Source organism: Nonomuraea aurantiaca, from assembly GCF_020215705.1.
Taxonomy (GTDB): domain Bacteria; phylum Actinomycetota; class Actinomycetes; order Streptosporangiales; family Streptosporangiaceae; genus Nonomuraea; species Nonomuraea aurantiaca.
Genome location: NZ_JAIWNB010000008.1, coordinates 1 through 109,219, shown reverse-complemented (window position 1 = coordinate 109,219; position 109,219 = coordinate 1). Strand labels below are relative to the sequence as shown.

At 70.8% G+C, this 109,219-nt stretch carries 119 protein-coding genes and 2 pseudogenes (1 of these 121 cut by a window edge); 45 read left to right on the top strand and 76 right to left on the bottom strand.

Going from position 1 to position 109,219, the window contains the following annotated elements; all coding sequences use genetic code 11:
* On the bottom strand, positions 1-584 hold the 5' portion of the coding sequence (locus LDL49_RS20615) for a TauD/TfdA family dioxygenase (RefSeq protein WP_225292729.1). Its footprint begins 337 nt before the window's first position; only the first 584 of its 921 coding nucleotides appear in the window; the start codon lies at positions 582-584; its stop codon lies off the left edge, out of view.
* Between the two features lie 220 nt (positions 585-804).
* Here LDL49_RS20615 and LDL49_RS20610 point away from each other — a divergent pair, with 220 nt between their 5' ends.
* Entirely contained in the window at positions 805-1,347 is a 543-nt protein-coding gene (locus LDL49_RS20610) for an EF-hand domain-containing protein (protein ID WP_225292728.1), read from the top strand.
* 10 nt (positions 1,348-1,357) lie between these two features.
* Positions 1,358-1,801, top strand: a complete 444-nt coding sequence (locus LDL49_RS20605; protein WP_225292727.1) for a cupin domain-containing protein — start codon at positions 1,358-1,360, stop codon at positions 1,799-1,801.
* A 59-nt stretch (positions 1,802-1,860) separates the two neighbouring features.
* On the opposite strand, the gene LDL49_RS20600 is transcribed toward LDL49_RS20605, so the two are convergent.
* The 4 genes from LDL49_RS20600 to LDL49_RS20585 form a co-directional block, all read right to left on the bottom strand.
* Positions 1,861-3,003 (bottom strand): L,D-transpeptidase, encoded by a 1,143-nt coding sequence (locus tag LDL49_RS20600; RefSeq protein ID WP_225292726.1) that lies wholly within the window; start codon positions 3,001-3,003, stop codon positions 1,861-1,863.
* A 199-nt stretch (positions 3,004-3,202) separates the two neighbouring features.
* Positions 3,203-5,419, bottom strand: a complete 2,217-nt coding sequence (gene recD2 / locus LDL49_RS20595) for an SF1B family DNA helicase RecD2 (RefSeq protein WP_225292725.1) — start codon at positions 5,417-5,419, stop codon at positions 3,203-3,205.
* 136 nt (positions 5,420-5,555) lie between these two features.
* Positions 5,556-5,972 (bottom strand): hypothetical protein, encoded by a 417-nt coding sequence (locus LDL49_RS20590; RefSeq protein ID WP_225292724.1) that lies wholly within the window; start codon positions 5,970-5,972, stop codon positions 5,556-5,558.
* A gap of 256 nt (positions 5,973-6,228) precedes the next feature.
* On the bottom strand, positions 6,229-6,435 hold the full coding sequence (locus LDL49_RS20585; protein ID WP_225292723.1) for a hypothetical protein: 207 nt from the start codon (positions 6,433-6,435) through the stop codon (positions 6,229-6,231).
* Between the two features lie 246 nt (positions 6,436-6,681).
* Between LDL49_RS20585 and LDL49_RS20580 the strand changes: the two genes are divergently transcribed.
* From LDL49_RS20580 to LDL49_RS20565, 4 genes are all read left to right on the top strand, one after another.
* The gene (locus LDL49_RS20580; protein ID WP_225292722.1) at positions 6,682-7,044 is read left to right on the top strand and encodes a hypothetical protein; all 363 of its coding nucleotides are present in this window, start codon (positions 6,682-6,684) and stop codon (positions 7,042-7,044) included.
* A 114-nt stretch (positions 7,045-7,158) separates the two neighbouring features.
* On the top strand, positions 7,159-8,706 hold the full coding sequence (locus tag LDL49_RS20575; protein WP_225292721.1) for a hypothetical protein: 1,548 nt from the start codon (positions 7,159-7,161) through the stop codon (positions 8,704-8,706).
* A gap of 18 nt (positions 8,707-8,724) precedes the next feature.
* Positions 8,725-10,065, top strand: a complete 1,341-nt coding sequence (locus LDL49_RS20570) for a serine hydrolase domain-containing protein (RefSeq protein WP_225292720.1) — start codon at positions 8,725-8,727, stop codon at positions 10,063-10,065.
* Positions 10,066-10,252: 187 nt separating this feature from the next.
* Positions 10,253-10,417, top strand: a complete 165-nt coding sequence (locus tag LDL49_RS20565; RefSeq protein ID WP_225292719.1) for a hypothetical protein — start codon at positions 10,253-10,255, stop codon at positions 10,415-10,417.
* Here the strand turns inward: LDL49_RS20565 and LDL49_RS20560 are convergent.
* On the bottom strand, positions 10,409-11,263 hold the full coding sequence (locus LDL49_RS20560) for a LysR family transcriptional regulator (RefSeq protein WP_225292718.1): 855 nt from the start codon (positions 11,261-11,263) through the stop codon (positions 10,409-10,411). The two genes, LDL49_RS20565 and LDL49_RS20560, sit on opposite strands and share 9 nt — an antisense overlap.
* 70 nt (positions 11,264-11,333) lie before the next feature.
* On the opposite strand from LDL49_RS20560, the gene LDL49_RS20555 reads away from it, so the two are divergent.
* On the top strand, positions 11,334-12,053 hold the full coding sequence (locus LDL49_RS20555; RefSeq protein WP_263655301.1) for a CTP synthase C-terminal region-related (seleno)protein: 720 nt from the start codon (positions 11,334-11,336) through the stop codon (positions 12,051-12,053).
* On the opposite strand, the gene LDL49_RS20550 is transcribed toward LDL49_RS20555, so the two are convergent.
* The 4 genes from LDL49_RS20550 to LDL49_RS20535 form a co-directional block, all read right to left on the bottom strand.
* The gene (locus tag LDL49_RS20550) at positions 12,001-13,206 is read right to left on the bottom strand and encodes a YncE family protein (protein WP_225292716.1); all 1,206 of its coding nucleotides are present in this window, start codon (positions 13,204-13,206) and stop codon (positions 12,001-12,003) included. The genes LDL49_RS20555 and LDL49_RS20550 overlap by 53 nt on opposite strands.
* 45 nt (positions 13,207-13,251) lie before the next feature.
* Positions 13,252-13,428: a hypothetical protein gene (locus LDL49_RS59220; RefSeq protein WP_372470385.1), complete on the bottom strand. Its 177-nt coding sequence runs from the start codon at positions 13,426-13,428 to the stop codon at positions 13,252-13,254.
* Positions 13,425-13,934, bottom strand: a complete 510-nt coding sequence (locus LDL49_RS59215; protein ID WP_372470383.1) for a substrate-binding domain-containing protein — start codon at positions 13,932-13,934, stop codon at positions 13,425-13,427. The genes LDL49_RS59220 and LDL49_RS59215 overlap by 4 nt, the downstream gene beginning before the upstream one ends.
* Before the next feature lie 133 nt (positions 13,935-14,067).
* Complete coding sequence (locus LDL49_RS20535; protein WP_225292715.1) at positions 14,068-15,267, bottom strand: cytochrome P450; 1,200 nt, start codon at positions 15,265-15,267, stop codon at positions 14,068-14,070.
* A gap of 182 nt (positions 15,268-15,449) precedes the next feature.
* On the opposite strand from LDL49_RS20535, the gene LDL49_RS20530 reads away from it, so the two are divergent.
* Together LDL49_RS20530 and LDL49_RS20525 are read left to right on the top strand one after the other, a co-directional pair.
* Positions 15,450-16,394, top strand: coding sequence for an ATP-binding cassette domain-containing protein (locus LDL49_RS20530; protein ID WP_225292714.1), 945 nt, complete (start codon positions 15,450-15,452; stop codon positions 16,392-16,394).
* Positions 16,391-17,152: an ABC transporter permease gene (locus LDL49_RS20525; RefSeq protein WP_225292713.1), complete on the top strand. Its 762-nt coding sequence runs from the start codon at positions 16,391-16,393 to the stop codon at positions 17,150-17,152. The genes LDL49_RS20530 and LDL49_RS20525 overlap by 4 nt, the downstream gene beginning before the upstream one ends.
* On the opposite strand, the gene LDL49_RS20520 is transcribed toward LDL49_RS20525, so the two are convergent.
* The 8 genes from LDL49_RS20520 to LDL49_RS20485 form a co-directional block, all read right to left on the bottom strand.
* Entirely contained in the window at positions 17,136-20,285 is a 3,150-nt protein-coding gene (locus LDL49_RS20520; RefSeq protein WP_225292712.1) for an AfsR/SARP family transcriptional regulator, read from the bottom strand. The genes LDL49_RS20525 and LDL49_RS20520 overlap by 17 nt on opposite strands.
* Positions 20,286-20,354: 69 nt before the next feature.
* The gene (locus LDL49_RS20515) at positions 20,355-21,494 is read right to left on the bottom strand and encodes a sensor histidine kinase (RefSeq protein ID WP_225292711.1); all 1,140 of its coding nucleotides are present in this window, start codon (positions 21,492-21,494) and stop codon (positions 20,355-20,357) included.
* Positions 21,495-21,555: 61 nt separating this feature from the next.
* A complete protein-coding gene (locus LDL49_RS20510; protein WP_225292710.1) occupies positions 21,556-22,458 on the bottom strand; it encodes a sigma-70 family RNA polymerase sigma factor in 903 nt (300 codons plus the stop codon).
* Positions 22,459-22,548: 90 nt separating this feature from the next.
* The gene (locus LDL49_RS20505; protein ID WP_372470382.1) at positions 22,549-23,148 is read right to left on the bottom strand and encodes a hypothetical protein; all 600 of its coding nucleotides are present in this window, start codon (positions 23,146-23,148) and stop codon (positions 22,549-22,551) included.
* Entirely contained in the window at positions 23,145-24,536 is a 1,392-nt protein-coding gene (locus LDL49_RS20500; protein ID WP_225292709.1) for a selenium-binding protein SBP56-related protein, read from the bottom strand. Before LDL49_RS20500 ends, LDL49_RS20505 begins: the two co-directional genes overlap by 4 nt.
* 122 nt (positions 24,537-24,658) lie before the next feature.
* On the bottom strand, positions 24,659-25,168 hold the full coding sequence (locus LDL49_RS20495; RefSeq protein ID WP_225292708.1) for a DoxX family protein: 510 nt from the start codon (positions 25,166-25,168) through the stop codon (positions 24,659-24,661).
* A 105-nt stretch (positions 25,169-25,273) separates the two neighbouring features.
* A complete protein-coding gene (locus LDL49_RS20490; RefSeq protein ID WP_225292707.1) occupies positions 25,274-26,434 on the bottom strand; it encodes a nucleoside/nucleotide kinase family protein in 1,161 nt (386 codons plus the stop codon).
* Between the two features lie 55 nt (positions 26,435-26,489).
* Positions 26,490-27,158, bottom strand: a complete 669-nt coding sequence (locus LDL49_RS20485) for an esterase/lipase family protein (RefSeq protein ID WP_225292706.1) — start codon at positions 27,156-27,158, stop codon at positions 26,490-26,492.
* 79 nt (positions 27,159-27,237) lie between these two features.
* Between LDL49_RS20485 and LDL49_RS20480 the strand changes: the two genes are divergently transcribed.
* A complete protein-coding gene (locus tag LDL49_RS20480; protein WP_225292705.1) occupies positions 27,238-27,867 on the top strand; it encodes a TetR/AcrR family transcriptional regulator in 630 nt (209 codons plus the stop codon).
* Between the two features lie 64 nt (positions 27,868-27,931).
* Positions 27,932-28,720: an integrase gene (locus tag LDL49_RS20475; protein WP_225292704.1), complete on the top strand. Its 789-nt coding sequence runs from the start codon at positions 27,932-27,934 to the stop codon at positions 28,718-28,720.
* Between the two features lie 21 nt (positions 28,721-28,741).
* On the opposite strand, the gene LDL49_RS20470 is transcribed toward LDL49_RS20475, so the two are convergent.
* The 3 genes from LDL49_RS20470 to LDL49_RS20460 form a co-directional block, all read right to left on the bottom strand.
* Positions 28,742-29,002, bottom strand: coding sequence for a hypothetical protein (locus tag LDL49_RS20470; RefSeq protein WP_225292703.1), 261 nt, complete (start codon positions 29,000-29,002; stop codon positions 28,742-28,744).
* Complete coding sequence (locus tag LDL49_RS20465; protein ID WP_225292984.1) at positions 28,987-29,697, bottom strand: TetR/AcrR family transcriptional regulator; 711 nt, start codon at positions 29,695-29,697, stop codon at positions 28,987-28,989. Before LDL49_RS20465 ends, LDL49_RS20470 begins: the two co-directional genes overlap by 16 nt.
* A gap of 141 nt (positions 29,698-29,838) precedes the next feature.
* Positions 29,839-30,429 (bottom strand): TetR/AcrR family transcriptional regulator, encoded by a 591-nt coding sequence (locus LDL49_RS20460; protein WP_225292702.1) that lies wholly within the window; start codon positions 30,427-30,429, stop codon positions 29,839-29,841.
* A 94-nt stretch (positions 30,430-30,523) separates the two neighbouring features.
* Here LDL49_RS20460 and LDL49_RS20455 point away from each other — a divergent pair, with 94 nt between their 5' ends.
* A complete protein-coding gene (locus tag LDL49_RS20455; protein ID WP_225292701.1) occupies positions 30,524-31,534 on the top strand; it encodes an NADP-dependent oxidoreductase in 1,011 nt (336 codons plus the stop codon).
* Positions 31,535-31,651: 117 nt separating this feature from the next.
* Here the strand turns inward: LDL49_RS20455 and LDL49_RS20450 are convergent, their stop codons facing one another.
* Positions 31,652-32,530 carry an RNA polymerase sigma-70 factor gene (locus LDL49_RS20450; protein WP_225292700.1) on the bottom strand — a complete coding sequence of 293 codons (879 nt, stop codon included), beginning with the start codon at positions 32,528-32,530 and terminating at the stop codon, positions 31,652-31,654.
* 257 nt (positions 32,531-32,787) lie between these two features.
* On the opposite strand from LDL49_RS20450, the gene LDL49_RS20445 reads away from it, so the two are divergent.
* Both LDL49_RS20445 and LDL49_RS20440 read left to right on the top strand, forming a co-directional pair.
* Positions 32,788-33,273 carry a carboxymuconolactone decarboxylase family protein gene (locus LDL49_RS20445; RefSeq protein WP_225292699.1) on the top strand — a complete coding sequence of 162 codons (486 nt, stop codon included), beginning with the start codon at positions 32,788-32,790 and terminating at the stop codon, positions 33,271-33,273.
* 101 nt (positions 33,274-33,374) lie between these two features.
* On the top strand, positions 33,375-34,709 hold the full coding sequence (locus LDL49_RS20440) for an FAD-binding oxidoreductase (RefSeq protein ID WP_225292698.1): 1,335 nt from the start codon (positions 33,375-33,377) through the stop codon (positions 34,707-34,709).
* Between the two features lie 201 nt (positions 34,710-34,910).
* Here the strand turns inward: LDL49_RS20440 and LDL49_RS20435 are convergent, their stop codons facing one another.
* Positions 34,911-35,771, bottom strand: coding sequence for a helix-turn-helix transcriptional regulator (locus LDL49_RS20435; RefSeq protein ID WP_225292697.1), 861 nt, complete (start codon positions 35,769-35,771; stop codon positions 34,911-34,913).
* Positions 35,772-35,899: 128 nt separating this feature from the next.
* Between LDL49_RS20435 and LDL49_RS20430 the strand changes: the two genes are divergently transcribed.
* The gene (locus LDL49_RS20430) at positions 35,900-36,895 is read left to right on the top strand and encodes an aldo/keto reductase (protein WP_225292696.1); all 996 of its coding nucleotides are present in this window, start codon (positions 35,900-35,902) and stop codon (positions 36,893-36,895) included.
* A 101-nt stretch (positions 36,896-36,996) separates the two neighbouring features.
* On the opposite strand, the gene LDL49_RS20425 is transcribed toward LDL49_RS20430, so the two are convergent.
* From LDL49_RS20425 to LDL49_RS20405, 5 genes are all read right to left on the bottom strand, one after another.
* The gene (locus LDL49_RS20425) at positions 36,997-38,379 is read right to left on the bottom strand and encodes a serine hydrolase domain-containing protein (protein WP_225292695.1); all 1,383 of its coding nucleotides are present in this window, start codon (positions 38,377-38,379) and stop codon (positions 36,997-36,999) included.
* A 72-nt stretch (positions 38,380-38,451) separates the two neighbouring features.
* Entirely contained in the window at positions 38,452-39,510 is a 1,059-nt protein-coding gene (locus LDL49_RS20420; protein WP_225292694.1) for a winged helix DNA-binding domain-containing protein, read from the bottom strand.
* Between the two features lie 39 nt (positions 39,511-39,549).
* Positions 39,550-40,350 carry an alpha/beta fold hydrolase gene (locus tag LDL49_RS20415; protein ID WP_225292693.1) on the bottom strand — a complete coding sequence of 267 codons (801 nt, stop codon included), beginning with the start codon at positions 40,348-40,350 and terminating at the stop codon, positions 39,550-39,552.
* 79 nt (positions 40,351-40,429) lie between these two features.
* Positions 40,430-41,665: an RNA polymerase sigma factor gene (locus tag LDL49_RS20410; protein ID WP_225292692.1), complete on the bottom strand. Its 1,236-nt coding sequence runs from the start codon at positions 41,663-41,665 to the stop codon at positions 40,430-40,432.
* Complete coding sequence (locus LDL49_RS20405; protein WP_225292691.1) at positions 41,662-42,000, bottom strand: YciI family protein; 339 nt, start codon at positions 41,998-42,000, stop codon at positions 41,662-41,664. The genes LDL49_RS20410 and LDL49_RS20405 overlap by 4 nt, the downstream gene beginning before the upstream one ends.
* Positions 42,001-42,144: 144 nt before the next feature.
* Between LDL49_RS20405 and LDL49_RS20400 the strand changes: the two genes are divergently transcribed.
* Positions 42,145-42,600 carry a pyridoxamine 5'-phosphate oxidase family protein gene (locus LDL49_RS20400; RefSeq protein WP_225292690.1) on the top strand — a complete coding sequence of 152 codons (456 nt, stop codon included), beginning with the start codon at positions 42,145-42,147 and terminating at the stop codon, positions 42,598-42,600.
* A gap of 7 nt (positions 42,601-42,607) precedes the next feature.
* Here the strand turns inward: LDL49_RS20400 and LDL49_RS20395 are convergent, their stop codons facing one another.
* Positions 42,608-43,189, bottom strand: coding sequence for a TetR/AcrR family transcriptional regulator (locus tag LDL49_RS20395; RefSeq protein WP_225292689.1), 582 nt, complete (start codon positions 43,187-43,189; stop codon positions 42,608-42,610).
* 118 nt (positions 43,190-43,307) lie between these two features.
* On the opposite strand from LDL49_RS20395, the gene LDL49_RS20390 reads away from it, so the two are divergent.
* The gene (locus LDL49_RS20390; protein WP_225292983.1) at positions 43,308-43,976 is read left to right on the top strand and encodes a GNAT family N-acetyltransferase; all 669 of its coding nucleotides are present in this window, start codon (positions 43,308-43,310) and stop codon (positions 43,974-43,976) included.
* On the opposite strand, the gene LDL49_RS20385 is transcribed toward LDL49_RS20390, so the two are convergent.
* Together LDL49_RS20385 and LDL49_RS20380 are read right to left on the bottom strand one after the other, a co-directional pair.
* Positions 43,960-44,358 carry a hypothetical protein gene (locus LDL49_RS20385; protein WP_225292688.1) on the bottom strand — a complete coding sequence of 133 codons (399 nt, stop codon included), beginning with the start codon at positions 44,356-44,358 and terminating at the stop codon, positions 43,960-43,962. The two genes, LDL49_RS20390 and LDL49_RS20385, sit on opposite strands and share 17 nt — an antisense overlap.
* A 1-nt stretch (position 44,359) precedes the next feature.
* Positions 44,360-44,905, bottom strand: a complete 546-nt coding sequence (locus tag LDL49_RS20380; RefSeq protein ID WP_225292687.1) for a dihydrofolate reductase family protein — start codon at positions 44,903-44,905, stop codon at positions 44,360-44,362.
* Between the two features lie 67 nt (positions 44,906-44,972).
* Here LDL49_RS20380 and LDL49_RS20375 point away from each other — a divergent pair, with 67 nt between their 5' ends.
* Both LDL49_RS20375 and LDL49_RS59210 read left to right on the top strand, forming a co-directional pair.
* On the top strand, positions 44,973-45,299 hold the full coding sequence (locus LDL49_RS20375; protein ID WP_225292686.1) for an RNA ligase family protein: 327 nt from the start codon (positions 44,973-44,975) through the stop codon (positions 45,297-45,299).
* 184 nt (positions 45,300-45,483) lie between these two features.
* A pseudogene (locus tag LDL49_RS59210) lies at positions 45,484-46,137 on the top strand (hypothetical protein); the annotation flags it as partial.
* A gap of 180 nt (positions 46,138-46,317) precedes the next feature.
* Here the strand turns inward: LDL49_RS59210 and LDL49_RS20365 are convergent.
* From LDL49_RS20365 to LDL49_RS20345, 5 genes are read right to left on the bottom strand one after another with little or no spacing between them, the layout of a single operon-like run.
* Positions 46,318-47,505 (bottom strand): CU044_5270 family protein, encoded by a 1,188-nt coding sequence (locus LDL49_RS20365; RefSeq protein WP_225292685.1) that lies wholly within the window; start codon positions 47,503-47,505, stop codon positions 46,318-46,320.
* Between the two features lie 32 nt (positions 47,506-47,537).
* A complete protein-coding gene (locus LDL49_RS20360; protein ID WP_225292684.1) occupies positions 47,538-48,113 on the bottom strand; it encodes an RNA polymerase sigma factor in 576 nt (191 codons plus the stop codon).
* 29 nt (positions 48,114-48,142) lie between these two features.
* The gene (locus LDL49_RS20355; protein WP_225292683.1) at positions 48,143-48,361 is read right to left on the bottom strand and encodes a hypothetical protein; all 219 of its coding nucleotides are present in this window, start codon (positions 48,359-48,361) and stop codon (positions 48,143-48,145) included.
* 27 nt (positions 48,362-48,388) lie between these two features.
* Positions 48,389-49,108, bottom strand: coding sequence for an alpha/beta hydrolase (locus LDL49_RS20350; RefSeq protein WP_225292682.1), 720 nt, complete (start codon positions 49,106-49,108; stop codon positions 48,389-48,391).
* Entirely contained in the window at positions 49,105-49,980 is an 876-nt protein-coding gene (locus tag LDL49_RS20345) for an alpha/beta fold hydrolase (RefSeq protein WP_225292681.1), read from the bottom strand. The genes LDL49_RS20350 and LDL49_RS20345 overlap by 4 nt, the downstream gene beginning before the upstream one ends.
* Positions 49,981-50,151: 171 nt before the next feature.
* On the opposite strand from LDL49_RS20345, the gene LDL49_RS20340 reads away from it, so the two are divergent.
* Complete coding sequence (locus LDL49_RS20340) at positions 50,152-51,273, top strand: acyltransferase family protein (RefSeq protein WP_225292680.1); 1,122 nt, start codon at positions 50,152-50,154, stop codon at positions 51,271-51,273.
* Here the strand turns inward: LDL49_RS20340 and LDL49_RS20335 are convergent.
* Positions 51,247-52,428, bottom strand: coding sequence for an MFS transporter (locus tag LDL49_RS20335; protein WP_225292679.1), 1,182 nt, complete (start codon positions 52,426-52,428; stop codon positions 51,247-51,249). The genes LDL49_RS20340 and LDL49_RS20335 overlap by 27 nt on opposite strands.
* Before the next feature lie 60 nt (positions 52,429-52,488).
* Between LDL49_RS20335 and LDL49_RS20330 the strand changes: the two genes are divergently transcribed.
* Positions 52,489-53,460, top strand: coding sequence for an ArsR/SmtB family transcription factor (locus LDL49_RS20330; protein WP_225292678.1), 972 nt, complete (start codon positions 52,489-52,491; stop codon positions 53,458-53,460).
* A 30-nt stretch (positions 53,461-53,490) separates the two neighbouring features.
* On the top strand, positions 53,491-54,084 hold the full coding sequence (locus tag LDL49_RS20325) for a helix-turn-helix domain-containing protein (RefSeq protein WP_225292677.1): 594 nt from the start codon (positions 53,491-53,493) through the stop codon (positions 54,082-54,084).
* Positions 54,085-54,116: 32 nt separating this feature from the next.
* On the opposite strand, the gene LDL49_RS20320 is transcribed toward LDL49_RS20325, so the two are convergent.
* Positions 54,117-54,845 carry a GbsR/MarR family transcriptional regulator gene (locus LDL49_RS20320; protein WP_225292676.1) on the bottom strand — a complete coding sequence of 243 codons (729 nt, stop codon included), beginning with the start codon at positions 54,843-54,845 and terminating at the stop codon, positions 54,117-54,119.
* Positions 54,846-55,065: 220 nt separating this feature from the next.
* Here LDL49_RS20320 and LDL49_RS20315 point away from each other — a divergent pair, with 220 nt between their 5' ends.
* The 4 genes from LDL49_RS20315 to LDL49_RS20300 all read left to right on the top strand — a co-directional run bounded on the left by LDL49_RS20315 (position 55,066) and on the right by LDL49_RS20300 (position 58,628).
* Positions 55,066-56,253, top strand: coding sequence for a cytochrome P450 (locus LDL49_RS20315; protein WP_225292675.1), 1,188 nt, complete (start codon positions 55,066-55,068; stop codon positions 56,251-56,253).
* 66 nt (positions 56,254-56,319) lie between these two features.
* On the top strand, positions 56,320-56,871 hold the full coding sequence (locus LDL49_RS20310; RefSeq protein ID WP_225292674.1) for a serine hydrolase domain-containing protein: 552 nt from the start codon (positions 56,320-56,322) through the stop codon (positions 56,869-56,871).
* A 59-nt stretch (positions 56,872-56,930) separates the two neighbouring features.
* Positions 56,931-57,932: a magnesium and cobalt transport protein CorA gene (locus LDL49_RS20305; RefSeq protein WP_225292673.1), complete on the top strand. Its 1,002-nt coding sequence runs from the start codon at positions 56,931-56,933 to the stop codon at positions 57,930-57,932.
* Positions 57,933-58,190: 258 nt separating this feature from the next.
* The gene (locus LDL49_RS20300; protein WP_225292672.1) at positions 58,191-58,628 is read left to right on the top strand and encodes an SDR family NAD(P)-dependent oxidoreductase; all 438 of its coding nucleotides are present in this window, start codon (positions 58,191-58,193) and stop codon (positions 58,626-58,628) included.
* Between the two features lie 159 nt (positions 58,629-58,787).
* Here LDL49_RS20300 and LDL49_RS20295 read toward each other — a convergent pair whose 3' ends face one another.
* Genes LDL49_RS20295 through LDL49_RS20285 form a run of 3 tightly spaced genes read right to left on the bottom strand, consistent with a single transcriptional unit; the run spans position 58,788 to position 61,112 of the window.
* Positions 58,788-59,432 carry a response regulator gene (locus LDL49_RS20295; protein WP_225292671.1) on the bottom strand — a complete coding sequence of 215 codons (645 nt, stop codon included), beginning with the start codon at positions 59,430-59,432 and terminating at the stop codon, positions 58,788-58,790.
* Positions 59,423-60,511, bottom strand: coding sequence for a sensor histidine kinase (locus LDL49_RS20290; RefSeq protein ID WP_225292670.1), 1,089 nt, complete (start codon positions 60,509-60,511; stop codon positions 59,423-59,425). Before LDL49_RS20290 ends, LDL49_RS20295 begins: the two co-directional genes overlap by 10 nt.
* Complete coding sequence (locus LDL49_RS20285; RefSeq protein WP_225292669.1) at positions 60,495-61,112, bottom strand: DedA family protein; 618 nt, start codon at positions 61,110-61,112, stop codon at positions 60,495-60,497. The genes LDL49_RS20290 and LDL49_RS20285 overlap by 17 nt, the downstream gene beginning before the upstream one ends.
* A gap of 111 nt (positions 61,113-61,223) precedes the next feature.
* On the opposite strand from LDL49_RS20285, the gene LDL49_RS20280 reads away from it, so the two are divergent.
* Together LDL49_RS20280 and LDL49_RS20275 are read left to right on the top strand one after the other, a co-directional pair.
* Positions 61,224-63,941: an SCO1167/SCO6262 family helicase gene (locus LDL49_RS20280; protein WP_225292982.1), complete on the top strand. Its 2,718-nt coding sequence runs from the start codon at positions 61,224-61,226 to the stop codon at positions 63,939-63,941.
* On the top strand, positions 63,938-65,044 hold the full coding sequence (locus LDL49_RS20275; protein ID WP_225292668.1) for an SWIM zinc finger family protein: 1,107 nt from the start codon (positions 63,938-63,940) through the stop codon (positions 65,042-65,044). Before LDL49_RS20280 ends, LDL49_RS20275 begins: the two co-directional genes overlap by 4 nt.
* Here LDL49_RS20275 and LDL49_RS20270 read toward each other — a convergent pair.
* Positions 65,041-65,502: a MarR family winged helix-turn-helix transcriptional regulator gene (locus LDL49_RS20270; protein WP_225292667.1), complete on the bottom strand. Its 462-nt coding sequence runs from the start codon at positions 65,500-65,502 to the stop codon at positions 65,041-65,043. The two genes, LDL49_RS20275 and LDL49_RS20270, sit on opposite strands and share 4 nt — an antisense overlap.
* A gap of 91 nt (positions 65,503-65,593) precedes the next feature.
* On the opposite strand from LDL49_RS20270, the gene LDL49_RS20265 reads away from it, so the two are divergent.
* Positions 65,594-66,541 carry a quinone oxidoreductase family protein gene (locus tag LDL49_RS20265; protein ID WP_225292666.1) on the top strand — a complete coding sequence of 316 codons (948 nt, stop codon included), beginning with the start codon at positions 65,594-65,596 and terminating at the stop codon, positions 66,539-66,541.
* A 51-nt stretch (positions 66,542-66,592) separates the two neighbouring features.
* On the opposite strand, the gene LDL49_RS20260 is transcribed toward LDL49_RS20265, so the two are convergent.
* The 6 genes from LDL49_RS20260 to LDL49_RS20235 form a co-directional block, all read right to left on the bottom strand.
* Complete coding sequence (locus LDL49_RS20260) at positions 66,593-66,976, bottom strand: DUF4326 domain-containing protein (protein WP_225292665.1); 384 nt, start codon at positions 66,974-66,976, stop codon at positions 66,593-66,595.
* Between the two features lie 116 nt (positions 66,977-67,092).
* Positions 67,093-67,830, bottom strand: a complete 738-nt coding sequence (locus tag LDL49_RS20255) for an SAM-dependent methyltransferase (RefSeq protein WP_225292664.1) — start codon at positions 67,828-67,830, stop codon at positions 67,093-67,095.
* Positions 67,805-68,422, bottom strand: coding sequence for an SRPBCC family protein (locus tag LDL49_RS20250; protein ID WP_225292663.1), 618 nt, complete (start codon positions 68,420-68,422; stop codon positions 67,805-67,807). The genes LDL49_RS20255 and LDL49_RS20250 overlap by 26 nt, the downstream gene beginning before the upstream one ends.
* Complete coding sequence (locus LDL49_RS20245; RefSeq protein WP_225292662.1) at positions 68,419-68,778, bottom strand: ArsR/SmtB family transcription factor; 360 nt, start codon at positions 68,776-68,778, stop codon at positions 68,419-68,421. Before LDL49_RS20245 ends, LDL49_RS20250 begins: the two co-directional genes overlap by 4 nt.
* Positions 68,779-68,968: 190 nt before the next feature.
* Entirely contained in the window at positions 68,969-72,721 is a 3,753-nt protein-coding gene (locus LDL49_RS20240) for a S8 family peptidase (protein WP_225292661.1), read from the bottom strand.
* Between the two features lie 234 nt (positions 72,722-72,955).
* Positions 72,956-73,678, bottom strand: coding sequence for an NAD(P)H-binding protein (locus LDL49_RS20235; protein ID WP_225292660.1), 723 nt, complete (start codon positions 73,676-73,678; stop codon positions 72,956-72,958).
* Positions 73,679-73,815: 137 nt separating this feature from the next.
* Between LDL49_RS20235 and LDL49_RS20230 the strand changes: the two genes are divergently transcribed.
* Positions 73,816-74,652, top strand: coding sequence for a pentapeptide repeat-containing protein (locus LDL49_RS20230; RefSeq protein ID WP_225292659.1), 837 nt, complete (start codon positions 73,816-73,818; stop codon positions 74,650-74,652).
* On the opposite strand, the gene LDL49_RS58415 is transcribed toward LDL49_RS20230, so the two are convergent.
* The 3 genes from LDL49_RS58415 to LDL49_RS20215 all read right to left on the bottom strand — a co-directional run bounded on the left by LDL49_RS58415 (position 74,588) and on the right by LDL49_RS20215 (position 78,945).
* Positions 74,588-78,007, bottom strand: coding sequence for an nSTAND1 domain-containing NTPase (locus tag LDL49_RS58415; RefSeq protein ID WP_225292658.1), 3,420 nt, complete (start codon positions 78,005-78,007; stop codon positions 74,588-74,590). The genes LDL49_RS20230 and LDL49_RS58415 overlap by 65 nt on opposite strands.
* A 50-nt stretch (positions 78,008-78,057) precedes the next feature.
* Positions 78,058-78,480, bottom strand: coding sequence for a cupin domain-containing protein (locus LDL49_RS20220; protein WP_225292657.1), 423 nt, complete (start codon positions 78,478-78,480; stop codon positions 78,058-78,060).
* A 90-nt stretch (positions 78,481-78,570) separates the two neighbouring features.
* Positions 78,571-78,945: a GatB/YqeY domain-containing protein gene (locus tag LDL49_RS20215; RefSeq protein ID WP_225292656.1), complete on the bottom strand. Its 375-nt coding sequence runs from the start codon at positions 78,943-78,945 to the stop codon at positions 78,571-78,573.
* 71 nt (positions 78,946-79,016) lie between these two features.
* Between LDL49_RS20215 and LDL49_RS20210 the strand changes: the two genes are divergently transcribed.
* Genes LDL49_RS20210 through LDL49_RS20200 form a run of 3 tightly spaced genes read left to right on the top strand, consistent with a single transcriptional unit; the run spans position 79,017 to position 80,497 of the window.
* Entirely contained in the window at positions 79,017-79,310 is a 294-nt protein-coding gene (locus tag LDL49_RS20210) for a TetR/AcrR family transcriptional regulator (RefSeq protein WP_225292655.1), read from the top strand.
* Between the two features lie 28 nt (positions 79,311-79,338).
* Positions 79,339-80,136: an alpha/beta fold hydrolase gene (locus tag LDL49_RS20205; protein WP_225292654.1), complete on the top strand. Its 798-nt coding sequence runs from the start codon at positions 79,339-79,341 to the stop codon at positions 80,134-80,136.
* Positions 80,137-80,179: 43 nt separating this feature from the next.
* Positions 80,180-80,497 carry a YciI family protein gene (locus LDL49_RS20200; RefSeq protein WP_225292653.1) on the top strand — a complete coding sequence of 106 codons (318 nt, stop codon included), beginning with the start codon at positions 80,180-80,182 and terminating at the stop codon, positions 80,495-80,497.
* Between the two features lie 6 nt (positions 80,498-80,503).
* Here LDL49_RS20200 and LDL49_RS20195 read toward each other — a convergent pair whose 3' ends face one another.
* From LDL49_RS20195 to LDL49_RS20160, 8 genes are all read right to left on the bottom strand, one after another.
* Positions 80,504-80,977: an IS5 family transposase gene (locus LDL49_RS20195; RefSeq protein ID WP_225292981.1), complete on the bottom strand. Its 474-nt coding sequence runs from the start codon at positions 80,975-80,977 to the stop codon at positions 80,504-80,506.
* Positions 80,953-81,225 (bottom strand): hypothetical protein, encoded by a 273-nt coding sequence (locus LDL49_RS59205; protein WP_372470380.1) that lies wholly within the window; start codon positions 81,223-81,225, stop codon positions 80,953-80,955. The genes LDL49_RS20195 and LDL49_RS59205 overlap by 25 nt, the downstream gene beginning before the upstream one ends.
* Before the next feature lie 177 nt (positions 81,226-81,402).
* Positions 81,403-81,798 carry a VOC family protein gene (locus LDL49_RS20185; RefSeq protein WP_225292652.1) on the bottom strand — a complete coding sequence of 132 codons (396 nt, stop codon included), beginning with the start codon at positions 81,796-81,798 and terminating at the stop codon, positions 81,403-81,405.
* 70 nt (positions 81,799-81,868) lie between these two features.
* Complete coding sequence (locus tag LDL49_RS20180) at positions 81,869-82,777, bottom strand: helix-turn-helix domain-containing protein (protein ID WP_225292651.1); 909 nt, start codon at positions 82,775-82,777, stop codon at positions 81,869-81,871.
* A 44-nt stretch (positions 82,778-82,821) separates the two neighbouring features.
* Positions 82,822-83,235, bottom strand: a complete 414-nt coding sequence (locus LDL49_RS20175) for a nuclear transport factor 2 family protein (protein WP_225292650.1) — start codon at positions 83,233-83,235, stop codon at positions 82,822-82,824.
* A 99-nt stretch (positions 83,236-83,334) separates the two neighbouring features.
* The gene (locus tag LDL49_RS20170; RefSeq protein ID WP_225292649.1) at positions 83,335-84,198 is read right to left on the bottom strand and encodes an NmrA family NAD(P)-binding protein; all 864 of its coding nucleotides are present in this window, start codon (positions 84,196-84,198) and stop codon (positions 83,335-83,337) included.
* Positions 84,199-84,248: 50 nt separating this feature from the next.
* Positions 84,249-85,916, bottom strand: coding sequence for a CDGSH iron-sulfur domain-containing protein (locus LDL49_RS20165; RefSeq protein WP_225292648.1), 1,668 nt, complete (start codon positions 85,914-85,916; stop codon positions 84,249-84,251).
* Entirely contained in the window at positions 85,913-86,212 is a 300-nt protein-coding gene (locus LDL49_RS20160) for an antibiotic biosynthesis monooxygenase family protein (protein ID WP_225292647.1), read from the bottom strand. Before LDL49_RS20160 ends, LDL49_RS20165 begins: the two co-directional genes overlap by 4 nt.
* A 79-nt stretch (positions 86,213-86,291) precedes the next feature.
* Here LDL49_RS20160 and LDL49_RS20155 point away from each other — a divergent pair, with 79 nt between their 5' ends.
* Positions 86,292-86,864, top strand: coding sequence for a TetR/AcrR family transcriptional regulator (locus tag LDL49_RS20155; protein WP_225292646.1), 573 nt, complete (start codon positions 86,292-86,294; stop codon positions 86,862-86,864).
* A gap of 55 nt (positions 86,865-86,919) precedes the next feature.
* On the opposite strand, the gene LDL49_RS20150 is transcribed toward LDL49_RS20155, so the two are convergent.
* The 4 genes from LDL49_RS20150 to LDL49_RS20135 all read right to left on the bottom strand — a co-directional run bounded on the left by LDL49_RS20150 (position 86,920) and on the right by LDL49_RS20135 (position 89,934).
* Positions 86,920-88,131, bottom strand: coding sequence for a cytochrome P450 (locus tag LDL49_RS20150; RefSeq protein ID WP_225292645.1), 1,212 nt, complete (start codon positions 88,129-88,131; stop codon positions 86,920-86,922).
* An 81-nt stretch (positions 88,132-88,212) separates the two neighbouring features.
* A complete protein-coding gene (locus LDL49_RS20145; protein WP_225292644.1) occupies positions 88,213-88,815 on the bottom strand; it encodes a TetR/AcrR family transcriptional regulator in 603 nt (200 codons plus the stop codon).
* A gap of 134 nt (positions 88,816-88,949) precedes the next feature.
* Positions 88,950-89,462: a DinB family protein gene (locus LDL49_RS20140; protein ID WP_225292643.1), complete on the bottom strand. Its 513-nt coding sequence runs from the start codon at positions 89,460-89,462 to the stop codon at positions 88,950-88,952.
* Positions 89,463-89,553: 91 nt separating this feature from the next.
* Complete coding sequence (locus LDL49_RS20135; protein WP_225292642.1) at positions 89,554-89,934, bottom strand: winged helix-turn-helix transcriptional regulator; 381 nt, start codon at positions 89,932-89,934, stop codon at positions 89,554-89,556.
* 88 nt (positions 89,935-90,022) lie between these two features.
* On the opposite strand from LDL49_RS20135, the gene LDL49_RS20130 reads away from it, so the two are divergent.
* Positions 90,023-90,271 carry a hypothetical protein gene (locus LDL49_RS20130; RefSeq protein WP_225292641.1) on the top strand — a complete coding sequence of 83 codons (249 nt, stop codon included), beginning with the start codon at positions 90,023-90,025 and terminating at the stop codon, positions 90,269-90,271.
* Here the strand turns inward: LDL49_RS20130 and LDL49_RS20125 are convergent.
* From LDL49_RS20125 to LDL49_RS20115, 3 genes are all read right to left on the bottom strand, one after another.
* Positions 90,268-90,957, bottom strand: coding sequence for a type 1 glutamine amidotransferase domain-containing protein (locus tag LDL49_RS20125; protein WP_225292640.1), 690 nt, complete (start codon positions 90,955-90,957; stop codon positions 90,268-90,270). The two genes, LDL49_RS20130 and LDL49_RS20125, sit on opposite strands and share 4 nt — an antisense overlap.
* Positions 90,958-91,146: 189 nt before the next feature.
* Complete coding sequence (locus tag LDL49_RS20120; RefSeq protein ID WP_225292639.1) at positions 91,147-92,001, bottom strand: TIGR03619 family F420-dependent LLM class oxidoreductase; 855 nt, start codon at positions 91,999-92,001, stop codon at positions 91,147-91,149.
* Between the two features lie 112 nt (positions 92,002-92,113).
* Positions 92,114-92,491, bottom strand: coding sequence for a DUF2255 family protein (locus LDL49_RS20115; RefSeq protein WP_225292638.1), 378 nt, complete (start codon positions 92,489-92,491; stop codon positions 92,114-92,116).
* A 262-nt stretch (positions 92,492-92,753) separates the two neighbouring features.
* Here LDL49_RS20115 and LDL49_RS20110 point away from each other — a divergent pair, with 262 nt between their 5' ends.
* The 4 genes from LDL49_RS20110 (at position 92,754) to bla (ending at position 97,317) form a co-directional block, all read left to right on the top strand.
* Entirely contained in the window at positions 92,754-93,380 is a 627-nt protein-coding gene (locus LDL49_RS20110) for a zinc-binding dehydrogenase (RefSeq protein ID WP_443689880.1), read from the top strand.
* Complete coding sequence (locus LDL49_RS20105; RefSeq protein ID WP_225292637.1) at positions 93,377-94,201, top strand: MerR family transcriptional regulator; 825 nt, start codon at positions 93,377-93,379, stop codon at positions 94,199-94,201. Before LDL49_RS20110 ends, LDL49_RS20105 begins: the two co-directional genes overlap by 4 nt.
* A gap of 7 nt (positions 94,202-94,208) precedes the next feature.
* Positions 94,209-96,257 carry a prolyl oligopeptidase family serine peptidase gene (locus tag LDL49_RS20100; protein ID WP_225292636.1) on the top strand — a complete coding sequence of 683 codons (2,049 nt, stop codon included), beginning with the start codon at positions 94,209-94,211 and terminating at the stop codon, positions 96,255-96,257.
* A 115-nt stretch (positions 96,258-96,372) separates the two neighbouring features.
* The gene (gene bla / locus LDL49_RS20095) at positions 96,373-97,317 is read left to right on the top strand and encodes a class A beta-lactamase (RefSeq protein ID WP_225292635.1); all 945 of its coding nucleotides are present in this window, start codon (positions 96,373-96,375) and stop codon (positions 97,315-97,317) included.
* Positions 97,318-97,337: 20 nt separating this feature from the next.
* On the opposite strand, the gene LDL49_RS20090 is transcribed toward bla, so the two are convergent.
* The 8 genes from LDL49_RS20090 to LDL49_RS20060 all read right to left on the bottom strand — a co-directional run bounded on the left by LDL49_RS20090 (position 97,338) and on the right by LDL49_RS20060 (position 104,409).
* Positions 97,338-98,711: a YcaO-like family protein gene (locus tag LDL49_RS20090; protein ID WP_225292634.1), complete on the bottom strand. Its 1,374-nt coding sequence runs from the start codon at positions 98,709-98,711 to the stop codon at positions 97,338-97,340.
* On the bottom strand, positions 98,704-99,735 hold the full coding sequence (locus LDL49_RS58410; RefSeq protein ID WP_225292633.1) for a TOMM precursor leader peptide-binding protein: 1,032 nt from the start codon (positions 99,733-99,735) through the stop codon (positions 98,704-98,706). Before LDL49_RS58410 ends, LDL49_RS20090 begins: the two co-directional genes overlap by 8 nt.
* Positions 99,732-100,670 (bottom strand): SagB/ThcOx family dehydrogenase, encoded by a 939-nt coding sequence (locus tag LDL49_RS20080; RefSeq protein ID WP_225292632.1) that lies wholly within the window; start codon positions 100,668-100,670, stop codon positions 99,732-99,734. Before LDL49_RS20080 ends, LDL49_RS58410 begins: the two co-directional genes overlap by 4 nt.
* 96 nt (positions 100,671-100,766) lie before the next feature.
* Positions 100,767-100,892, bottom strand: coding sequence for a hypothetical protein (locus LDL49_RS56995; RefSeq protein ID WP_263655294.1), 126 nt, complete (start codon positions 100,890-100,892; stop codon positions 100,767-100,769).
* Between the two features lie 112 nt (positions 100,893-101,004).
* Positions 101,005-101,868 carry an SAM-dependent methyltransferase gene (locus tag LDL49_RS20075; RefSeq protein ID WP_225292631.1) on the bottom strand — a complete coding sequence of 288 codons (864 nt, stop codon included), beginning with the start codon at positions 101,866-101,868 and terminating at the stop codon, positions 101,005-101,007.
* 72 nt (positions 101,869-101,940) lie between these two features.
* Complete coding sequence (locus LDL49_RS20070) at positions 101,941-102,894, bottom strand: hypothetical protein (RefSeq protein ID WP_225292630.1); 954 nt, start codon at positions 102,892-102,894, stop codon at positions 101,941-101,943.
* A gap of 244 nt (positions 102,895-103,138) precedes the next feature.
* Positions 103,139-103,879, bottom strand: a complete 741-nt coding sequence (locus LDL49_RS20065; protein ID WP_225292629.1) for an ABC transporter ATP-binding protein — start codon at positions 103,877-103,879, stop codon at positions 103,139-103,141.
* Positions 103,876-104,409 carry a PadR family transcriptional regulator gene (locus LDL49_RS20060; protein WP_225292628.1) on the bottom strand — a complete coding sequence of 178 codons (534 nt, stop codon included), beginning with the start codon at positions 104,407-104,409 and terminating at the stop codon, positions 103,876-103,878. The genes LDL49_RS20065 and LDL49_RS20060 overlap by 4 nt, the downstream gene beginning before the upstream one ends.
* Positions 104,410-104,569: 160 nt before the next feature.
* On the opposite strand from LDL49_RS20060, the gene LDL49_RS20055 reads away from it, so the two are divergent.
* The 5 genes and pseudogenes from LDL49_RS20055 (at position 104,570) to LDL49_RS20035 (ending at position 106,396) form a co-directional block, all read left to right on the top strand.
* Positions 104,570-104,821: a hypothetical protein gene (locus LDL49_RS20055; protein WP_225292627.1), complete on the top strand. Its 252-nt coding sequence runs from the start codon at positions 104,570-104,572 to the stop codon at positions 104,819-104,821.
* 18 nt (positions 104,822-104,839) lie between these two features.
* Positions 104,840-105,304 carry a hypothetical protein gene (locus LDL49_RS20050; RefSeq protein ID WP_225292626.1) on the top strand — a complete coding sequence of 155 codons (465 nt, stop codon included), beginning with the start codon at positions 104,840-104,842 and terminating at the stop codon, positions 105,302-105,304.
* Entirely contained in the window at positions 105,301-106,056 is a 756-nt protein-coding gene (locus LDL49_RS20045; protein ID WP_225292625.1) for a VC0807 family protein, read from the top strand. Before LDL49_RS20050 ends, LDL49_RS20045 begins: the two co-directional genes overlap by 4 nt.
* A pseudogene (locus LDL49_RS59200) lies at positions 105,993-106,130 on the top strand (SDR family NAD(P)-dependent oxidoreductase); the annotation flags it as partial. The gene LDL49_RS20045 and the pseudogene LDL49_RS59200, both read left to right, overlap by 64 nt.
* 80 nt (positions 106,131-106,210) lie before the next feature.
* Positions 106,211-106,396 carry a hypothetical protein gene (locus tag LDL49_RS20035; RefSeq protein WP_225292624.1) on the top strand — a complete coding sequence of 62 codons (186 nt, stop codon included), beginning with the start codon at positions 106,211-106,213 and terminating at the stop codon, positions 106,394-106,396.
* Positions 106,397-106,473: 77 nt separating this feature from the next.
* Here the strand turns inward: LDL49_RS20035 and LDL49_RS20030 are convergent, their stop codons facing one another.
* Positions 106,474-107,979, bottom strand: coding sequence for a carboxylesterase/lipase family protein (locus LDL49_RS20030; RefSeq protein ID WP_225292623.1), 1,506 nt, complete (start codon positions 107,977-107,979; stop codon positions 106,474-106,476).
* A gap of 224 nt (positions 107,980-108,203) precedes the next feature.
* Positions 108,204-108,818, bottom strand: a complete 615-nt coding sequence (locus LDL49_RS20025; protein ID WP_225292622.1) for a TetR/AcrR family transcriptional regulator — start codon at positions 108,816-108,818, stop codon at positions 108,204-108,206.
* 202 nt (positions 108,819-109,020) lie between these two features.
* Here LDL49_RS20025 and LDL49_RS20020 point away from each other — a divergent pair.
* Positions 109,021-109,219: TCP-1/cpn60 chaperonin family protein (locus LDL49_RS20020; protein WP_308016158.1), on the top strand; the 199-nt coding region annotated here is incomplete at its 3' end.

Below are 109,219 nucleotides of genomic sequence, written 5' to 3'. Positions count from 1 at the left end.
CACCACGGCTGGTAGAGCACCTCGGCCAGGTCGGGGCGGGTCCGGACGACCTCGTTGTGCACCGCCACGGAGCTGACGATGAGGCTGAGACCGCCCGAGGTGGCCGGGCGCAGGCACAGCAGGGCGACGACGTCGGTGGGGTCGCTGTGGAAGCCGAGCCGCCCGCTGTGCTGGTAGCTGCGGGTGCGTGGCCGGGATGGGTCGGCGCCGGTGTCGCGTACATGCGCCAGCGGCATCGCGCCGGGTCCCTGTGAGACGATCGCGCCGATGTGGCTGCCGAGGCCGAGTCCGGCGATCTCGCGCTGCCGCTCGCTCATCCGGCCGACGGGCACCCCCTGGAGCAGGGCGAAGCCGTGACCGTCCACGACCTCCTGGCGCACGCGCCGCAGCAGGGGTGCCAGCGTCGGCAGCGGGAAGCCGGCCGGGGTGATCTCCTGTGGCGCCGTCCCGGCCGCCTCCACCGCCCGTACGGCGTCGAGCACCTCGTGCCGATGCTCCTCGGTGAGCGGGACCCTCCAGGTGTCGCTGTCGCGGATCTCGGCCGCCTGCCACCGGCCGGGCCCCGGCACTTGCGTGATCGCCATGGTGACCACCTCTCCGCTCGTGTTGGGTCTGGGACTCACCCTGCCGTCCTCGCTGTCGCGCGGCAGCCTCTCATCGCCCACGGCGCAACGGCTTCACCCACGGCGAAAGCGCACCGCGCCCGCCTGAGGGGCTCTCCGGTGATCGCAAAGAGTTATTGTTGGTGACTTTAAGTAGTGTTACAGTGCGGGTGCCGGTTCATCGCTTCCCTGAAGGAGCGCCATGTCCGATGTTCTCGCCCGTAAATTCGACAAGAGATTCACCTTGTACGACGCCGATGGTGACGGTGTACTCACCAGGGACGACTTTCAGCTCGCGGCCACGAGGTTCTTGGCGGCATTCGGCGTGCCGGCCGACTCGGCCAAGGGCCGCGACGTGGTGGCCGCCTACGCGAGCATGTGGAACGCCCTGATCCACAGCGCCGACGACGACAACGACGGACACCTGTCGCGCGCGGAGTTCACCGCCTACCTGACCGGCCAGGAGTTCCGCACCAGCGGCTACGCGGCGACCGCCGGCCGGATCGCCGAGTCCGTCCTCATCGTCTGCGACACCGACGGCGACGGCCGGATCTCCTATGAGGAGTTCGCCGCCATCCCCGGCATCTGCTCCCTGCCCGAGGCCGAGCGGCGCGAGGTGTTCGATCGGCTCGACACCGACGGCAGCGGGCATCTGGACATCAGCGAGATCCACGCCGCACAGCGGGACTTCTACGCCGGCACCGACCCGGCCGCGCCCGGCAACCTGATCTTCGGCCGACTCTGAGGAGCCACAGGTGGAGCACCCCCCGCAGCCGGACGGCCACTGCCGTGTCATCCGTTCCGCTCTGATGTACGAGGGCAAGCAGCACCTGCAGTTCTTCGCCGGTATCGCCGCCGAGACCGTGGGCGCGCGCCATATCTGCATGCACCTGCAGACCATCCCGCCCTCGGGCAGCGGCCGAGCCCACAAGCACGACCATCACGAGACGGCCATCTACGTCATCAAGGGCGCCGTGGGCGCCTGGTACGGCGAGAACCTGGAGCATTACCTGCAAGCGCGGCAAGGGGAGTTCATCTACATCCCCGCCAGCACGCCGCACATGCCGGTGAACCTCAGTGACAGCCAGCCCGCCGAGGTCGTGCTGGCCCGCACCGATCCGCGCGAGCAGGAGAGCACGATTCTTCTCCCCGACCTGGAGAGCCGGCGGCCCCCTGCCGACGGCCTCGGGGCCGGCTGAGCCGCGACGGGCGACGCCGTGCGAGAACCAGCGGCTCGCACGGCGTCCCCGGCCTTGGCCTACAGGGCGCTGCCCTTCTTCCACTTGGAGAACGGCAGCTGCCAGAAGCCCCAGCCGTTGTTCCACTCCAGGTCGCGGTTGGTGCCCTTGATGTCGACGACGTCACCGCGCTGGAAGTGGTTGTAGAACCACAGGGCCTGGTCAGGGCGGGAGTTGATGCAGCCGTGGCTGACGTTGGAGCGGCCCTGGGCCCAGACGTTGTCCTTGGCGTGGACGTACTCGCCGGAGTTGGAGATCCGCACGGCGTGGTTGATCATGACGTCGTAGTAGCCGGGGTCGCCCTTCTTGCGGCCGGGCGAGATCATGCGGACCGGGTTGCCGCGCTCCATGGTCAGGTGGACGCCGGAGGTGGTGGTGTACTCGCGGGTGGTGGCCATGCCGGCGCTGATGCGCATCGTCTGCACGCGCTTGCCGTCGCGGTAGACGTACATCATGTGCTTCTTGGTGTCGACCTTGCTGATCACCCTGGCGCCGATCTTCAAGGTGGTGGCGGAGTCCTTGACGCCGTACATGCCCTTGCCGCCCTTGACGCCGGTGAGGCGGGCGTTGAACGTCACCTTCTGGTGGGCGGGCCAGTACTTGGCGGTGCGGTAGATGACGGTGGTGTCGTTGATCCAGCGCCAGGCGCCGTCGACGGGCTTTTGCGCCTCGACCTCCAGGGCGCGTTCGACGGAGGCCTTCTCGCTGATGGGCTGGTTGAAGGTGACGATGATCGGCGCCCCCACGCCGACCGTCTCGCCCTTGGCGCTGGGTGTGACGTCGATGACCTGTAGCTCGCGCTCGGGCTTGAGCGTCTTGAACGTGCTGGCGGCGCTGGTCACGCCGGCCTTGGCGCTGACGTTGTAGGAGCTGGAGGGCAGCAGGGTGCCCTTGGAGACCCATTTGGTCTTGTCGGCGTTGAAGGTGCCCTCGACGCTCTTGCCGCCGCCTTCGGCCGTGACCTCCTCCAGGGTGCCGCCCGCGGCGGTCACCACGATCTTCTTCTCAGGGCTGACCTTCGCGCTGCCCTCGGCGGGTGAGATCTTGATCGTCGGTGCTTCCGGGGTGGCGGAGGTGGTCGCCTTGGCCGCGTCGGCGTTGCCCGGAACGGCGGGAGTGCTCGAGCAGGACGCGGTCAGTGCCGCGGCCGCGAGCATGGCCATGCCCGTGACAGGCGTCCTCCAACCGGGCTTGACGTTCAAGTCAGTCCTCTCCCCCATAACAGCAAACTCAATGTCAAAGACCTTAATGCTCCTGCATGTAAGACGCGGTTGAGTTTGGGATAGTTCGGTAACATTTAAATCACTTGTTGCTGGGAACCCCAGGTCAGCCGGGCGCAACAGGAGTAGTGAGGCGAAATCCTCAGTGCTTGGCCAGGCGGTGGGTCAGGCTGGTGTGGCGCCGCCCGGCCCCCTTGGTCCGTACGGCCTGCGCCAGCGCGCGCCGGGACCCGACGATGACGACCAGCCGCTTGGCGCGGGTGATCGCGGTGTAGAGCAGGTTGCGCTGCAGCATCATCCAGGCGCTGGTGGCCAGGGGGATGACCACGGCCGGGTACTCGCTGCCCTGGGAGCGGTGGATGGAGACGGCGTAGGCGTGGGCCAGCTCGTCCAGCTCGTCGAAGGCGTAGTCGACCTGCTCGTCCTCATCGGTGGAGACGATCAGCTTCTGCTCGTCGGGCCGGATGTCGACGACGATGCCGACGGTGCCGTTGAACACCCCCGCCGCGCCTTTTTCGTAGTTGTTGCGCAGCTGGGTGACCTTGTCGCCGACGCGGAAGACGCGCCCGCCGTAGCGGCGTTCGGGCAGGTCCTCGCGCGAGGGGGTCAGGGCCTCCTGCAGCGCGATGTTGAGCGCGCCGGCCCCGGCGGCGCCGCGGTGCATGGGGGCCAGCACCTGTACGTCGCGGCGGGCGTTGAGGCCGAACTTGCGCGGGATGCGCCGGGCCACCACGTCGACCGTGAGCGCCGCGATCTCCTCCGGCTCCTCGCACGGGAACAGGAAGAAGTCCGTCATCCCCTCCAGCTTGGGGTGCAGGCCGGTGTTGACGCGGTGGGCGTTGACCACCACGCCCGACTCCTGCGCCTGGCGGAAGATCTGCGTCAGCCGTACGCGGGGGATGTCGGCGGCGCCCAGCAGGTCCTTCAGCACCTCACCGGCGCCGACCGAGGGCAGCTGGTCCACATCCCCCACGAACAGCAGGTGCGTGCCGGGGGCGATGGCCTTGACGAGCTTGTTGGCCAGCAGCAGGTCGAGCATGGAGGCCTCGTCGATGACGACCAGGTCGGCGTCCAGGGGGTTGTCGCGGTCGAAGGTGGCATCGCCGCCGGGCCGCAGCTGCAGCAGCCGGTGAACGGTGGTCGCCTCATGGCCGGTCAGCTCGGCGAGCCTCTTGGCGGCCCGGCCCGTGGGGGCGGCCAGGATCACCTTGGCCCCTTTGGCGCGGGCCAGCGTCACGATGGAGCGCACGGTGAAGCTCTTGCCGCAGCCCGGCCCGCCGGTCAGCACCGCGACCTTCTCCGTCAGCGCCAGCCGTACGGCCTGGCGCTGCTCGGCGGCCAGCTCGGCGCCGCTCTGGCCGCGCAGCCACTGCTCGGCCCGTTCCCAGTCGACCTCGGCGAAGGCGGCCAGCCGGTCATGGCCGCCGCGCAGCAGCGACAGCAGCGCCGAGGCCAGCGACAGTTCGGCCCGGTGGAAGGGCACCAGGTAGACCGCCGGCACGATGGTGTCGCCGGCCGGGATCTGCTCGCGTACCACGCCCTCCTCGGCGACCAGCTCCTCCAGGCAGCCGGCGACCAGGTCGGCGGGCACCTCCAGGATCTTGACCGCGTCGCCGATCAGGTTGGGCGCGGGCAGGTAGCAGTGGCCGTCGTCGGCCGCCTGGGACAGGGTGTAGCGCAGCCCGGCCTTGACGCGCTCGGGGCTGTCGTGCGGGATGCCGACCGCCTGGGCGATGGTGTCGGCGGTCTTGAAGCCGATGCCCCACACGTCGTCGGCCAGCTGGTACGGGCGGCTCTTGACGACGGAGATGGAGCCCTCGCCGTACTGCTTGAAGATGCGCACCGCGATCGAGGTGGACACGCCGACACCCTGCAGGAAGATCATCACCTCTTTGATGATCTTCTGTTCCTCCCAGGCGGCGGCGATCAGCTTGGTCCGCTTGGGGCCCAGGCCCGCCACCTCGACCAGCCGTTCGGGCGCCTGCTCGATCACCTCGAGGGTGTCGGTGCCGAAGTGGTCGACGATCCTTTCGGCCATCTTCGGGCCGATTCCCTTGATCAGGCCGGAGCCCAGGTAGCGGCGGATGCCCTGGATGGTGGCCGGCAGCACGGTGGTGTAGGACCAGACCTCGAACTGCTTGCCGTACTTGGGGTGGGAGGTCCAGCGGCCGCTCAGCCGCAGCGACTCGCCCACCTGCGCGCCCAGCAGCGGGCCCACCACGGTCAGCAGCTCGGCGCCCGACCGCTCGGTCGCCACCCGCGCGATCGTGTAGCCGGTCTCCTCATCGGGGCCGTAAGTGAAGCGTTCGAGGACGGCGTCGAGATGGGCGGCGGGGAGATTGGCTGGACCTTGCTTCACCGAACAAGTCTCTCCCTGTCCCTGGGTGCTCTCCGGCCCAAGAATAGAGCAAAGGGCGGGTGGCCTTGTGCCCGTGGGGGCATAGGGGCCGCACGTCGCGACGCCTATGCCCAGGGATCCTGTTCGGGGACGGGAACTAGGGAGCCGGGTCTCCGGGCTTTTCTCCCTTACAGGTGGTGGAGAATATCTTTCCGGTCTTGAGGTTGACGCACCTGGTGCAGGAGGTGCCGGCCTCGTCGAGGTCTCCCTTGCACAGGATCCCCTCTTGCTGCTTCGGTTTCTCGGGCGTCTTTCCTGAAGAGCCCATGTTCTTGTCCTCGCAGTAACTGCGCGTGTATCCGCCCTTCTTCGACTTGCACCACAGGCACTTCTTGTACTTCCCCTCCAGCCATTTGCACGGCTTGCCGGTGCTTGTCGAAGTGCAGTGGGTCAGCGAGGTGGATGCGGTGGTGTTGCCGAGAGCGTGGGCCTTGTCAGGCTGGGCCAGTGCGGCCGCAGAAGGGACGAAGGCGGTTACCGCCAGGGCCCCGGTAACGAATATTTCTTTGAGCACGAGACCACCCCCATTGTGTGTCTCTCGCTTGCTCTTCCATCGTGACATGGTGCGCGCGGCAGCAGTCAAGATGCGCATCAAGATTTATTGAGCGGCGGCCGGGCCGCTTTTTCCGGAACATGAAACATTTGATGTGTATTTCTTGCGGGGGTGGTGGTGATGTCGAACGACGGCCTTTGGTCTCGATGCGAATATTATTTATTCCGCTGCTATCGCTGTTGGCGATGGCTTGACCGTGGATGCGCACCTGCCGCGCTCATAAGGCGACGCGCCGGAAGACGACGACGGCCTGGTAGCCGGCTCCGCGCTTCGGGTCGGACTCGGCTTCCGCGCTGATGACGTCCAGTTCGGCGTCGGGGCCGAAGAAGGCCAGGGCCTGGGTTCTGGCCTTCTCCCTGAGCTCGTCCGGTGTCGCGCCGCTGACGGTGACGCGCAGGGTGAGCGGGAACTGTAGGTCACTCATGGGCGGCCTTCTTTCGCAGAGGAGTGATCACTTTGAGCGTAACATCAGGTCATCGCCGACATGCAGGTATATGCCTGCATGTCGACCGGTATGGGTCTCGAACATGATTACCCATCGACACTCAACGTAGTGGTATGGATACTCTTCGTGTAGGCCCTGGCTCCCTGGATCACCCCACTTCGGCGGCGGGTTCGTGCTGCCCGCAGACCGGAGCGGGGTGGTCCGGGGAACAACGTAAGGAGAGCGATGCACAAGAAGTCCCTCGCCCTGGCCGTCCTCCTCGCCGGTGCGTGCGTGGCCACAGCCACCGTCGTCACCGCAGCCAACGCCACCACCGCACCCGCCGTCCAGCCCCACCACGCCTCCGCGCTGCCGCCCGGATACCAGCTGGTGACCCTGCCCAACGCGAACGTGCCCAACTTCCAGCGCCGTACCCTCTACTGCCCCGGCGCCAAGAAGGTCCTGGGCGGAGGCGCCGAGGCCCGCGGCAACGGGGCGATCCTCGTCGGCTCCTTCCCCACCGATGACGGGCGCGGCTGGATCGCCCTGGGCCGCCAGATCGGCTACAACGACGTCGGCATCAGCGTCTTCGCCATCTGCGCCGACTGACCTCCCACCTCATCCGGCCCCGGTCGCTCGCCGACCGGGGCCGGACTCATGCTGTACGCCCGTGAGAACATCTGGGCCTTCCAGCCGCGCCCGCCGCCCTGTAGGAAGCCATGCATGAGCGACGACGTACGCCTCACCATCGAAGCGGTCCCCCGCGCCGGGCTGAGCGCCGGGCAACTGCGCCAGGCCGTGACCGCCCACCCCGGCGTCCTGGCCGCGCTGGAGGTCGCCGACGCCGACGGGCTGATCATCGGCCAGGCTCCGGCGCTCGGTCACGACCCGGGCGAGAACGCCCCCTTCCGCGCCACCGTCTTCGACCCGGCGGGCAACCGCGCCGTGGAGTTGCGCGGCACTCTCGACCGGCCCGAACACGCCGAGATCCGGCCCAGCGCCCACCGGCCGCCGCCCAGCCACGACGAACTGCTCGCGGCCGCCGACGTGCTGCGCGCCGATCCCCACTTCCCGGCGGGCGACAACGTGACCGTCTACCGGCCCATGCCGCCCCTGGCCGACCTGGAGAACCCCGACGGCACCACCGTGCGCCGCCCCACCCTCGGCATCCACACCCCTGAGGAGCCCACCGGGGTACGGCACCGCATCGTCGCCGTCGACACCGCCGCCCGTACCGTCGACTGGACCCCGGCGGGCATCGACGTGCGCATGCACCACGACTGCGAGCACACCGTGCCCGAAGGCGTCAACCCCCTGGCCGACCACGGCGGTCCCGACCAGGTGCGAGTACGCGTCCTGCGGGGCGACACCGAGCTGTGGAACCTGCTGGTCGTCCGGCCGCGCGCCTCGGCCCCGCAGAACCCGGGCGCCGGATCGGGCGTGGAGTTGCGCGAGGTGCGCTACCGGGGCCGGCTGGTGCTGCGCCAGGCGCACGTACCCGTCCTGAACGTCGAATACGAGCAGGGCACCACCTTCCGCGACGACGCCTCCTCCGAGACCCGCTTCTCGGCCACCGGCACCGACCCGGTCGGATGGGGCTGGCGGCTGTGCGACAGCCCGCCGCGTACCATCCTGGAACGGCCCGACACCGACGCCGGCGGCTTCCAGGGCGTCGCCTTCCACCACGACGGCGAGGAGCTGCGCATCGTCAGCGAGCTGCAGGCCGGCTGGTACCGCTACGCCAGCGACTGGCGGCTCGGCGACGACGGCACCATCAGGCCCCGCTTCGGCTTCGCCGCCACCGCCAACCCGATGACCTGCATGGTGCACCGCCACCACGCCTACTGGCGCTTCGACTTCGACATCGAAGGCTCGGCCAACGACATCGTCGAGCAGATCGACCAGGGGCCGATCGTCCCCGAGCCGGTGCCGATCGTCCGCGAGACCACCCGCCGGCGCGCCCCCGGCCGCTACTGGCAGGTACGCGACAAGTCCTCAGGGCGCGGCTACCAGCTCCACCCCGGGCCCTTCGACGACACCGCCGACGCCTACGGGGTGTCCGACCTGTGGTTCCTGCGCCACCATGCGGCCGAGATCGACGACGGCAACCCCGGCCCGCGCGACCGGGCCGCCATCGGGCGCTTCCTCAACAGCGAGAGCATCGACGCCACCAACGTCGTCGTCTGGTACGCCGGCCACTACTACCACGACCAGGCCCACCCGCAACCCCACCAGGGCGAGCTGATCGGGCCGGAACTGGTGCCCATCTGAGCACTAGGCTTGGCGCCCATGAGTCGGGTGAGTGAGACGACGGCGCGGGCGCTGCTGCGCAGGCTGGCCGTCGAACAGGCCGAGTGCAGGGTGCCGTCGCTGACGGCCGCGATCGTACGGGAGGGGAGGCTGGCCTGGTTCGGCGCTCGCGGCTTCACCGGCGCCGACGGCGGGGTGCCCCCTACCGCCGACACCCAATACCGGCTCGGCTCGATCACCAAGAGCATGGTCGCCGTCGTCGTCATGCGGCTGCGTGACGAAGGCCGCCTCGACCTGCTCGACCCCCTGGCCAAGCACCTGCCCGGCACCCCGTTCGGTGAGGTGAGCATCGCCCAGCTGCTCTCCCACACCGGCGGCCTGACCGCCGAACCGCCCACCGCCTGGTGGGAACGCACCCCCGGCCTGCCGACCGGCGAACTGCTCGCCCTGCTCGGCCCGCAGCACGCCAAGCACCGGCCCGGCCGCCGCTATCACTACTCCAACGTCGGCTACGGCCTGCTCGGCGAGCTGATCACCCGGCTGCGCGGCATGCCCTGGTTGCGCGCCGTCCAGCAGGAGGTCCTGCAGCCGCTGGGCCTGTCGGCCACCACCGAGCGGCCGCGCGCCCCGCACGCCACCGGCTACGCCGTCCACCCGTGGGCCGATGTGGTGCTGGCCGAGCCCGAACACGACGCCGCCGCCATGGGGCCCGCCGGCCAGCTGTGGTCCACGACCGCCGACCTGGCCCGCTGGGCGGCGTTCGTCGCCGGGGACACTGGCGGCGTGCTGTCGCCCGCCACCGTGGCCGAGATGCGTGAGCCCGCCACCGTCGACGACGGCGACGCCTGGACCTCCGGCTACGGGCTCGGCCTGCAGCTGACCCGGCACGCCGGACGCCGCCTGGCCGGTCACACCGGGTCCATGCCCGGCTTCCTGGCCACCGTGTGGGCCGACCCGGCCGACCAGGTGGGCGTGCTGTTCCTGGCCAACACCACCAGCGGCCTCAGCTACAGCCTGCCCACCGACCTGCTGGACATCCTCGACGAACACGAACCCCGCCTGCCGCAGCAGTGGCGCCCCTCCCCCGCCGACCCCGCCCTGCTGGCGGCGACCGGGCTGTGGCACTGGGGGCCCAAGCCGTACGCGCTGCGGCTCCTGCCCGACGGCGGCCTGGCGCTGACGCCGGTGGGCGGGGCAGGGCGGGCCTCCCGGTTCGTGCCGCAGGGCGACGGGACCTGGCTGGGGCTCGACGGCTACTACGCCGGGGAGACGCTGCGGGTGGGGGCCGACCACCTCGACCTCAACACCTTCATCTTCACCCGCGAGCCCTACGACCCGCAGGCGCCCGTCCCGGGCGGCGTGACGGACTGGCACGCCTGACCGCTTTCCGTAGCCGCTTCCGGTGACCGCGCGGGCGGACGCTCCAGCTCGTTCGGTCCGCCCGAGGCCGCCTGGACCGTCCGCCCGCTCGAGGCCGTCCTCCTGTGAGGCGGCCGAGCGGGCGGGTCCGTGCCCGCAGCCGCCGCGGGGCTGGTGCTGGATCAGGCCATGGTGCGGGAGGTGTGCCTTGGTGGTGTTCGCGGGCGGGTTCGACCTGGCCGCGGCCGAGCACCTGGGCGGCACGCTCGACCTGGTGGCGGCCCTGCTGGACAAGTCGCTGCTGCAGGCGGCCGACGGTGGCCGTCACCGCATGCTGGAGACGAAGCTCGCGCACAGATCGCTGTCACGGTGACAGGCGCGCCGCCAACTCGGCGGCGGGGCCCGGCGGCAGGGTGGCGTGCAGCAGTTCGACGCGGTGCACCAGCCGGGGAGCCACCAGCGGCACACCGTGGCCGGCGGAGGCGGGCAGCAGCGTCAGGCCGTGGCCGGCGGCGACCAGGTTGAGCACGGTGTGCACGTCCTCGCCGGTGTAGTCGAGCGCGGGCCGAAAGCCGTCGCCCATCAGGTCGCGCAGCCGCTCCAGCGGGCACAACGTCGTCTGCAGCCAGTGCGCGTCGACCAGGTCGGCCAGCCGCAGCCCCGCCCGGCCCGCCAGGGGGTGGTCGACGGGCAGCGCCACGACCAGGCCCTCCTCGGCCACGCCCACCGTGGTCATCGGGCCGACCTCGGGCAGGCGCAGCGGGTCGTTCGGCGCGGTGATCCCGTCGGTCAGGCCCGCCTCGGCTCTGCCGTCCGCCACCTGCCTGGCCACCTCGTCCCTGCCGCAGGTGCGTACCGTCACCCGCAGCCGCGGCTGCGCCGCCCGCGCCGCCGCCAGTCGTAAGGCCAGGACCGAGTTGAGCGCCAGGGGTGTGGCGGCCAGGGTCAGGCGGTGGGCGGGCAGTGCGGCGGTGCGCAGCACGTCGGCCCGCGCGGCGCGGATGCGCAGCAGCAGCGGCCCGGCGTGCTCCAGCAGGCGCAGGCCCGCCTCGGTGGGCGCGACCGGGCGGCGGTGCAGCAGCGGCAGGCCCAGGTCGCTCTCCAGCGCGGCGATCTGCTGGGAGATGGCCGACTGGGTGTAGCCGAGCTGCTCGGCCGCCGCCGAGAAGGAGCCCGCCTCGGTGACGGTCACGAACGTGCGCAGCAGATGAGGGTCCATCAGTGTTTCTTATAGCATGTGCAGACATCATCGTTGGTGCTTAAGCGGTGGTTCGCCGCACCATGGAGGCATGAAAATCGCCCTGGTCGGAGACCGCTCGCCCAGCGTGCGCGCGCACGCCCGCATCCCGCTGATCATCCAGGCGCTGCGTGAGCGTGACGGCATCGCGCTCGACCCGTACTGGATCCCCTCCACCGACGCCCACGACGACGCCCTCGAACGCTTCGACGGCATCTGGATCGTGCCCGGCAGCCCGTACCTCAGTGAGGAAGGCGTGATCAGCGCCGCGCGCACCGCGCGCGAGCGCGGCATCCCCGTGCTGGGCACCTGCGGCGGCTTTCAGCACATGCTGCTGGAGTACGCGCGTGGCGTGTGCGGGCTCGACGTGGCACACGCCGAGAACGAGCCGGACGCGCGTGAGTTCCTGCTGCTGCCGCTGGAGTGCTCCCTGGCCGGCCACGAGGGCCTGGTACGGCTGAGGCCCGGCTCGCTGATCGAGCAGATCATCGGCTCACCCCTCACCATGGAGGCCTACAGCTGCTCCTACGGCCTCAACGACGCCTACCAGCACAAGCTCGTCGAGCACGGGCTGGTCTTCTCCGGGCACGCCGACGACGGCATGGTGCGGGTGGCCGAGCTGCCCGGCCACCCGTTCTACCTGGCCACGTTGTTCCAGCCGGAGCTGTCGGGCGACGGCAGCCGCCCGCATCCGGTCATCTCCGCCTTCGCCGCCGCGGTCAGCCGTACGACGGCTCGGCGTGCCGTACCTCACGCAGGCCGGGCAGGGTGATGGCGCCCAGCCGCGCGCCGGTGCGCGGCTGCAGGCGCAGGACCTGCTCCCCCGCGCCGGCCAGCAGTTCGCCGTTCAGCCAGGCCAGGCCGTGGGCCTGGCCTGGCAGGTCCCATGCGCCGGCGGGGGCCAGGGTCTCGCCGTCGGCCGACAGCAGCCGCTTGCCCGCCGCCAGATAGGCGCGGCCATCGGCCGCCAGCGCGTACGCCTCGCCGTCGGGCAGCCGGCCCAGCAGGGCGCTGCGCTTGATCCGCAGGTCGTCGGTGGAGGCGAGCACGATCCGGCCGGTGGAGGCGTCGAAGACGTACAGCCGCCGGGTCTGGGTGTCCAGCGCCATCGTGTGGGCCGGCGGCGGGCCGAGGCCGAACGGTTCGGGCAGGTCCAGGCAGTAGGCCCAGCGCTGGTCCAGGCTGAGCACGTGGACGAAGGCGTGCACGCCGGGGCTCAGGTCGTGGCCGGCGATCAGGTCGCGGGTGTGCAGGTGTTCGTCCTGGCGGGTGTAGAGGGTGTAGAGGGTGGCCAGGTCGGGGTCGTGTACGGCCTGGCGGCCCTTGCCGCGCATCTCCTCCTCCTTCGACAGCGGCACGGGCTGCTTGGTGCGGGTCAGCAGCGGCGTCATCCGGCCGGCGGCCAGGTCGTACATGCGGACGCGGTAGCGGTCGGGATGTTCGGGCGGCAGGTGGTCCAGGACGTACATGACCTGGCCGTCCCCGGAGAACGCCTCGGGTTCGATGTTGCCGTCGAGGTGAAGCGTCCGGTTGCCGTCGGCGCCGGTCAGGGTGATGGTGGTGCGGCTGCGCGGGCCGGGCTCGGGGCCGAGGGCGACGACCCGGTCGGAGACGGCCTTGATCCGCTCGCCGGGAGCGTCGGCCTGCTCGACGAGGTGGCCCGTGGTGGCGTCGTAGGTGCGCAGCCGGTCGTGGTCGAGCTGGTAGAGGCGCTGCCAGCGGGGGCCGGGCACCGCGCCGGGGTAGGTGGCCGTCACTGCGCCGGTGGGCAGCTCGACCAGCGACAGCCCGTCGGCGGTCTCGGCGAGCAGCCTGCCGCGCGGGGCGGGGGGCGCCGCCTTGGGGGGCGGCTGGGTGGTGGCGCAGGCCGAGACGGCGGCCGCCGCGCCGAGCGCCAGGGCTTGGCGTCTGGTGATGGTGCTCACGTCTTTCCTACACCGGCGGGCGGCGGGGGGTTCCCGCCAGCTCGTTCAGGTGGTGACGCCGAGCCGGGCGCGTACCTTGGCCAGGAGGTCGTGCGGGAGGGGGGCGTAGCCGTACAGGGAGAGGTAGGACTGGCCGGCGTCGCTGGCGAAGGCGTACTCCACATACCCGATGGAGCCCTCGGTGCGGCTGATGGCCTTGGTGATGCCCGCCGAGCCGCTCACGCCCTGCCCGGTGACGGCGAACTTCCTGGACGGCTCGTACGGCCAGCGGCCCGCCGCCTTGAGATAGGCGGTGAAGTTGTAGGTGGTGCCGGAGTCGTCGGAAGGGCGATGGGGCCCACCACCATGGGCAGGTGCACCGCGCGGCTGCGGCAGCGTCTGTCGGCCAGCAGTTGTTCGCCGGGTCGCATCGCGACGTCGGAGCCGGCGAACGCGGTGACGCCCGTGACGAAGTCGCGGATGCCGGCGCCCGAGCCGTTGGCGTTGTAGTCCACCCGCAGGTCGGGGTGGAGCCCGTGGAAGTCGGCACGCCAGGCGTCCATCGCGCCTTTCTGCGCGCTGGAGCCGGAGCCGGAGATCGACGCGGTGATCGACGCGGTGATCGGCAGATTTCGCGGCGTTTCGTCGCGGGTGAGCATCGCGGTCCCGGTCAAGCCGACGGCAGAGGCGGCCAAGGTCAGGGCGACGAACAGAGCCGCTCTGATGATCCCTGTCCGCCTTTCCGTCACTTCACGGTATGAAGCGGTCGCGGCGTTATCGTTCACGAACCGTGCAACTCATAGCCACAAAACGGTCATCACACCTGATTTGTGGCAGCGTCGGGGCCGCGTTCGGGATCGAACCGCCGATGATGGCCGGCGGTCACACGTCCCAGGTGACCGGAAGGCTCTTCACGCCGTAGATGTCGGCGGCCTCCGGGCGCAGGGCGACCTCTTCGGCCGGTACGGCCAGGCGCAGCGTGGGGAAGCGGTTGAGCAGCGCGGGGAAGGCGACCCGCATCTCGACGCGGGCCAGCTGCTGGCCCAGGCACTGGTGGATGCCGTGGCTGAAGGCCAGGTGCCCGCCGTTCTGCCGGCGCAGGTCGAGCACGTGGGGATCGGGGAAGCGCTCGGGGTCGCGGTTGGCGGTGTTGAGGGACAGGATGACGGTGGTGCCGGCCGTGATGGTGTGGCCGCCCAGCTCGACGTCCTCCAGCGCGACCCTGTAGAACTGCTTGGCCACGCTCAGATACCGCAGCAGCTCCTCCACGGCCTGCTCGGTGAGTGCGGGGTCGGCGCGCAGCGCGGCGAGCTGCTCGGGGTTCCGCAGCAGCGCGAAGGTGCCCAGAGCCAGCATGTTGGCGGTGGTGTCGAACCCGGCCGACAGCAGGATCAGGGCCATGCCCTGCAGCTCCTCGTCGGTCAGATCGCTGTCGAGCAGGTCGCTGAGCACGTCGTCGGTGGGATGGGCGCGCTTGGCGGCGACCAGCTCGGCGAGGTAGGCCTGGGTCGCGGTGTAGGCGGCGAACAGTTCCTCGTCGCCGACCTCTCCGCCGAGGAACTTGTCGATGTTGTCCTGGAAGGAGCCTCGATCCTCGTACGGCACGCCCAGCAGCTCGCAGATGACGATCGCGGGGATGGGCTTGGCGAACGCGGTCACCAGGTCCGCCGTCGGCCCGGCCTTCTCCATCGCGTCCAGGTGCTCGGCGGTGACCTGCTCGACGCGCTCGGTGAGCAGCCGCATCCGGCGCACGGTGAACTTGCCCACCAGCGGCTTGCGGTAGCGGCTGTGCTGCGGCTCGTCCATGAGCAGGAACTCGCCGGGCGGGGCCGGAGGCACCTGGATATCGCCGTAGTCGATGGTCGGGTGGTGGCTCATGAACTCCTTGCGGGAGCTGAACCGCGGGTCGGCCAGGACCGACCGGAGCAGGTCGTAGCCGGTGACCAGCCAGCCCTGATGCCCGTCGGGGAAGGGGAAGCGGCTGATCGGGCTCTGCTCGCGGGCCTCGATCAGCTCCTTGGGCGGGTCGAAGGGACAGCCGGGCTGACGCTCGGTCGGCATCGCGGTGAGGGTGTGTTCCATGGCAGCCACTCTCTCCGACCGCTCTGATATCGGGCCGTCGCCGTGCTGACACGGCCGCTGACACGGCACGGCCGGCGGCGAGCGCGCGGGCCGGTCGGCGGCGGTCAGGTCCGATGCGGTGTCAGCGGCCACGTCAGGACGGCAACGGCCCGATATCAGAGCGCTCGGCGAGGGTGGACCCCATGAACGGTTCAGCCATTGCGGCCTCGGGGCTGCGCAAGGCATACAAAGACAAGACCGTGCTCGACGGCATCGACCTGAACGTCCGGACCGGCACGATCTTCGCCCTGCTCGGGCCCAACGGCGCCGGCAAGACCACGACGGTGAACGTGCTGACCACACTGCTGACCCCCGACGCCGGGAAGGTGATCGTCGCCGGGCACGACGTGGCCACGCAGACCAAGGCGGTACGCGCGGCGATCGGGGTCACCGGGCAGTTCGCCTCGGTGGACGACCTGCTCACCGGCGAGGAGAACCTGCTGATGATGGCCGACCTCCTGCACCTGCCCAAGGCGGAGGGCAGACGCATCGCCGGCCGGCTGCTGGAGAGGTTCGAGCTGGCCGAAGCGGCGGGCAAACTGGCGGTGTCCTACTCCGGCGGCATGCGCCGCAAGCTGGACCTCGCCATGACGCTGGTCGGTGACCCGCAGATCATCTTCCTGGACGAGCCCACGACGGGACTCGATCCCCGCAGCCGCCGCACCATGTGGGAGATCATCCGGGAACTGGTCGCCGAGGGTACGACCATCTTCCTCACCACCCAGTATCTCGAGGAGGCCGACCAGCTCGCCGACCGTATCGCCGTACTCGATCAGGGCCGGCTGGTCGCCGAGGGCACCGCCGATGAGCTCAAGCGCCGCATTCCCGGCAGCCACGTCCGGCTGCGGTTCACCGATCGGCGCGCACTCGACGCCGCGGCGCGGGTCCTGCCCGAGTCCACCGGCGACGACGACGAGCTGACCTTGCGCGTGCCCGGCGATGGCGGGGTGCGGTCACTGCGCGCGCTGATCGATCGGCTCGACGCCCATTCCATAGAAGTCGAGGAATTGTCGGTGCACACACCCGATCTGGACGACGTCTTCCTCGCCCTCACCGGTCACGGAAACAAGGAGGACAGCGCACGATGAACGCCATCTCCGCTTCCCTGGCCGATTCCCGGACCATGGTGCGCCGCAACTTCCGGCACACGATGCGCAATCCGCTGGCCCTGTTCAACGCCGTCATCGTGCCGATCTTCGTGGTGTTCCTCATGGTCTACGTACTCGGCGGCGCGTTCAGCGTCGGTGGCAACTACGTCGACTACGCGACGCCAGGGTTGATCATCATGACCATCGGCTACGGCATCGGCCCCACCGCGACCGCGGTGAATTCCGATATGACGACCGGATTCATCAACCGGCTGCGCGTCATGCACGTGTCACGGGCCGCGGTGCTGAACGCGCACGTGTTCGAGATCATGCTGCGGACCCTGGTGGCCATCGCGATCATCATCGGGGTCGCGCTGCTGATGGGATTCCGGCCGTCGGCGAGCTTCCCGCAGTGGCTCGGCGCGATCGCCGTCATCGCGTTGACGGTACTGGCGATCGGCTGGCTGACCGTCGCGGCCGGACTGGCCGCGAAGTCACCCGAGAGCGCGGGCATCTTCGGCGTCCCGCTGATGCTCCTTCCCTTCTTGAGCAGCGCGTTCGTACCGGCCGACACGATGGGGCCGGGCGCGCGGGAATTCGCCGAGTACCAGCCGTTCACCTCGATCATCGAAGCCCTGCGCGGGTTCCTGACCGGCGCGCCGTCGACCGGCACGGCCATCACGGCAATCGCCTGGTGCCTCGGGCTGTCGCTGGTCGGCTACCTGTGGGCGCGGGCGACGTTCACGAAGCGAGCGTGATGGCGGCCAGCTCCCGCCAGTCCTGCCGCTGCCCGGCCCGCACCGCCTCGGCGAACACGCCTTCGCCGAGGCGATCGCGCGTGGTCGCGGCGATCCTGGCCGCGTCCGGCTGCGAGCGGTCCGTCGTGCCGCGCACAGCGTCGCTTGCCCCGAGCAGCCGTACGGCCTGCTCGTGGTGTCCCTGGCGCAGCGCGAGGTCGGCGATCCCGATCAGCACATTGGCGATCGTGGGCGCATGGGCGTGCTCCACGGCCGTGGCCGCGCGCAACGCCTCGGCCCGGCACGCGCGCGCCTTGTCCAGATCCTCGGTGAGATAGCCGTACAGGTCCATGGTGGGAGCACGGACGGAGTCGGCCATGCCCCCCTCGCCCAGCACCGCCCGCACCGTGGCCAGGTGCTCGCGTGCCTGCTCCGGCTCGCCGCGCAGGCGCGCCAGCTGCGCCTGCGCCAGCGCCAGCTCGGCCAGCGCGTCCGGCCAGGCGATCCCGCTCGCGCACCGCTGCGCCTCGGCCATGGCCGAGGCGCTGGATCGCTCCTCGCCCAGCAGCCAGTACAGCTGAGCCTGCCGCGCCCGCAGGCCGACCACGTCCTCGCTCGCGCCTATCTCGGTCAGCGCCACAGCGGCCTCTTCGTAGTGCTCACACGCGCGCGCGAACTCGCCGCGCATGGCGAGCCGATCGGCCAGGAAGGTCAGCGCGAGCGAGATCCCCATCCGGTCACCCAGCGTACGGAACTCGGCCAGGGCGATCTCGGCGTCGAGGTCCACGTCGGTCTCGTCGCCGCCGAGCGTGAGCCGGAGCCGGCCACGCGTGAGCCTGGCCTGCGCGCGCACCCACGGATCGGCGCCGGCGATGAGCGGCTCGAAGGCGGGCATGAACGCCGCCGGGCCCTGCAGCATCCGCTCCAGCAGCTCGACGAACCCCAGCAGCGGGTGGCGAGACCCGCTGCGCCGGGCCAGCCGGTGCGCCTCCTGGATCCACTCCCGTGCCTGATACTGATCGCCGCTGACCCCGGCCGTCACGAAGATCGTCACGTTGAGGTAGGCCAGCGCCCGCACCTCATCGGACACCTCACCCTCCAGCGAGGCCGCCGCGATGCTCAGCTCGGCGCCCTCGGCCCGGTGCCCGCTGAGGTACCAATACCAGCCCGCGGCCGCGACCAGCCGCATCGCCTCCTGAGCCCATCCCTCGGCGATCGCCCCGCGCAGGGCCGTACCGATGTTGTCGTGCTCGGCCCCGAGCCTGGACAGCCACTCCACCTGCTCGCCCCGGCGCAGGTGCGGCTCGGCCGTCTCGGCCAGCTCGGTGAAGTACGCGAGGTGCGCCCGGCGGGCCTGCTCGCTGTCCCCGGCTTCGGCGAGCCGCTGTGCCGCGTACTCCCTGATGGTGTTGAGCATCCGGTAGCGCGGCGCGTCCTGGCCGTCGGCGAGCAGCAGCGACTTGTCCATCAACGCGGCCAGCACGTCGAACACCTGCTCCCCGGCCGACGCCTCCTGCTCGCACACGCGTTCGGCCGCTTCCAGGCTCACCCCGCCGGCGAACACCGACAGCCGTCGCAGCACGCCGCGTTCGGTCTCGGTCAGCAGGTCCCAGCTCCAGTCCACGACCGCGCGCAGCGTCTTGTGCCGGGCGAGCACCGTACGGCTGCCGCTGGTCAGCAGCCGGAAGCGGTCATCGAGCCGGCGTGCCAGCTGCTCGACGGACATGGTGCGCAGCCGGGCCGCGGCCAGCTCGATCGCCAGCGGCATCCCGTCGAGCGCCCGGCAGATGCGCGCCATGGCCGACAAGCTGGCGGCGTCGGAGCCGATGTCCTTGCGCACCAGGTCCGCGCGGTCGCGCAGCAGCCGCACCGCCGGTGAGGAGGCGGCCTCGGCGGGGTCGGCTCCGCCGGCGGGCAGCGCGAGCGGCTCGACCTGCCACAGCACCTCCCCGGTGATACCGAGCGGTTCCCTGCTCGTGGCCATGATCCGCAGCCTGCGGCACTCCCCCAGGAGCCGGTCGGCGAAAGCCGCGGCCGCCTCGATCACGTGCTCGCAGTTGTCCAGGATGAACAAGATCGTGCGCTCGCGGACCGCGGCGATGAGCCGGTCCATCGGTTCCCCGCCCCGCCCGCCGGTGAGCAACGCCTGGTCGCGCAGGCCGATCGCGGTGAGGGCGGCCTGGGCCAGGTCACCGCCTTCCCCTACCGAGGCCAGTTCGACCAGCCATGCCCCGTCCGGCAGGTCGGCGAGCATCGTCCGCGCGGTCTCGGTGGCCAGCCGCGTCTTGCCGGAGCCGCCCGCCCCGGTCAAGGTGATCAGCCGGTGCTTGACGGCCAGGGCGGCGACCGCGGAGAGGTCGTTCTTCTTGCCGACGAAACTCGTCAGCTCGGCGCGCAGGTTCGTCTTGTGGTTGTCCGCCCGCTCGCCCAGCTCGCCCCGCAGCAGCGCGGTGTGCAGCGCGGAGAGCTTGGCCGACGGATCGACGCCCAGCTCCTCGGCGAGCCGCTCGCGCGTGCGCTGGTAGATCGTCAACGCCTCGCTCCCGCGCCCCGCCTCGGCGAGGGCTCGCATCAAGGCGGCCACGAACCCCTCTCGCAGCGGGTACGTGGCGACCAGCTCGGTCAGCTCCGAGACCAGCTCCGAGCCGCGGCCGAGGCGAATGTCGGCATCCACCCGGTCCCCGAGCGCGGCGACGTAGAGTTCGTCCAGACGCGCGACCGCGGCGTCGAACGTATCGCTGCCCTGCAGCGCGAGGTCGGCCATGGCCGTGCCGCGCCACAGGGCCAAGGCCGAGCGCAGCAGATCCGCCCGCGGCGCGGGCTCGGCGGCACGGGCCTGAGCGACCAGCTGCTCGAACCGGGCCACATCCACGGCGTCAGGGGTCACAGCCAGGCGGTACCCGCCGGAGTCCGCCTCGATCACGCCCTCCGGCAACACCCTGCGCAGCCTGGACACCAGCGCCTGCAAGGCGTTCACCTCGTCGGCGGGCGGCTGTTCGCCCCAGATCCAGTCCACCAGCCGGGCACGCGTGACGATCCGGCCAGGTTCGAGGGCGAGCGCGGCCAGCAGCGCGCGCAGCCGGATCCCAGGAACCTCCACCACGGCCCCATCGCGGTTTCGGATCTCGAACGGTCCCAGCAAGTCGACTCTCACAGCGGCAATTGTGCCGAACTGTGAGCCGCTCTCGCGCCACGTGCCGGTCCGGACCTTCCGGCCGCGCCCCTAAACGCCGGGCGGGAGGGTGGCGGTGAGCTGGAAACCGCCGCCCGGGTGGGGGCCCGCCTCGACGCTGCCGCCCGCCTGACCGAGCCGTTCGGCCAGGCCGCGCAGCCCGCTGCCGCTCTCGCCGGCTCCGCCGGTGCCGCTCTCTGTGGGGTGAGGGCCGTCGCTGCCGTTGTCGCGGATCGTCAGGGTCAGGCCGGTCAGGTCGATCTCGGCCTCGGTGGCGCCGCTGTGCCTGATGATGTTGGTCACGCCCTCGCGTACCACCCAGCCCAGCAGCGTCTCGGCCCGCGCGGCCGGTGGCGGCCCGGTGCGGCGGATGCGGGCCCGCACCCCGGCGGCCGCCAGGGCGTCGCGGGCGCGGGAGAGCTCGTCGGCCAGGCCGCCCGCCCGGTAGCCGGTGACCGCCTCGCGTACCTCGGTCAGTGCCTGGCGGCCGACGGCCTCGATGTCGGCGGCCTGGCGTTCGGCCTGGCCGGGATCGCGGCGGGCCAGCCGCCGTACGGCCTCGGCCTTGACCACGATGACCGACAGGGTGTGCCCGAGCAGGTCGTGCAGATCGCGGGAGAAACGCAGCCGCTCCTCGGCGACGGCCGCCTCGGCCAGGCGCTGCCGGGTCTGGTTCAGCTCGCCGATGACCATGTGCAGGTGCAGGATGACGGCCACGACCAGGCCCGCGCTGAGGGTCCCCCACGAGAACGCCAGGATCGACTCCAGGGTGCCGCCGCCGGCCCACACCACCAGCGCCGTGCCGAGGGGCAGCGCCGCCGTGGCGACCCGCACCGCCCTGCCGCGCAGGGTGACGCCGCACGCCACCCCGAGCAGCGGGAACAGGTAGTACCAGCCATGGCCCAGCACGATCGCCCACCCGAAGACCACGGCCGCCAGCCCCGCCAGCGCGAGCCGGGCGGGCACCGCGCGGCGCCGGAAAGCCATGACCACTGTCAGGGTGTACAGGGCGGACATGGCGGCCAGACCCGTCCACGACAGCCAGCCTGGCCGCAGCGAGCCGTCGACGGTCTCCCAGATCGCGCCCGCGGCCAGCAGGACGAAGGTCAGGAACGCCCTGATGCCGGGCGCGTCGGGCGCCTCCTGCGGCGTGCCGCCGGGGTCCGGGGGCGGGGTCGGGGTGGGGGCCATCACGCCAACGTTATCCGCACCCGGCTCAGGCGCCACCGGCAAACGCGCCGGGCGCGATGGGTCAGCCCGTCGCCGACATCGGGTCGAGCCGGGCCATCCGCTCGGGGTCGGTGAGGACGATGACCTCGGCGATCAGGCCGCCGCTGACGGTGAAGGCGATCAGCGAGACCACCCGCCCGCCGACGGTGGCGACGACTCCGGCGGCCCCGTTGACCAGCACCGGATGCCCCACGGAGCCGACCGGCCGGAACATGACCGCCTGCCTGGCCACCACCGCCGACCCGCGCGCCACCAGCACGCCCCCCGCGGCGCCGCGTTCGGCGCGGATCACGACATCCGGGTCGAGCACCCGCAGGAGCGCCTCGAAGTCCCCCTCGCGCGCGGCGGCCAGGAAGGCGTCGACGGCCTCGCGCTGACGGCCCAGATCCGGATCGGGCACCGGGGCCGTGCCCCGCACGCGGCGGCGGGCCCGGCTGGCCAGCTGCCTGGCCGCGGCCGAGGTACGCCCCACGATCGGCGCGATCTCCTCGAAGGGCACCGCGAACATGTCGTGCAGCACGAACGCCAGCCGCTCGGCCGGCTCGAGCGACTCCAGCACCACCAGCAACGCCAGCCCGACCGAGTCGGCCACCAGCGCCTCATGCTCGGGATCGACGCCCTCGGCGGGGCTCACGACGGGGTCGGGCAGGCGCGCCTCCAGGGAATCCTCACGCCGCCGCTCGCGCGAGCTCAACATGGTCAGGCACACCCGGGCCACCACCGTGGTCAGCCACCCGCCGAGGTTGTCCACCTCGCTGGTGTCGCTGCGGCTGAGCCGTATCCACCCCTCCTGTACGGCGTCCTCGGCCTCACTCAGCGACCCGAGCATCCGGTAGGCCACGGCCCTCAGATGGGAGCGGTGCTCCTCGAACCGGCCGGCCAGAAACTCTTCGCCGCTCGGCGTCCCCATATCCGTCGTCCCCATATTCATCGTCACATTCCTCCGTCAAGGCAAGTCATAGCACTGACCAACCGGACACGACCGATGTGACAACTCTCCAGGAGCAGCAGGCGATCAGGCCTGGACCAGGGTGATCACCCCCGCGCCCACGAGGGCCAGCGCCCACATGCGGTCCAGGTTGAACCAGGCGCGCCGCAGCACCGTGAGCCCGGCCACCTCGTACACCACCACGGCGATGACGCCCGCCACCGCGAACATCGCCAGCGTGTGCAGCGCGGCCACCGCCAGCCCGCCCGTCAGGGCGTGCCCCTCGTGGCCGGGAGCGTGCAGGCCGGTGAAGACGGGCAGCAGCATCAGGCCGGCGCCATGGGCCGAGGACATCAGGAACGACCAGCCGGCCAGCTGCCACAGCGACAGCCGCATCCCCACCCAGCGGAAGTGCCGGGTGGACAGCAGCCGCCACAGGCCGAACCCGACCAGCACCACCCCGCCGCCGATCGACAGCACCCGGCCGGTGACCAGCGAGCCGGTGACGCCGACGACCAGCGCGACCATGGCGACCGAGCCCAGGTGGCCCAGCGCGATGACCGGCAGCGACTGCAGCAGCAGGTCCCTGCTGCGCTCCTGCAGGCCGCGGGCGACGGCGAAGAGCCAGCCCATGGCCGGGTTCAGGCCGTGGAAGGCGCCCAGCAAGAGCACGGTGGCGATGGTCACGGGTAGCAGTAGGAGTCGGAGGAGGCGTCGCCGCCCTGCAGGCGTACCTGGTGGGGGCGTAGGCCGCGGAAGGCCTCGCCGTGCGGGAAGAAGCGGGTGTCGAAGGTGAAGGACTCGGTGTCGATCTTGGCCATCCAGGCGCCGACGCCCTCGGGGTAGAACTGGTCGTCCCAGGCGCCGTACAGGGAGTTGGTGAGGTAGACGCGGCGGCCGTCGCGGCTGATCTCGACCATCTGCGGGCCGCCCCGAAGCGGCAGTGACGGCTGGGCGGGGTGGGGCGTCTGCCGGGCGATGCCGCCGATCCTGAGGGAGCCCAGCTCGGCGGGGTTGGCCGGGTCCGACACGTCGTACTGCTTGATCTCGCCGGTGCCCCAGCAGGAGACGTACAGGCGCTGGTCGTCGACCGACAGGTCGAGGTCGGTGACCAGGGGTGGCACGGCGCCGAAGGGCCGCAGGACGGGCGGCAGCAGGTCGGCGCTCGCGGGCTCGGCGGGAATGGAGATCACCTTGCGGGCCTGCCAGCGGCCGTCCTCGTGGAACCAGAGCCAGACCGAGGCCGACAGGTCCGCGGTGCTGGTGACGACTCCGGCGAAGCCGTAGGTGCGGGTGGGGTCGTGCGCCGGGCGCAGCTCCAGGACCATCTGGTGCTCCTCGCCCAGGTCGACCTCCTGGACGTGCTTGCGCTTGCGCAGGTCCCAGAAGTGCAGCTTGTGGCCGTACTTGCGGCCGAGCAGCAGCTCCCCCACCACGCCGTTCTCGACCATCGACGGGGTGCCCCACTCGGAGGTGATCAGCACGTCATGGTTGATGTGCCACCAGAAGTCGTAGGCGAGGTACTGCGGCCCCCGGTCGGCCTCCCAGCGCTCGAGCACCTCGAACGTGGTGTGGTCGAGCAGCGCGATCCCGCCGGGCCCGTCGTTGCCGTCGGCGCCGCCGAGCGCGGACAGGTAGATCCCGCCGGGCCCGCAGTGCACGGTGTGGGGCCGGGAGTAGCCGGCCCGCTTGGCCAGCTCGTCGGCCTCGATGACCTTGACCAGTTGCGGGCTGATGCGGTCCTTGGTGTCGAAGACGTGGATGCGTGAGGAGCGCAGTCCCGGCACGATGAGGTAGCGGCGTTCGACATGCGGGTGCGGGGCGCTGGGGCACAGCGCGGTGCTGCAGGCGTTCCAGCCGAAGTGGTGCAGCTCGTCGCCGGTGTTGGGCAGGTCGCTCCAGCCCACCACTTGGCCGTAGTGCGGTGAGGCGGCGTCGGTGTCGAGTACGGCCAGCGCGTCCGGCCTGGTCGCCGACCGGTCGAAGGCGGCGACGTAGGCCAGTTTCTCGGCGGGTGCGCCGGCCGCGTCCCTGGGCGAAGGATAGAACGTGGGGTCCGGGGTCCAGAGGCTCATCCCTTCACGTATCCACCAATTCCCTACACGGTCAACAGGGTATTGGGCACGTTTTCGAAAGGATCGCGAAAGGCGGCGGGGGGTGGAAGGCTCGACCTCATCGCCGCCAGGTACGACATGACCTACGACGTGCCGTAACCCAGGCGAAGCGGCAGCGGCCACCCGCGCGGCGCCGAGCGGATGCCCCAGAGCGCGACGGCGATGTAGAGAACCTGCTCGGGAACCCGCAGCCACAAGGGGGACGCCTCGCCGCCGTGGAAGGGCACGTCGGCCAGCGCGGCGTAGATGTTGGCCGGCAGCAGGAGCACGAAGAGAGCGACCAGCCCGATCCCGGCCGACCAGCGCGTCCTGGTGATGATCAGCCCCACCGCCCCCATGAGCTCCAGCACGCCGGTCAGGTAGACCACCGCGTCGGCGAAGGGCACGAAGGGCGGCACCATGCGGACGAGGTCTCCGTGGGTGGGCATGACCGTGACGCTGTCCGGGACGAAGTGCGCGCTGGCCGTCATGAAGAGCATGACGGCCAGCGCATGCGCCGCACTGACCGGCCACGAGGCGAACCGGCCGACCCCGAAGGCCCCCAGCGCGCGCAAGCCCAGCAGGGCCACCACCAGAACGATGCTCGTCTCCACTACATCTCCCCATTGGGTAGTTGCACTATCTAGCATTGGATAGCACAACTATCCTATGGGGGTGGCGGATGTCAACTGCTGGCGCTCGGCGCCGTTCGGTTCGGCTCAGTTCGGCCAGTCGCCGATGAGCGCCCGAACCTCTTCGGCCACCTCTTGCGCCGACCGGTCTTCCGTGTCGATACGCAGGTCACCCGCTCCGGCGCGGTCGAGCGCCGAGGCCTCGCGCGCCGCCCGTTCGGCGACGCGGTGCAGGGCTTCGGGGCCCAGCCCCTTCAGCTCATCGCCCGGTATCGCCGGCCCCCCTCCCCGGCCGCGCAGCGTGACGCGCTCGGCCAGCGTCGCGGGCTCGGCGTGCAGGCGGCACACCGTCAGCGCCGCTCCGGGAAGCAGCTCGGCGTAGTCGCGGACGATGTCGTCCCCGTCGGCGTGCCCGGAGACGACCAGGCACCGGGCCTCGGCCTCGCGGTATCCGGCCCAGAGGGCCGCGAGATTGCGCGCCTTGAGGCGATGGCCGTCCGGGTCGTCGTCCGCGGCGGGACGTAACGCGCCGATCTGTTTGAGATCCACATAGGCAGCTCGTACGCCGGTCCGGACGATCTGCGAGAAGACCTCATAGCCGACGGTCGACTTCCCCACCGCGGTGGCGCCGGAGAACCACAGCACCGGGACCGGGTCAAAGGCGAGCGATGCGGCCGGGCGGGAAACGGAGCCGACGGGCGGGCCGGGAGGCGACCCTCCACCAGAGCCGAGAGGCGGCCATCCACCGGCCCGCTCGCGGACCATCCGGGCCGCCTCGGGCACGGTAAGCCCGCCGGTGTCCAGGCACAGGTCGGCGAAGTCACTGCGCTCCAGCGCCGCCGCCTCGGCGAGGGCCTCCGCCACCAGGTCGGGACGCCATCCCCGGCCGAGAAAGCGCTCCTTGAGCTCACCGGTGCTCACGCGCAGCCGGCACACGGTGAAGGCGGCGTCCGGGAGACGCCGCGCGTACTCGCTGATCTCCTCAGCGCTGTCGACGAAACCCGACAGGACCACGCACTGTGCCCCCTGCTCCCGGAAGTTGGGCCACATCGCGGCCAGGCTCCGCGCCCGGATCCGATGGGTGCCGCTCTCCGGCAGAGGGTGACACAGGCTGATCTGGTCGGCGTCGACGAACGCCGCCCGGCCGCCGCCCCGGCTCAGCTGGGCGAACACCTCCCAGCCGAGCGAGGATTTCCCGACACCCGACGGCCCGCACAGCCACAGCAACGGCAGAGGATCACTTCCCACCCGCGCGACAGTAGTAGGCCGCACGCCTGATCAGCGATCGCATTTATAGCGGGCACTAGGACGGGCATCGCCCGTCAAGGGCGCTGAGGACGGCGTCGATGAACACCGGTGACGTCGGTTCGTCGGCGTGCGGCACGCCGGCGAATTCGGCCCGGCACCAGACACCGGCGATGACGTCGTTGCGCGTCTCGTCGAGCGAGCTCGTCAGCAACGTGTACCTGACCGGGTCCGGCGTGGGGTCGCCGCTGTTGAGCCGGCCGATGAAGCCGCTGGTCGGGCACATCTGCCCGCCCTGCCCGGCCGGCAGCAGGCAGGCGGGCCAGTAGCCCAGCTGCGAGGTGCCCATCGAGATGTAGCTGAGCGTCTTGCCGGCGCCGCCGAGGAACTTCAGGTAATGCCGTGCCGACAGCCCTCCCATGCTGTGCCCGACGAGGCTGACCTTGCTGCCGGCGTGCTCGCTCCGGGCCTGCTCCACCAGGTCGGCGATGGCCTGGGCGTTGGCGAGGTTCTCCTCGCCGGGCAGGTCGATCGCGTACGTCGGGTAGCCGGCCTGCTCCAGCGCCGTCCGCATCTGGGTGAACTCGGTGGGCGAGCCGTTCCAGCCGTGAACCAGGATGACCGGCTCCCGCTGCGCGCCCTGGGCCGGCGAACCGGTGCAGAGCCCGCCCAGCAGGGCGACGGCGATGATCAGTAGGGGCCGGATGCGGTGGGGTCTCGGCGGCATCGTCGCACCTCGCTACTCGTACCGGAGAGGGGTTCACTTACCTAGTACTCGGTAGGTGAGTTGGGTTAGGTTTAACACCGTGACCCCGAGCAGGCAAGGACCCGGCAGGCAGGAACGCGCTCGCCTGCGGCGGGAAGAGATCATCACGGTGGCCGGCGAGATGTTCGCCCGCGGCGGTTTCCGCGGCACCTCGCTCGCCGACGTCGCGGCCCGGGCGGGCATCACCGAGCCCGGTCTGCTGCACCACTTCGGCAGCAAGGCGGGCCTGCTGCTGGCGGTGATCGAGCGGCGCGACCTGGACAGCGAGGCGTTCGCCCTGGAACTGCTCGGCATGGAGCCCTCCGGGCGGCTTCGGGCCCTGCCGGAGTTCGCGCGCCGCAACAAGCAGCGGGCCGGGCTGGCCAAACTGTTCACGGTATTGGTGGCCGAGAGCCTTGAGCCGGGCTCGCCCGGCCACGAACATTTCGTCGAACGCTACCGGGCGATGCGCGCCATCGTGGCCGACAACATCCGCTCCGCCCAGGCCGCCGGCGTCGCCCGCCCGGACATCGACCCGCCGGCCAAGGCCACCGAAATCCTCGCCACCCTCGACGGCCTGCAGACCCAGTGGCTGCTCGACCCCGACAGCGTAGACATCGTCGCCGCCGTCGAGTCCTACGCCCGCACCCTGGAACACGACCTCGCCTGCGGCCTGCCGCACCTCACGTGACCTGGGTGGCTGCGCTGGTCACGACTCTGAGCAGACAACGACGGGAGGGCGCCAGGACATGCGGGTGACGATGACGAGCGTCGCGAAAGGGACCGGCCGCGCGAACGAGGACTTCACCGGCGCCGTACCGACGGCGGCGGTGCTGGTCGACGGCGCCGGCATCCCCGGCGGCGAATCGACCTGCCGCCACGGCGTGGCCTGGTACGCCGGCCGCCTGGGAGGCAGCCTGCTCAGCCTCTTGCCGCTCGTAGGGGACCGCGGCCTTCCGGCGCTGCTCGCCGCCGCCATCGAGCAGGTGACCGACGATCACCGCGACACCTGCGACGTCGCCGATCCCATCAGCCCGTCGGCGGCCGTGGCCGTCCTGCGCCTGTCCGACGGCCTCTTGGAGTACCTGGTGCTCGGCGACGCGGTCCTCGTGCTCGACAGGGCTGAGGATGCGCCGCTCGTCGTCTCCGACCCGCGCGAGGTGATCATCAGCCGGTCGTACGAGCCCGCGCTCAAGGCCGCCGCCGAGGGCGGCGACGACTACCACCGCATCCTCCGAGACCTGCGCGCCCACCGGAACCGACCGGGCGGCTTCTGGGTGGCCAAGGACGACCCCCGCGCGGCGGACGAGGCGATCACTGGAAGCTGTCCGATCTCCGAGCTGGCCGGCGCCGTCCTGCTCAGCAACGGAGCCAGCCGCATCGTGGACCGGTTCCAGCTCGCCGACTGGCCACAGGTCATGGCCGTCCTGGCGGCGAGCGGACTCGCCGAGATCATCCATCGTGTACGGCAGGCGGAGGCGCGCCACGCGGTGGCGGCGGACGACGCGACGATCACCCACTGCGCCGACCTCGGCCAGGCATGACCGTCGCGGCCCCGAGCTGTTTCACCGTCCTGGCGGCAGGGCCTTCAACGCCTCGAGGTAGTTCAGCACGGCGGCGCTCTCGTGGGCTTCGACGGTCAGGGCGAGATGGCCGTCGGGACGTACGAGCACCATGGCCTCCCCGGTGATGCCGTAGGCGTCGGCCGCGTGGCCGTTGTCGTCGGTGAGCGTGCCTGCTTCGGCGATCAGGCAGGTACGCAGGGGGCCGGGCCAGGCGTCGCGTACGGCGTCGAGCGGGCTTCGGCTGCTCAGGCCGAATCCCACAGGGGTGAAGTGCGGGCCGCGGAAGATGTCGAAGAGCCGCACGGTGGCCCCCGTGGCGTCGCGGCAGGGGGGCGTCGGGGGCGCGTGAGGCCCAGGCGGCCCAGCAGGGAGCGCAGGATGGCTTCGGTGCGCCACTGCGGCAGCAGCAGTTGCGGGTGCGGCTCGGCCGGGCTGGTCTGCCAGTACGGCGCCGGACGCTGGTCGGTGAAGGCGCCGTCGCGCCCGTAGTGCCGCGCCCGTGCCTGCCCGGTGCCGGCGCCGGCCAGGGCGGTCAGCCGCCGGGGCAGGGCGGGAAGCACGGTCAGCAGGAAGATCGCGTTGACGTAGAACAGCTCGAAGTCGCCATCGGCCCGGAAGACCCCCTCCCGCTGCCCGCGCTCGAACACCTCGCGCAACGGGGCGGGCAGATCCGCCGGCTCGATCGGCGGCCGGATCTCTCCCTCGCCCAGCCCTTCGTGCAGCAGCAGCGGCACCAGCAGGGGGCGCTCGCAGACCAGGTCGAAGAACGCCCGCAACGCGACGCGCGTGGCCTCGACCGGATCCTGGCCGGTCAACCGGTCCAGAACCGGCCGCCACGCCGCTCCCATGTCTCTGCTCTGCTCGTCCAGGACCGCCCGGTAGAGCCCTTCCTTGCTGCCGAAGTGGTCGTAGATCATCCGCTCGTTGACGCCGGCCCGCTCGACGATCTCGCGGATCCGGGTGCCCTTCAGCCGTGGCGGGCGAACACCTCGGCCCTCGCGTCGAGCAGCGCCTGTTTGCTCTTCGCCATCACAAGTAAATGTTCACTGGGATGATCTTGCGGGCGCAAGCGGCTTCCACGTACGTGACGCTTTCGGCTACGGTCCCGAGGGCGGCGTTCTCCCCTCGGCGTCGCCGCTTCCCGCGCCGGTCAGAATCGAGCTCGCGATGACGCCGAACAGGTGGTCGGCGCGTCGCGCGAGCGAGGGTTGATCATTGAGCCACGCGAGAGCCCCGGCCAGCGCGAACAGGTCGGTGCCGTCGATGTCGGTCCGTGCTGTGCCCGCGGCCTGGGCGCGGGTGAGCAGCCGCGTGCCTGCCGCGCGCATCGTGACGCATGAAGCGTGAAGCGCCGACTCGGCGTCCTCCATGGCGGCCACCATCAGCGCCACAACGCCGCGATACTCATGGGTGGTCGCGACGCAGTCGCGTAGCCACGAGACGAGAGCATCCCCGGGCGAGGGCGAGGTTTCGAGCTCGCTCGCCTGTGCCGCCAGCTCGTCGAAGCTCGCGCGGAGCATGGCCTCGAGCAACGCCTCTCGCGTCGGGAAGTGACGGTACAGCGTGCCGAGCCCGACGCCGGCCCTGCGGGCGACGTCGCGCAGCGACGCGTCGGCGCCTTGCTCGGTCACGACCGTACGCGCGACCGAGAGCAGCTGGTCATAGTTCTTCCTGGCGTCGGCTCGCATATGCCTCCTGAGTTGACAAGCGGAGCAGTGCCCCGCATATATTTGGAGCACTGCTCCGAAAACGATATCCCATCTGCGGTGAAAGGCGACAGCTATGCCGACGAACACGATGAAGGCCATCCGGCTGCATGAGCACGGTGGCCCTGAGGTGCTGCGTTACGACGAGGTGCCGATCCCCGAGCCGAAACCGGGTGAGGTGCTCGTTCGCGTTCACGCGGTTGGCATCAATCCCCCCGACTGGTACGTGCGCGAGGGAATGTCCAACGTGCCTCCTGACATGAGGCCGAAGCTGAGCCTGCCCATGATCCCGGGAACGGACGTGTCGGGCGTCGTCGCGGCCGTCGCCGCGGATGTGGACGGCCTCTCCGTCGGCGACGAGGTCTTCGGCCTCCTTCGCTTCCCCAGTTTCGAGGGCAGCGCCTATGCCGAGTACGTCGCCGCGCCCGCCTCGGACCTCGCATGCAAGCCCGCTCGCGTCGATCACGTGCACGCCGCGGGGGCGCCGATGGCGGGGCTCACCGCGTGGCAGTTCCTGATCGAGCTCGGGCACGATCATCCCTCGCCCTTCCAAGCGGCGCGCCATCGCCCGATGGCGCTGAACGCTGAGACGACGGTGCTCATCAACGGCGCCGCGGGTGGCGTGGGACACCTCGCGCTGCAGCTCGCGAAGTGGAGAGGTGCGCGCGTCATCGCGGTGGCATCGGGCGCGCACGAGTCGTTCCTGCGCGAGCTCGGCGCCGACGAGTTCATCGACTACACCAAGAGCCGTCCCGAGGAACTCCTGCACGACCTTGATCTCGTGCTCGATACCGTCGGTGGCCGCGACAGCGGTCGTTTCCTGCGCACGCTCAGGCGCGGCGGCGCGTTGTACCCGGTCTTCCCCGGCGACTTCGATGACGAACAGACCGCGAAGCTGGGCGTCACGGTCTCGGCCACCCAGGTCCGCGCGGACGGTGCGCAGCTCGCCGAACTGGGACGCCTGCTCGACGCGGGCACGGTTCGCGTCGCGATCGACAGCACGTTCCCGCTCGCGGACGCGCGGGCGGCGCACGAACGCGCCGCCCGAGGGCACATCCGAGGCAAGATCGTGCTCACGGTCGCGTAGGAACGAGCCCGTTTCACCGACGCCTCCGGTGCTGCTCGCCGACGGCCATTGAGGCGCGCCCCGCCGGGCCTCGGTGGCCTGCGGCTCCTACGGCCCGTACGGTCCTCGCCCCCTGGCTCAGCGGGTCACCGTGGTCTCCCACTCCATGCGCGACAGCTTCTCGGGATTGCGTACGGCGTAGAGCCCGGTGATGAGACCGTTGCCGATGCGCACCGTCACAACGGTGTCGATTTCGCCGTCGAGCCGGACGATCAGTGCCGGATGGCCGTTGACCTGTGCCGGCTGCAGCGACGCCACGGGGGTGAGGTTACCCAGCACACGGGCCACCTGGTCGGCCCCCACGACGGGCGCCAGCGCGGCCAGCTTGACTCCGCCGCCATCTGCCAGGAGGACGACATCCGGCGCGAGGATGTCGAGCAGCCGCTGCAGATCACCCGTTTCGACCGCCCTCTGGAACGCCTGGAGCGCGGCTCGGGTCTCGGCCGGGGAGACGACGTCGCGTGGCCGGCGCGCGGCGACGTGCCCCCGGGCCCGGTGGGCGATCTGGCGGACCGCGGCCGGGCTCTTGCCGACGGCCTCGGCGATCTCGTCGTAGTCCAGATCGAAGACCTCACGCAGGACGAACACCGCCCGCTCGGTCGGCTGAAGCGTCTCCAGCACCAGCAGCATCGCCGTCGAGACGCTGTCGGCCAGCTCGACGTCCTCGGCCACGTCCGGCGCGGTCAGCAGCGGCTCGGGCAGCCAGGGGCCGACGTAGGACTCCTTGCGCCGGCCGAGCGTCCGCAGCCGTTTCAGCGCCTGCCGTGTGGTGATCCGGACCAGGTAGGCACGCTGATCCCGGACTGTGCCCAGATCGACGCCCGCCCACAGCAGCCACGTCTCCTGAAGGACGTCCTCGGCGTCGGCGGCCGAGCCGAGCATCTCGTAGGCGACCGTGAAGAGCAGGTTGCGGTGGGCGAGGAACGCCTCAGTGGCCGGGTCCACGACGGAGTCCATGCGGCTGCCACCAGCGAGGGGCCCTGCCGTGTCCGTCGGTTTCTCGCTGTGTTCGCTCATCGCTGGTTCCCGCCTGTTCGTTCTCGACCGTGCCGTACATGAGATCCCGCTCCCCACCGCTTTGTGACACCCCCGATCGGTGATGCACGTCACATCGCCGCGCTGTCACACGGATCGGGTGGCCGGGATCTCTTGTTCGCCAGGACGCCGCGCCGACGATCGACGCGGCACGCACCAGCACGAATGAGGACCACATCATGGAACAGCGTATGGACCTGATGGCCAACGAGCTCGGCGCCAAGATCGCCAAGCGGATCTACAACGTCGCCCTGGCCATCCAGCAGTCGCCGCTCCCCCAGACCATCCAGGACCTGGTGATGCTGCGCGCCAGCCAGATCAACGGCTGCGGTTTCTGCGTCGACTACCACACCAAGGACGCCACGGCCGCCGGGGAGAGCGCGGTCCGGCTCCACCTGGTCGCCGCCTGGCGCGAGTCCACCGTGTTCACCGAGGCCGAGCAGGCCGCGCTGGCGCTCACCGAGGAGGGCACCCGGCTCGCCGACACCCACCACGGCGTGTCCGACGACACCTGGGCCAAGGCGCGCAAGCACTACGACGACGACCAGATCGTCGCGCTGGTCTCCCTCATCGCCATGATCAACGCCAACAACCGGCTCAACGTGATCGTGCGCAACCCCGGGGGCTCCTACCAGCCCGGCATGTTCGACGCCATGGCGAACTGACCGGCAGGCCGATCCCCAGCGGCCCGGGATCCCGTCCATCCGGGCCGCCCCACCACCCGGAGCGACCACCACCAGCCCGGCTATTGCGGAAAAGGAATGTCATGCGTCTTGAAACCCTTCGTCGTGACTTCGGCGGCGACATCATCGAACCGGGCGCGGCCGAGTACACCTCGGCCAGCCGCTCGATACTGGCTTCGGGCAGTCCGGCCTGTGTTCTGCGGCCCAAGAGCGTCGAAGACGTCCGAGCAGGTGTCACATTCGCCGCCGGCGCCGGGCTTTCGCTGTCCGTGCGAGGCGGCGGCCACAGCTTCGCGGGCTTCGGCACTCTTGACGACGGCGTCGTGATCGACCTGAGCAGGCTCGCGGACGTCGAGGTCATCGACAAGGAGCGTCACCTCGTACGGATCGGCGGCGGCGCCACCTGGGGCCAGGTCGTGGCCGCCTTGGCCCCGCACGGCCTGGCGATCTCCTCCGGCGACACCAAGGGCGTCGGTGTCGGCGGGCTGACGTTGACCGGTGGCATCGGCTGGAAGGTCAGGAAGTACGGCCTCGCACTGGACAATCTGGTCGCCGCGCAGGTGGTCACGGCCGGCGGGGAGGTCGTACAGGCGAGCGAGGAGGAGAACCCGGAGCTGTTCTGGGCGATGCGCGGTGGCGGCGGCAATTTCGGGATCGTGACCGCCTTCGAGTTCGCGGCCCACCCGACGACGGACGTCTTCTACGGCAGGATCGCCTTCCCGGCCTCGCAGGCGGCCACCGTGCTCCAGGGCTGGGCGGACCACCTCCGTACGGCCCCCGAAGAGCTCACCTCCGTCGTGGAGTTCGCCAATCCCTTCGCGGGCGGGCCCGAAGCGCCGGTCGAGATCCGCGTCGCCTTCGACGGCGATGACCCGGATCTCGCGGCGCAGGCCATCGATCCGCTCCGGCGGCTCGGCACGGTGATCGACGACGATGTCGCGCTGCGGCCCTATGGGGACACGCTCGTGGACGGCGCCACCCCGCCGCCGGGCATCCAGCTGGTCACCCGAAGCGCATTCGTCGAGGAGGCGTCGGTGCCCGAGCTCCTTCGGGTCCTGGTCGAGGTCGGGGCGGCGCAGGGGTCGCCGTTCATCGCCGTGCGCGGCGTCGGCGGTGCGGTGTCCCGCGTCCCCGACGATGCCACCGCCTACGCGCATCGCCGGGCGGAGTTGATGGTCGTGACCACCATCCTGGGGCCGCAGCCGGTCGTCGAGGCCGCGCGTCCTGCTCTGGACGCGATCTGGGCGAGACTCGCACCGCACGTCAACGGCGCCTACGCCAACTTCCTCACCTCCGCCACCGAGGAGGATGTCGCCGCGATCTATCCGCGGCGGACCTACGAGCGGCTCGCGGCGGTCAAGCGTCAGTACGACCCCGGCAATCTGTTCGCCCGCAACCACAACGTCCGGCCTCAGTAGGCCTGGCGAGCAGGCCGAGCCGTCCGAGGCGGCCCGGCCGGCCCGGATGACGTCGCGGTGCTGCCGCCGGCCACGCGGCCGATGCCTCGGCGGCCTCCGGTTCCGGGCCGCCGCGGACCCGCACGTCGGCCACCCCGCGATTCCGCAGCTTGGGGACGGTCACTTCGCCGAATGCCGAGCCGGTGCCGTTGATCGGCCGCTTCACCGTGCGGGCGTGTCCGTTGCCCTCGCGGGGAACTCCTCGATACCGAGGACTCGCAGCAGTTCCAGCCGCTCGCGGGTCTCGGCGTCCGCCGCGGTGAGCACCAGCAGCTGCTGACCCTGGTCGGGAGTGACCAGGGTCTCGCAGTCCATCACCAGGCGGCCCACCCGCGGGTGCAGCATGGTCTTGCGGTCGGCGCGCCGGACCGCCACCTCGTGCTCGGCCCAGAGTCGCCGGAAGTCGGCGCTGGCGGCCCGCAGACGGTCGACGAGCCCGGCGACCGCGGCGTCACCGGACCGGCGACCCACGGCCGCGCGCAGGTCGGCCACGAGCTGACGGGCCTGATACTCCTGCTCCTCGGGCGGGCAAAGGGCGCGCGCGGCGGGCTCGGTGAACCAGCGGTGTACGACATAGCGCCGGTCGCCGGAGAAGCCGGTGTGGTCGCCCATCAGCAGGACGTCCGCCCGGTTCTGGGCGAGGACCTCGCCCAGGTCGGACAGCACCAGGGCCGGGGTGTCGCCGAGCAGGTCGAGCATGCGCATCAGGCCGGCGCGGGCCAGGCGGGCCACCCCGTCGGCGGGCGGGGGCCGGTGGCCGGCCAGGTGGAACAGGTGGTCGCGCTCGTCGTCGGACAAGCGCAACGCCCGGGCCAGCGCGCCGAGCAGCTGGGTCGAGGGCTGACTGCTGCGGCCCTGCTCGAGGCGTACGACATAGTCCACCGACATGCCGGCGAGCATCGCCACCTCTTCCCGGCGCAGGCCGACGGTACGGCGGCGCGGGCCGTCCGCCAGGCCCACCTCGGCCGGGCGGATCGCCTCGCGGCGGCGGCGCAGGAAGTCGGCGAGCTGGTCACGTTGCATGACCCCATGGTCTCTCGCGGCGGGCGAGCCCATCCAGGGAGCGGCTCTCCCACGATGAACGCTCCGCTCCCGCCCGTCCCGGCTCGGGCCCAAGGTTGGAGACGACATCGACAACGAGGGAGTACGTGATGCAGAGACGAACCCTGGGCCGCACCGGACCGGCCGTGTCCGCGCTGGGCCTGGGCGCGATGGGCATGTCGGGCGCGTACGGCACGGCCGACCGCGCGGAGAGCATCGCCACCGTGCACGCCGCGCTGGAGAGCGGCGTCACCCTGATCGACACCGGCGACTTCTACGCCATGGGCCACAACGAGTTGCTGCTGGCCGAGGCGCTGCGCGGCCGGGATCGCGACAGCTACGCGCTGAGCGTCAAGTTCGGCATGCTGCGGGGGCCGGGCCACGAGTTCGGCGGCCAGGACAGCCGTCCCGAGGCGGTGAAGAACTTCCTGGCCTACTCGCTGACCCGGCTGGGCACCGACCACATCGACATCTACCGCCCCGCCCGGCTGGACCCGGCGGTGCCGATCGAGGAGACGGTGGGCGCGATCAAGGAGATGGTCGACGCCGGACACGTGCGCCACATCGGGCTCTCGGAGGTCGACGCGGCGACGATCCGCCGGGCGCACGCCGTGCACCCGATCGCCGACCTGCAGATCGAGTACTCGCTGATCTCCCGCGCGGTGGAGGCGGAGGTGCTGCCCACGCTGCGGGAGCTCGGCATCGGCCTGACCGCCTACGGCGTCCTCGGCCGCGGCCTCATCTCCGGGCACTGGGCCGCCGGCCACACCGCCGGGCCTGGCGACAGCCGCGGCTTCAGCCCGCGCTTCGCCGGCGGGAACGTGGAACACAACCTCGCCCTCGTGGAGGCCCTGCGCCGGGTCGCCGAGACGAAGGGCCGCACCGTCGCCCAGCTGGCCATCGCCTGGGTGGCCGCCCAGGGCGAGGACATCGTGCCGCTGGTCGGCGCGCGCACCCGCGAGCGGCTGGCCGAGGCGCTGCCCGCGATGGATCTGAACCTCACCGCGGACGACCTCGCCGACATCGAGAAGGCGGTGCCGCCGGGCGCCGCCCGTGGCGACCGATACCCGTCCGCGTTCATGTCCCACCTTGGCGTGGGCAACTGACTCCGGCTCTCCGGCGGCCCCCCGCTCCGCTGGAGAGGTCACCCGCCTGCGGGTGGAACGGGTAGCTCGTGGCCGGCAGCAGCGAGGACAGAGGAAGGCCATCATGAGGGTGGCGGCCAGAGGCGCGCGACCACCAGGGCCGTCCCCGCCGCAGCGGCCGTCACCAGCCAGATCATGAACGTCGGGTAGAGATATGCCACCTGGATCCAGGAAATGTCGCTGCCTCGGGCGAGCACCCGGAAGACCGGGACGATGGCCGTACACAGGAGGAGCGGCAACAAGTACGGCAGCAGCCGCCATCGCTGCCAGCCCGTCCGGCGGGCGGCCCAGCGCCGGGAGCGGGCGATGCCGCGCACCGCCAGCGCGACGGTCGCCAGCGTCAGCAGTGTGAACACCAGGTCGGTGGCCAGGAAGGGCGAGGAGGGCGGCTCCGGCTGCCGGCCCTCGATCAGGGCGACCAGGCCGTCCATGAGCGCGGCGCTGTCGGCGAAGGCCATGCCGGTGTTGGCCATGACCGCCACGCCGTAACCGGACTCGGGCATCAGCAGCTGCTGGGCGGTGGAGGTGAACAGGTCGCCGCCGTGGCGTACGACGGGAGTGCCGCCCGCGGTCCGGTCGAGCTCCCAGCCGAGGGCGTAGTCCGGGTTCTGGGCCGAGGGCGTGCGCAGCTCCTTGACGCTCGCGGGAGACAGGATGCCGCCGCTGTTCTGGGCGATCAGCCAGCGGGCCATGTCGCCGGCGCTGCTGAGCACGCCGCCGGAGCCGTTGCCGAAGCCGTGCGGCTCCGGCACGGCGATCGCCTGGCCGAGGAGGTAGAGGTGACCACGGGCGCTGCCCGGCAGGTCCCGATCGGTGTCGATCGTGCTGCTGTGGCGCATGCCGAGGGGCGTGAACACGTGCGTCTTGAGGTAGCCCGGGAACGGCTCGCCGCTCACCACCTCGACCAGCCGGGCGGCGACCTGATAGTTGGTGTTGTGGTAGCTGAAGGCGGTGCCCGGCTTCGAGGCGAGCCGCGCGTCCCTGAGCCGCATCACCGAGCCCTGGAGCGAGTCGGGCTGGGGCAGGCTCTTCTCGTGGAAGGTCGAGTCGGCCATGCCCGACGTCTGGTTGAGCAGCTGGCGCACCGTGATGTCGGCCGCCCGGGGATCGGTCATCCGGAACTCCGGCAGGTAACCGCGGACCGGCTGGTCGAGCTCGACCTGGCCCTTCTCCACCAGTTGCAGGACGGCCAGTGAGGTGAAGGACTTGCTGACCGACGCGAGCGCCATGGGGGTGTCGGCGGTCACCGGCTCGCCTGTCGCGGTCCGGCCGTAGCCCGCGGCGTGGACGACCTGCTTCCCTTTGGTGACCACCACCGCTACGCCCGGCAATCCGGTCGCTTCACGATATTGGGCGATGAACCCGTCGATCGAGGTGGGGGTGGGCGGGGCGGGAAGTGGGGGAAGTACGGCCAGGCAGAGCGCCGCGAGGGTGTTCAGGAGCACGCGTCAACGCTAGGGACAGTGCCCCCTCGGCACATTGCGGGAACCCTCAACAGCTACTACGGAAAACCGCCATCAGATCCCTCTGACCTCGCCGGCCTTGCCCGGTTGGGCGAAGGCGAGCAGCCTGGCCGCCTCCTCCCGGATCTCCTGGGCCTGTCCCGGCGACACCGGCGCGAACATCTCGACGCTGACCACCCGCTTGTCCCGCTTCCACACCCCTCGCACGAAGCCGTCGACGAGGACCGTGCCGAGCACCTGCCCGTTGATGGTGATGACGCGCTTGCGGTGCTCGTCGGAGATGATCCGCGTGCGGTCGGCATGGCCGAGCAGCACGTTGTCGAACGGCGCCAGCAGCCGCACCGGCGCCTCCGCCTCCGGGCCGGGCCGGGGCGCGTCCGGCAGGTCGAACAGCCCCTTGTCCAGCTCGACCAGCCGCGGCCGCAGCCCTTCGACCACCTCGCGCAGCCCGGTCAGCCCCGACCACGCCTGTACGTCGGCCACGGTCGCGGGCCCGAACGCGGCCAGATAGCGCATGACCAGATCCGCCAGCGACGGGGCGGGGTGCAGCTCGCGGCCCAGCCACGACTCGGCCGTCGCGTACGCGGTCTGCCCGGCCTTGCCCCACACCGCCCTGGGCGGCACCTGCACCAGCGGCGCCAGCATGCGCATGATCTGTGCCAGGTCGGCGGCGTTCGTGCCGGGGAAGCGCCCGGCCAGCAGCGTGCCGAGCTTGGCCGCGGTGAGGGGTTCGCCGGTCAGCGCCTCGCGGCCCGCCTCGACGACCGCCGCCAGGTCCAGACCGGCCAGCTGCCGGCCGTACGCGCTGTTCAGGTATTTGGCGAGCTGCGGCTGCGTCAGCGGCCGTAACGTCAGGCAGTCGGCGGCGCTGACCAGGTGGACGGTGCCGCGCATGAGCACGATCCGCACCGCCTCACGCCCGGTCAGCAGCCCCGCCAGCTCCTCGGGCCGGAATCCCTCCAGACGCGACCAGAGCCCGAAGTACGGCGGGAACGGCGCCTGCGCCTGCAGACCGACCAGGTGCTCCACCGCCTGTATCGCCGGCATCGCGTGCCGCTGGAGCAGGAGTTGCCTGGCCAGCGTGGCCCGGTTGAGCTCCCTGGAGGTGATCATTGGGCCACCCTGGCCAGCAGGTCCTTGGACATCAGGCGATCATACGGTGAGATCGCTGAGGAACTCCCGCAGCACCGGGGCGAGCACCTGCGGATCCACGTCGTGCGTCTGGCCCTCCAGCGTGCGGTGCCGCCCTTCCGGAAGCGCGTCGGCCAGGCGCCGCGCCATGTCGCGCATCCATGCCGAGCCGGCGCCGCCGTCGGCCACCAGGACGGGCACGCCCACCTTGGCCGCCAGTTCCACGGGCAACGCGCTGCCCGTGGAGCCGTTGCCCATGACGGCCGCGTCGTAGGCGAGGGTGGGCGCCAGCGCCTCCAGGGCGGGCCACATCGGCGCGCCCCGCATCCCGCCGATCAGCTCCGCCGGCAGCCCCACCGTGGTCATGAACAGCGCGACCGCGTCCCCACGCCGCCCCGCGGCCAGCAGCTCGGTCAGCTCGGCCTCGTAGGCGCGGGCCCGCGCCTGCCGGTCCGCGTCGTCGGGACTGTAGGGCGGCTCGAACAGCGCCAGCCTGGTGATCGCCACCCCCTGGGCGACCGCCCGCAACGCCAGCGCCGCCCCCGAGGACATGCCGTACACCGCCGCGGCCCCGCCGGCCGCGGCGATGACCGCCGCCAGGTCCTCCACCTCGCGCTCGACCTGGTACGGCGCCGTGTCGCCGCTGTCTCCCCGCCCGCGCCGGTCATAGGTGAAGACGGTGAAGTACGGCGCCAGCAGCGCGGCCAGCGGCGCACCCGTCGAGCGGCCGCAGAGCGCGCCGGTCACATAGATGAGGGCCGGGCCGCTGCCCGACCGGTCGTAGGCGATGCGGGTGCCGTCGGCTGAGAACACGGTGTGCATGAGACTCCTTCTTTCCTTCTGCCGAGTCATCTCGCCTCACCGACGAACGGGACGGGCCGGAACCGACACCCGCGGCCCCTCAGCTGACCTCGGCCAGCCGTCCGGCCAGGTAGCGGCGTTCGGAGTCGTTGGCGGCCAGGTCGAGCGCCCGGCGGTAGGCGTCGGCGGCCTCGCCGTCGCGGCCCAGACGCCGCAGCAGGTCGGCGCGCGTGGCCGGCAGCAGGTGGTAGCCGTCCAGCTCGCCCGACTCCGCCAGGCCGTCCACCAGCGCCAGCCCGGCCAGGGGACCTTCGGCCATGCCCACGGCCACCGCCCGGTTCAGGCGTACCACCGGTGAGGGGACCAGCAGCGCCAGCCGGTCGTACAGGGCGACGATCTGCGCCCAGTCGGTGTCGGCGGCCTCGGCCGCGGTGGCGTGGCAGGCCGCGATGGCCGCCTGCACCTGGTACGCGCCGGGACGGCCCTCGAGCAGCGCCCGCTCCAGAATCTCGGCGCCCTCCGCGATCTCGCCGGTGTCCCAACGGCGGCGGTCCTGGTGTTCGAGGGTGATCAGCACACCGGCGGCGTCCACCCGGGTGGCCCGCCGGGCGTCGTGCAGCAGCATCAGCGCCAGCAGCCCGCATATCTCCGGCTCCCCGGGCATCAGCCGCGCCAGGACCCTGGCCAGGCGGATGGCCTCGCCGCACAGGTTGCGCCGCACCAGATCGGCGCCCGCGCTGGCCGAATATCCCTCGTTGAACAGCAGGTACACCACGCCCAGCACGGCCGTCGTGCGCTCGGGCAGCAGGTGGGCGGGCGGCACCCGGTAGGGGATGCCGGCGTTGCGGATCTTCGACTTGGCCCTGACCAGGCGCCTGGACATCGTCTCCTCCGTGACCAGGAACGCCCGCGCGATCTCGGCCGTCGTCAGCCCGGCCAGCGTACGCAGGGTCAGCGCCACCTGCGCCTCCAGAGCGAGCGCGGGATGGCAGCAGGTGAACATCAACCGCAGCCGGTCATCACCCACCCCGCTCTCGTCGCCGCTCCCCTCCCCGTCCGGAGCGTCGAGCAGTTCCAGCTGCCGCAGCTTCTCGGCCCCGACGGCGTCGCGGCGCAGCCGGTCGAGCGCGCGGTTGCGGGCCGTCGTGGTCAGCCACGCGCCCGGCCGCCGCGGCACTCCGTCGCGCGGCCACCGTTCGAGCGCCGCGGCGAAGGCGTCCTGCGCGCACTCCTCGGCCAGGTCCCAGTCGCCGGTCATCCGGATGAGCGTGGCGACGACCTGTCCCCACTCCTGCCGGAACGCGCTCGCGACCGCCGCGGTGACCGGATCCGTCACGGTTGCCAGACCGGCCTGATCTCGATCTGTCCCACGCGCGCCCACGGGTGGGCGGCGGCCAGCTCGATGGCCTCGTCGAGGTCGGCGCAGTCGATCACGCTGAACCCGCCGATCTGGTCCTTGGTCTCGGCGAACGGCCCGTCGGTCAGCAGCACCTCCTCACGGCGTACGCGCAACGTCGTCGCGTCGCTGGCGGGCCGCAGCCCCATCGCACCCCGCAGGATCCCGCGGCGCTCCATGTCCTCGGTCCAGCCGCCGCAGCCGACCATATCCGGATCCTGCCCGGCGACCGTCTCGTCGGACACGTCGCTGCACAACATCAACACGTAACGCACCGATCCTCCTCGCCGGCTGCCCGGGACGACGGATTCCCGCCCGTCTCAGTCTGCCAGGAGCCCCGGTGGGCAGTACGGTGAGGCGGCGCTCGGGTCGTTCTGTAAGGTCAAGCATCGATCTTGAGCATGAAGGGACCTCTTCCGATGAGCGACTCGCCCCGTACCCTGCATCAGCGCAAGCAGGACACCCTCGACCGGCTCGCCCAGGACGTCGACGCCTGGGTGGCCACGGCCGATGGCGGAGATGGGACGCCGTACATGGTGCCGCTGTCCTTCCTCTGGGACGGCGCCACCCTGCTCATCTCCACTCCGGCCGCCAGCCCCACCAGCCGAAACCTTCAGGCCACCGGCAAGGTCCGTCTCGGCATCGGCCCGACCCGCGATGTGGTCCTCATCGAGGGAAGCGTCCAGGCGGTCCCGGCCGGCGAGATCTCCGACCAGATCGGCGACGCCTTCGCCGCCAAGACCGGCTTCGACCCGCGCCGGCTCAGCAGCCCCTACCTCTATTTCCGGATCCAGCCCCAGCGGCTGCAGGCCTGGCGAGAGGCCGACGACTTGGAGGGCCGCGACCTCATGCGTGACGGACACTGGCTCGGCTGACGCGCGGCTAACGTCCGGGGCCGGGCAGGACGCGCTCGACCACGTCGGTGACCAGGTCGTGGATCTGGCTCTCGGGAAAGACGTCGGGCAGCGTGAGCCGTTCGAGGATCAGCCAGTTGAGTGCCAGGTAGAGCAGGACCACGGTGGTCGCGTCGCCGGGCAGGCCGGACTGCTGGTGAGAGGTGATGTTGGCGTCGACGTCGGCGCGGATGCGCTCGGTGAGCAGGCGGCGCAGCTCGGGGCGGCGCGTGGCCTCCAGGCGGAGTTCGAGCAGGGCCAGGTAGCCGGAGCGGAAATGGCTGATCCGGTCCACCAGATCGTGCATGAGCTCGGTGACCCGATCGCGGTCGCGTGGTCCCTCCAGCGCGGTGGCCACCATCGTGGCCTCGGGCTCCAGCCGTTCGTAGAAGCGGTGACCGACCTGGGTGAGCAGGTCGTCGCGGTTGTCGAAGTAGTTGGAGGCCGTGCCGTTGGGCACCTGCGCCTCGACGTCGACGGCACGGAAGGTCAGCCCGCGCGCCCCTTCGCGGGCCAGTACCTCAATGGCGGCGTCAAGAAGTGCCGCTCGTCGTGCCGGGTTCTGCCGCATGCGTATCTCCTGGATCGGAAACAAACCACTCTAGGCATAGTACTATGCTGGAGATACGTGAATTTCGTTCACCTGAATTCGAGAACGGTACCCAGATATAACGAGGACCGTGACTCTCATGCATTCGCCCAGCACGCCGCCCGGCTGGTTCATCGCCCGGCTCCACCTCGGGGACGAGCGGGGGGTCGCGGCGGCCGCGGCCGTCGTCAACGCCGCTCTCGGCCACGGCGTGCTCACCGTCGACCGGCTCCTGCGGCACATGCGCGATGACGAGAGGGTGCAGTTCCTGGCGGCCTTCCCGCAGGGTTCGATGACGCCGGTGGGCGCGGCCCTGGCCCAGGTGATCGACGACGAGGAATATCGCGCGTTCATCGCCCCGATGCCGCAAGGGATCCTCTCCCCCGCGCCGCCGTCCGCCGACGGCCGCCGCGTCGGCATCCTGAGCACCATGGCCGTGGTGCCGTCGGTGCGCCGTCGTGGCCTCGGCACCGCCCTCGCCGTCCAGCGCACCGCCTGGCTGAGGGAGCGGTGCACCGAGGCGTACGCGATGGTGTGGCTACGCGACCGGCCCGGGCGTGCCGACGGGGTGCTGAAGGCGGCCGGCTGGGAGCCGGTGACCACCGTCCGCCGATACTGGGAACAGGCCTCGGTGGCGGGCGACTGCCACTGCCACCGGTGCGGCTCGCCCTGCCGCTGCGACGGCCTGCTGATGCGCCTCAACCCGCAGCTCTTCAAGCAGGCGGACGACACCAGTGCCTGGCCCCACGGGGTTACCGGCCACCGGTGAAGGGCGGCTCGCCTTCCTTGAGCGTACGGAAGCGCAGCGCCGACCAGACCTCGTCCACCGCCACCTGCCCGTTCGGCCGCAGGTCGTACTCGGCGACGATGGGCCAGAGCGTGTCGCGGTTGATGTCGGCCTTGTTGCCCTTCGGGTAGGCCACCCACAGGGCCGCGGGCCGGGCCAGCTGATCGCGGTGCTCGTCGAGCAGCCGCCGGACCGCGGCGGCGTCGGCGGCGAACAGCACCGCGACGCCCGCCTGGCCCAGGTCGTCGACGTGCCGCGCGCCCTCGGGCAGTGGCTCGACGAGCGGGCGGTGCTCGCCGTCGGAGATCCAGACAGTGGTCCGCGGCTTGACGAGCAGCTTGTCGGCGACGGTCTTGGTGGTCATGTCACGCCCTGCCGTAGGTGAGGGAGAGGACGCCGGTGCTGAGCGTCCGGGAATCGGCCAGCTGGAGCGGGATCTGCCCGGTGCCCTCCTCGAACAGGCGCTTGCCCGAGCCGACCACGATCGGGTGGACCAGCAGGCGCAGCTCGTCGAGCAGGCCGTCGGCCAGCAGCGACCGGACCAGGGCGGCGCTGCCGGTGATGCCGATGTCCTTGCCGGGCTGCTGCTTGAGCTCGGTCAGCCCGCTCACGACGTCGCCCTTGATGATCGTCGTGTTCTGCCACTCGGCGGTGTCGAGGGTGTTGGTGACGACGTACTTGGGCGTGTTGTTCATGCGGTCGGCGAACGGGTTGTCGGCCGGGTCCTCGTGCGGCCAGTGGGCGGCGAACTCCTGGTAGGTCCGCCGTCCGAGGAGCATGGCGTCGGCCTGCTCCATCTGCGAGCCGACGATCTCCCCCATCTCATCGTTGAAGTAGGGGAAGTGCCACTTCTCGGGGGACTCCACGACGCCGTCCAGGGAGATGAACAGGCCCGCCACGATCTTTCTCATCGCTGTGCTCCTTGTCTGAGGTGCCTTGAGTCTCTCACCGAAAAATATAATTGTCAAGACTCCTGCAATGGTCGGCCGCCGGCACTCCCTCGCCTACCAGGAGCTGGACAGCTGGTTCTACGGCTTCTCGGTCTGGGACGACGATCGCTGCCTGGACTGGGACCGCACGGTCGGCTTCCTGCGCGGCCTGGGGATTCCGGTCCCGCCGGTGCTGTGGCGCGGCGTGTTCGACGAGCGGGCGCTGCGGGGGCTGCGGCTGAACCCGGAACGGCAAGAGGGCTACGTGGTGCGGGCCGTCGAAGGGTGGCCTTGGCCGCCGACCTGGGCGTGCTGCACGCCGTGGCGGCGGCCGCGCTGGCGGGACGCGTGGACGATGAGGCCGACGATGAGCTGAGCAGGTCGAATGGTCGGCCCTGTACGCCGAGGGCGCCGGGCTGCTCGGGCCGGGCCCGCTGGAGCCGTTGCGGGCCGGTCTGCGCGAGGCCCTGGCCGGGCTCGGCGGGGAGGCGGCCGAGCGCTGCTGGGCGGCGGCGCGCGACGCCTGGGCCAGGGGAAAGGTCGCCACGGTTGAGGAGGCCGTGGCGGCGAGCCCGCGTGCGGTGATCACTCTGGGTACGGGCGAACTCCGATGGCTGCCCGACCTCACCGCTCCCGAGCCGGTTCCGAGCCTGGACGACCTGGCCGATCACGTCACTCGCCGACTGACGGAGGCGTTGCGTCCCGGGATCGTGCACGTCGCAGGCTCCCGACGGGTGGGCTGCGCGCTCCCCGCGGCCGACTTGGACCTGGTGGCGGCACTCCCAGACGGGGGCACGGACGTGGCGGCGCGGGTGCGGGCGGCGCTGCCTGAGGCCGTCCGGCTGCGGCAGGTGGTCGGTGCACGGGTGCCGGGCCTGCGCCTGCATGTGTCCGGCCTGGACGTCGACCTGACCGTGGTGGCAACCGGTCAGATCCTTCCGGCGCAGTTCCTGTCCCGCCGCGCCGAACTGTGCGAGGCGGCGGCCATCGCCCTGAGCGCCGTCAGCGACGCGGCCGCGATCCGCGCCGCGCTGGGCCCCGCACACGAGCGTTTCGCCCGTCTCGCCCTCCAGGTGAAGGCGTGGGCACGGGCGAAGGGCCTGGACTCGGCCCCGTTCGGTGGCTTGCCCGGTCTGGCTTGGGCGGTCCTGGCCGCCCGCACCGTCCTCGATGCCGCAGACGGATCCGACACCGACCTCCTACGCCACTTCTTCAGCACCTGGGCCGCCTGGGACTGGCACGAACCGGTCAGCCTGATCCCAGCCACGACGACCGTGATGCCCGTGATGCCGGTGATGGCGGTGATGACGCCCAGCGCTCCCGTACGCAACTGCGCTCGCCACGTCACCCCCCGGCGGCCTGGACCTGCCCCCGTGCGGGCCTCGACACCCGCGTCAGGCCGGGACGTCTCCCAGGTGGTCGGCCCAGCCCATCCGCTCCAGCGCCACCCGCAGGAGCGGCTGCCCCTTCTCCACGACCTCGTACTGCAGCAGCTCGGCGGTGTCCTCATTGATGATCATCCGGAACTCCACCCCGTCGTCCCCCGCCGTCGAGAGGGCGACCCCGGTACGCCCTACCGCGTCGGTGACCCGGCCCTGCGCGGTGATGCCGTCCTGGCCGGCCAACACCTTGAACAGGGCGGAGCGGGTGCCGGGCGTGATCGGCGCGGTCATCAGGTCCACGCCCGTCTGCCACAGATAGACGCCCCTGCTGAGCCGGGCGCTGCTCGGGCTCTGCTTGAACAGGGTGTCCAGGCGGCGCTTCAGCGCGTCCTCGCCGGTGGGCAGCCGCGAGATGTTCTGGATCGTCAGAGTCGGGTTGTCGATCGACAGGATCCGCTCGCTGCTGTCGTCGCGCGTGGTGGGCCTCTTCTCCGTCAGGGTGGGTGAGCCCGCGGCCTTCCAGTCGGCCTCGTCCTGCGGGGAGCCGAAGGTGACGCTCACGTCCGGGTCTCGTACGAAGCGGCTGGCCGCGCCCGGCTTCATCGCGCGCCAGGTGTCCTGCGTGTCGGTGGTGAACGCCAGGTACGGCAGCTCGGATTGCTTGAGCTGGGTTATCTTCTCGTTGATCTCCTTGCGCTGGGCGGCGAGTTCGCCCGGCTTGTCCTTGAGCTCCTTCTCCTTCCGCTGCTCCTCGGCCAGCAGGGCCTTGATCTGGGTCATGTAGTCGCCCGGCACGACGTGCACCTTCGCGAAGGTGCGCTCGCGGAGGTACCAGTAGCGGCCGGACGTGGCCGGCTCACGCACCGCGGTCGCGGCCGCCGCGAGCAGGAACGAGCGGGCGTCCACCGGCTTGGCCACGATCGCGGTCCGCGCGGTGCGAGGCAGGGTGGACGGCGTGGGGGCGGTAGGGGGCGCGGTGCTCGAGCCGGTCGCGACGATCACCGCCGCCGCGGCCACTCCGGCCGCGGCCGTGCCCGCGACCAGCAGGAACGGGGCCCGGATCCGGCGTCGGGACGGGCGCGCGGAGCGGGGCGTCCGGAAGGCGGCGGCCAGGTCGGCCGAGCGGCGCCGCCGGTGCGCCTCTTCTGTCATCTCCTCCAGCTCCATCGGCTTGAGCTGGGCGAACAAGCGGTCGGTCATGTCAGTCTCCGAGTGGTGGGGTGCTGCGGGCATCAGGTCTCTGGGTTCTCTTGGAACCGGCCACCGGCCGTATGGGCGGTCGGGGTGGTACGGGCTTGCGGGCGCGTACCGCCCGGCTCCAGGCGCAGCGCGGTGGCGAGCCGTTTGCGCGCGCGGTGGAGCCGGACGTTGTACGTCCGGACCGAACAGCCCATGACCGCGGCCGCCTGCTCGGGCGGCAGGCCGTACCAGGTGGCGAACACCATCGCCTCCACGTCCTGCTCCGGCAGGGCCGACAGCGCGGCCAGCGCGCTCTCCCTGTCGATGACGTGGTCGGCCACGTCCCAGCCGACATGGTCGCGCGAGGTGGTCAGCGCTGTGATCCGGTCGACCAGAGCCTGCCGGCGATGGCGTGAGTCGCGCTGCTTGGCCAGCAGGTTGCGCGCCACGCCGAGCAACCACGGCAGCGGCGGCTCGGGCAGGTCGTCCAGCCGCCGCCAGGCGACGAGGAACGTCTCACTGGAGACGTCCTCGGCCGCGTCACGCTCGGCGCGCAGCAGCGCATAGCCGAGCACGCTCCGGTAGTGCCGGTCGTAGAGGTCGGTGAATCGTTCTTGAGGATCGTCCACACCCAGTAGTCCCTCCGGCCGCTCCCGGATTACCGCAACCCATCCGAAATCTCGTCAGCCGCCTGGTTTGCGGGCCCAGAACAGGCGTGCCCGTTGTCCCCTTCCGGGACGAACTCCTCCGAGATGACCTCCAGCCCCACCTCCCCCAGCCAGGCCCGATAGGTGGCCGCGCCCGCGTGGCTCCACCACATCGTCGTGGCACCGCCGAGCCACCCGTCCTCGGTACCGGGCTCGGTTTCCTCGCTCATGGGGGTCAGGCTATGAGCCGGGGTGGATCACGTGCCAGGAGCGGAGAACGGCCGGCCGTCGAAGGTGCCGGAGAGGGCGGGGCGCTCCTGCGCGGTGAACGCCTGCCAGGTCAGCGTGAGGTCGTGCGTCCGCCCGTCGGCTCCCGTCGCGCGGAGTCCGGCGGTGGCCCGGCCGGCCGCGGTGAGCCGGATGTCCCCGCTGACCTGGAGGTCGGTGACGAGGCGGACCTGGTCCAGCGCGATGGTGGCGTTCTCGTCGCGGAAGTCGACCCGGCCGCCGCGCAGTCCCGGCTCGGTCTTCAGCCTGGCGTGCAGCAGCGCGTACGGGTTGCGGCGGGACGTGGCGTCCACGGCCGTGGCGAGGACCGCCGAAACGGTACGCCGCTCCGACGCGGTCAGTCCGGAGGCCGGGATCACCGGGACGTCGGCCGCCGAGCGGGGGAACGCTCCGGCCGCCCGATAGTTCTCCGCGCCGCACCGCAGGTCAGGCATCCGATGAGCGGTGTCGGACAGGAAGGCCCGCATCCCCGTACGCACGCACTCGCCGAACGCCCCGCCGTTCCAGGCGAGGCTGTGGCCGCCATAGCGGACCTTGACGAACGTGGCGTCCGGGAAGGTCCGTACGGCGCGGGCGACCTCGGCCGGGCTCTCGGTGTCGAAGTCGCCGCCGACCACCAGGACCGGTACGGCGGGACGCCTGGCCCGCGGCGGGACCGGCGGGTTGTCGCGCGGGGTGGGCCAGTTCACACAGAACTCCAGGGCCGCCGCCCCGGTGCCTGGTCGCCCCGCAGGTAGGCGGTGGCGGCGGCACTCGCCTCCCGGCCGAACACCGGCTGCTGCAGGCTGTTGCCGATGGCGATGAGCGAGCTGAGCGGCACCTCGGCGTCGGGCTGTGCCCGCAGGTGGGCCACCAGGCGGGTCCAGGTGCCGCTCGCGCTTCCCGGCAGCTCGCGGCAGGCGCGGGACCGCTCGCAGACCAGGTCGAGCAGGTCGAGGCGGGTGCGCATCGGCCAGAGCGCGTACCCGTCGGGCGCGGTGATCGTGGTGCTGTCGAGGAAGGCGGCGGCGAGGCTGCCGGGGTGACGAGTGGCGTACGCCTGGGCGTAGAGGGTGCCGTAGGAGTTGCCGTAGAACGTGACCTCGGGCACGCCGAGCGCCCGCCGGACCGCGTCCATGTCCGCCACCACCTGGTCGGCGGTGAAGTACTGGGCGCGCGGGCCGAGCAGGCGCGCGCACGTGCTGATCGTCTCCGGGGCCGTCAGGTTGAGGCCGGGGCACAGCAGCGGCGAGGACTTGCCCAGGCCGCGCGGTTCGACCACGAGGAGGTTCCGCCGGTCGAGCACGGGACCGAGCGCCTGCTGCAGGGTCGGGATCTGGGGCAGCGCGGGCAGGGGCCCGCCGGGGTTGGCGAGGATGGTGCCCTGCGCCGCGTCCTTCGCGGGCAACCAGGCGAAGGCCACAGTGATGCGCTCGGAGGACGGGTCGTTCCAGTTCAGGGGGACGGAGATGGTGCCGTCGCAGCGGCTCACCGCTTGGGCGCACTCGTGTACGGAAGCGGCGGAGGCCGGCAGAGCGGCCATCGCCAGCGCGGCGCTGGCCATCAAGGCTCTCAGCTTCATCAATCCAGCATCTGCACCGGCTGATCCCTATTCTTCCGCCCTTCGCATGATTTGCGGCTGGGAGCAGGCTCCTACCCGGCACACTCACCCGCCTGATACTTCGGAGCTACACCAACGGTGCGCTCCCCAGGGGGAAGCCGACCACAAGAGGCGATCCGTAGCTTCGGCGCCATGGCATCCTCCCAGCTCATCCAGCGGATCGAGGCGTCGACCCCGGCCGGCCGCGACCGGGGCGTCGACGCGCTGCGCGCCCTGGCGATCCTCGGGGTGGTGCTCGGCCACTGGCTGGTGACCGCCGTGGTCGTCGGCGACGGCACGGTGCGCGCCGCCAGCCCGCTCAAGCACCTGCCCGAGCTCACCCCCGTCTCCTGGGTGTTCCAGACGCTGGCGGTGTTCTTCCTGGTGGGTGGGCAGATGGGGGCGAGGGGTTACGTCCGCGCCCGCGCTCGCGGCATGACCTACGGGCGCTGGCTCGGCGGGCGAATGGCCCGGCTGTTCCGGCCGGTCGTGGCCGTGCTGGTGGTGTGGGCCGTGGTCGCGGGCGCGCTGCTGGCCTCCGGGGTCGCCCTCGACACCGTGCGTGTGCTGGTCAAGCTGGTGCTGTCGCCGATGTGGTTCCTGCTGGTCTTCGCGGTGCTGACGGCGCTGACCCCGCTGGTCGCCCGGCTGCACCCGCTGTGGCCGCTCGCCGCCGTCGTGCTGGGTGACCTGATCCGGTACGGCCTGGGCGGCCCGGCCTGGGTCGGCCGGCTCAACCTGGTGGCCGGGTGGCTGGTGCCGTACTGCCTCGGCGCGGCCTGGGCCCGAGGCGACCTGCGCGGCCGTGGGACCGGCTGGGCGCTGCTGCTCGGCGGCGCCGCCACCGCGGCCGGGCTCGTCATGTGGGCGGGGTATCCGGCCGCCATGGTCGGGGTGCCGGGCGCCCCGGTCTCCAACCTCGATCCGCCCTCCCTCGCGGCCGTCTCCTTCGGTCTCGCCCAGTGCGGGGCGGCCCTGCTGCTGCTCGGCCCGCTGCGGCGGGCGCTGCGCCGCCCGGCCGCCTGGGCGGCGGTGGCGCTGGTGAACCTGTCGGCGATGACGATCTTCCTGTGGCACCAGACCGCGCTGATCACGGTCACCGTGGCGGGGCTGTTCGTGAGCGACGCGCTGCCCGGCCTGCACACCGCCCCTGACGGCTTCGGCTGGGTGCTCGCCCGGCTGGGCTGGCTGCCGGTGTTCGGGGTGGCGTTGCTGGTGTGCTGGGCCGCGGCCCGTACGTACGAGAGGTCAGGAGCCCAGGTGGACCGCTGGTAGCCGTTGCCGCAGTCCGGGGGCCAACACCAGGGTGACCGCGACCGAGGCCGCCGCCAGCACCGTTATCGCCGTCGCCGGCGAGGTCAGCTGCGCCACGGCACCCGCGAGCGCGGCACTCACGCCCTGCATGGTGACCATCCCCGAGGAGTGCAGCCCCAGGGCGTGCCCGCTCAGCTCCTCCGGGGTCAGCGCCATCAGGCGCTCCTGGAGCAGCAGGCTCGCCGAGTACCCCGTCGAGGCGAGCACGATCGCCGCCACCGCGACGGGCAGCGAGGGGTGCAGGATGAAGATCAGGTACGGCAGGGCGAGCACCAGGCACAGCGGCACCCGGAGCCGTTCCCTCCACCCCGGCGGCACGAACCGGCCGGCCACGACGTCACCGGCCAGCATGCCGAGCGCGGCACAGGCGAACAGGAGTCCCGCCTGCTCGGGCGCATACGGCACGAAAAGGGACTCGCAGCCGACGATCAACCCGTTGGGCACCCACATGGCGAGGTAGACGTAGCGGCGCGGCTTGGCCGACCACAGCCGCGCGTTGTCCCGCCAGGTCTCGGTGATCGACGGCCGTCCGGCGGCCCGCGGCGGCCGGCGGCTGAGGCCGAAGCGGGCCACCGCCGCCGCGGTGAGGTACAGGGCCGCGCCGGTCAGGAGCGCGCCGCGCGGTGACAGGACGGCCACGAGCACGCCGCCGAGCGCGTACCCGCAGATCTGCACGGCGCCGTCGGACATGTTGAACATCGAGCGGCCGAGCAGATACCCCTCCCGCGACAGGATCTCGTTGAGCAGCCCGTAGCGCACTCCCCCGCCCAGCGAGGCGATCAACCCCTGTCCCAGCAGCAGCGCGAAGACGGCCCACACCGCCAGCCCCGGGACGGCCTGCGCGGCGGTGAACAGGCCGAAGACCAGCGCCAGACCCGTCAGCGCGGCCCGCGGCGGTAACCGGTCGGCCGCCGACAGCAGCGTGGCCGCCCCGATCACCTGAACCAGGGCCGGCCCGAACATGGCCAGGGCCGACAGCAGCGGCGAGCCGGTCGCCGAGTAGACCAGCGTTCCCAGGGCCAGCCCGCTCACCGTTTGGCCGGCCCCCTGCACGGCGGCGGTCAGGAACAGCGGCGTGAACTCCGGCGTCCGGAAAAGCTCGCGATAGGTGCGCATGGCGGACAGTGTCCGGGGCCGTGTCGGCGGGGCGTTAATGTTTCGCAGGGAGGCGAAACCATGGGCTGGTGGCAGGTCAACGCGGACACGCTCGCGGGCAGCCGGTTCGTCGTCTCACCCCTGGCCGAGGCCATCGCGAGCCTGAAGACCCTGGAGCGGGGCACGGCCGCGCATCCGGGCGAGCGCGCGTGGCTCGACGCCCACCTGCCCGCCTACCGCGCCCGGCAGGCCAGTGACCCGATCACCGCGCTGCTCATCCGGGCCGCTCTGGGCCGCAGCTGGAACGCCGACTTCCTCACCCCTACGCCCTCCGACGACGCCGAGCCCGTCTTCGAGCAGGAGCTCGCACGCATCCGGGACACCCCGCCCGAGGCCGCCCGCGCGGACCTGACCGTGTCGCTCGGCGGTCCCCTGCCCGCCCGGCTCCACCGCGGCGACCTGCCGCAACGCACCGCCGACGTGCTGGAGTGGGTGTGGACCCAGGCGGTGCTCCCCTCCTGGCCGCGCCGCCGGCGGATCATCGAGGCCGACGTCATCGCCCGCACCGCGCGGCTGAGCCAGGGCGGCTGGGCGGCGACCCTCGACGACATGCGCCCCGGGATGCGCTGGCTGGGCGAGAACCGGCTGCAGATCAGCACGTACGACTACCCGCCGCGCGAGCTGTCGGGGGCGCGGCTGATGTTCGTCCCTGTCACCCCGAGCCAGACCTGGGTCTCGTGGGACACGGCGCACCGGCACGCGGTGGTGTATCCGTGCTCCGGCGCGCTGGCCGAAGCCGGTCGCGCGCCGGTGCCCGAGGCGCTGGGCAGGCTGCTCGGGCCCGCGCGGGCCAACGTCCTGATGCTGCTCGACACCCCGAAGAGCACCACCCAGCTCGTCGCGCTGACTGGTCAGGGCCTGGGCTCGGTGGGCCGGCATCTCAAGGTCCTGCTCGACTCCCAGCTGGTACGGCGCCGGCGGGCCGGGCGGTCGGTGTTCTATGACCGTACGGATGCCGGGGAGGCGCTGGTGAACGCGCAGTCGGCCGGCTGAGGTGTTTGCCGTTGTGGCAAGGTGGATTTCATGGACGATGACGAGCCGGCTCTGGACGACGTTCTGCATGCCGTCGGGCCGCGGCTGCGGACCCTGCGCCAGCAGCGCGGAGCCACCCTGACCGAGCTGTCGGAGTCGACCGGCATCTCGATCAGCACGTTGTCGCGGCTGGAGTCCGGGCAGCGCCGCCCGACCTTGGAGTTGTTGCTGCCCCTGGCGCGCGCCCATCAGGTGACGCTGGACGAGCTCGTCGACGCGCCGCCCACCGGGGACCCGCGCGTGCAGCTGCGCTCGTTCCAGCGCTTCGGCTCCACCTTCATCCCGCTCACCCGCCGGCCCGGCGGGCTTCAGGCGTTCAAGCAGGTCATGCCGCCGAACTGGCCCGGCACCGAGCCCGATCCCCGCGTGCACGAGGGTTACGAATGGCTCTATGTCCTGGCCGGGCGGCTGCGCCTGGTCCTCGGCGAGCACGACGTGATCCTCACGCCCGGCGAGGTGGCCGAGTTCGACACGCGTATCCCGCACTGGTTCGGCAACGCCGGTCGCGATCCGGTCGAGCTGCTGTCCCTGTTCGGCCCGCAGGGCGAACGCCTGCACGTCCGCGCCCAGCCCACCGGGAAGTGAACGGTCCACGTCCACTCTTATGTGCTCGCGTCTTATGTGCTTGCGGCGCGCCGCTTCGCCGCGAGCGTCTCCCGCCAGTGCTCGGCCAGCTGGACCATGTCCTCGCTCATGTGCTTGAGGAACTGGCCCATGTACGCTGACCGGGCGCCGGCGGGTGTGGCGGCGCCCAGGATCTCGGCTCCCTCCAGAGCGATGTCGGCCAGCATGGCGTTTCTCTGGGCGCTCATCAGGAACGCCTGACACCAGACGTCGTCGTCGATGACGTAGCGCTCGCGCCGTCGCCGGGCGTCGCGTTCGCGCCTGATCAGGCCCTGCTCTTCGAGGTAACCGACGGCCATGGAGATCGACGCCGGGCTGACCCGCAGCCGCTGGACCAGCTCGGCGGCGGTGAGGCTGCCGCTGTCGGTGGCGTACAGGCAGCTCAGCACTCTGGCGATCATTCGCGGGAGTCCCGTCTGGAGCAGCAGCGCGGTGACGCGTTCCGTGAAGTCGTGCACCGCTTCGGGGTCACGTCCGTAGGCGGCGGTGGTGGCGGGCGCGGCCGGCGCCGAGGCGGTCCGGCGACGGCGCGCGCGCCCTTCGGTGGCCTGGTGCGCCTGATCGGCCCGGTAGCCGCGCGAGCCACCGTTGCGCATGACCTCCCGCGTGATGGTCGACGTCGGCCGGCCCAGGCCCCTGGCGATCTCGGCGTAGGTGAGCCCCTCGGCCATTCCCGCGGCGATCTGCCGGCGGTCCTGGTTGGTCAGCCTGCCTCCTGGCACCGTCTTCGCCCCCTGTCGCTCGTCCGATGGCCATTATTGCGTTCGTCCGCACCCCATTGCAACTCTGTCGTTGCATTCGAGCGTAGAGCCATTGCAATTCTTGCCGCCATTAGCCTGTATAAATGCAGAAATATCGGTCGGACGGATTGACATTTTAGTGAATGCAACGTAGCTTTTGGCCAGTTCTGAAGACGTACTATCGCGACTTCAAGGAGGAGAGATGACCGTCTTGGCAGCGCTTCCCATGACGCGCCCCGCAGGCTGTCCCTTCGACCCGCCCGAGGAGCTGGCGCGGCGGCGGCCGCTGAGCCGGCTGGCCTTCCCCGACGGGCACGTGGGCTGGCTGGTCACCGGCCACGCCCTGGCCCGCGCGGTGACGGCCGACCCCCGCTTCAGCTCACGGCACGAGCTCATGCGCTCCACGCTGCCGGGTCCGGCAGACGCGGAGCAGCCCCCACCCGCGCCGCCCGGAATGTTCATCGGGATGGACCCGCCCGAGCACACCCGCTACCGCAGCCTGCTCACCGCGAAGTTCACCGTCCGCCGGATGCGCCTGCTCACCGAGCGCGTCGAGCAGATCACCGCCGAGCTTCTGGACGCCATGGAGCGGCACGGCCCGCCGGTGGACCTGGTGACGGCGTACGCGCAACCGATCCCCGCGCTGATGATCTGCGAGCTGCTCGGCATCCCCCATGCCGACCGCGAGTCCTTCCAGCGTCACGCGGCGGCGGTGAACGACCAGGACCTCGCGCTGGAGGAGCGCTACGGCGCCGGCGCCGCGCTGCAGACGACCCTGCGCGAGCTCGTACTCGCCAAGCGCGCCGAGCCCACCGACGACCTGCTCAGCGACCTGACCAGCGGTGACCTCACCGATGAGGAGCTCGCCAACATCGGGGCGCTGCTGCTGGCCGCCGGTCTCGACACCACCGCCAACATGCTCGCCCTGGGCACCTTCGCCCTGCTGTCCCACCCCGGCCAGCTCGCCGCCCTGCGCGCCGACCCGGGCATCGCCGACCAGGCCGTCGAGGAACTGCTGCGCTACCTGAGCATCACCCACACCGGGGTACGGACGGCGCTGGAAGAGGTCGAGCTGGACGGTCACCTGATCAAGGCCGGCGACACGGTCATCCTCTCGGTCCAGGCCGCCAACCGCGACCCGGCGAAGTACGCCGACCCCGACACTCTCGACCTGCGCCGGAACGCCACCGGGCACCTCTCCTTCGGCCACGGCGTCCACCAGTGCCTCGGTCAGCAACTGGCCCGCGTGGAGATGCGGGTCGCCTTCCCCGCGCTGGTCACCCGCTTCCCGACGCTGCGCCTGGCCATCCCGCCGGAGGAGGTGCCGCTGCGCGCCCACTCGGATGTGTACGGCGTGCACCGGCTACCGGTCACCTGGGACGAGACGTGACCGATGGAAAGATCTGCTCGCTCACTCGCACAGCCCGCGTGATCGTCGGCATGGCGACGGTTACGGGTGACCGGCCGGACTCTCGCCGACGAGATCTCGCGGCGGATCGTCCGCCCGCTGGCTCTGACCGGGACGTCCTTGCCGGGCGACGACACGGTGATTCGCGGGCCACACGCGCGCCACTACTCGACGCTGTTCGTGACCGGCCCCGACGCCAAGGTCTACGACGTGACCGAGATGAACGCGTCCACGGGCTGGGCGGCCGGCGGCATGGTGTCGACGGTCAAGGATCTCGACCGGTTCGTCAGCGCGCTGCTACGTGGCCGCCTTCTCGCGCCCGCCGAGCAGCGGGAGATGCTCACCACCGTCTCGACAGGGGGCAAATGGATCCCCAACACCACCTACGGGCTCGGCGTCTTCTCACAGAAGCTGTCGTGCGGCGTGACGGTCTGGGGTGCCGCGGGCGCCATCAGCGGCTCGTATTCGTACGCGATGGGCAGCCGCGACGGCGAGCGCTTGGTGGTGAGCAATGTGAACGGCGACTGGAACAACCCGATCGGCACGCTCACGGACGTGCTTCAGTCGGAGTTCTGCCCAGCCGATCCGGCCTCCGGATAGCCGAAGCGTGTGGACCGCGAGGGCGCGAAGAGTTGGGAGGGTTGTTGGGATAGGTCAGAATGCCTGATGTGATTGTGGACAAGGCGATCTACTGCAACGGCGTGCGCGAGACCATCAGCGGCGACATCAGTGACGCCTTCGGTGACGCCCGAGCCAGAGGCGACTGCTTCTTGTGGATCGGTCTGCACGAGCCCACCCAGGAGGAGTTCGACCTCATCACCCGCGAGGTGAAGCTGCATCCGCTGGCCGTGGAAGACGCCATCCACGCCCACCAGCGGCCCAAGCTCGAACGCTATGACGACACCCTGTTCTTGGTGCTCAAGCCGCTGCTCTACGTGGAGGACAGCTCTGACATCGAGGTCGGCGAGATCAATCTGTTCCTGGGGAGCGACTTCGTCATCAGCGTCCGCCACGGCCAGGCCAATCCTCTGACCGGGGTGCGTCGGCGCATCGAATCCGACCCCGACCTGCTGGCCGCTGGGCCTTCCGGGGTGCTCTACGCGATCTGCGACCAGGTCGTCGACACGTACTCCCAGATCTCCCACGAGGTCGAACACGACCTCATCGTCCTGGAGCGACGTGTCTTCAGCGGTGAGCAGGCCGATGTCACCGAGGACATCTACTCTCTCAAGCGCGAGGTGCTGGAGTTCCGCGCGGCTCAGGATCCTCTGGTGCCGGTCCTGGAGGAGATCGTCAAAGGCCGGGTGGAGTTGTGCACCGTCGTCCGCGACCAGTTCCGTGACGTCCTGGACCACCTGCTACGTGTGGACGCCCAAGTCGACGAGCACAACGAACTGCTCACCAGCGCCCTGAGCGCCCACCTGGCCCTGGTGAGCCGTGAGCAGAGCGCGGCGGCCATCCAGCAGAACGTCGACATGCGCAAGATCTCCTCGTGGGCGGCCCTCATCGCCGTACCCACGATGATCGCCGGGATCTACGGCATGAACTTCGACTACGTACCCGAGCTGCACTGGCTGCTCGGCTACCCCCTGAGCCTGAGCGTCATGGTCATCGCCACAGTCATCGTCCACCGGCTGCTGCGCAAGAGTGGGTGGCTGTGAAACCCGCCAAGTTCTCGCTGAGCCGGCTCCTCATGGCTGCGGTTCTCGCTTGGATCGTCTTTCTGACCATCATCATCTTGCTCGACCCCCGCGGCTCCGGTCCTGTGCACTGAGCGGGCGGGCGGTCGCCGATAGCGCCGTTCCAGGAACGTCACTGTGCGCTCCCCAGCTCACCGAACATCGCAGATAGCCCGCTGAACGCCGACCTCAACTCCCCGAGACCCTGCCTCCCACCCCGGGCGCAGCCGAGCCGTAGCCGTGTCCGCGCAGTCGCTCGGCTTCCGCTGCCAGCCGAAGCTCTCCGTCCGGTGTCAGCGATGGCATAAGAATTCGCCGCTCAGGCCCCTGATTTCACCAGCCCCCGAAGCCCCTGAACCACCGGAACATCGGAGGGCGTGCCATGGCAGACCAGCACGCCGCCCAGGCGTCTTCAGGGCGTCGCTCGATGCGGCCGAGGCCGCCGGAGTCTTCACCTACAAAACGGTCGAGCAGGGAGCCGCCACCAGCATCGTCGCGGCCGTCGCCCCGGAGTTCGCTCACTCCGGAGGCCACTACCTCGACGATTCACAAGAGGCTTACACCGTGCCGGACGACGCCGGCCTCGCGCAGCACCCGCACGGTGTCAAGGAATGGGCGCTCGATCCCACCGCCGCCAAGCGCCTCTGGACGGTCTCGACCGACCTGCTCCGCGTCTGACCTCCGGCCCGAAGCGGTGCCACCATTCGATGAACAGATCCTCGTTGTCGGGGTAGCCGCCGTCGGCCTCGGCCGCTGCGGCGGTCAGCTTGCCGCGCAGTTCGGCGGTGAAGGCAGCGGCGTCGAGCAGCGGAGCCCGGCGGCAGTCAATGACCGCTGTCACGACTCCAGGAAGCGCAGCACGGCCAGCACGCGACGGCTGTAGCCGGTGTGGTGAGACAGCCCTAGCTTGTCGAAGAGCGAATTGACGTGCTTCTCCACGGCGCTCTGTGACACGTGCATGGCCTGGGCGATCGAGGCGTTCGTCAGGCCCTGGGCCATGCGTTCGAGGACGTCGCGCTCCCGAGGAGTGAGGCGGGCCAGTGGATCGAGTTGAGTGGTGCGGGCCAGCAGTTGGCGCACGACCTCGGGATCGAACGCCGCTCCCCCGGCGCCCACCCGGTCGAGCGCGTCGAGGAAGTCGGCCACCTGCGCCACCCGGTCCTTGAGCAGGTATCCGACGCCTTCCACGTCACCGCTCATCAGCTCCGTGGCGTATTTCTTCTCCACGTATTGCGAAAGGACCAGCACCTTGACAGTGGGCCAGCGGCGCCTGATCTCCAGTGCGGCGCGCAGGCCCTCGTCGGTGTGGGTCGGCGGCATCCGTACGTCGACCACCACGATGTCAGGCTCGTGCGCGGCCACCGCTTCGACCAGGGCGGGACCGTCGCCCACGGCGGCCGGCACCTCATGGCCCTCCTCCACGAGCAGCCGCAGCAGGCCCTCGCGCAGCAGCGTCGAGTCCTCGGCCAGGATCACTCGCACGGCAGTTCCGCCACGATCGTCGTCGGGCCGCCCGCCGGGCTGACCACCTCGAACCTGCCGTCGAGCGCCGCCACCCGGCGCGCCAGCCCCGACAGCCCGCCTCCCGAGGCGCTCGCGCCGCCCCGGCCGTCATCTTCCACCCGCACGACGATCATTGTGCCCTCCCGGTGCACGTCAACGGTGATGAGCGTGGCTCCCGCGTGCTTGGCGGCGTTGGTCACCGCCTCGCAGACGACGAAGTAGGCGGCCGTCTCCACCCCCATCGGCGGGCGCGCGGCCAGCTCGCAGGACACCTTGACCGGCACGCTCGATCGCTCGGCCACCCCCGCCAGCGCTTCGCCCAGGCCGAGGGAGTCGAGGCCGCTGGGGTAGACCCGCCAGGCCACCTCGCGCAGCTCGGCCAGCGCCTGCTGCGCTTCCTCGTGAGCCTGGTCCAGCAGCTCGGGACGGCCGCGCCTGGATCGGCCGATCAACATCGACAAGGCGACCAGGCGCTGCTGGAGGCCGTCGTGCAGGTCGCGTTCGATCCGGCGGCGCTCGGAGTCGACCGCCGCCACGATCCCGGCCCGGCTCTCGGCCAGCTCGACGATCCTGCGTTCGAGTCTCTCGGTCGGGTCGGGTCCGAGCACGCGCTGGGCCAGCCGACGTTCGAGCGAGTAGACGCCCACCAGGCCCGACAGGTTCATGAAGAGCAGCAGGATCCCGGCCAGCGTGAAATAGACCAGGATCGGCCAGGTGGGGGCGATGCCGTCGAAGGTGTCGCCGCGCGCCCAGGCCCAGGCGAGCCGGCCGACCATCACCACCCCGATCAGGAGCAGCCCCACGACCAGCCCGCCCAGCAGGCCCGCCGGAACGCGGAGCGCCAGATAGCGCGTGGCCCGCCCGCCCACGTCGAACTCGGACGCGTCCAGCCGCAGACGCCGTGTCTCCAGCAGGACCAGCCGCCTGGCCGCCGCCCGCGTGTTGGGAGTGCCCAGGAAGGGCAGCGCCACCACCAGGAACACCACGTCGCCCAAGGCGGTGGCGGCGCCCAGCGACACCGCCGCCAGCAGCCGCAGGCCCTCAGCGACGGGGCGCATGCCGCCCCTTGCGCCGCTCGGCCACTCGTACGCCGATGAACACGAGCACCGCCAGCACGACGATGCCGATCACGACGTTGGTGCCGACTCCCACGTATGCCTCCACCAGCGACCAGTTTTCGCCCAGGTAGTAGCCGGCGAGCACGAACACGGTGTTCCAGATGAGGCTGCCGGCGGTCGTCAGCAGGGTGAACGTGAGCAGTGGCATCCGTTCCACCCCCGCCGGGATGGAGATCAGGCTGCGGAAGATGGGGATCATCCGCCCGAAAAAGACCGTCTTCTTGCCGTGCTTGAGGAACCACGCCTCGGTCTTCTCGATGTCGGAGACCTTCACCAGCGGCAGCTTGGCGGCGATGGCCAGGGTGCGGCGGCGGCCGAGCAGCGCGCCCACCCAATAGAGCGCCAGTGCCCCGAACACCGACCCCGCCGTGGTCCACACCAGCACCTCGAGCAGGTCCATCTCGCCCCTGCTGGCGGTGAAGCCCGCCAGCGGCAGGATCACCTCGCTGGGCAGCGGCGGGAACAGGTTTTCCAGCGCGATCGCCAGGCCTGCCCCAGGGGCGCCCAGAGTCTCCATCAGCGCGATGAGCCATTCAGTCATGTTGTAGAGGCTAATCAAGATCCAAAGTGGCGGTAATGAGGTGGGCGGCAGATCTGGGCTGTGGTAAACCACAGGGTGATTCGTACCGTACACTGTACGGCCGTGAGCCCAATGACGGATCTGGTACGGCAGGCGGTCGTCTTCGAGCCCGGCGATCCACCCAGAGAGGGGCGGATGGCCTTCCTCGACCCGGACGGTGACGCCACGATGACCGTGGTCGAGGAACACGGCGCTGAGCTGCGGGTTCTTCAGGCCCGGGCCACTCGTGTACCGGTCGCCGACGCCGTCGCCGGGCTGGCCAGGGCCAGGAGCGACGCGGGCGCCCATCCGGCGGCGCGGTTCTGGGGCGCGGTGGCGCTGGTCGCGCTGCAACTGGTCGCCAGGGGCCGGATCCTGCCGGGGGTTTCGACGGGCGACTTCGACTCGTGGCGGGCGGGGCCGTTCGACGCGGCCGACGTACAGCGGATCCGGGAGCTGGCCGACGCCATGCCCGCCGCCGCACGGTCCGTACCCCTCGAAGACCGGGCCGTCCAAAGCGGAGAAGTGCGGTTGAGGGACGCGGAGTCGCTGGTGCGGGCCTTCCTGGACGCGGTGGCCGACGCGATGCCGCGCTCCCCCGGCGCCGTCCGTGCCACCGGAACCTCGGCGTTCGCGGCCGTCAAACCGGTCAAAGTGCCCCGGCTGCGCGCCTGGGCTGACGAGGTGTCGGCGGGGCTGGACTCCGGTGTACGCCTGTCGCTGCGGCTGGAGGCCGACAGTCTGGAGCAGGCGGAATTCCGGGCGGTGGTCCAGCTGCACAGCCTGGCCGATCCGTCCCTGGTGGTGGACGCCGCCGACCTGTGGGCGGGCACGGACCCGGGGTTCGGCCCCCGGGCCAGGATCGACGCCACGCTGGCCATCAGACGGGCCGCCCGCGCCTGGGCCCGGCTGGAACGCCTGCTCGACAGCGCCGTCCCCGACGAGCTGACCCTGTCCGGTGACGACGTGGAAGACCTGCTGGCCGGGGCCGCGGAACGCCTGGGCGCGGCCGGTGTCGAGGTCCACTGGCCGAGGGAGCTCGTACGCGGCCTGAGCGCCCGCGCCGTCGTCGGCGAGCGCGACAGTGCCCCATCCGATATGCCGTCCTTCCTCGGCGGCCATCACCTGACCAGCTTCGACTGGCAGCTCGCCCTGGGCGGCGAGCGGTTGACCGCGGCCGAGATGGACCGGCTCGCCGAGGCGCACCGGCCCGTCGTACGGCTGCGTGACCAGTGGGTGCTCATCGAGCCCGACCTGGCCCGCAAGGCCCGCCAGCGCGATCTCAAGCCGCTGACCGGCCTCGACGCCCTCGGCGCCGCGCTGACGGGCACTGTGGAGGTCGACGGCGAGCAGGTGCCGGTCGAGCCGAGCGTCTGGCTGCGGGAGCTGCGCGACCGGCTGTCCGAGCCCGAGGAGATCGCCGTGCCCGCCGGTCTGGACGCGCGGCTGCGCGACTACCAGCTGCAGGGCCTGCGCTGGCTGGCCAGGATGACGTCGCTCGGGCTCGGCGCCTGCCTGGCCGACGACATGGGCCTGGGCAAGACGATCACCCTGATCGCGCTGCACCTGCACCGGGGCGGCGGTCCCACGCTGGTCGTCTGCCCCGCCTCGCTGCTGGGGAACTGGGAGCGGGAGATCTCCAGGTTCGCACCGGGCGTCCCTGTCCGCCGATTTCATGGAAATAGCCGGACATTGGCCGATGAAGGCTTCGTACTGACGACATATGGCACCATGCGGATGGATGCGGCGCGGCTCGCCGAGCACCCGTGGGGGCTGCTGGTTGCCGACGAGGCCCAGCACGTCAAGAACCCCTCTTCTGGTACGGCCAAGGCGCTGCGCGAGATCCCGGCGGCCGCCCGCGTCGCGCTGACCGGCACCCCGGTGGAGAACAACCTGGCGGAGCTGTGGGCCATCCTCGACTGGACGACCCCGGGGCTGCTCGGCTCGCTGGGCAGGTTCCGCTCGCGCTGGGCCAAACCGGTCGAGTCGGGCGACAGCGCGGCGGCCGAGCGGCTGGCCAGGCTCGTGGGGCCGTTCCTGCTGCGGCGCCGCAAGTCCGATCCCGGCATCGCGCCTGAGCTGCCGCCCAAGACCGAGACCGACCGCCCGGTGGCGCTGACCACCGAGCAGGCCGGGCTGTACGAGGCGGTGGTCCGCGAGAGTATGCGGCAGATCGAGAGCGCCCAGGGCATGGCCAGGCGCGGCCTGATCGTCAAGCTGCTGACCGGGCTCAAGCAGATCTGCAACCACCCGGCCCATTACCTGCACGAGGCCGCGCCCAGGCTGACCGGCCGTTCCGGCAAGCTCGAACTGCTCGACGAGCTCGTCGACACCATCGTCGCCGAGGACGGCGCGGTGCTGGTCTTCACCCAGTACGTGGCCATGGCGCGGCTGCTCGACCGGCACCTCACGGACCGGGGCGTCGCCACCCAGTTCCTGCACGGCGGCACCTCCGTGCCGAAACGGGAGGAGATGGTACGGCGCTTCCAGGAGGGGGCGGCGCCGGTGTTCCTGCTGTCGCTCAAGGCGGCCGGCACCGGCCTGAACCTCACCCGCGCCGACCACGTCATCCACTACGACCGCTGGTGGAACCCGGCCGTCGAGGACCAGGCCACCGACCGCGCTTACCGCATCGGCCAGGACAAACCCGTCCAGGTGCACCGGCTGATCGCGGAGGGCACGATCGAGGACCGCATCGCCGAGATGCTGGCGGCCAAGCGCTCGCTGGCCGACGCCGTACTGGCCGGGGGCGACGCCGCCTTCACCGAACTGACCGACGCGGAACTCGCCGCACTCGTGGAGCTGAGATGAGCGCTGTCCGAGGATTCCCCGCATTCCCCGCGCAACGGGCCGGTGCCCGCTTCGCCACCTCCTGGTGGGGCGGGGCCTGGATCCAGGCCATGGAGGACACCTCCCTCGACCACACGCTCCTGCGCAAGGGCCGCACCTACGCCAAGAGCGGCCAGGTCGGCCCCATCACGGTCAGCCCGGGCCGCATCGCCGCCGTCGCCGAGAGCGAGTACGACACCGTCGTCCACGTCGAACAGCTCACCGCCCCCGACTGGGAGCGCTTCCTCGACCAGGTGGCCGCCAAGGCGGGGCACATCGCGGCGCTGCTCGACCGCGACATGCCGCACGACCTGGTCGAGGCCGCCGAGGACGCCGGAGTCCCGCTGCTGCCGACGGTCGGCGACCTCGAACCGGAGTGCTCCTGCCCCGACTGGGGGCACCCGTGCAAGCACGCCGCCGCCCTGTGCTATCAGGCGTCGTGGCTGCTCGACGCCGATCCGTTCGTGCTGCTGCTCATGCGCGGCCGGGGCGAGCAGGAGCTGCTCGAGGCGCTCCAGGGTCGCGACATCCCCGCGCCGGCCGACGCCGGTACGCCCGCCGCGGTGGCGTTCAGCCTGGGCGTGCCGCCGTTGCCGGGGCCGCCGCCGCTCGACGTCGCGTACACGCCGCTCGGGCTGGAGCCCGCGCCGGGGGTCGACGTGGCCGCCCTGGAGGTGCTCGCCGCCTCAGCCGCCGACCGGGCCCGCGAGCTGCTGCTCACCGGGCGGCTGGCCGTACTGACCGAATATCAGGACCGGGTACGCCTGGCCGCCGCCCACGACCTCGACCTCGGACTGGAGGCGGCCGTACAGGCCTGGCGGTACGGCGGCGCCGACGGGCTGGAGGCGCTCGAAACGGCCTGGACCCCGCCCAAGCAGGACCTGGCCAGAGCCGGCGCGCTCCTGCGGGCCGGCTGGGAGGGCGAGCGCCCGCCGCAGGTCGAGGCGTGGCGCAACCGCTGGACCATCGGCGCCCGGCAACTGCGTTACGGCCGCGACGGCCGCTGGTATCCCTTCACCGACCGCGACGGCCAATGGTGGCCCGCCGGCCCGCCGGAACGCGACCCGTCGGCACTCGTGAGCTAACCGGCCCGCGACTCGGCGCCGGGCGTCTGCTGGATCAGGATCGTGGTGGCGCGTTCGAGAAGTTCGCACAACGCGTCGCGCTCGGCCGGGGTGAAGGCCGCGCCAAGGGCGCGCTCCAGCACGATGACCTCTCCATAAGCACCGTCCAGCACACGCCGGCCCTGCTCGGTCAGCGAGGCGATGAGGACCTTGGAGTGCACGGGCGAGGCCTCGCGGACGATGAGCTCCTTGTTCTGCAGGCCGGTCAGGACGGAGGCCATGGTCTGCTGGGTGACGCCGCAGGCACGGGCGAGCTGGGCCCCGGACATACCGTCCTCGCGCGACAGCGTCAGCAACACGGTGTACTGCGTCATGGTGAGGCCGTAGCCGCGCAGAACCGCCTCATGGTGGGCCATCAGAGCCTGCTCGGTGCGGCGGATGCGCGTACAGAGGTATTCCTCGGCGGGGATGTCGGTCATCGATCAACAGCTCCCTGTGTTGACTCAGGTACCTGATACTCGTTAGGGTCCTCGGTATCAGGATACTGAGTCAACACAGGGAGCTGTAACTATGAAGGCCGTGGTTTTCGACACCGATGATCGGTTCACCCTCGCCGACGTCGACGAGCCCGTCCCCGCTGCCGGGCAGGTCGCGATCCGGGTGGACTACGCCGGAATCCAGTACGGTGATGTGCTCGTCCGCAGCGGCCACTTCCCGGTTCCGCGCCCCTTCGTGCCCGGCTTCGAGGCCGCCGGACGCATCGTCGCGGTCGGCGAAGGCGTGGACGCGGGCCGCGTCGGTCAGCGGGTGACCGCCCTGACCAGCGCCGGGGCGTACGCCGCGGTCGTGGTGGCGTCAGACCTCCTGGCCTTCGACGCCGTCGGCGTGGACTCTCGTACGGCCGCCGGATTCGGCTGGGTCACCCCGACCGCCTACGACCTGATCAACACGGTCGGCCGGGTACGCCCCGGTGACAGCGTGCTCGTTCACGCGGCGGCGGGAGGCGTCGGCACGCTCGCGGCCCAGTTCGCCAAGGCCGCCGGAGCCGCCCGCGTCGTGGGAGTGGTCGGCGGCACCGCCCAGGCCGAATACGCCACGCAGTTCGGCTACGACCTGCTGGTGACCCGCGAGGACTTTCCCGGCGCCCTCGCCGACGAGCGGTTCGATGTGATCCTGGATCCCATCGGCGGGCCGACCCGCCTGGCCAGCCTGGAGCGGCTCGCGTCGCACGGCCGCCTGGTGATCTACGGCAACATCGCGACCTTCGAACCTGTCGAGATCAATGCCAACGACCTGCTCATGAGCGGAAAGTCGGCCCTGACCTACAACAGCAACCTGCTCAGCCAGACCCACCCGCAACGCCTGGCCGACAGCGCCACCAAGGCGCTGCGACTGCTGGCCGACCACACGGTCCGCGTGGACGTCACCGCCGAGTATGAGATGGCCGACCTCGACACCGCCATCCAGCGGCTGGCCAACGGCGACACCCACGGCAAGAGCATCGTCCGCATCGCCTGACGCGCCCGACCATAAATTTTGGCGTCCCCCGGGCCAGTGATCGTCCGGCGATCACGAGCTTCGGCCCTCCGGGGGAGGCTCCTCATTGGCGAGCTCCAGAAGGACCTCGCCATGGCAGGCCTCGCCCTCGGGGCAAGGACAGCACAGCGATCGACCGCGCAGCTCGTGAAGGTGTTCGCGGATCCATCGCCGGTCGTACTGACGGTTTCCCACCCGGAGCACGTCCGGGTCCCCCGGAATCGAGCCGAGAATCCACGACCGATACCGCTGGGCGCACAGCTCGTGGGCGGCGTGCTCGTCATCGGCGATGCCGTCCGCGAGCGCGTCCGCCACCGTGAAGGGGTTGCCCCAGCGCGAGGTGCGGTCAACGATCACAGCGCCGGCCGGCTTCCGCCAACCGGCGGCACGACGCCGCCGAATCCGAACCGGGGTCATCCCCCGCCTCGAATCGACGATGGGCTCCAGAGCGCTGAGAACACTGGCGCACCCGCTCACGGATCGCGACGATGCAGCAAAGGTCAGAACTCAAGCCTAACGGAGTGTTATTCCGCCTACTGGGGGACGCGCCCCACAGCGCCCAGCAGGCCCGGCACGGACAGGTCCACGACCGCGTCCTCCTCCCAGTCCGGCCGCCAGGCCTGCACCGGCACCAGTCCGGGCGCCACCAGGTCGAGCCCGGCCAGGTAGCCGTTGATGCGGGTCAGTGAGCGGGCGGTCAGCGAGCCGGAGTTGGTGGCCGAGTAGACCTTCGCGCCCGCCCGTACGGTGGCCTGCTCGTCGTCGGGCGTGTAGAAGTGCGACAGCAGCAGGTAGCTGCCCGGGACGAGCGCGCCGCGGACCGTCGCGACGATCGCGTCCACCTCGTCGTGGTCGGGGATGAAGTGCAGGACAGCCAGCATCAGGACGGCGACGGGCCGATCGAAGTCGATGTGCTCGCGCAGGGCCGGATCGGCGAAGAGCTCCTTGGGCCGTCTGAGGTCGCCGTCGAGGACCTTGGTTCCTGGGCTGTCCTCCAGCAGTGCCCTGGCGTGGACGAGGACGACCGGGTCGTTGTCGATGTAGGCCGTCCTGGCATCGGCCGCGACGCGCTGGGCGACCTGGTGGACGTTGTCCTGGGTGGGCAGCCCCGCGCCGATGTCGACGAACTGGCGCACGCCCTCCTCGGCCAGCAACGACACGGCTTTGCCGAGGAAGGCGCGGTTGGCCTGGGTGGTGGGGCCTACGCTGGGGACGATCGAAATGATCTTGTCAGCGGTCGTCTGCTCAGGCCGGCGGGGCGTAGAAGGCACTGGTGTTGTCGGCCGCGGCCTTCGCCTGGTCGGCGGGGGCGCCCGCCGCCTCGTGGGCCTCCCCCCACAGCCGGCTGCACGTCCTGCTGTAGGCATGACCCTCCTCGCTCCCCTGCCAGGCGATCGGATCGCCGATGGATCCGCCCGTCAGGTGGAGGGCCAGGCCGAGCAGTCCCAGGTCCCAGCCGACGCCCACGGCGCCCGGTCCGAACCGGTCCCACATGTCGGGCGGCGCGGCGGCGGTGTGCCGGAGCTCGAACAGCGTGCGCTCGGCGCCGTCGGCCGACAGCCGTACCTCGACCTCGGAGAGGCCGGGGGCATCGCCGAAGACCCAGGTCACCTTGAAGCGGTGCGGCGGCTCGCACTCCAGCACCTCTCCACCGGCGTTGCCTTCGAGCTGGTAGTGGCCGCCGAGCTGAAGGTCCCCCTTGACGGGCAGGAACCAGCGGCTGATGCGCTCCGCGGACGTGCAGGCGTCCCACAGGTCCTCGATGTCGGCGTCGTAGTGGCGGCGCAGCACGACGGTCTTGAGCTCGTCGCCGTCTTCCAGTTGCCGGTGGACGTATTCGATCTGCTTGATGATGTCGATCATGTGGGCTCGTTTCTCGATGATGGGCCGGGAGCGCGGCGTTCCCGCTTGCCCCGCGCCAGCTCGGTGGCCAGCGCGTCCAGCCGCTGCTCCCAGAACCCGCGAAAGCGTTCCAGCCAGGCGTCGACCTCCCGCAGCGGGCCGGGCTCGACGGCGTAGAGCCGCCGGGTGCCCTCGGCTCGCACGCTGGCGAACCCGTTGTCCCGCAGCACCCGCAGGTGCTGCGAGACGGCCGGTTGGGAGATGCCGTGCTCGCTCTGGATGACCGCGGTGACCTCGCCGGAGCTCAGCTCGCCTTCGGCCAGCAGCTCCAGGATCCGGCGCCGGACCGGGTCTCCGAGGACGTCGAATGCATGCACATGACGGAGTATTTCAAGTCAGGCTTATATAAGTCAAATCTGGTATTCGAGCGCGTTGGGCGGCGCTCCTCATGGACCTGGCAGTCAGGTGTCGCCGGGCGGATGGGACCGGAGGGGGGTGGCCTATCCGCCCGGCGGGTCTGTGTGTCACCCTGCCGCGCAGGCGCGGATGACCGGCTGAGAGAGGGTGTCACCGTGCCGCGTAGGCGCGGATGACCTCCTGGGAGAAGGTGTTGCCCTCGACGTCGGCCGCCTTGAGCCGCAGCGAGACGAAGCTTCCGGGCCGCCGCTCCAGCGTGGCCTCGTAGGAGTCGCTGCCGCCCTTCGCGCGCAGGCGGGTCGCCCGCCACGTGGCGCCGTCGTCGTAGGACATCTCCAGGGACACCTCCTTCAGCGCGCTGCGCGCCGCCCCCTCCTGGCGATGGAGGGACACGCCGAGCTTGGCCGAGCGGGCCTGGTTCTTCAGGTCGACCGGCGCGTCGATCCCGGCCAGGATCAGCGGGATCACGGTGGCGACCCCCGCGTCCACGTGCTCCGAGCCGAACGTCCACACCGACCGGATGCGCGTGGACAGCTTCGCCCAGGTGGCCTCGTTGCGCACGTCGTACTCGATCCGGTACATGGACTTCTCCGCCGGCAGGAGCACGCTGCCCGAGGGCAGGTAGTTGGTCTGCTGGAGCAGTGAATCGCCCTGGTAGAGGCGGAAATCTGTTTTCATGCCGTGCTCGAATGCGCTGGTGTAGGCCTCGCCGTAATTGCCGCTCGCGTCGACGAAGCCCTGCATGGAGATGCGCAGCTTGTCGCCCTCCCTGCGCAGCGGATTGCGCGGGTTGACACCCGGCAGCAGCGGCTGCTTGAACCAGGTACGCTCCACCCGCTCCCCCGCCGCATAGCTGCGGAAGTCCGGCGACGACAGAGCGACGCGCGGAGTGTCCACGTGCGGCCACATCGTGTTGTAGTGCCGCTCGGGACTGCCCGCCGAGGCGCTCCAGCGCAGGTCGGGGTCGGGAGTGAAGTACTCGACCTGGGTACGCGGCGTCTTGGCCAGCGGCCGGTTCGTGGAGATCGACGAGGTGTCCCACGGCTCGAACACGAACCGCGCCTCGTTCACCGTCACGTCGTCCGCGAGCTGGCTGTGATAGCCCGACTCGACCCTGGCCAGCGACCGGTCACGCACCACGTACCGCAGCGAGTCCGGCACCCGGCCCTTCTCACGCAGGTACAGGTCGTACACGTAAGGGCTGGCCACGATCCCCTTGGCCAGGACGGGCACGGGCAGCCGCCGCAGCCGCTCGACCAGCTTCAGGCCCTCCTCCTGCGTCAGCCGGACGGTCGGGACCGTGAGCTTGACGCCGGTGCCGCCCGAGGTGATGTCCGCCCCAGGGTGGTCGCTGTAGATCGCCACCATTCTGGCTCCCGCGGCCGCGGCCGCGTTGGACTGGGCCGAGACGGGCACGCCGTCGGTACGGCGGATGACCGCCAGCTTGCCGCGCAGGTCGCGGGCCTTGATCTCCTCGGCCGTGCCCCGCCCGGCGTCGACCGCCGGAAGCAGGGCGGTGCCGTCCAGCTTCGGGTATTCCGTGGCGTAGTCGCTGAAGGAGACCGGGTCGTAGTACTGGGGGTTCAGGTCGAGACCCGGACTCGTCAGGGTGATCGCGGGCGCCTCCAGCCGCCAGCGGGTGGCGACGGTGAAGGTGCCTTTGGTGACCTTCCTGGTCGGCTGGATGAACAGCCGCTCCTCGACCTGCCCGCCGGGCGAGATGTTGGTGCCGCCGCGCAGCGCCGTCCCTTTCTCGCCGGCGCGGTACCAGGCGAGCTGCGCCGCGGCGCCCATGTTCCGCTTGGTCTTGTGGTCAGGGGTCCGGATCTCGACCTCGACGGCCTTGCGGGCGTTGAGTACGACCTCGGTGTCCCCGGTGATCTTCATCTCGGGATCGCCGACGAGGCTCTCGTTCAGCGGCTTGCCCGTCGCCGTGCTGTCCTGGGTGGCGGGCATGGTGAAGATGTGGCCGAGCACGGAGTAGGTGCCGGGCTTGACCAGCAGGCAGGTGCCGGCGCCGGACTTCTGCTCGGTGCACGGCTGCGCCGGGTCGCCGGGCAGGACGCGCCCGACCAGGGTGCCCTCGTCCAGGTTCAGCACCGTGAAGCCGCCGCGCGCGTTGCGGCCGTCCCTGGCCACGCCGCGTACCCGCAGCTCGACGCGCCGCTCCTCGACGCTCGCGGTCAGCAGGGTCCGTACGGTGGCGCCGCCGGGAACGCTCGCCGACAGTTCCTCCCGCAGCCGGCCGGGCGGCGCGCCCTTGAGCGTCACCTTCACCTCGGCCTGCCCGGCGACGGGCAGGGTCACCTTGCCGGGTTCGGCGGTGAACGGGCCGCCGGCCTTCAGGTCCAGCTCGACAGGCTCCTTGCCGAGGTTGCGGTACGTCATCGTGACGCTCTTGTCGGTGCCCTCCACGAGGCCGCCGAAGTTCACCGAACCCGCTGAGGCGACGACGGCGCCCTTCAGCGCCGCGCCGACGTCGATCCGGCCCGTGCCCCGCGCGTCGGCGGGCGTGCCCGGCATGGGCTTGGCGCTCTCCATCAGCAAGGACTTCAGCTCGGGGCCGGTGATGCCGGGCCGGGCCTGCCGCAGCAGCGCCGCGGCGCCCGCGACGTGCGGGGTGGCCATCGAGGTGCCCGACATCGTGACGTAGCCGCCGCCCGCCTTGGCGGCGGTGATCTCCACGCCCGGCGCGGTCACGTCGGGCTTGACCGAGCCGTCCACGGCGATCGGGCCCTTGCTGGAGAAGGCGGCCGGCTGGTCGGCGCGGTCGACCGCGCCGACGGTCAGCGCGTCGGCGGAGTCGCCGGGGGCTCCGACGCAGCCGTCGCAGCCGTCGTTGCCCGCCGCCACCACGAACAACGTGCCGTACTGCTGGGACAGCCGCGACACGGCCGAGGAGAGCGGCCCGCCCGCGACGCGGCTGCCCAGGCTCATGTTGACGACCTGCGCGTGCTTCTCCCCCGCCGCCCACTCCATGCCGTCGATGATCCAGGAGAGCTGGCCCTTGCCGTCGCCGCCCAGAACCCGGCCGTTCAGCAGCCCCGCGCCGGGCGCCACGCCCTTGCGGCGGCCCTCCGAGGCGGCGCCGGAGCCCGCGATGGTGCTCGCGACGTGGGTGCCGTGGCCGTTGGGGTCGCCGGTCGCGTTCTCGCCGGTGAAGTCGCGCTGGTCGGTCACCTTCCCGGCCAGGTCGCTATGGGTGGCGTCGATGCCGGTGTCGAGCACCGCCACGGTCGTGCCCGTGCCGTCGAAGCCGGCCGCCCACGCCTCGGGTGCGCCGATCTGGGGCACGCTGTTCTCCAGCACCGGCTCCACCTTGCGGTCGAGCCAGATCTTCGACACTCCGGCCAAGGGGCTCGCCGCGCGGGCTGCGGTTCCGGCGGCGAGCCCGGCCAGCGCGGCGCCGAAACGGGCCGCGTCATGGGTGGCGATCGACACTCCCGCGCCGCCGATGCTCTCCAGGGTGCGGAGCTGCTTGACGGCCGGGATGGCGGACTTGGCGGTGTTGCCCTCGTAGGTGAGGATGAGCGGGATCGCGACGTCGTAGCCGTCCTCGGCCAGCTCCGAGACGTCGAACAGGGCCGCGTCGAGACGCTGCGGGACCAGGGCGGCGACGTCGTCGGGGATGACGGTCAGCTGTCCGTCCGCCTCCAGCACCTGGAAGTTCGGTACGGAGCCGTCCGCGCGCGGGGCCGGGGTGATCGTCACCGCCTGGTGCCCGCCGTCGACGGCGCGTAGGTGCACCTGGTCGCCGGTGATGAGCGTGATCTCCCCGCCGGCCGTACCCACCGCGAGCCCGGAGGCCGCCACCTCGGCGCCGGCCCGGGAACCGGGCACCGACAGCGCGGAGACGGCCAGCACCGCCGCGACGGTGGCCACCGCCCTTCGCCCACGCAGCATTGACGACCTCCAGCGAATCGGTAAGAGAAGCTACCGAATTCCTAGTGGTCATGATCTGGCGTTGTCCATGCGAAAGGCATGGCCAGATCCCGACTTGTCGTGAACTCGCCAGCCCTCAAGGAGCGCTCACCCCCCGAACTCGGCGGCGTGATCGGCGACCCACTCCGTGAAGGTGCGCGCCGGACGGCCGAGCACGCGCTCCACCTCCCCGGTGACCCGCGCGGGCTGCCCGACTCATCTGGCGTACCTGGCCATCAGGGCCTCGGCGAACGGCTGCGGGAAGCCGCGCGCGACCATCCCCTGCGCCGCCGCCTCCGGCGCGATCTCCTGGTAGCGCAGCGGCCTGCCGATCACCTCGCCGATGATCGCCAATGTCTGCTCGTGGGTCAGTGACCGCGGGCCGGTCAGCTCCAGCCTCTGGCCCGCGAACTCGTCCGTGAGCAGCGCGCGGGCGCCGACCGCGGCCAGGTCGCGCTCGTGGATCAGTGCCTCGGCGAACTTCGCGTACGGCCCGCGCACGACGTCACCGGCCCGGATCTGGCCGCCCCACGAGGTCAGGGTGTTGACCGCGAACGAGCAGGGCCGCAGGCTCACCCACTCCAGACCGCTGCCGACGGCGGCCTCCTCGGCCTCCTTGTTCCTGTCGCCCCTGAAGCGGGACGGCTGGTCCGTGAGGTCGTCGTCGACGTTGCTCGCCGACAGCGCCACCACCCGCCGCACCCCGTTCCGCCGGGCCGACTCCAGCAGCTCGACGGCCCCACCGGCCACCGCGCGCGGGTGCAGGAACAGCGCGCTGACCCCGTCGAAGGCGTCCGGTCGCGCCACGACCTCCACGCCGTCGGGCAGCCCGGCGGTCTCCGGCGAACGGCTGACGGCGCGGACCTTGGCGCCCTGCGCGACGAGCAGCTCGATCAGGGGGCGTGCGACGAGGCCGGTGGCTCCGGTTACTAAGATCATGAGATGTCCCATCGATGTTGAGCGGTTTCCGATCTGAGAGTGGCGCCGGGCCCCGGAGTGTGACGTGCTCCCGGATTCTCGGCCGCGGAGCTGGGGTAATGTCGGAAGCCCGGTGTCCCAGAAGGAGACCTCTGCTCTTGTCCGAATCCCTGAAAGCCGACTGCGAGAGCTGCTTCGGGCTGTGCTGCGTGGCGCTGCCCTTCGCCGCCTCGGCCGACTTCGCGATCGACAAGGACGCCGGACGGCCGTGCCCCAACCTGGAGGCGGACTTCCGCTGCGGCATCCACCGCGATCTCAGAGAGCGCGGCTTCCCGGGCTGCACGGTCTATGACTGCTTCGGCGCGGGGCAGAAGGTCTCCCAGGTCACCTTCGTCGGGCAGGACTGGCGGCGGGCTCCGGAGACGGCCACGCGGATGTTCGCGGTGTTCCCGGTGGTGCGCCAGCTCCACGAGTTGCTGTGGTACCTGACCGAGGCGCTGAGCCTGGACCCGGCCCGCGAGCTCCACGACGACCTCCGCGCCGCGCTCGACGAGACCGGGCGTCTCAGCCGCGCCGACGCCGACGCGCTCCTGCTCGTGGACGTGCCCGCGCACCGGCAGAGCGTCAACACGCTGCTGCTGCGTACGAGCGAGCTGGTCCGGGGCGAGACCCCGCGCCGGAAGAACCGCAGGGGCGCCGACCTCATCGGGGCCAAGCTCAAGGGCGCCGACCTGCGGGGTGCCGACCTGCGCGGGGCCTACCTCATCGGCGCCGACCTGAGCGGCGCCGACCTGCGGCTGGCCGACCTGATCGGCGCCGATCTCCGAGGCGCCGAGCTGGCCGGTGCCGATCTCACGGGCAGCATCTTCCTCACCCAGCCGCAGCTCAATGCGGCCGGTGGCGACAGCGCCACCAAGCTGCCGTCCGCGCTCACGCGCCCGGCCCACTGGTCGGCCACGGACCGGCCACGACGGGGTGCCCGGCCTCGACGATGACGCGCCCCGCCGAGGCGTGAGGCGCTGACACCGGAGCACCTGGCGAGGTAAAGGCGCAGGGCCGCAGGGGTTTCATGTTCGGTACGAGCCGCGCCCACTCCTGCGGCTGGGGCACGGAGGCGATGTCGCAGGCATGGCGCAGCGACGCCCCTTCGTCCAGATCCCACCAGCGCACCGTGCCGAGCGCTCCGGTGACGGCCAGGCGGCCATGGCCGGAGGCGAAGCCCAGCGCCCGGATGGAGCCCTGGCGGGTGGACAGGGCGAACAGCTCGCGGCGCCCCTGGACCTGCCAGAGCCGCACCGTGCCGTCGTCGGAGCCGATCGCCAGCATGGTGCCGTCCGCGCTGTAGGCGAGCGCCGTGATCTGCGCGGTGGCGACCATGAGGAGCCGCCGCGAGGCGGGATCGCCGAGCTGCCGCACATAGACGGCCCGGTCCTCGCCTGTCGTCAGCGTCCCCACGCCGGGGTCGAACGCGAGCGTGCCCACCGTCCCGCTCGCCGTCCACTTGTCCACCCTGGTGGCTTGACCTGCGGTGATGTGCCACACCAGGATCTCGTTGCCATAGCCGCCCGCCACGAGGTCGCCTTCGGGGTCGATGGCGACACCGTGCTGGTCTCCGGCTCCGGAGTCGAGCCGGTAAAGCTCGGTGCGGCGCCGAAGGCTCCAGACCCGAATCCGGCCCCTGTCACCGCCGGCCACCAGCAGGTCTCCGTCCTTCCCGCCCCTGGCCAGAGCGCGGATGCGTGAGTAGGGCAGGGACAGCTGCTCGCACTGCCCGGTCGCGGCGGCGGGTCCGCCGTAGCGAACGACTCCGTCGACGGCACCCGTCACCAGCCCCCAGGGCCCCCAGGCCGCCGCGACCGCCTCCGGTTCGGGACAGCCGCGGATCTCCCAGCCCGCGGTGTCCCAGATGGCCCCGGTCGCGTCGGCGGCGGCGCTGACCAGCAGCGTCCCGCTGCGGGGGAAGGCGACCGCGTGTACGGCGGCGCTGTGGCCGGTCAGCTCGGCGACCCGGCGGCCCGCCGCCACGTCCCACAGCATGATCCGCTGGTCCTCACCCGCCGTGGCGAGCAGCTGGCCGTCGCCGCGGAAGTCGAGGTCCCACACGGCGCCGCGATGCCCGGTGAGCACGCCCGACGGGTGCCAGTCGGACGTGCGCCAGAGTCGTACGGCACCGTCGTCACCGGCGGCGGCCAGCCGCGTGCCGTCCGGGCTGAAGGCGACATCGTGCAACGCGTGCGCGCCCGCTTTGAGAGCCGGCGGCGACCCGCTCTCGCCGTCGGTGCGCCAGAGCCGCAGCCTCCCGTCGTGGCCGGCGGCGGCCAGCAGCGTGCCATCGGGGCTGAACGCGGCACCCTCGAACGCGTCGGACCCCCACGGCGGAGCCGGCAGCGCCCGCAGGTCGCTCACCCGCCACAGCACGACCCCGGTCCCGGCCACGGCCAGGATCGAGCCCTTCTGATCGAAGGACAGGCCGCCCATCGCCGTGCCGCCCGGCAGCTCGCGCGTCGCCAGCCGCTTGCCGGTGCCGGCGTCCCACATCCGCAACCGCTTGTCGTCGCCCGCCCCGGCGACCAGGCGGCCGTCCGGGCTGACGGCGATGGCGGTGAGGCGGGCGGAGAGGTCTTCCAGCGTATGGGTCACGGTCCGGCGGCGCGCGTCCCACAGCAGGGCGCGGCCACCGTGGTCGACGGTGGCGAGCGTCGAGCCGTCGGCGCTGAAGGACGCCCCCCACAGCGCCGCCCCGTGCCCGGCCAGGCGACCGGCGAACCCTCCTGCCTGCGTGCTCATCAGCGCGCCGAGCGACTGCGGCGTGCGGTCCTGCTCGACGGCCGCCGCGGCGAGCAGCGCCGACACCTCCGGCCGGTGGCCGGCCAGCCGGGCCGCCTCGACCGACAGCCGCCCGGCCAGGGAGCTCCGTTCCTGCCGGTGCGCCTCCGCCGCCTGCCTGACCGCCACCACCGTGCCGACCGCGGTCAGCGCCAGCGTGATTCCCAGGCAGCGGACCAGGCGGCGTAGCCTGCGGTTACGCCGCACCGTCTCCACCTGCTCGGCCTCGCGGCATTGCCGGCTGGCGGCCAGGAAGGCGCACTCGGCGGGGGTGAGGGCCACGGCGAGCGCCGCGTCGGCCCATTCGCGCAGCATGGTCAGCTGGGGACCGCGCGCCAGCAGGCCGTCGTCGCGGCCCGCGCGTTCCCACGCCTCGGCGGCGCCGGCGAGCTGCCGCCTGATCCGGAGCCCGGCCCGGTCGGCGTCGATCCAGCCTTTCAGCCGGGGCCAGGCGTCGAACAGGACCTCGTGGCTGATCTCCACCCACGCGGCGTTGGCCGTCAGCAGCCGGGCCCGGATGAAGGCCTCCAGGACGGCCTCGTCCCCGTCGTCGGTCAGTGCCTGGCGGGCGAGCCGGCGGCGGGTGTCGGCCGTCCCGTCGCCGACCTGGATCAGCCGCAGCAGCATCTGCCGGGCCACCTGCTGCTGCGCCGGGTCGAGCTCCGCGTACGCCTGCTCCGCCGTGACCTCGATCGCCCCCCGGATGCCGCCCGTACGCTCGTAGCCCGCGACGGTGAGCAGGCTGCCGGTCCGCTGCTGCCAGGTCGCCCGCAGGGCATGGGACAGCAGGGGCAGCGCCCCGGCGTCGCAGGCGCCGCTGGTCCGGGCGCCCACGTCGCGCAGCAGCAGCTCGACCAGGCCGGCTTCGATGTCCAGCTGCGCCACGGCGGCCGGTTCGCTGATCGCCTGCCGCAGCTGCCCGGCCGCCATCGGCCCGAGCGGCAGGCACCGCGCCCGCAGCGCCGCCAGCAGCGGCGGGTGGGCCACGCACTGGCCGTAGAAATCGGCGCGTACGCCCAGGACCACCGCGAGGCCGGCCGCCGCCCGGTGGCACAGCTCGGCGATGAACGCCTGCCGAGCGGCCTCGTCCCCGCAGAGCGTGAACAGCTCCTCGAACTGGTCGACGATCACCAGCGTGCGGGAGTCGACGCCGCCCAGCTCGCGCATCGGCTGGGCGGTCGGCGTCAGGTACGCCACACTCGGCCGGCCGGGCCGGCGACCGGGAAGCGCGCCCCGCAGCACGGCCGGGGCCAGACCGGCGCGCAGCAGCGAGGACTTGCCCACTCCCGGCGGGCCGATCACGATCGCCGGATGACCTGCCGTCTCGGGGTCGGCGAGCAGGGCCAGCAGGTCGGTCACGGCCCGTTCGCGGCCGAAGAACAAGCGCGCGTCCCCGGTGCGGAAGGACGTCAGCCCCGGATAGGGGCAGCCGGCCGCGGGCCGGGACCGCGAACGGCCCGTCTCGACCCGCCGCCGCGGCTCGGCTCCGAACTCGGCCTCACGAGAATCCGCTGCGTTCGCCACACGGGAAATCTACCGTCACCCAACGTGATGGGAGATGGACTCTTCGTATATCAGGAGATGCTGGTGGCCCTCATGGTCGGGGTAACCCGTAGATGGCGTCGTTCGGCCAACTCCTCCGCGCTGACCACGGTCAGAATCGGGGTGCCAGGGAGCGCGAACATGGTCACCACCATCTGCGACTGCGCGTCCGGAAGGTTGTTGGCGCCCTGGAGGTGGATCACGTCGCCCCCGGGCTCGAACAGGGCGTCACCGGCCTTGAGCACCCGGGGCGGCTGCCCCTCCAGCTCGAAGAGGACCTCTCCCTGGGTCACGTAGCCGAAGATCGGCCCGGGATGCCGGTGCGGCGGCGCACCGGGGTCACCGGGCGCCAGGGTGACCCGGACGGTCCTGGCCTCGGCACCGGCCGGGATCCGGGCCGCCGCCTCCGGCAGGGTCGCGATCACCTCAACACCTGGGGGCAGGTGTGCGCTCATGTGTTCCTCCATACCAAACGGGGATTGTCCGGAGTGAGGACAAGACGGCCGCCCCGTTTGTGACAGCCCTACGCGATGGTCGTGGTGTGCTCAGACGGTCGGCTTCAGGTACCGGCTCAGCACCTCGGCCTCCGCGCGGAGCCGTTCGGCGTGGTCGTGGCGGCCCAGCCGCTCGTACTCCTGTGCGGCGACTGAGCGCTCCCGCACTTCCTTCTCCACGATCGACAACAGCTCGGCCTCGGTGAGGAGGCGACGTTCTACGTCGGCGGAGCCCAGGCCGGCGGTCGAGCCTGCGAAGTGTTCGTTCCGGGTGATTCCGTGCTCCGCGGCGCCGGGAGACGGGGAGTCGACAGGGACGGCTTCGGCGTTCTCGATCGCCGCCAGGGCAGAGCGGAGCGCGGTGACTGCGATGTGGTCGCGGGCCTTGAGGGCGGTTTTCAGGTCGTCGCGCAGGGTGGCGCGCATGGGCCGAACTCCTGATCCGGTGAGGGGGCATGGTCGGGGTGGCGGTAGCAATACGGCTGTACGATAGCGGGGTGCCGCGGGTTGCCGATCATGACCAGCGTCGTGTCCAGATCGCACGGGCATTCCAGCGTCTGCTCGCCGCGGAGGGGCTGGGCGGCGTCTCGTTCTCGCGCGTGGCGGCGGAGGCCGGGGTTTCGGTCGGGCTTATTCAGCACTACTTCGCCGGCAAGGATGAGCTGCTGCGCTTCGCCTATGACGACGCCGTGCGTCGCATGAGCGAGCGGGTGCGGGTGCGCGTCCGCGAGGGTTCTGATGCCGGTCTCCAGATCTCGCGTTCGATCGGCAATCCGCGACGCGCACATTGACCGCGGTGTTCGCACCATGACCCAGCACGTGACCGTACGGCTGAGCAGCGGCGCCATCCGTGGCCGCCGGCTTGACGGCCATCTCTTGTTCCGGGGGATTCCTTATGCCGCCGCCCCGATCGGAGACAGGCGATGGCGACCGCCCGCGCCGGTCGAGCCGTGGCCCCGGGTCCGGGACGCGACCGAACCCGGAAATCCGGCGCCGCAGTCGGCCCAGTCGTTCGCGGACGTCACCTCCATAGACGAGGACTGCCTGACGCTCGACATCACCGTGCCGGAGGCCCAGGGCATCGGGCGTCCGGTGCTGGTATGGCTGCATGGCGGCGGCGGGACGAACGGCAGTGCCGCCGCCTACGATGCACGGCGGCTGGCCGTAGCCGGCGGCGTCGTCGTGGCACCGAACTTCCGGCTCGGCGCGTTCGGGTGCTTCGGCCGCCCGGCTCTCGCCGACGGGGGCACCTTCGGTCTGCGGGACCAGCAGGCCGTACTGCGCTGGGTGCGGCGGGAAATCGCGCGGTTCGGCGGCGACCCGGCGAATGTGACCCTGGTCGGAGAATCGTACGGGGCCCTCATGATCGCGGCGCACCTCGTGTCACCCGCATCGGCAGGGCTGTTCCACCGAGCGATCCTGCAGAGCGCGTTCTCGGTACTGGGCACGACGCCGCCGCACACCTTCATTCCCGGTGTTCCGGCGCTGCCGCCGAGGTGGTCCCCGGTGGCCGAACTGGAGCGGTTCGGCGCCGCGGTCGCGGCCGAGCGCGGCTGGGTCACGCCGGGCAGCGATCCCGAGTCGGCACTAGGCCCTGTTTCAAAAACGGATCAATGAGTGCGATGATTTGCCGATCGCCTAAGGAGATCTGAGGGACGGGATGCTCCACTTGTTGTTTCTGCAGTACACGGCGTCGGAGCGGGAGGCAGAGCCATTCGTCGCTGCTCATGTCGAGTTCCTGGAACGTCATCACCGCGATGGCATGTTCTTGCTGTCGGGGCAGACGGTGCCCTCGGCTCTGGGTGGGGCCATCGTGGCATACGGCATTGACCGTGTGGCTGCCGAGCGGATGGCTGCCGAGGATCCGTTTGTTGTGGCTGGCGTCGCCAAGTACACGGTCACGACGATCGATGTGGGGCGGGTGCACCCAACATTGGCTGCGGTGCTAGAGGTGGAGCAGTCTCGGGTGCGCGGCTGATGGTGGCTACAGCCACTCGTTGATGGCGGCGATGGTGATGGTGGCTTCATAGCGGACGGCCAGCTTTTCGTACCTGGTCGCAACGGCCCGGTGGCGTTTGAGTCGGTTGATGCCACATTCCACGGCGTGACGCTCCCGGTAGTCGATCTTGCAGAACGTGGGCGGCCGACCTCCTCGGCTGCCCCGGTTCTTACGGTGACGGATCTGATCTGTCTTCTCCGGGATCGTGCACGCGATGCCGCGCCTGCGCAGGTAGGCGCGGTTGGCGCGCGAGCCGTACGCCTTATCGGCACGGACCCTGTCCGGACGCTTGCACGGGCGCCCCGGCCCCAGCCGGGGCACACTGATCCGCTCCAGCACGAGCTGGAACTGAGGAGAATCCCCGCGTTGACCAGCAGTGATGATCAGCGATAACAGCTTCTGCCCCTGCTCGACGGCCAGGTGCAGCTTGGTGGTCAGCCCACCCCGAGAGCGGCCCAGGCGATGGTCGGCAGGCTCGATATCGATGCCGCCGGGCGTCTCGACCTGCAGATCCCCCTTTTACGTGCACCAGCGGCGTGCTGGTGCGCGCGGGTGATCGTGGAGTCCACGCTCACATCCCAGGTGATCGGCCCCTTGGCGTCGGCTCTGGCCTGCAGCTCCTTCAAGATCCGAGCCCACGTGCCGTCCCGCTGCCACCGCCGAAACAGCCCGTACACGGTCTCCCACTCGCCATACCGGGCTGGCACGTCCCGCCACGGCGATCCCGCCCGCGCGGACCTGCCGGTCTGGCCCGACGTCAGCGCCGGTTACGTTCAATCCCTGGCACCCGAACGGATCGGCGGCACGGACTACGTGGCCGAGCACGGCCTCGACTTCTGGGCACGAATGCCCTGACCTTCGGCGCCCACCGATCCAAGGTCGGCTCAGCGGAGGTCGCCGGTGATGATCCACAGATGGCCGAATGGGTCACGGACGCGGCCCGAGCGCTTGCCGTAGGGCCGGTTCTCGATGGGCACGAGCACCTCGGCGCCGTGGGCGATCATGCGTTCGCCGACCGCGTCCGAGTCGCCGACCTCGATCTCGAGGAGTACCGCGGAGCCGCCGAGGTCGCTTGGTGAGAGCCAGCCCCACGACGAGACGGCCGGCGAGACGCGGAAGGACGAACCACCGATGCGGTGGTCGACGACGGGGGGCCGTCCATCGTCGCCCTGCGGAGCACGGAACACTTGCTCGGCGCCGAGGGCGTCCTGGTAGAACGCCGACGCGCGGTCCGGGTCGGGCACGATGAGACGAGGGGTAATGCGGATATCTGGCGTCATGTGCCCATGGTGAGGTCGGGCGGGCGTAGGGGTCTTGAACATATGGGAACGAACGCGCCCGCATCGGCTGTCACCTGGACGCGCGCTCCTCGCTCGGCAGCCGGTTGGACGCGCGCTTCTCGCCCGGTGGCCGGTTGGAGGCACGCTTCTCGCCCGGTGGCCGGTTGGAGGCCGGCGAACCCCGTACGGCCAGGCCTTCGGCGCGCAGCCACTCGGTGGGCGTGCACCCGGCCATGGCCCGCCACTCCCGGGTGAGGTGCGCCTGATCGGCGAATCCCGACGCGGCGGCCACCGCCGCCAGACCGTCCGCTCCCCCACCGGCGGCGGCCACGAGCCGGCCCCGGGCGGCCTCGAAGCGGACGAGCCGTTGGTACTCCTTCGGCGTCACCCCGAACTCGGTACGAACCGTACTGCTCAGGTGCCGCCGGGAGCACCCGAGCAGCTGAGCGGCCTCCTGCACCCGGGTGGTCCCGGAAAGGACCGCGAGTGTGGCCCGCAGCTCGCGACTGTTGGCACGTTCGCCGTGCCGTGCCAGGCCGGTGAGCAGAGAGCGTTCGACGAGGGCGCGACGTTGCGACCAGGACCCGCAGGCCGCCAAACGCTCCGGCAGGTCCGCCATCGCCGGGACGATGTCGGCGAGATCGGCGATGTCCCCGGCCAGTGCCGAGGAGGGAAGTCCCAGCAGCGCGCCGGCGCCCAGTGGGCTGAGCGTCAACCACACGCCGCGTGTGCACCCCTCTTGCCGCAGCTCGGCAGCGCTCAGATGGAGTCCGGCCACCACTGCCCGGAGCCGTCTGCGTGAGCCGGGCCGCCCGACCCAGGCGATCTCCAGCGGGTCCTCCTCGGGGATCGTGATCGACACCGTGGATGAGGGAAGCCCGCGATGTACGCCGCCCGAGCCCGGCCCGAGATCGTACGCGGCCAGCGTCGCCACGAAGGGCGCCAAGGCGGTGGAGATCTGGTCGGCGGGAACGGTCACCTTGTCACACTACGGCGGACAAGCTCCAGGGCGGCTGACCGTGGTCATGAGCTGCCGAGACCCCCGAGAGGCGCTCGCCGCGCGATGATCTTGCGGTGGCTGATCCGCCACCCCTGGTCGCCGTACGAGATGACATCGTCGTAGGTCGCGCTTCCGCAGGTGCCGCCCGCCATGATGGCGATCCCTTTGGACCGGGCCCGGACCCTGCCGTCGGCGAGTTCGGTGAGCACGACATTGGTCACGTGATGGCCCACGGGGTTTCGCGCGCCCAGAGTGAGCGCGGCGTCCCGGATCGCCGCCACCCCCTCCAGCAATCCGACGCCGAAGTCGGTGGAGTCATAGACGATGTCAGGGGTGAACAGCTCGTCCAACCGGTCGAGCTCACCGTCGTCGAACAGGTGCCCGTGCAGGGAGATCAGCTCTGTGATGGCCGCGCGATCGTCGGCGCTCAGTGTCATGCCGGTCAGATTAAGTGGGGAACTCCCCACTTAACAAGTGGCCATGGGCTCCCGCATCGGCCTGCCCGCCCAGGCGCTCGGAAACCTGGCATCACTCTTTCACCCAGGGTGTGTGCTTGCCGAGAACGCCTGGCGGTAGTCAGCGACGAACTCGGCGAGTGAGCGCGGCGCGCGGCCGAGGAGACGCTCGATGTCGTCGCTGACGGCGGCGGCGTGACCGCTCGCGTAGAAGCCGTAGAGCTCGATCAGGCCGTCCACCCGCCAGGGATCTAGTCCGGCGGCGGTCAGCTGGTCGCGGGCCTGTTCCGGTGACAGCGCCGAGTAGCGGACGTTCGAGCCCGCGACAGCACCGAACTGGTCGGCGATCTCGGCGTGCGTGAGCGATTGTGGTCCGGTGAGTGTGTAGGTCGCGCGGTCGTGCCCGTCGGTGGTCAGCACGTGCGCGGCCGCGTCAGCGACGTCACGGGCGTCCACGAACGAGATCGCGGCGTCGCCGGCGGGAGCCGCGAGTGTCCCGGCGCGGATCGCGCCCGCCATGGTGAACAGGTTCTGGAAGAAGCCGTTGGGGGCCAGCACCGTATAGGGCAGGTCACTGGCTCTCAGCGCGGCCAGCCCTTCGGCGTGCGCGTTCAGGAAACGGACGCCTCGCACGTTCTGGTCGAGCCCGGCCGCGGCCAGCAGCACGATCCGCGGCCGGTTCCCACCTCGGACCGCGGCCTCGATCACATTGCGGGCGAACCGCGCCATTCGCGGATGCACCGGCGTGACCAGGAAGACCGCGTCGGCGTCCGCATACGCGGCGACCAGCGTTGACATGTCGTCCAGGTCGGCGGTGACCCGCTGGATGCCCGGTTCAGGGGAGGCCGTGGTGCGCGATATGGCACGCGTGGGCACGCCCCGTTCTCGCTGTCCCCGCACCAGCAGTGTGCCGACAGTGCCCGTGGCGCCGGTGACGACGATCATGGCGGGATTGCTCCGTTCCGTCGAGGAGGACGCCGGCTTCGCCTTACGGCTTACGGTGCGGTTCCTTCGGTGATCCATCGGGCGAAGAGGTCGACCTGCTCGGCGGACCAGGCGCCGTCGCACGGCATGGTGCCCTGGCGGAGCCGGTGCAGGATCGCGTCGGCATGCTGGGCGACGTCTTCCTGTGACCACAGGTCGAAGGCGAAACTCATCGATTTGCGGTCCACTTCCCGGAACAGCGGCTTGATGTGGTCGGCGAAACCGACCGGCTCACCAGGTGCCGGGAGCCGCACCTGCGCACGTCGCGCGGGTGGTGCCAGTGCGGAGACGCGGGAGCCGGGCTTGGCCTCGCACACCCACCACCATTGGGGCACCGGCATGTGCGGTGGCGGTGTGGCGCCGGGCTGGGAGTTCTCCAGCGCGATCCTCGAGCCCCATTCGATGTAACCGGCGAACGCCGCCCGGAACTCCGGGTCGGTGGGCAGCCCGGCGTCGTCGGCGGCCTGGCTGATGAGCTGCGCCCATCGGGCTCGCCATTGTTCGGTCAGCGCCTTGCCGGCGTGCTCGGCGACCATGTGGTCGTACCCGCCGTACTGCTCGGTGTAGAGCTTGGGGCCGCCGAACGTCTCGGCGAGCCATGCGGCGACGCGTTCTGGATGGTCCGGCGACATTCGGGCGAACAACGGACCGAGCAGGTCGTCCTGTGGGACGTACTTCTCATAGAAGATGTGCGTCATACGCCTTAGCGCGGGCAGGCCGCCGGCCCACTCGAAGATCGTGGGGTCCTCCGGCTGCGGCGGATCGGCGAAGCCGACGTAGTAGTGCATGCCGCTGCAGAGCGGTTTGTTCCGTGAGTGGCCGCACCGGCACAGACTGTAGTGCTCCCGGGAGGAGTCGCCGCCGAGCGGGATGCCGCCGGTGATACGGTACGGGCCGTCCTTGGACACCTCGATCGCGGGTTCGCGCCGCGGGTCGGGAACCTGATGACCGTCGATCGTGGCGCGGAGCGCACCGGACGGGCAGGCGCGTACGGCCCGGACGATCTCGTCGGCCCGGCCGCCGCTGGGCGCCACGAACGGTTCCTCGCCCACCCGGAACACCATGGGCAGCCGATCGGTGCACAGTCCGGAGTGGGCGCATACGCCGCGGTTGTCCTGGACGGTGACCTGCACGCCTTCGTAGGTGTCGAGCTGGTCAGGCACTCTGGCCGGGTCCTTGGCGCCGCTGAACCCGATGCGGGCATGGCTGCCGTCGCACAGCGGTTTGGTGGCGGACTGACCGCATCGGCACAGCGTCATCTGCGGGAACGTCTGGATGGGCGCGCCCAGCCAGTTGGTGACACTCGAGACGTTGGTGACCAGATAGGGTCCGTCGTCCGCGACGTCGACGCGTGACTCCAGGTCGCCTTGGATGTCCGCCAGTTCGGCGATCCGCTTGGTCAAGGAGTCGGTGTCCGCGGCGAACAAGCAGGCCAGGTGCTGCAACGCGGCCGTGGCCTCGATCAAGCCCTGGTGCGCGCCTGATCTGGCACGCAGTCGCGTAGCGTCCTTGGCCAGCTTCCACAGGCGCTCGGCGGGGGTGCCGTCCTCCGCGACCTCGGCTTCGGGTTCAGTGAGCGCCGCGGTCAGCGGCCGGATCACCGTTTCGGCGAGCGGCTCACCCGGTGCCAGATCTCGGTTGAGCAGACGGGCCCGTGCCAGTAACTCAGCCGTGTTCATCGGGACCCGAAGCGGACGTCGTAGTGCTTCATCTCGTCGATGCCGGAGAAGAAGGGCTTCACCGCGGCGAAGAATTCACCGAACCTGCGGCTGCGGCGGAAACCCTGCTCGTGTCCTTCGACGGAGTCCCATTCGATCCGCGCCGTGTAGTGCTCGGGCTCCTCGACGCCTCGGGCGATCTCGTAAGCCAGGCAGTGCGGGTCGCCGTCGAGCACACTCGACGCCGTCTTGTACGCCTGCTCGAACTCGTCGGCTCGATCAGCTGGAACCGTATATCGGATGTACTCGATGACCACGATGGAGGCCCCTTTATAGAGTGAGGCAAGAGATACTTTCGTTACATTACAGCATTGTAATGGAATAGGTGGCGGGATCATGACACGGAAGACCGGGCGAACACGGGACGCCACCATCGACGCCCGGATCCTGGCCGTCGCCCGGCGCCATCTGGCCGTCTACGGCTATGAGCGCATGTCGCTGGCCGCCGTCGCCCAGGAGGCGGGCACCAGCCGCCCGGCCCTGTATCGCAGGTGGCCGGGCAAGGCCGAGCTCGCCGCCGCCGCGGTGGGGAGCATGATCGAGGAGAAGCAGGCGAACCCGCCGATGGATCCCTATGCCGCGTTGGTCGCCGAACTGGCCGACTTCCAGCGCGGCGTCTCCAGGCCGGGCCGGCTCTCGCTCGTCGGCACCATGCTGCAGGACACCACCGAACCGGAGGTGCTCGCCCGTTACCGCGCCCGTGTGGTCGCACCGCGGCGCCGCCGCATCCTCGCCATCCTCCAGTCGGCACAGCGGAGCGGTCTCATCGACGCCGATGCCGATCTGGAGATCGCCGTCACCATGTGCACGGGCAGCTGGTACGGCCGGGCGCTGGCCGACCCCACCCCACCACCCCACTGGCCAGAGCGGACCGCGGCCCTCATCTGGCACGCCCTCGGCGGCCGCTGACCGCAGGCTCCGCACCCTCGGCCAGGGCCGCGTACGTCCGGAAACCGGTGCTTTCTCAGCCGGACATGGAGAAGCGCACCGGCATGTGCTTGATGCCGTTGATGAAATCCGACCGCATCCGCCTGACCGGCCCCGCGTGCTCCGCCTCGGGGAAGCGGCGCAGCAGCTCTCTGATCATGCAGTTGATCTGCTGCCGGGCCAGGTTGGCGCCCAGGCAGAAGTGCGGGCCGCCGCCGCCGAACGTCATGTGGTCGTTGGGGCTGCGGCGGATGTCGAAGGTGTACGGGTCGGCGAAGACGTCCTCGTCATGGTTGCCGGACATGTAGAACGTCACCACCTTCTCCCCCTCGGCGATCTTCTGGCCGCGGAGTTCGGTGTCGCGGGTGGCCGTACGCCGGAAGTTGTGGATCGAGGAGCCCCAGCGCAGGAACTCCTCGGTCGCGCTGCGCCACAGGTCCTCGTCGTCGAGGCCGGCCGCCAGGTCGCGGTAGCTGTCCGGATGGAGGATGAGGGCGTTCATGGCGTGGGCGATGAGGTTGCGGGTGGTCTCGTTCCCGGCGACGCAGAGGATCACGAAGAAGGAGTCGATCTCTTCCCTGGTCAGCCTGTCGCCGTCGACCTCCGCCTCCACCAGCGCGGTGAGAATGTCGTCACGCGGGTTGCGGCGGCGGTCGTCGACCAGGCCGTCGCAGTAGGAGAAGATCTCGGCCCCGGCGATCTCGCCGTCCTCGGGCGTCGTGCGGAAGTCGGGATCCTGGAAGCCGACCATGCGGTTGGACCACTCGAAGATCAGGTGGTGGTCCTCCTCGGGGACGCCGATGAGGTCGCAGATCATCTGCAGCGGCAGATATTCGGCCACGTCGGTCACGAACTCGACCTCGCCGTCCCGCTCCCGCACGCCTTCCGCGATCTTCTCGGCCCGCCGTTGGATGGTGCCCCGGAGCCGGGCGATCGTCCTGGGCGTGAAGCCCGCGCTCACCAGCCGGCGGTAGCGGGTCTGCTTGGGCGGGTCCATGTTCAGCAGCATCATGCTGGCGATCTCGATGAACTCCGGCGTCTGGGTACGGATGAACGCGGTCCCGATCTCGGTCGACCAGGTCTGTACGTCCCGGCTGATCGCCTTTATGTCCGGATATTTCGTGACGGCCCAGAAGCCGGTGTCGTCGGGGACGTCGTGCCAGTGGACGGGCGCGTGGCGGCGCAGGTAGGCGAACTGGTCGTGCGGAACTTCGCGTTCCCACGTTTCTTCGAGCAGGTTGATCCGCATGGGCTCCCTTTCGGCGCGAGAATCTAGGAGTCGAGCAGGTCGAGCGGTCGGAACGGCCCGGGGCCCGGGACGTCGAAGGACTCAGGGGTCGGGCAGTCCGAGCAGGTCGCGCAGGCTCTCCACGACGGCCCGCTCCTCGACCGCGGCGGGATCGAGCCGATGCTGGACCGCGCAGCCGATCAGCACCCCGAGCACGGCCGTGGCCGTCCGCTCCGGCGATCGGCGAGGCGGCACGCCCGCCGTCTCGGCCCAGTCGGACAGCCCGCCGGCGAGCCGGGCACGGATGTCGGCATAGCGCCTGGCCAGTGGCTCGGCGATGACGGGATCGCGCGCGCCGTGCAGCCACAGCTCCAGCTCCAGCAGGAGCCATGACGCACCGCGATCCTCGTCCTTACGGGTCAGCGCTTCGAACAGGGCGGCCAGCCGGTCGTCGAGCTCGGTGATCTCCTCGAACCCGGCGAGCAACTCGGCAGCGGCCTGGTCCTTCCACACCTCCAGCAGCGCGAGCAGCAGCCCTTCCTTGCCCCCGAAGTGGTTGTACAGCGCGCCGGTCGTGCGATCGGCCGCGTCGGCCACCGCCTCGGCGGACACCGCGTGGAACCCCTTGCGGGCGAACAGGTCAGCGGCCGCGTCGATCAGCCGGGCCCGGGTCTCGGCTCGCCGCTGATCCTGGGTACGCGCCACTGCGGGTGCTCCCGTCTGATATCGGGTTCACTACATATGTTTATCTCTCGATATATATGCCCTAACGAGCGCTAGGTCAACAGCCGAGCGGGCTCGGTCGCCCTCCCGTCGACGGCCGAGCCTCCGGAGGCGTGTCAGTAGTAGCCCTTCTCGCCGTCCAGGAGCTCCCTGATGGCGTCCATGTGGCCCGCGTGCCGGGCGGTCTCCTCGACCATGTGGATCAGGACCCACCGCAGGCTCGCACCGGCGGCCCGGAAGTCCGGATGCTTGCCCACGTCCTCGAGCGAATGAGCCGCGATGATCTCGTTCGACACCGCGCACTGCTGCTCGTACTCCTCCAGGAGCTGGGCGAGCGGGATGCCGTCGACCATCATGTCGGCGTCGTCCGGTTCGTTCTCGAGCTGGGGGCCCGTGGCGGGCCTGCCGAGGAAGATGACCTCGAACCACATCTTCTCCGTCCAGCGGAGGTGGGAGACCACGCCGGCCATGGTCATGAGGGGCGAGGCTGGCAGGACGGATCGGTGGGCGTCCGCGTCGGACAGACCTTCGCACTTGTAGTGGACGATCGCGCGCTGCATGTCGTACCAGCCCATGAGCTGGGTCCGCTCGTCGGCTACGTAGGGAGGGCGGATGCGGGAAGGAGTCATGGCCGCCGACGCTACTTCAGCCGCGGTCGGCGGCGCACGGCATTATTCGGCCGGTGCCATGACCTCGCCCATCCTGAAGGGAAATGAGCTGTCAGGGGTGGAAGCTGCGGCGGGCGGCTTCGATGTGACCGAAGTGCTGGTGGGTCCAGTCGCAGATCAGGTCGACGGTCGCGCGCAAGGCTTGGCCGGGCTGGGTGAGCGTGTATTCGACCCGCGGCGGCACGGTGGGGTACACCTTTCGCTCGGCCAGGCCGTTGCGCTCCAGCATGCGCAGGTTCTGGGTGAGCATCTTGTGGCTGATGCCCTCGACCTCCTCCCGCAGTTCGCTGAAGCGCAGGGTGCGCTCACCGAGAGCCTCGATGATCAGTAACGCCCACTTGTTGGCGACATCCGAGAAGATCTCCCGCGCGAGGGAGTCCGCGCGCCTCAGATCCGTTTCATCGGACGAGTCTTTGAGCTGCTTGGTCGCCATCTGGGTCCCCGGTCACTGAAAAGTTCGTTCTGCCACGTCAGCGCAAACTCTCCTATGGTTTCTGAGTAACCGCAAGAGACCATCGGGTGTGCTGGTCCACATCGCGGGACAAGTCGCCTGGGACGAGAACGGCATCACGGTCAACGCGCTCAACCCCGGCCGTATCCGGAGCACCGGCCTGTCGCGGCACGTGACCGCCCCACCGGCATCATTCGAGCCCGACTCCAGCGATGGTGTGACGGTCAAGGACATCCCGCAGGGGGCGGCAACCTCGACTCTTCTGGCCGCCTCGTCAGGTGTCCCTCGAGATGATCGGCAACGCGGGAACAGCGTCTAAAGGACCTTGAGCAGCCGTTCGGCCAGGACGGCCGCCGACGCGGGATTCTGGCCGGTGAACAGGGTGCGGTCAACCACCGTATAGGGCTTCCACATCTCGCCCTTGGTGAAGTCGACGCCCAGGTCGATGAGCTCGTCCTCCAACAGCCAGCGGGCCTTCGAGCCGAGCCCGACCGCGTGCTCTTCCTCGTTGGTGAACGCGGTGATCTGGTAGCCGGCGAAGGGCGACACGCCGTGGATCCTGGTGGCCAGCATCGCGGCCGGGGCGTGGCAGACGATGGCGAGGGGCTTGCCGGAGGCGAGCGCCGCAGTCAGCAACCGGCCGGCGTCCGCGTTGATGTACAGGTCCTCCATGGGGCCATGGCCGCCCGGGAAGTAGACGGCGTCGTAATCCTCCAGGCGGGCGTTCGCCAAGTGGATAGGCCGCCGCATCACCTCCGCGGAGCGGATGATCGCCTCCAGATCGAGCGCGATCTGCGCGCTACCCGCCATTTCGGGGCGCAGACTCATCATGTCCACGGTCGGGACCACCCCGTTGGGGGTGGCGACCACGATCTCGTGGCCGGCCTCGGTGAGCGCCTTGTACGGGGCCGCGAACTCCTCGGCCCAGTAACCCGTCGCATGTCTGGTGCCGTCCTTGAGCGTCCAGTACGCCGTTCCGGTCATCACGAAAAGTAGCTTCGCCATGGGACAACCGCCCCCCGTCTGTCTCTGATGCGGTTGGCGCAGGTCTTTCCTGAAGCAGCCTATGTCGAGTGTTATCGCGGCCATCTGGCGGGGTGCACGCCACCCGTCGCCTACTCGACCGTCAGCGCATCAGCGCGCGCACAACCGCGCCGGCGGGAATAAGCCCGGCGGCGCGGCGGGCACCGGCCATCAGCCGCGGGCGAAGCGCTGGGCGAAGGCGGACATCTGATCGCGTTGCCGGTCCAGGTCGGGGGCGGTGGGGTTCACGACGAGACGGGTGACGCCTTGCGCGGCGAGCGCTTCGACCTGCTCGGCGGACATGTCGATCGACCCCCATCGCGTGTATTCCAGCGCTTCGGGGCTGCGGCCGGCCTCGACGGCGGTCGAGCGGGCGAGGTCCATCTGGAGCGCGCGCTCGTCCGGACCGAGCGCGCCGCCGGGAAAGTAGCCGTCGCCGCGTCGCCCGGCGCGGCGGGCGGCCGCCCGGCTCGATCCGCCGACGTGGATCGGCAGGTGGGTGACACCGAAGGGCTTGGGGAACTGGCACAGGTCGTCGAAGGCGAAGAACTCCCCCGCGAAGCTGACGCCGTCCTCGCCACCGGCCCAGAGCAGGCGCATGACATCGATCGCCTCGTCGGCGCGCCGGCCACGCGTGCTGAAGTCGACCCCCGCCGCCCGCGCCTCGCCGGGCAGGGAGCCGAGCCCCACGGTCAGCAGCCGCATCCGACCCTTGGACAGCACATCGATCGTCGCCAGCCGCTTGGCGAGGATCACCGGATGGTGGTACGGCAGCAGCAGCACACCCGTCCCGAGCAGGATCCGCTCCGTGGCCGCGGCGACGAAGCTCAGGCAGTCGAGCGGATCGGCGTAGGGCAGTGACGGCGGGAGCTCGATGGTCCCGACCGTGGCGCCGGGATACAGCGCGATGTGCTCCGGCAGGTAGAGCGACTCGAAGCCGCTGTCCTCGGCATGCCGGGCGAAGGCCATGATCCTTTCGGGGTCGACGCCGTAATAAGCCGTGTTGTAGCTGATCCCGAACTTCATCGTCATTCCTCCGGTTTGCCCACGGCAGATCGGCATGCGACGATCCCCGCCTGTCGCCGACACCTTAGAACGTTGCCACCGGCGTCAAGGCAAGGAGTTCAGGCGAGCTGGTTCAGCGGGGCTCGAGCTTTCGGGTCGTCGCTCGCACCTCGGGCGCCACCATGGTGTCGATGTACGCCGCGCCGTAGCGGCCGTACTTGGCGCGGTAGGCGGCGTCGATCTGGTCGTCGATGCCAGGATCGGTCTCCGCCTCGATGGTGACGTCCTTGTCGACGCCACCGGCCCGGATGTGGCCTTCGTGGGTCTCCTGGACCGTACGGAACCAGGCTCCCGCGCCCGCCTTGTAGGAGCGGACATAGAGGTGGTCGCCATGGCGGACGACCCAGATCGGCACCGGCTTGCCCAGCGTGCCGTCGCCGCGCCGGGGCTCGATCCGCAACTCGTCGGCTGCTTCGATCCTGCTGAGCTCGTCGCTCGTCCACATGGTCATCGGCTTGCCTCCTTCGTCATGACGGCGATTGCCGCAGAACCGATGCCCAAACCTGCGTCACCGACCCGGCACCTGGAGGTCCTGTCACACCCCTGAACGCCGCAGTCCGCCCTGCGGCGCGGCATTCGGCAGTGGCACAGTGGATAAGGGAAAAAGATGTTTTCCCTGCTCAGAGCAGCTAAGAACAGCTCTGAACACGCTCGCTTCGGCGGTCTCGGCACGCGCCGCCGTCAGTCATAGAAGCTTCAGCACGGAGAAGAACATGCTCACCGTCAACTCCTACTCCGCCACGTCCGCGACCGAGCCGCTCACCCCGGCGAGGAAGGTGGCGGTCATCGGGCTCGGCGGGCTCGGTCACATGGCCGTCAAGCTCGCGCACGCGCTGGGCGCCGAGGTGACCGTCCTGTCGCAGTCGCTGAAGAAGCAGGACGACGGCCTTCGCCTGGGCGCGGACCACTATTACGCCACGAGCGACCCGCAGACGTTCGAGCAGCTCGCCGGCTCCTTCGACCTCATCGTGAACACCATCAGCGCGAAGATCGACCTCGACGCCTACCTGTCGCTGCTGGCCGTGGACGGCACCATGGTCAACGTCGGCGCGCCGCCCGAACCGCTGGCGCTCAACGTGTTCCCGCTCATCATGAGCCGCCGGTCGTTCGCCGGTTCGGCGATCGGCGGCATCCGTGAGACCCACGAAATGCTCGACTTCTGCGCCCAGCACCACCTCGGGGCCGAGATCGAGGTCATCCCGGCCGACAAGATCAACGAGGCGTACGAGCGCGTCCTGGCCTCCGACGTGCGGTACCGGTTCGTGATCGACATCCGCGACCCTGGCCTGAGCAGCCTCTTGAACCTCCCGTGGCGGGAGGACCTACCGTCGGATCCGTGACCGGAAACGACGGTATCGAGCGTCGATGGACCATCGGAGAGCTGGCCAAGGCCACCGGGGTCACCATCCGTACGCTCTACCACTACGACGAGATCGGCCTGGTTCGGGCCGGTGAGCGGACCGCGTCGGGCCACCGCCGCTACACCGAGGCCGATCTGCGGCAGCTGTATCGCGTGCGCGCCCTGCGCGGGCTGGGACTGTCGCTGGAGGAGATCGCGAACGTCCTCCAGCGGCCGGCCGACGACCTGACGGCCATGCGCGACCTGCTCGGCGCCCAGCTCGCCGAGCTGGAGCTGCAATCGGCCCGGATGGCGCAGCTCAAGACGAAGATCGGCGGGCTGCTGGGGCTGCTCGACCGGTCGGTCATGCCCGACCCCGAGCACTTCATGGCCGCCCTCGAAGAGATCTCGGTGTACGAGACGTACTTCGCCCAGGAGCTGAGAGACCACCTCGCCCAGCGCCGGATGCGGCTCGGCGAGGACACGCTGCGGGACCTGCGGACCGAGTGGCTCGTCCTGCTCAAGGAGGCCCACCAGCACATGCTGGCGGGCACATCCGTCGACGACCCCCAGGTGCAGGCAGTGACCGCCCGCTGGACGGCGATGGCGGCCGCACTCCAGAGCGGCGACGAGCAGCGCGATGAGCAGCTCGACGAACGGATGAGGGCCGCCGGAACGGCGTGGTGGCGCGACAACAGCGCCGGGGTCAGCGCGGAGGTCAGCCGCCAGATCGAGTGGCTGGACGCCGACGCCCTGCCCGCCATCTTCGACTACCTCCAGCGGGCCGTGATCTGGGCCCGCGAACACGAATCAGGAGAGTGACGCGAGAATGCGATACCCCGAGGCGCCGGTACGGCCGGAGCGCAACGAGGTCGGTGGCGTGGTCTTCGACGACCCCTACCAGTGGCTGGAGGAGGACGACGGCGAGGGTGTGGCGGCCTGGCAGCAGGCCCAGGACGAGCTGGCCCGGTCCTACGTGCACGGCTGGCCGCACCATGAGGCGCTCGTGGCCCGCGTCGATGAGCTGGTCGAGCAGATGGACGCCCGCAACCTGGTGGTCCCGGTGCGATACGGGCCGCGGTGGTTCCGCGGGCGCATCCCCGACGGCGGGGAGCTGATGGTCTTCGAGACGGCCGACGCCCCGACAGGTCCATGGCGCATGGTGATCGACCTCAACGAGATGTCCGACGGCACACCCCTGCGCATGAGCCCGCAGCCCTCCCCCGACGGCAGCCTGCTGGCGTACTCCCTGGACGCGGGGGGCCGCGAGCTGCCGGCGCTCAAGGTGATCGAGATCGACACCGGGAAGGTGCTGCTGGACGGCGTTCCGCAGCAGCGGCCGGGGCTGGTGACCTGGCTCCCGGACGGCAGCGGATTCTTCTACATGGCCAACGAGTCGGGGGCGGCGCAGGTACGGTGGCGGCTGTTCTTCCACCGGCTGGGGCAGCCGGTGCCCACCCGGCCCGAGCCGCTGGACATCCCCCACATGTTCGCCATTCCCAAGATCTCCCGGGACGGGCGCTGGGCGATGATCCAGGTCGATCATTTACGCCCCCGGCCGCACTTCATCGCCCGCCTGGACGGCCCCTGGGAGTGGCGCGAGTTCATCACCGACGCCGAGCACCTGTACAAGGGCGTGCTCGTCGGCGACTCCTACGTGGCCGTCACCACGGCGGGCGCCCCGCGAGGCCGCCTGGTCCGCATCCCGTTGGACAGCCCCGGCGACCCGGACACCTGGACCGAGCTGGTGCCGGGCGGCGACGCCGTACTCACCGGCGTGACCCTGGTCGGCGAGCGGCTGGTGCTCGGCGAGCTGGTGGACACCGTCTCGCGCATCCGGATCCTCGGCCTGGACGGCGCGGACCTCGGAGAGGTCCCGCTGCCCGGTCAGGGATCGGTCAGCTCCATCGCCCAGGGAGTCGTCGCCCTGGGGGTGATGGACCAGGTCGTGGGCTGCGAGGACGCCATCACCTTCGGCTACACCTCCTACACCCAGTCCCCCACGGTCTACCACTACGAGCTGGAGTCGGGGACCCTGACCGCCCTCCAGGGGTCCGGCCACACCCTCACCGGGCTGGTCACCACCCGCGTATGGGCCACGTCGGCCGACGGCACGCGCGTGCCCTGCACGCTGGTCCACCGCGCCGACCTCGACCGGTCGCGGCCGCAGCCGACCCTGATCCAGGGGTACGGCGGGTTCAACGTCGCCGTGCTGGCGTCGTACCTCGGCCCTCTGGCGGCGTTCGTGGAGGCGGGCGGGATCTACGCGCACGCCCACGTGCGCGGCGGCGGGGAGTTCGGCCTGGACTGGTGGGAGGGCGGGCGGCAGCACGCCAAGCAGAACACCTTCGACGACCTATACGCGATCGCGGAGCGGCTGATCGCCGACGGGGTCACCACGCCCGACCGGCTGGCGGTCCAGGGCGCCTCGAACGGCGGGCTGCTAACGGGCGCGGCCGTGACCCAGCGGCCGGAGCTGTGGCGGGCGGTGGTCTGCGGCGCCCCGAAGCTGGACCTGATGCGCGTCGCCCGCGACCCGCTGGGCACCGCCGCGACCCTCTCCGAGTACGGCAATCCCAACGACCCGGCCGACGCCCCCGTGCTCATGGCCTACTCGCCATACCACAACGTGAAACCGGGCACGGCCTACCCGGCGATCCTGCTGGACGCGGGGGCCAACGACCCTCGCTGCCCGGCCTGGCACTCCCGCAAGTTCGCCGCCAGAACGCAGGCCGCCACCACCTCGTCCCATCCCGTCCTGCTGCGCGTCTGGTCCGACGCGGGCCATGGGGGGACGAGCTGGAGCACGATCGTTCAGCAGCAGAGCTTCTGGCTGGCGTTCGTCATGCGGGAGCTGGGTCTGGCACCCGGTTCCTGACCTGCAGCGATATCGGGTTCGATATCGCTACAGCCCTGATATCGCTATTAGACAGTGGATGATCACATCTGCTTTGCTCCAAGCTTCTGACAGACGAGAAAGCAAGGATCTTGGCATGCGACACCTCCGCGTCCGCCGCGTCACCGCGACGCTTCCCGCGACCTCGTTGGCGCTCTCCCTCCTGTCCGGTGCCGCAGTCGGGGTGGGCCCGGCCTCGGCCGCGACCGTCGCGGCGTCCCCGGCCGTTTCGGGGGAGGCTCAGGTCAGGAAGGATCTGCGGGCGCTGGAGGTGTCCTTCAAGGGCCGCATCGGCGCGTACGCCATCGACACGGCCACCGGCAAGACGGTGACGTACCGGGCGGGCGAGCGCTTTCCCTTCCTGTCCACCTTCAAGGCGCCGCTCTGTGCGGCCGTGCTGCAGAAGGCGCGCACCTCCGAGCCCGGTCTGATGACCAAGCTCATCAAGTGGACGGCCGCCGACATGACGCCCAACTCGCCGGTCACCGAGAAGCATGTCGAGGACGGCCTGACGGTCGCCCAGCTGTGCGAGGCGGCCATCACCAAGAGCGACGGCACCGCGGCCAACCTGCTGCTCAAGCTGATCGGCGGGCCCGCCGGGATGACGAAGTACTTCCGTACGCTGAAGGACCCGACCTCCCGGATGGACCGCTGGCACCCCGAGCTGAACGACTGGACGCCCAAGGAGAAGCGCGACACCACCACGCCCATGGCCGTCGCCCGCGATCTCCGGGTCCTCGCAATCGGCGACGCGCTGCACACCAAGGACCGGGAGCAGTTCAACGCCTGGCTGCTCGCCAACAAGACCGGCGCCGAGCGCATCCGGGCCGGCCTGCCCACGACCTGGACGATCGCCGACAAGACCGGCACCAACTCCGACGGATTCGGCGGCGGGAACGACATCGCCGTCATCCGGCCCGAGCAGGGCGCCGCTCCCATCGTCATGGCGATCTACACCAACCGCACCCCGGGCCTGCCCACCGACAACAAGACCATCGCGAAGACCGCCACCATCCTGGCCCAGGGACTCGGCAAGCTCTGACTCCTCCCGCTATGGGGTGATCAAGGGTAGGGATGAGGCTCGGGGTTGGTCGCGCCGCCGTAGTCGGCGAATCGCTTGTGCAGCAGGGGCGGTGCGCTGGGCGGGCACAGGCTGAGGGTGTCCGGAGACCAGACACGGCAGACCGTGAGCCCGAGGTGGCGGACGTCCGGAGTGGTGAGGTCGAGGTAGCCGAGCTGTTTGCCGGTCCTGGCGAAGGCCGCCACCAGCGCTTTCACGCGAGTGCGGAGGTCTGGGGCCGCGTCGGCGGGCAGGTCACGCGCCGAGACCTCCACATGGACGGCGAAGCGCTTGTCGATGATCGCGGCATTGGCCGGATCTGTGTAGTAGGCCACGTTGTCGTCGAGATCGAAGAAGCGGTCCTTGTCGGTGACGTCGCTGTCCTCGATGGCGGCTTTGGCGGCCATCCAGTTGGCGTAGCGGAACACCGCGACCGCTTCGAGGAGGGCCTTGTACATCGCGTGGCCCAGGCGCTGGTCGCTGCCCAGGCCCGCGACGACCGGCGCGTTGCCGGGATGTTCGTCGCGGTAGACGCAGGCGACGGTGAAGCCGGGCAGGTCGGGACTGGGCAGGAGGTGGAACTCCGGGGGCGGCGTGCCCGGCGACCAGTGGCGGTCGATCAACCGGGCGAGGGCCCGCAGGCGGCCGTCAAGAAGGATCTTGACGGAGGGCTGACCGCCGTACCAGTGCCCGATCACGCAGTCGAGCTGGATGAGCTCCTCCAAGGCGCCGAGCAGGGCTTTGCCCGGGTCGCTGTGGGTCGCGGTGCCGGTGGTCACCGCGGCGTTCACCCAGGGCTCGCCCTCCTTGCGCCGCGGCAGGTAGCCGACCAGCGTGAGCTGGGCCGGCATCCAGTAGGGGTCGTCCGAGGTGAGCGAGTCGGCGGGCAGCCAGCTCATCGGGGCGTCGGGGTCGAAGGGCTCGAAAAGGAAGCCGTCGCGGCCGAGCTGCTCGTCAGAGAAGAACGACAGGCACTGGTCTGACGGAATCCCGCGGCCACCGCTGCTCATGGCGCGGTGGCTGGCGAAGCGGAGCCGGTCGCGGTGGTGGGCGAGGAACGAATGGTGGCAGTAACGCTCGGCCGACTCCCCGAGTGACTTGATGAGGGGCTCGTCGAGCAGGATGCCGGCCCCGCCCAGGTGGTGGCACTCGGCCGGGATCGGTCGGGCGCCGTACAGGACGTGCACGCCGGTGAGTTCGGCGCCGGCGATGGCGATGCGTGGTTCGCCACGTGAGCGGGCACTGAACTTCAGCCGCGGTATCAGGCCGCACACGGGGTTCAGCATGCGCCGGGCCAGCACCCGGGTGCCGGCGTCGAACGGTGTGGTCCGCGGTACGAGGCGCGCGGCCGGCGCGGCGGTGCGCTGGTCAGCCACGGAGCCACTCCTTGGCCTGGAAGTAGAGCTCGGGTTCGTCGCGCTGCGCGACGGGCGAGCAGGCCGGACAGCCGGGGATCTGCAGGACCTCGCTGACGGTCGTCTCCCATGTGGGGAGGTAGACGCACAGCATCTTGCCCTGGGTGAAGGAGGCGCCCGTATGGGCGAGGTTGATCGCTTCCAAGGCGAGATGGGAGCAGAGCAGCGAGGACAGCGCGGGCAGCATGGGCGGACGTCCTCCCGACGCCTGTGCGGTGGTGAGCGCGTTCTTGTATCGGCGGTAGCCCGCGCCGTCGGCGAGGTTCATCGTGATGCGCGTTTCCAGGCAGGTGTAGCAGGGCCCGCGGCCCGGGTGGAAGGTCGGGCCGACGAACAGGAACGGCCCATCGATCGTGCCGTGCAGCCAGGACATGCCGACTTCCAGGGCGACCCTGTTGAACAGGCTCACCGCCACCGGATCCACCCGGACATCGGCCCACACGGTGATGCCGCCTTCCCAGGAGGCGAACGTCTCGGCGACTTCGTGCAGCCGCAGCCCGTGCGTGGTCCAGCCGGTGTCGGCGTCGTTGAGCGCCCCGAGGAGGGGATCGTCGCTGGAGTCGGTCACGTCGAGCTCCGGATCGCCGGCCGCGATCAGCTCCGTGACACGGGCGGCCATACCGCCGTCGCCGATCACCCTTACCGGACGGGCTGGTGGCGGTGGCCCGGAGAGCAAGTCGGCGTAGTGGTCGAGGTAGTGGTCGAGTGCGCTCGTCGCGATGTCCTCGATCACGTCGAGTGTCCGCAACTGCTCCAGGAGCGAGGACATCTCCTCCATACCGATGTTCGCCCGCGCGGCGAGCTCGGCCACGTCCTGGGAGCCGTCCAGAGCGTTCACCACCGAGAACAGCCAGCCGCGCCGGGCTTCGTCGGTGATGGTGTGCGAGGTGGCGCTCCACACGCCCTGCCGGAGCTCGACCGTGTCGGGATCATGCCCGATGACCGAGAACGACCGCTTGATACGGGGTGATGCGGGCTGTGTCACATCTTCTCCTGCGGATGCGGTCGGCTCTTCTCCTGCGGATGTGGCCGGCCGCCCGGCCGGCCGAGGACGATCAGATGCAGCAAGGCGGTCCGCAGCCCGTCGACCCGGAGGACCTCGTGGGCCTCCTCGTCGTAGTAGGTCGACCAGTCCGTGCCGGCCAGGCCGAGCGCGGTCGCGGTGAGATGGACATGCTGGGCCATCGCTCCCACCTCGTGCAGCACGAACCGCAGCCCGCGCGGGCCGTACTTGCGCATCGAGCGCCATGGGCGCCCGACGAACAGCACGACGAGAGCCGCTCGGTCGATCGTCAGCAGGTCGGGGAGTTCGTCCAGGCCGCAGCGCAGGAGCGCGGCCAGTTGCCGGGGGCCGCCGTGGCGGTCCAGGCAGTCCAGGCGGGGGGCGTAGCGGTACAGGCCCGGCTCCAGATCCGTCACCTCGCGTGCGGCGAGGTGCAGCTCGACCGGGTACAGCCCGCCGCCGCTGGGGACGGCTCGGTGCGGCCGACCCGGCTCGTGGCCGAAGCACCTTCCGGCAGCCCGTAGCAGCGCGGCGGCCTCGGGCAGCGTCACCGGGGCTCCGCTGAACGAGCGGGTGCTGCGCCGGGCCGCGATCGCCTCATCCAGCGCCATCCGCGCCGGCGCGGGATCCGGCAGCTCGACGCGGCGGGTCGCGGGGATGCTCTCCTCATCGGTGTGGCTCAGCGTCTCCATGCTCGCGGTCGTGAGGTAGTCGGCCACCGAGCGCTGCAGCTCACGGTCGTGGCGGCGGAGCCGGCTGGCGTACAGGAACTCCTCGGCGGGCGAGGCCGACCGGGAGATCCCGAGATGGGAGTGCCGGAGCTGATTGGTGTGGAAGGCCGTGTTGTCCAGCCATGGGCTGACCGCACGGAAGAAGTTGGTGCCGAGCGCGGAGCGCAGTACCGGCGTGTTCTCCATCTGCACCGATCCTTGAACGAGGTGGACCGCATGAGTCATGGCCGGGTTCGGCGGGTGCCGTGTCCCGGTCCGGGACACGGCACCCGCTTCTCGCGTTTACTCCTCCATGGCGACGGCGGCCGAGCTGCTGCTGCTGGTGATCGGGGCGACCAGAAGCTTGCCGTCTTCCATCTCGATCGGGCAGGCGCTCAGGGTTTCGGCCGAGGTGATCGTCGAAAGCATCTTCTTTCTCCTTTCGTACGTGAGAGTGCCGCCGGTGCGGACTGAGTGCCTCACCGGATCCTCGCGATATCTGATCGCGGGGCTCGTGGGCCGGGCCGGGGCCCGGGTGCCTTCACGCCTGCGGACCTGCGAGGTCTCGTGGGACCGGCGCGGTCGGCGGGCGCGTGGGTCGATCTATTCGGCGTAGTCCGAGGTGCGCGACGGACAGGGCGCCCTGCCGGAACAGCGCCGTGCCCGTCGTGGTGAACTCCAGCCAGTCGGCGAGTTTCGTCCCATCGCGCTCGACGCTCCCCGGCCGATCGCAGCACCCGCGCAGCCGGGTGACCCATGTCGCGAAGGTGCGCGCGTAGTCGTCGCGGTGGGTCCGCACGTGGATCGGCTCCCACCAACGCCCGCAGGCGGCCAGGAGCCGGTCGAGCGTGAGAACGGTGCCGGTCAGGCGCAGTCGTCGCATCGCCTCGACGTATCGTGCGGCCTCGGCCGGCCAGCTCTCGCGGTGTCCCCGGATCGTGCTCTCCAGCGCCAGGCGGGCGCCCGGCCTGGTCCACGCGTGTGCGTGGGCGAAGAACTCCGTGTAGGCCTCGGGCGTGCCGCCCACGTTCTCCAGAAGCCCGATGCTGACGACCGCGTCGTAGGGCCGGTCGGGGGTGAAGGCGCGATAGTCGCCCTGATGGATGCTCACCCCGCGCAGCCGCAAACCTTCGGCCTCCTGGCACGCGTGATCGGAGGCGTCGACACCGCACGCGGCTGCCACACCATGGTCTCGGCTCAGATAGCTCAGCAGGCCGCCGTAGCCCGAGCCCACGTCGAGGACGCGCGACTGGGCGGTCACCTCCACCCAGTCACTCAGCAGCCGGTATTTCGCGAGCTGGGCGGTGTCGAGGTCGTTCGTCCCCTCCCACAGCCCGCAGCTCAGCGCCATGGTCTTGCCCAGCCAGCGGCGATGTGCGGCAGCGTCGAGCTTGGTGACAGTCATGTGACAGCCTTAAGGGAGAGCGCGTGATCTACGAGACCCATACCCGATCGATGACTGTCCGTAGCGCTATGATTACCTAGTGTCGCCGTGACCCTCATCTCGCATTCGGGAGCCCGGAGAAGGCAGGAACAGCACCCCGAGTGCCAGCCCGATCAACCCGGCGACGACCGGCGCTCCGGTCCACAGCTCGGGCACGCCGGGCAGGCCGCCCCCGAGGGCCGAGGCGACCCCGATGTACAGCGACCAGGTGGCGAAGGCCGACAGCCCGGCGAAGGCCCAGAAGGCGGCGCGCCGCTCCCCCGACGGCCGCAGCCGGCGGATCAGCAGGTCGCTCACGACGCCGGCGGCCACGAACGACAACAGGATCGGCACGTTGCGGAACCCCGTCTGGGCGGCCACCTGCTCGGCGCCCGGGCCCACCGCCACGGGGCCGGCGCCCCGCGTGCCGCCGCCCGCCCCCGCCTCCCGCAGCATGGACAACGCCCGGACGATGCCCTCGGGGCGGTACCGCATGGCGTCGCCGTACGACAGGAACAGCAACACCAGCGTGGTGGCGAACGCGAGCCCGACCAGCGCGGGCAGCAGACGGCCGAGCGTCGGCCGGGCACCGACGTCGGGGGCGTTCCACGCCGAGCGCAGCGGTGTCGTGATGATGAGCATCATCGTCACGACGAGGCCGAGGTGGGACGGGCTGAAAAAGATGTTGATGGTGGTCTCGATGCCGAGGATGGTGTGCCACATCATGTCGGCGAATCCGAAGGCGGCGAACGCGGGAATCGCCACCAGCCCGGCGAGATAGCCCGTGGGGACGGCCGCCGGCCCCTGCCGTCCGGCGCGCACGTTGCGCCACACCTGCCAGATGATCCAGCCGGAGACCACGGCGAAGCCGGAATAGAACACCGCGTGCCATGGGGTGAAGAACGTCTCCAGCTGCGCCAGGTTGCTGTGCGCCCAGGCGTCGACCATCAGCCCGACCCCGAACCAGATGCCGAGCAGCGCCGTCACCAGGTCTGTCCTGGGGGACACCCATCCGCGGGGCTCCCCCGTGTCCACCACTAATCGCCGAATTCCGGCGGCGTCAGATGCCACTTCGTGCTTCCTTTCCGTCGAGCGGGGTCGATCAGGCTGTTTCTGCGCTGAGGGCCTGCGCCACGGGCCGGCGCGCCGCCAGGCGTGCGGGCAGGGCGGTGAGTGCCGCCGTCGCCAGGAGGGTCGCGAGCGTGGCGCCGAGCAGCCAGGTGGACGACGAGCACGATGGAGCCCATGCCGTTCAGTCCTCCAGCCCGATCAGGCCGCCGAGCCCGCGCGTGTGGGAGCCGGCCAGCCAGGTGTCGTCGACGAACATCCCGTCGCGCATCGAGACCAGCCGATCCGCCGTGGCCGCCACCCGCTCGTCATGCGTGACGATCACGAACGTCTGCCCCGCGGAACGCAGCTCCTCGAAGATCCTCAGCACATCGAGGGTCGCCGCGGTGTCGAGGTTGCCGGTCGGCTCGTCGGCCAGGACGACCAGCGGTTCGTTGACCAGCGCGCGAGCGACGGCGACCCGCTGACGCTGGCCGCCCGACAGCTGCGACGGCAGATGCCGGGCACGGTCGGCGAGCCCGACCCGTTCCAGCAGCAGGCTCGCGCGCCGCTTGGCCTGGCGGCGCGAGTGCCCGGCCAGCAGCGCGGGCAGCTCCACGTTCTCGGCCGCCGACAGCTCCTCCACCAGATGGAAGGCCTGGAAGACGAACCCCACCGACCGGCGCCGCAGGCGCGCCAGAGCTCGTTCGCTCAGCGTGTCGATTCGCCGCCCGGCCACCCACACCTCTCCATCGGCAGGCCGCTCCAGACCGCCCAGCAGGTGCAGCAGAGTCGATTTCCCGCAGCCGCTGGGCCCCATCACCGCCAGCGTCTGCCCTTGCGGCACCTCCAGGTCGACCTCGTCCACCGCACGGACCCGGCTCTGCCCCTGACCATGCGTCTTCACCAGGCCGCGGGCCCGGACCACGGCACTTGACACGTTCATCCACCCTCAGCTTCGCCATCGACCCTGGACCAGGCCCGCTCGCAGGCGTCCAGCCAGCGCAGGTCCGCCTGCAACCGCAGCACGACCCCTTCCAGCAGCAGCCCGGCGCCCGATCCCGGCGGTTCGGCCAGCGTCGCCTGCTGCACCTCACGCAAGCGGCGCAGCAACTCACGGCGCTGCGCCGCCACCAGCTCGACCGGGTCGGCGAGCCGGGCCGCGGCGGCCGCGGCGAGCTTGAGATGGAACTCCGCCAGGTCCGGTTTCGGCCAGCCCACCTCGGCCAGCCAGGCGGCCACCCGCTGCTGCCCGGCCGGCGTCAGCTCATAGACCTTGCGCTCCGGCCGCTCCGGCAGGCCGTCCGCCCGCTCACAGACGACGAGCCCGGCTTTTTCCAGCCGGGCCAGCGTCACGTAGATCTGACCACGGTTCATCGACTCGCCCAGCGGGCCAAGGCTCCGCCGCAGCCGAGCGTGCAAGTGGTACCCGTGCGACGGCTCCTTGGCGAGCATCGCCAGCACTGCGTCCTGCACTCCATCCCCCTAACGGTTAGCCAATAGATAGCGGTTACCCGTGAGAGGTGTCAAAACGCTACACCTGGCGATCTCCTGGACTGGCTCGCCGCCAACCGGAGATCGGCAGTGTTGGTGATCAGATGGTGTGGTTGGTCCGGCTTGGCGGGTTCCCCTGGTCGTGGCCGCCGCCCTCGCCGGCGTCAGACGCCGTTATCTGCGCACGCGCCTCCTCGACCTGGCGCATAATGCGCTCGGCCCCGCAGTTCTCAGCGGTGACGTACGCCTCTTCCGCCAGCGCCAGCGCGTCGTCACGGCGGTTTTGCGCGGCAGCGATGTAGATCAGCCCTACTTGATCGGCCGCGACACCGGCCAGCAGTCCGATCTCCTTGCGCAGGCGCCGGATTTCTCCAGCCGCTCCCGCGCGGCATGACCGGGGATCACGCTGACCGTGGCGATGTACCTCGTGGTCGGCGTGACGGCGCTGTTCGCCATCGCCGATCGCCAGCGCGGCGCCCACCCCGAGATCGCCGAACCCGTCGAGCCCTGGACGCCGGACCGGTTGATCATGATCGAGGATCCGCGACCGGCGCGCTGGAGCGACCTGATCGTCGAGGCTCTCGTCGTCAGAGCCGTGGCTCTCCGGCTGCGTCAGTGGAGTCCCGCCCCAGCCTTGGCCGCCACGGCGCTCACGCTCGCGGGCACCGTACCGCTCGCCTGGCTGTTCTGGCAGGCGCAGGTGCTCAACCACGCCCTCACCCAGGACACGGGCGACCTCGCCAGGCCGGGAAGCTGGATCGCCTGGCTTGCCGTTCTCGTCCTCGCCCTCGTCACCGCCGGCTCTCTCTTCCGCGCCTGGCGACCGCGCGGCGGCGGCGTGGACTCGATTGCCCTGCAGGCGGAGGCACAGCGATGAACACGCCTGCCACGACGGCGAACCAGCCCGCAGATGGCAAATCGCCCAATCCACGACGTGAAGTCGTCATCAACCTCGTTCTCAACGTGGTGGCCCCGCTCGTGGTCTTCTACGGCCTACGAGCCGCCGGCGTCGGCCAGTGGCTCGCGCTGGCCCTGGGGGTTCGAGCGGTGTGGACCGTAACCAGGCGGAGGCGGGTCGACGGGCTGGCGGTGTTCACCTTGAGCATCCTGGTGCTCAGCGTCGCGGTGTCGTTCATCACCGGCAGCCCGCGCTTCCTGCTGGCCAAAGGCGGCTGGATGACCGCCGTCGCGGGACTGTGGATGCTCGCGACACTGCCGCGTACGCCGTTCTACCACCAGGCCATTCGCTCGTTCACCACCGGAGCCACCCGCGAACGCGCCGAGATCGCGTGGCGTGACTCCCCGGCCTTCCGGCACATGATGCGGGTAGCGAGCGCGATCTGGGGCGTCGGGCTGGTGCTGGACGCCGGAGTGCGGGTGGTGCTGGCGTACGCGCTGCCCGTGGACCGGGTGCCGCTGGTCAGCGGGCTGCAGTACGTGGCGGTGTTCGTCGCCCTCGAGGTGGGCAGCCAGATCTACCTGCGGCGCGCGGGCGCGCGCGTCGACATCGAGACCGAGCAGGGACGGGCTATCGCCGCATCATCGCGGTCAACATCGACGGCACCATGTTCGGCATCCGCGCGGCTCTGCCGGCGCTGGCCAAGGCGGGTGGCGGCGCCATCGTGGTGACCTCGAGCCTCGCCGGCATCGCGCCCAACCCGTTCGACCCCGTCTACTCCGCCAGCAAGCACGCCATCATCGGGCTGGTCCGGTCACTCGCGCCCGCCCTGTCCGAATCCGGCGTGACCATCAACGCCGTCTGCTGGGTTTCGTCGACACGCCGATGCTCGCCGGCATCCGCGACCACGTTCTCATGCACCACCTCGCCATCGCCGACCCGGACGAAGTCGCCGCCGCGGTCCAAACCATCACCCGGCACGGCGCGACCGGCGAAGCCTGGACAGTGCAGGCAGGCCGGCCACCGGCACCGGTGACGTTCCCGGCGGTCGACCTCAGCGGCGCTGGCTGACGGCACACCCGGCCCATCGGCCCGGGGTCGAGAGGGAACTTCCCAGAACTACAGGCGTACGACCTGGGTTGGAACGGCTATGGCCGCGCCCGCAACGCAAGGGGGTCGAAGGCGTATCCGGCCCACAACTCGCGGGAGGTTTCCTCCGGGTACGCCGCTATGTCCGGCTCGGTGTCGATGATCCAGGTGTGCCGGTTCTGCGGCTCGTACGCCGGCCAGCCCGGGTCTCCGGTCGTGGCGAAGGCGATCCATGCCGCTCGGACCCGCGCCGACAGCTCGGTCGCGGCCGGCGGCGCCTCGGGTCCGACCAGCAGTCCTGCCGCGCCGGCGGTCAGGTTGCCGAACGTCAGCGGCAGGCCGAGCCCGTGACAGGCGCCGAGGACATCGCCGCCCATGCCGGTGGCCTGCCAGGTCAGCTCGTACAGGTGGGCGCGACCGTGCCTCTGGCGGGCTTCGGCCAGCCGGACGGAAGGCATCCGGAACAACCAGTCAGAGTGCACCAGCTCGTACAGCCGCTCCTCGCCGGCCCCCAGGTAGGCGGCCCGGTAGGCCTCCGGGTCCGGGGCGAGCGCCCGCAGCGCGGTGTCCGCCCGCTCGGCGGTGATCTGTCCGGTGTCGCCGCTGATGGCCATGAACAGCCGATACTCGTCGCGGGTGTGACCCACGATCAGCTCCACCTCGCTCGCGGCCCCGTCCATCAGTGACCGCCACGGCACCGCGGGCAGCACCTCGCCGTCCACGACCGGCCCGAACGGCGTTCGGACGTCCGCGGCGTGGCCCCACCGCGGGCAGTCGCCCATCTTTTCCGCCACCGTGTCACCGGCCTCGATCAGCCGCTCCGGCGACTGGCCGGCGAGTTCGCCCGCCAGCGGGGGCAGGCCCAGCTCACCGGCCACCGCGGCGGCGATGTCGGCGGCCAGCTCAGTGGAGAAGAACAGGCCCGGCACGCTCTGCGCGATCGCCCGGCGGAACAGGCCGGCGGCGCTGGGCATCGTCATCAGCGCCGCGATGCTCCCGGCTCCGGAGGACTCTCCGAAGGCGGTGACCCGGTCCGGATCTCCGCCGAAGGCCGCGATGTTGTCGTGTACCCAGCGGAGGGCGGCCACCTGGTCCAGGAGCCCGCGGTTGGCCGGTGCCCCCTGGAAATGTCCGAAGCCCTCGGCGGAGACCCGGTAGTTGAAGGTGACCACGACGACGCCGTCCCGGGCGAGCACGCGGCCGTCGAAGAGGGGGTCGCCGGACCACCCGTACATGTAGCCCCCGCCATGAATCCACACCATTACCGGCAGCCGGGTGGCGCCCAGGTCGGGGGACCAGACATTGACCGTCAACCAGTCGCCGTCCGCGCCGTCCGCGCCGGCCAAGCCCAGCAACCTGGACTGCGGCGGCCGCGGACCGAACACCCCGGCCTCGCGCACCCCGTCCCACGCCTCGGCCGGCACCGGCGCGGTCAGCCGCAGCGCGTCCACCGGCGGGCGCGCGAACGGCACGCCGCGGAAGACGGCCACGCCGTCCTCCATCCGCCCGCGCAGCCTTCCCGTGCTGACCCGGACCTCCGGGTCGGCGGATCCGATGGCGCTCATGGCACGCTCCTCCTCCAGGGGGTACCGGCTCCCACAGCCAGGCGCGGCCATCTTCGCCCGAACCGCGGGTGCGCCGCACCTCGTTATCGAGGGGTCACTGCCGCACGGATTCACCACTCATGCGATGGGGCGGCCGCCTTGACCTGCTTGGTCACAGGCTTGAGCGCCTCGTCGGGAATCTCCCAGCGGCCGCGAGGGCCGAAAAAGATCACAAGTATTGCCATTCATGAGGGCTGACCCCCTTCGGGCGGCGCGGCGGAAACGACGCAGGACAGGGCGCTGCGAAGGATGGCGGCGAAGGACTCGGCGTTGCCGGGCTCGAGCCAGCGTCGCCCGGCCACCCGGATGGCGGCGGCGACCGCGGCGGCCGTGACGGCGGGGAACAGGTCGCGTTCTGGGTCGGTGCCGGTGCGGGCGGCGATCGCCTCGGTGAGCGGGCCCTCCGCCATCGTGAACGCCCTCAGCGCCTCGCCCTCCAGTTCGGGCGTCGACATGATCATGCGCAGGCCGACCTTGTCGGGCTCAGGGTCGGTGTAGAGCTCGACCACGGCCGCGATGACGGCCTGATCGAGCGGCTCGTCGGCGGGCCGGGCGCGCAGCGCCTGCCCCACGCGACCGGCCTGGTCGGCCTGGAAGGCGCAGATCGCCTCCGCTCTGCTGGAGAAATAGTTGTTGTAGGTACGGGATGAGACTCCCGCGGCCGTGGCGATGTCGTGGACGCGCACCAAGGCCAGCCCGTGGGGGCCCTGCTCGATGGCCAGGCGCAGCGCGGCGTGGCTGATCGCCTCCCGGGTGGCCTGCTTGTTGCGCGCCCGGAGGTCAAGGGCGTCGTCGTTCATGGGGGCGACTCTATCTGATGATGCGTGGCACGCACTAGATGCGCGTCGCGCAAGTTGTGGGTAGAGTGCGACGCGATGCCTGGCACTCACCCCTGGAGAGTGCCAACCGGCGGGGTGTGCCGGGATGGCGAGGTCCGCCTGCCGGCGGGCCGTCCGTCGCGGGCGCCGTCCCGGACACCCCCTATCGAGAGCAGGAGCAGGTATGGCTTCGAAGATGATCGCGTTTGACGAGGACGCCCGGCGCGGGCTGGAGCGCGGCATGAACCAGCTGGCCGACGCGGTCAAGGTGACCTTGGGTCCCAAGGGCCGCAACGTCGTGCTGGAGAAGAAGTGGGGCGCTCCCACGATCACCAACGATGGTGTGTCCATCGCCAAGGAGATCGAGCTCGAGGACCCGTGGG

Coding starts and splice junctions, on each gene's coding strand:
- LDL49_RS20610 (WP_225292728.1), top strand. CDS start 805: ATGTCCGATGTTCTCGCCCGTAAATTCGACAAGAGATTCACCTTGTAC.
- LDL49_RS20600 (WP_225292726.1), bottom strand. CDS start 3,003: ATGGCCATGCTCGCGGCCGCGGCACTGACCGCGTCCTGCTCGAGCACT.
- LDL49_RS20585 (WP_225292723.1), bottom strand. CDS start 6,435: ATGAGTGACCTACAGTTCCCGCTCACCCTGCGCGTCACCGTCAGCGGC.
- LDL49_RS20580 (WP_225292722.1), top strand. CDS start 6,682: ATGCACAAGAAGTCCCTCGCCCTGGCCGTCCTCCTCGCCGGTGCGTGC.
- LDL49_RS20575 (WP_225292721.1), top strand. CDS start 7,159: ATGAGCGACGACGTACGCCTCACCATCGAAGCGGTCCCCCGCGCCGGG.
- LDL49_RS20570 (WP_225292720.1), top strand. CDS start 8,725: ATGAGTCGGGTGAGTGAGACGACGGCGCGGGCGCTGCTGCGCAGGCTG.
- LDL49_RS20560 (WP_225292718.1), bottom strand. CDS start 11,263: ATGGACCCTCATCTGCTGCGCACGTTCGTGACCGTCACCGAGGCGGGC.
- LDL49_RS20555 (WP_263655301.1), top strand. CDS start 11,334: ATGAAAATCGCCCTGGTCGGAGACCGCTCGCCCAGCGTGCGCGCGCAC.
- LDL49_RS20535 (WP_225292715.1), bottom strand. CDS start 15,267: ATGGAACACACCCTCACCGCGATGCCGACCGAGCGTCAGCCCGGCTGT.
- LDL49_RS20530 (WP_225292714.1), top strand. CDS start 15,450: ATGAACGGTTCAGCCATTGCGGCCTCGGGGCTGCGCAAGGCATACAAA.
- LDL49_RS20525 (WP_225292713.1), top strand. CDS start 16,391: ATGAACGCCATCTCCGCTTCCCTGGCCGATTCCCGGACCATGGTGCGC.
- LDL49_RS20515 (WP_225292711.1), bottom strand. CDS start 21,494: ATGGCCCCCACCCCGACCCCGCCCCCGGACCCCGGCGGCACGCCGCAG.
- LDL49_RS20510 (WP_225292710.1), bottom strand. CDS start 22,458: ATGGGGACGACGGATATGGGGACGCCGAGCGGCGAAGAGTTTCTGGCC.
- LDL49_RS20500 (WP_225292709.1), bottom strand. CDS start 24,536: ATGAGCCTCTGGACCCCGGACCCCACGTTCTATCCTTCGCCCAGGGAC.
- LDL49_RS20485 (WP_225292706.1), bottom strand. CDS start 27,158: ATGCCGCCGAGACCCCACCGCATCCGGCCCCTACTGATCATCGCCGTC.
- LDL49_RS20460 (WP_225292702.1), bottom strand. CDS start 30,429: ATGCGAGCCGACGCCAGGAAGAACTATGACCAGCTGCTCTCGGTCGCG.
- LDL49_RS20455 (WP_225292701.1), top strand. CDS start 30,524: ATGCCGACGAACACGATGAAGGCCATCCGGCTGCATGAGCACGGTGGC.
- LDL49_RS20450 (WP_225292700.1), bottom strand. CDS start 32,530: ATGGACTCCGTCGTGGACCCGGCCACTGAGGCGTTCCTCGCCCACCGC.
- LDL49_RS20445 (WP_225292699.1), top strand. CDS start 32,788: ATGGAACAGCGTATGGACCTGATGGCCAACGAGCTCGGCGCCAAGATC.
- LDL49_RS20440 (WP_225292698.1), top strand. CDS start 33,375: ATGCGTCTTGAAACCCTTCGTCGTGACTTCGGCGGCGACATCATCGAA.
- LDL49_RS20435 (WP_225292697.1), bottom strand. CDS start 35,771: ATGCAACGTGACCAGCTCGCCGACTTCCTGCGCCGCCGCCGCGAGGCG.
- LDL49_RS20430 (WP_225292696.1), top strand. CDS start 35,900: ATGCAGAGACGAACCCTGGGCCGCACCGGACCGGCCGTGTCCGCGCTG.
- LDL49_RS20420 (WP_225292694.1), bottom strand. CDS start 39,510: ATGATCACCTCCAGGGAGCTCAACCGGGCCACGCTGGCCAGGCAACTC.
- LDL49_RS20415 (WP_225292693.1), bottom strand. CDS start 40,350: ATGCACACCGTGTTCTCAGCCGACGGCACCCGCATCGCCTACGACCGG.
- LDL49_RS20400 (WP_225292690.1), top strand. CDS start 42,145: ATGAGCGACTCGCCCCGTACCCTGCATCAGCGCAAGCAGGACACCCTC.
- LDL49_RS20395 (WP_225292689.1), bottom strand. CDS start 43,189: ATGCGGCAGAACCCGGCACGACGAGCGGCACTTCTTGACGCCGCCATT.
- LDL49_RS20390 (WP_225292983.1), top strand. CDS start 43,308: ATGCATTCGCCCAGCACGCCGCCCGGCTGGTTCATCGCCCGGCTCCAC.
- LDL49_RS20385 (WP_225292688.1), bottom strand. CDS start 44,358: ATGACCACCAAGACCGTCGCCGACAAGCTGCTCGTCAAGCCGCGGACC.
- LDL49_RS20380 (WP_225292687.1), bottom strand. CDS start 44,905: ATGAGAAAGATCGTGGCGGGCCTGTTCATCTCCCTGGACGGCGTCGTG.
- LDL49_RS20375 (WP_225292686.1), top strand. CDS start 44,973: ATGGTCGGCCGCCGGCACTCCCTCGCCTACCAGGAGCTGGACAGCTGG.
- LDL49_RS20365 (WP_225292685.1), bottom strand. CDS start 47,505: ATGACCGACCGCTTGTTCGCCCAGCTCAAGCCGATGGAGCTGGAGGAG.
- LDL49_RS20355 (WP_225292683.1), bottom strand. CDS start 48,361: ATGAGCGAGGAAACCGAGCCCGGTACCGAGGACGGGTGGCTCGGCGGT.
- LDL49_RS20345 (WP_225292681.1), bottom strand. CDS start 49,980: ATGAAGCTGAGAGCCTTGATGGCCAGCGCCGCGCTGGCGATGGCCGCT.
- LDL49_RS20340 (WP_225292680.1), top strand. CDS start 50,152: ATGGCATCCTCCCAGCTCATCCAGCGGATCGAGGCGTCGACCCCGGCC.
- LDL49_RS20335 (WP_225292679.1), bottom strand. CDS start 52,428: ATGCGCACCTATCGCGAGCTTTTCCGGACGCCGGAGTTCACGCCGCTG.
- LDL49_RS20330 (WP_225292678.1), top strand. CDS start 52,489: ATGGGCTGGTGGCAGGTCAACGCGGACACGCTCGCGGGCAGCCGGTTC.
- LDL49_RS20325 (WP_225292677.1), top strand. CDS start 53,491: ATGGACGATGACGAGCCGGCTCTGGACGACGTTCTGCATGCCGTCGGG.
- LDL49_RS20315 (WP_225292675.1), top strand. CDS start 55,066: ATGACCGTCTTGGCAGCGCTTCCCATGACGCGCCCCGCAGGCTGTCCC.
- LDL49_RS20305 (WP_225292673.1), top strand. CDS start 56,931: ATGCCTGATGTGATTGTGGACAAGGCGATCTACTGCAACGGCGTGCGC.
- LDL49_RS20290 (WP_225292670.1), bottom strand. CDS start 60,511: ATGCGCCCCGTCGCTGAGGGCCTGCGGCTGCTGGCGGCGGTGTCGCTG.
- LDL49_RS20285 (WP_225292669.1), bottom strand. CDS start 61,112: ATGACTGAATGGCTCATCGCGCTGATGGAGACTCTGGGCGCCCCTGGG.
- LDL49_RS20280 (WP_225292982.1), top strand. CDS start 61,224: ATGACGGATCTGGTACGGCAGGCGGTCGTCTTCGAGCCCGGCGATCCA.
- LDL49_RS20275 (WP_225292668.1), top strand. CDS start 63,938: ATGAGCGCTGTCCGAGGATTCCCCGCATTCCCCGCGCAACGGGCCGGT.
- LDL49_RS20270 (WP_225292667.1), bottom strand. CDS start 65,502: ATGACCGACATCCCCGCCGAGGAATACCTCTGTACGCGCATCCGCCGC.
- LDL49_RS20265 (WP_225292666.1), top strand. CDS start 65,594: ATGAAGGCCGTGGTTTTCGACACCGATGATCGGTTCACCCTCGCCGAC.
- LDL49_RS20260 (WP_225292665.1), bottom strand. CDS start 66,976: ATGACCCCGGTTCGGATTCGGCGGCGTCGTGCCGCCGGTTGGCGGAAG.
- LDL49_RS20250 (WP_225292663.1), bottom strand. CDS start 68,422: ATGATCGACATCATCAAGCAGATCGAATACGTCCACCGGCAACTGGAA.
- LDL49_RS20240 (WP_225292661.1), bottom strand. CDS start 72,721: ATGCTGCGTGGGCGAAGGGCGGTGGCCACCGTCGCGGCGGTGCTGGCC.
- LDL49_RS20235 (WP_225292660.1), bottom strand. CDS start 73,678: ATGATCTTAGTAACCGGAGCCACCGGCCTCGTCGCACGCCCCCTGATC.
- LDL49_RS20220 (WP_225292657.1), bottom strand. CDS start 78,480: ATGAGCGCACACCTGCCCCCAGGTGTTGAGGTGATCGCGACCCTGCCG.
- LDL49_RS20215 (WP_225292656.1), bottom strand. CDS start 78,945: ATGCGCGCCACCCTGCGCGACGACCTGAAAACCGCCCTCAAGGCCCGC.
- LDL49_RS20200 (WP_225292653.1), top strand. CDS start 80,180: ATGCTCCACTTGTTGTTTCTGCAGTACACGGCGTCGGAGCGGGAGGCA.
- LDL49_RS20185 (WP_225292652.1), bottom strand. CDS start 81,798: ATGACGCCAGATATCCGCATTACCCCTCGTCTCATCGTGCCCGACCCG.
- LDL49_RS20175 (WP_225292650.1), bottom strand. CDS start 83,235: ATGACACTGAGCGCCGACGATCGCGCGGCCATCACAGAGCTGATCTCC.
- LDL49_RS20170 (WP_225292649.1), bottom strand. CDS start 84,198: ATGATCGTCGTCACCGGCGCCACGGGCACTGTCGGCACACTGCTGGTG.
- LDL49_RS20165 (WP_225292648.1), bottom strand. CDS start 85,916: ATGAACACGGCTGAGTTACTGGCACGGGCCCGTCTGCTCAACCGAGAT.
- LDL49_RS20155 (WP_225292646.1), top strand. CDS start 86,292: ATGACACGGAAGACCGGGCGAACACGGGACGCCACCATCGACGCCCGG.
- LDL49_RS20150 (WP_225292645.1), bottom strand. CDS start 88,131: ATGCGGATCAACCTGCTCGAAGAAACGTGGGAACGCGAAGTTCCGCAC.
- LDL49_RS20140 (WP_225292643.1), bottom strand. CDS start 89,462: ATGACTCCTTCCCGCATCCGCCCTCCCTACGTAGCCGACGAGCGGACC.
- LDL49_RS20135 (WP_225292642.1), bottom strand. CDS start 89,934: ATGGCGACCAAGCAGCTCAAAGACTCGTCCGATGAAACGGATCTGAGG.
- LDL49_RS20125 (WP_225292640.1), bottom strand. CDS start 90,957: ATGGCGAAGCTACTTTTCGTGATGACCGGAACGGCGTACTGGACGCTC.
- LDL49_RS20120 (WP_225292639.1), bottom strand. CDS start 92,001: ATGAAGTTCGGGATCAGCTACAACACGGCTTATTACGGCGTCGACCCC.
- LDL49_RS20115 (WP_225292638.1), bottom strand. CDS start 92,491: ATGACCATGTGGACGAGCGACGAGCTCAGCAGGATCGAAGCAGCCGAC.
- LDL49_RS20110 (WP_443689880.1), top strand. CDS start 92,754: ATGCTCACCGTCAACTCCTACTCCGCCACGTCCGCGACCGAGCCGCTC.
- LDL49_RS20100 (WP_225292636.1), top strand. CDS start 94,209: ATGCGATACCCCGAGGCGCCGGTACGGCCGGAGCGCAACGAGGTCGGT.
- bla (WP_225292635.1), top strand. CDS start 96,373: ATGCGACACCTCCGCGTCCGCCGCGTCACCGCGACGCTTCCCGCGACC.
- LDL49_RS20080 (WP_225292632.1), bottom strand. CDS start 100,670: ATGGAGAACACGCCGGTACTGCGCTCCGCGCTCGGCACCAACTTCTTC.
- LDL49_RS56995 (WP_263655294.1), bottom strand. CDS start 100,892: ATGCTTTCGACGATCACCTCGGCCGAAACCCTGAGCGCCTGCCCGATC.
- LDL49_RS20075 (WP_225292631.1), bottom strand. CDS start 101,868: ATGACTGTCACCAAGCTCGACGCTGCCGCACATCGCCGCTGGCTGGGC.
- LDL49_RS20065 (WP_225292629.1), bottom strand. CDS start 103,879: ATGAACGTGTCAAGTGCCGTGGTCCGGGCCCGCGGCCTGGTGAAGACG.
- LDL49_RS20045 (WP_225292625.1), top strand. CDS start 105,301: ATGAACACGCCTGCCACGACGGCGAACCAGCCCGCAGATGGCAAATCG.
- LDL49_RS20035 (WP_225292624.1), top strand. CDS start 106,211: ATGCTCGCCGGCATCCGCGACCACGTTCTCATGCACCACCTCGCCATC.
- LDL49_RS20030 (WP_225292623.1), bottom strand. CDS start 107,979: ATGAGCGCCATCGGATCCGCCGACCCGGAGGTCCGGGTCAGCACGGGA.
- LDL49_RS20025 (WP_225292622.1), bottom strand. CDS start 108,818: ATGAACGACGACGCCCTTGACCTCCGGGCGCGCAACAAGCAGGCCACC.